Source organism: Peptococcus simiae (genome assembly GCF_046569735.1).
Taxonomy (GTDB): Bacteria; Bacillota; Peptococcia; order Peptococcales; family Peptococcaceae; genus Peptococcus; species Peptococcus simiae_A.
The window spans coordinates 57,672-172,452 of sequence record NZ_JBKICG010000001.1 but is presented as its reverse complement, the minus strand read 5'-3'; the positions used below and the strand labels follow the sequence as shown (position 1 = coordinate 172,452).

Here is a 114,781-nt window from a genome sequence, read left to right as displayed (position 1 = left end):
ATCCAGGATTAATCATAGTTTTCCTTACGAAATCCTTAAACTTATTTCCTATCATGTAACTAGAAATAAGGGGGAATATTCAATGGGTAAACTCATATTAGAAACAAAGAACTTAAATAAGAACTTTGGAAAACAAAAAGTTGTAAATAATGTATCTCTAAAAATTAAAGAAAATTCAATATATGGTTTATTGGGGCCTAATGGAGCCGGAAAGTCTACCACCTTGAAAATAATTGCCGGTATGCTACACAAGTCGTCTGGTGAAATAACATTTGAAGGACATAAATGGAGTCGAGATGATCTATCAGATATAGGTGTTTTAATTGAGACACCTGCTCTTTACGAAAACTTAAGTGCTAGAGAAAATTTGAAAGTTAGAACATTGTTGTTAGGATTACCTGAAGCAAGAATTGATGAAGTTCTAGAAATTGTGGGTTTAGTAAATACTGGTAAAAAGAAAAGCAGTCAATTTTCTTTGGGAATGAAACAAAGATTAGGCATAGCGATTGCTTTATTAAATAAGCCTAAATTATTAATTTTAGATGAGCCAACAAATGGGCTAGATCCACTAGGGATTCAAGAATTGCGTGATTTGATACGAGATTTTCCCCAAAAGGGGATAACGGTGATTTTGTCGAGCCATATTCTAGCAGAAGTAGAACAAACGGCAGATTATATTGGGATTATTCATGACGGAGCGTTAAAATATCAAAATATCATTGATCATAATCAAAATTTGGAAGAATTATTCATAAATGTTGTAAAAAAAGGAAATAGGGTGTAGCATCATGATAACTTATATGCTTGCTGAAAACTTAAAGCACAAACATAGTATTTTAATGAAGCTGCTCTTTATTGCTCCAATTACTGTATTACTTCCTGCTTTTCTATTGATGCCGGTCTATTTTACTGTAAATGCCTACAATTGGTGGTATGTGATATTAATGCCGGCAACTTTTGCTTTGATACCTGCAATGATGCATAGAAAAGAGGATAGAAAACTAAACTATAGAGCTGTTTTTCCTCTGAATGTTGACTTAGAAAAGCTATGGGTGTCAAAAATACTAATGGCTTTACTATATATGAGCATAACTGCAATGATACACATGTTAGGTGTTTACATCTTCCAATTTTTTGTTGGCGAACAAGTAGGTCAAAAATATGAATTTACAACGTTGTTGATAGCCAGCATATTACTAATTATAACGAATATTTGGCAAGCTCCATTTTGCTTTTTTTTGGCTAAAAAATTTGGTTTTATAGCAAGTATTGCAGTAAATGCTGGTTTGGGTCTAGCATTAGGTATTTTATTATCTGATAGCACAATGTGGATCTGTTGTCCATATTCCTGGGGAATTAGAGTGATGGTACTTGTTATGCACATTTTGCCAAATGGTGTGCCAACAGAGGTATCCAATCCAATGGTCTCAAATACATCGTTATTTATACCATGTGTTTTATCGATATGGTTACTTACATTATCTACATTCATTACTGAAAAGTGGTTTTCAAAGCAAGAGGTAAACGGGTGATGAATATATTAAAATCAGAGTTCTATAAGCTTAAGCATACTTGGGTTCCATGGGCCCACTTCATTTTACCAATCTTATATGCCTTATTATTTTATGGGGTGGCAAAAATCACCAGTCTAAAAAACTTTGATGCTATGGATATTATACAAAATTATTTGATGCTTTTAGGAGCTGTGCTTCCCATAATTTGTGGTGCGGTTACCTCTAAAGTAGTAGATATTGAAGCAAGTGCAGGCAGCTTTCAAGTCCTTTTATCAACGACAAGATCTAGAAGCAAAGCTTATAGTGCCAAACTATTAGTACTATTACTATGCTTTTTGTTTTCTACAAGTGTTGCTATTAGTATGTTTGCAATAGTATTTGGACATCAAAGTATTGCGGTTTGCTTTGTGGCATTATGTTTAGTTGTTGTTGGAGGTTTAGCTACCTATATGATCCATTTATGGGTATCGATAAGGTTAGGTAGCGGTGTATCTATCGGGTTAGGTTTTTTTGAATCATTAATTGCCTTGCTGGCAATGACTAGTTTAGGCGATAAGATATGGTACTTTATACCTTGTACCTGGTCATCTAGGCTTGTTGCAACATATATCGTGGGAAGGAAGCTAGCCGATCATTCATATTTATTGAAAGAATTTACTATGTGGATGTATGTAGCCCTACCCATTACTTTAGTTATCTTTATCAGCTCTTTACTATGGTTTTATAGGTGGGATGGTAAATTAGTAAGTGAATAACAAGACACTCGACATGAAAGAAAGAGTGTCTTATAAAATGTGGGGGTGGTACTATGGCAAAAATTCTTGCAATAGATGATGAATTAGATATGCTTCTTCTCATTAAGAATATTTTAAAGAAAGAGAATCATATGGTTGATATTCATCAAACCACTACGGATATCGACGAGAATAGCTTAGGGCAGTATGATTTAATTCTACTTGATATCATGATGCTAAATGTTGATGGAATTAGTTATTGCAAAAAAATTCGTAATAAAGTGGATTGCCCTATACTTTTTTTGACTGCAAAAACAATGGAAGCGGATATAGTCGAAGGGCTTTCAAGTGGTGGAGACGACTATATAACAAAACCCTTTGGCGTGAATGAGCTGGTCGCTAGAGTAAATGCACACCTAAGAAGGGAACATAGGGAAAAACATTCCAGTTTAAATTTTAGAAACATACGTTTTGATTTATCAGCTAAGGAGGTCTTTGTTAGCGAAAATAAAATAAACTTAACGAAGTCGGAGTATCATATTTCTGAACTACTGGCCAAAAGAAAAGGACAAGTTTTTTCTAGAGAACAAATTTATGAAATGATTTTTGGATTTGATGGGATAGGAGATTCATCGGCAATAGCAGAACATATTAAAAATATAAGGGCAAAATTTAAAAAATATGGAGAAAATCCGATAACTACAGTTTGGGGGATTGGTTACAAATGGAGTTAAATAAAAACAATCAGTCCCTAAGATATGTATTAACAAAGTATTTGCTTGCAATATCTTTAGGATTAGTTGGAGCCATTGGATTTTCTTTATTGATTTTAGTATTTGCTTATAAAGCTGAATTAATAGTGCCAGCAAACTACACTGAAAACTTATTAATGCAAGTAAAATCGGACATTGAAGAAATGGATCATTTTGAAGAAGCAATTCTTCCCAAAAATACAAGCTATATCTTGTTATCGGAAAATGGAGAGATTATTAACTCTAATATGGATGAGCCTGAAAAGGTTGGAGCGCTAGCTTTTCATAAAGGGGATGGCATCTCGAGTGCGAACGTATCATTCATGGAAATAAAAAAAGATAAAGAATATGTAATAATCGGATACGCCATTAAACCATATTACAAATTGCCATGGATGCAGCATTATTTGCCATCGATTAATATTTTAATGGTTAGTACTATTATTCTTCTTTGTATGTTCAACACATTTATTATTACGGTTTTATGGGCGAAACGATTAGAAAAACAATTGATGCCTATGTTTAAAGCGTCAGAGGAAATTGCAAAACAAAACTTGAATTTTGAAATAGAGAGATCTACTATAAAAGAGTTTAATTTGGTTTTAAATAGCCTAGAGAAGATGAAAGTTGAGCTAAAGAAATCCCTAGAGAAAAATTGGATGAACGAAGAGAATAAAAGGAATCAAATTTCAGCAATAACGCACGATTTAAAAACACCGCTTACAATCATTCAAGGGAATATGGAATTATTATCCGACACTAATTTAACGCCAGAGCAATATAACTATATAAAGTTTATATTAAGGAATACTGTACGTATCTCGGATTATGTAGATACTCTGAAGCTTGTAAATCATTCAAATGACAGTACTAGTTTAGATTTTCAAAAAATTAGTATATCGACTTTAGTAGAAAGAATGATAGACCTTGCAAAAGAGATGAGAATAGCAAATCGTGTGATGCTACCTGAAAACATTAAAACTGTAGATTCTTTCATACTGGCCGACATAAAACAACTCGAAAGGGTCTTTATCAATATATTCACCAATGCTAAAAAGTATTCACCTAAAGGAGCATCGGTAGAGTTAGTCGTTGCTATAAGAGATCATTTTCTTGAGGTGACTATTTTAGATCAAGGTCAAGGTTTTTCTAATGAAGATTTAGCTCATGCTACAGAGCAATTTTATCAAGGAGATAAAAGTAGGCATTCCTTCTCAGGCCATGGCCTTGGGCTGTATATTACTAAACAGATCATTTTAAAGCATAATGGTATTATTAAACTAGAAAATAGAACAGATAGGAATGGCGCTAAAGTTATTTTACAATTACCTTTAAAAGAAATAAGAAAAAATTAATATATATACTCTTGGGCATAACTGGATGAAAAAACCACTAAATTTATCCATACTGAACAGTCAAGTCAGGTAGGGTTGTAGAGGAGCTGTAATGATTTGATCAAAGTGGTTAATGGATTTCATCCTCTAGCGCTGATATTAGGCTTTAGAGGGGGGAATTATACTGACAAGCCTCTGGACTTAACTTAATAACGACACAATGCCCGTCTCGAAATGAGACGGGCATTGTGTCGTTGCTGAGAGAGCTATTTTGCAACAGCCCTTTTTAGCCGGTGCGGCTCAGTCCGCCTTCAATTGCCGGTCCTTCCAACGGACCCATTTCTTTAAGAAGGGGGACCAGAAGGTGAGCGGGTAGTAGCCGGACAGGTAGCTGGCAGTTAGGATGGAAGGAGACAGGATGGTGCAGGTGAGTTGAGACAAGCCCAGTAACCGGGGCAGCCATTTTTCGCTAATGGCCAGTTGTTCGATGTGGCATTCGTGGAGGAAGTGCCAGCGGCGGTCAAAGGTGCCTTCGACCAGGACAATCTGGTCACCCTGCCATTGGACACCGGGCGTCCGACTGGCCGCTAGGGCATAGAGGGGGAAGAAGAGGACCGGCGGCAGGGCCATCAGCTTCCAGACCCCCGGGATAAAGTAGAGGAGGCAGCCGGTCAAAAGGACCAGGACCACCAGGCTGCTAAAGGTCAGGGGGACCATGCTGCGTTTGGGCTGTTGGACCAGGCTTGGCTTCCAGGTCGTGCCCGGCAGGAGGGTTTCCAGCTGGTTAAAAATCTCGCTCAGGGGGGCAGCCAGGAGGAGCTGGGAAGAGAGGCCCTCATTTTCATCTTCCAGGCCGACATTGACCACGGTCACCGACCCGTAGCCCAGGAGGCGGCCGATAAAGTTTTGCTCAATGGTTACAGCATGGATCCGGTCAATGGGCATGGTAAAGGACTTTCGGGTTAAGAGGCCATGCTCTAAGAGGAGGCGGTCCCCGTCATAGGCTACGCGAAAGTCCCACCAGCGGATCCAGGTCAGGGCCGTTTGCCGGATAAAGGGGAAGATAAAGGCGGTTAAAAGGGGCAGGATGGCCAGGGGGGCTAGCTTACCGATTTCATTGATGGGTAGCCAGGCCAGGCTGCCCCCTAGGACCAGGACGATAAAGGCAGCCAGGCCGGCCCAAATAAGCCCAAGGGCCAGGACAAAAAGGGAGAACCAGGACAGGCTCAGGAGCCAATGCCTGGCCAGCTCCCGGGTGGAATAGTGCTTGGTCCAAGCCGGTCGGTCGCCTTCGGGGGCGAGGTCGCGGTCTTCCCCGGTCTGCTTGGCTAGGGCACCGCCCTTTAAGGCATCCTTGAGGGCCAAGGCCCGGTCCTTGGTCAGGTAGACGGTCATATCCGTCCTGGAGGCCGTCGTCCGGGTATTGGTGTTGATACAAACTTGAGCAATGCCGAGGGCCCGGCAGCCCAGGGGCTCTTTAATTTGGACATTTGAAATATCCGCCAGGCGGATCCGCATCAGGCGTTTGATCAGTTTGGTATCCTTCATTTCAAAGGTGTCGTCAGTGAGGATAAATTCCTGCCGGCGCCATTGTAAAAAGGCAGCCAGGCCGTTAAAGACCAGGATGGCCAATAAAATAACCAGGATGAAGCTATAGCTCATGGCCCCTTTAATATTCCCGGCCAGGAGGGCCTGGAGGATATTTTTCAGGTCATCGAGCTGGCCAAAGGCGATGGCGGCAAAAAGGGTCAGGCCTGCCGATAGCCGGGCCGGAATCATCCGCTTATCATGTTTGAAGGGCCCATTAAACACGGGTTAAAACCTCCCCATCGGCAATCAGTTCATTGACCTTGTTATTCAAGTCTTCAGCCAGGGCTTCGGCTTCATCGGCCGGCAAATAGCGGATAGAGAGGGTGCCACCGGCGGAATAAAGCTCAATATCAGCCAGGCCGCAGAAACGGTTGATGAGCCCGCTTTCCACATGGACTTTTTGTAACCGGCGCATGGGGAGGTACTCTCGAGTAATGGTAAAGACCCCTGAGCGGACGGCAATTAAATCTGAGTGGACAATATACCTGTACCGTTGATATTTAACTGTAATACTGGCAATGAGGTTGACAATTAATGCTATAATGACGAGAGCAGCAATGGCCCGTGCAATGAGGATGATGAGGGCCGGCAGTTGGAAAGCCGTGAGGACGGCATAGATGACGCCGGTAATGACACCGACGATGACGAGGTTGAGTAAGGATTCCAAAACCATGGCCTTCTTGGCTGCGGTTGGCAGTAGGTGGGCATCGGATACTTGCATAAAGACCCCTTTCTTAAGATAAAGAGAGGATTAAACAGGGATAAATTGGGTTTTTAGTATAGCACGGAAAAATGATGATGTACAGAAAGGGTGGTCCCTATGATTGGGAATATCAATAAGCTGACCTTATTAGACTATCCGGGCAAGACGGCCGCGACGGTCTTTTTAAGTGGCTGTAACTTCAGGTGTCCCTTTTGCTATAACGGGGCCTTGGCTGAAGACCGGCTGCCGGTTGAAGACCAGCACAGCCCTGAGTCGGTCCTGGCTTTTCTGGATACCCGCCGGGGCCTTTTAGACGGGGTCTGTATCAGTGGGGGAGAGGCCCTGCTTTGGTCAGGGCTGGCCGACTTTATCCAGGCGGTTAAGGGCCGCGGCTTTGCCGTCAAGTTAGATACCAATGGGAGCCTGCCCGACCGTTTGGCCCCCCTCCTGGCCCAGGGCCTAGTGGATTATGTGGCCATGGACATCAAAAATGACCCCCTCCACTATGCAGAGACCATCGGTCTGCCGCACTTTGACCTGGCCCCGGTCCAGGAGACTATGCAATTGTTAAAGGAAGGGACTACCCCCTTTGAGTTCCGAACGACCCTGGTCAAAGAATTCCACACCCCGGACCGGCTCCTGGCCCTGGCCCGGTGGATTGGGCCCGTTGACCGGTATTTTTTACAGACCTTTAAGGATGAGGGGGACCTTTTACAGGTAGGACTACATAGCCTGTCCCCAAAAGAGACAGAAGCCTGCCTAAAGGCAGTCCGAAGCATTTGCCCGAATGCTGACCTTAGAGGGTAGATACTACATATAGTATCTGAATCCGGGTGCGACAGGAATTAGTAGGCATATTTAGTAATTTGCGTTGACATCCGCCGGGGGTTCTGATAGCATTTAAGTTAGCTAAAGAATTTATAGGAGGGTATTCAATGTATCAAGTACTAAAGCGTGATCGGTCTGTAGCCCCTTTTAATCTTGAAAAAATTACCCAGGCAATGGTGCTTGCCTTTAATGCCTGTGGGCGTCAGTATACGCCGGATATTATTGATTTTATGGCGCTTAAAGTGACGGCAGACTTTGAGCCGAAAATTAAAGATGAACTCGTTTGCGTAGAAGATATCCAGGACTCTGTGGAAAAGGTCCTGTCCCAGGCCGGTTATGCCGATGTGGCCAAGGCCTACATTTTATATCGGAAGCAGCATGAAAAAATGCGGAATGTCTCCAATACCCTGCTGGACTATAAAGATATCGTTAATAGTTACGTGAATGTAGAAGACTGGCGGGTTAAGGAAAACTCCACGGTCACCTATTCGGTCGGTGGCCTTATTTTATCCAATAGCGGTGCCATTACGGCCAATTACTGGCTCTCCGAAATTTACGACCAGGATGTCGCCGAAGCCCATAAGAGTGGGGCCATCCACATCCATGACCTGTCTATGCTCACCGGCTACTGCGCCGGCTGGAGCCTTAAGCAGCTCATTCAGGAGGGCCTGGGTGGCATCCCCGGTAAAATTACCTCCAGTCCCGCCAAGCACCTGGCCACCCTCTGCAACCAAATGGTCAACTTCCTAGGGATTATGCAGAATGAATGGGCCGGGGCCCAGGCCTTTTCTTCCTTCGATACCTACCTGGCCCCCTTTGTCCGTACCGACAACCTGTCTTATGAGGCCACTAAAAAATGTATCGAGAGCTTTATTTACGGCGTCAACACCCCCAGCCGCTGGGGGACCCAAGCGCCCTTCTCCAATATTACCTTAGACTGGACCGTCCCTGCCGACCTGGCGGACCAACCGGCCATTGTTGGTGGCAAGCCCATGGACTTTACCTACGGGGACTGCCAGGCAGAAATGGATATGGTCAACAAGGCCTTTATTGAAGTTATGCTGGAGGGGGATGCCCACGGCCGGGGCTTCCAGTATCCGATTCCGACCTATTCCATCACCAAGGACTTTGACTGGTCCGATAAAGAAAATAACCGTCTGCTCTTTGAAATGACCGCTAAATACGGTACCCCATATTTTTCCAACTATATCAATAGTGATATGGAGCCGAGCGATGTCCGGTCCATGTGCTGCCGGCTCCGCCTGGACCTCCGGGAGCTCCGAAAAAAATCCGGCGGCTTCTTCGGAAGCGGCGAATCAACCGGGAGCATTGGGGTGGTTACCATTAACCTGCCCCGGATTGCCTACCTGGCCAAGGACCAGGCAGACTTCTATGCCCGCCTGGACCGGTTGATGGACCTGGCCGCCCGGTCCCTGAAAACCAAGCGGACGGTGGTATCCAAGCTCTTAGATGCCGGCCTTTACCCCTATACCAAGCACTATCTGGGTAGCTTTGAAAACCACTTCTCCACCATCGGCCTGATTGGGATGAATGAAGTGGGCCTCAATGCCAACTGGCTGCGTCAGGACCTGACCCATGAGGCGACCCAGACCTTCGCCAAGGAAGTCCTCAACCATATGCGGGACCGGCTCTCTGACTACCAGGAAATGTATGGAGACCTATACAACCTGGAGGCTACCCCGGCTGAGTCCACCACCTACCGTTTTGCCAAGCATGATGTCAACCGGTATCCGGAAATCATCACCGCTGCAAAAGAAGGGGACACCCCTTACTACACCAACAGTTCCCACCTGCCAGTTGGCTACACCTCAGATATCTTTTCTGCCCTGGCCATCCAGGATGACCTGCAGACCCTCTACACTTCAGGGACGGTCTTCCATGGCTTCTTAGGGGAAAAATTACCGGATTGGAAGGCCTCAGCCCAATTGGTCAAAAAAATCGCGGAAAACTACAAGTTGCCCTATTACACCATTTCACCAACCTATTCGGTCTGCCAGGAACATGGCTACCTGCCCGGCGAAGAAAAGACCTGCCCCCATTGTGGCAAGCCGGCAGAAGTCTACAGCCGGATTACCGGCTACTACCGGCCGGTTCAAAACTGGAATGACGGTAAGACCCAGGAATATAAGGACCGGTGCTTATACGACCCGGCGAAGATGGGCCTCCGCTGGATGACCACTGGCCAAGGGAAGGTAGAGGCCGGTCAGGCCCCTGCTCAGGAAAAGGCAGCGGTTCAAGATGCGGCCGAGGCCCAGGAAGCCTGGCTTTTCACCACCCCGACCTGCCCCAACTGCCCCATGGCTCAAAAGGTCTTAGACCAGGCCGGCCTTAACTATAAGGTCATCGACTGTGCGGCTAACCCTGATCTGGCCCGGGCCTATGACATCACCAGTGCCCCGACCCTGGTCCTGTCTACCGGTGAAAAATATATGGGCCTAGGGGAAATCATGCCTTATAGCCGCCAGCAAGCTGTCCGATGAGCGCGCGTGTTGACATCCCGGCACTGGCCCGGGGTGTGGCCACCTGTGTGCGGGATATCGGCTGCCAGCTCTGGGAATGGGAAATAGAATCTGTCGATTACAAGGGCAATGACCCCCAGGACCTGGTCAGTAACCTGGACCGTCGGGTCCAGGCGGCGCTGGGCACCCGGCTCCAGGCCTTGTGCCCCGCCGGTTTTTATGCAGAAGAGAAAGACAATAGACCTATAGAGGGGCTCACCTGGATTGTCGACCCCATTGACGGGACGACCAACTTTGTCAGCCGCAAGCGGGACTTCGCCATTTCTGTGGCCCTTTACGATGGGTCAGAGCCCCTGCTTGGAGTGGTCTTTGATGTGGAGCGGGGGGACCTCTACTCAGCTATCAAGGGCGGCGGGGCCTACCTTAATGGCCTGGCCCTGGACCGGCCGGTCGACCGGCCCCTGTCTGCCTGTATTTTGGAAATGAGTATTGGTACCCTGCGCAACCTCATGCGGCGGACAGATGCCGGCCTCCTCAATATCAGCCGGGAGGTCAGGGCCACCCGGGCCATGGGTTGCGGGTCACTGGCCATTTGCCAAATTGCCACCGGCCGGACCCAGCTCTACCTGTCCAGCCGGCTCCGGCCCTGGGACCACGCTGCGGCCAGGGTGATTTTAGAAGAGCTGGGCGGGGTCCTGGTGCCCCTTTTCCCCAGTGCCCAGCCTGGCGTCGACCCCTTTTTGTCAGCTGACCCCCTGCCCCTCTTGTGTGCAGCCAACCAAGCATTAGCAGATGACATCATCCACCGGTATTTTTCACCGGTTAAGGATAATTAAAGGCTGAAGGGGCTGTTGCAAAATAGCCCCCTAAAAAAAGCACAAGCCCCGTCTCATTTTTGTGACGGGGCTTGGCTATTGGTGGTATATATAGATACATGTCTTACAACAATTTTTAAATTTTAGCCTCGGGCGAGAAAAATGACAAGTAAAAATGAGCTTTTAAGGGGTTGGGTTGAATGATTTTACTCGTTCTGACACAGCCCCTTAATTGTTTTTAGGTATAGGGCCTGGGGTACATAGATTTTGTAAAGAAATGAATAGGAGGTAAGCTTATGCCGGTGACAGTGATTCAAGGGGATATTATCCAGTTAGAAGTAGATGCGATTGTGAATGCAGCCAATGAATCCCTGCTTGGGGGTGGTGGCGTCGATGGAGCCATTCACCGGGCAGCGGGACCGGAATTATTAGAAGAAACCAAACAAATGGGGGGCTGTCCAACCGGTCAGGCGAAACTTTCTGCTGCCTACCGGCTCCCCTGCAAGGGGATTATCCACACGGTTGGGCCAGTCTGGGAGGGGGGCGCCTCCGGCGAACCGGCCCTCTTGGGGGCCTGTTATAGAAATAGCCTGGCCCTGGCCAAAGAAGCCGGCTATACCAGTATTGCCTTTCCGGCTATTTCGACAGGGGTGTACGGGTACCCGGTTCCCCAGGCGGCCGTTGTTGCTGTCCGGACCGTCCTGGCGGAGATGCCTGAGGACATGCAGGTCTACCTGGTCTGCTTCCGGGCAGAAGATGCAGCCGTATACCAAGGTGTTTTAACAGCACTTGACCGCTAACGGCGCTTAGGGGAAGGATGTGACCCATGCTCCAGGCTATATTTAATGAAATAGCCCAGAACTTCTCTTTTTTTCTATCCCTGACCATCGACCACCTGGTGATTAGTGGGATTGCAGTTATCATTGCGACTCTGATTGGTCTCCTGCTGGGGATTGCCATCAGTGAAAGGCCGGCCTTTGCCGATCCGGTGATTTCTGTGGTCAACGTGGCCTATACCATTCCCTCGATTGCCCTCCTGGGGATCTTTATTTCCATTACAGGGATTGGGAATACAACAGCCATTATTGCCCTAACGGTTTACGCCCTCCTGCCGGTGGTGCGGAATACCTATACCGGGCTGACGGAAATCGACCCAAGCATCATTGAGGCGGCCCTGGCCATGGGCCATACCCCCGGGCAAATGCTCTGGCGGGTTAAGCTCCCCCTGGCTGCGCCGGTGATTTTTTCCGCGGTCCGGAATATGGTAACCATGACCATTGCCCTGGCAGGGATTGCTTCTTTTGTTGGGGCGGGCGGCCTTGGGGTAGCGATTTTTCGAGGGATTACCACCAATAATAAGGTCCTGCTCTTAAGTGGGAGTATCCTCATTGCCCTCCTGGCCCTCTTTTGTGACTGGCTCCTGGGCCTGGTCGAAAGGCAGATTGGCTATGGCGAGCAGGTCCGGCGCCGGCCCTCTTCAGGTAAGCGCTGGCTGGCCTTTGGCCTTTTGCTTTTACTTGGCCTTGGTGGCGCCCTATGGGCCGGCAGCGGGCAGGGAGAGGGGACCCTGGAAATGGCCTCTAAGCCCACCACCGAAGGCTATATCCTGGCTGAAATCGTGGCCGGGGCCATTGAGGCCAATACAGATTTAAAGGTCAATATTTCCCATGGCATTGCCGGTGGAACAGGGAATATCCACCCGGCCATCCTCAAAGGGGACTTCGACCTCTACCCGGAATACACCGGGACCGCCTGGCAGGTGGTCCTAAAGGACCAGACCCCCTACCAGGAGACCCGCTTTGAAGAATTAAAAGAGCGGTATGAGGAGAATTATGGCTTGACTTGGCGGGCCATGCTGGGCTTTAATAATACCTATACCCTTGCTGTTCGCTCGGACTATGCTACGGCCAATGGCCTGGAAAGCTTCAGTGACCTGGCCCCGCTGGCTGGTGACCTGGTTTTTGGGGCCAATTATGACTTCTTTGAGCGGGAGGATGGGTTCAAGCCCCTAACGGAAATTTACGGCTTGCACTTTAAGGACGCACTTGATATGGACCGGGGACTGGTATATGAAGCTTTGTTTAAGGGAGAAATTGATGTCCTCAGCGTTTTTACTACAGATGGCCAGGCCTCTGATGACCGGATCAAGACCCTGAAGGACGACAAGCAGTTTTACCCCTCCTACCAGGCAGGCTTGGTTGTGCGTCAAGACCGCTTAGAGGAATACCCCCAGCTGGGGAGGGTCTTAGACCGGCTGGCAGGGCAAATCTCTGAAAAGGAAATGGCGCAAATGAATTATGCTGTAGAGGTTGATAAAGAAAGCCCGGAAACCGTTGCCCAGGCCTTCCTAAAGAAAAAAGGGCTTCTTAACTAACCAGTCCAGTTAAAAAAAGCGCTTGGAGCGCTTTTTTTATTGGAGAAAGCGGAGAGGGTATCTTTAAGCAAAAGCATCTCAAAAGGGTGGTGCCCAAGTCTTTGCAGGAGCCCCAAGACTTGGGTCAGACCAATCGTAGAGGAGATCATGATGATGAAAAAGGAGACGCGTTTTCACTATGCCTGGGTCATTTTAGTGGTTGCTTCACTGGTCCTGGGGGTATATGTACCGATCGTCAATTCACTGTCGAACAGCTGGCAACTTGCCGTTACCCAAGATTTGGGTTTTTCTCGAACAGCCTTTTCTTTTACCGGGACCATTACCCAGGCCGTGGGGATTTTTTTGGGGCCGGTGGTATCGTATTTCTTGACCAAGTATAATTTCAAAAGGATTTGGACCTGTGCAGCCATTCTCTTTGCCTTGGCCGTATTCGGCTATTCCATGGCCCAAAACAAGTATCATTTTTATATTTTTGCCTTCATCATCGGTGCGGCTTACATCACAACGGCTCAAATCCCCATGATGATGCTCATTAACAACTGGTTTCAGGAGAAGAAGGGGCTGGCCACCTCGATTGCAGTCTCCGGGATTTCTGCCGGTGGGGCCTTGCTTAGCCCGGTCATCAATGGTTTAATTGGCCACTTTGGCTGGCGGATGTCCTACCGGGTCTATGCGGTGATTATCCTGGCCCTGGCGGTTCTTTTTGGCTTTTTCCTCATTTACTTGCGGCCGGAAGACAAGGGGCTCAAGCCCTATGGCTATACGACGGAAAAGGCCCTGGTCCCTGACCCGGATAAGGATTCCAACCGGTCTTTAGGGGTGGGGCTGACCATCGGGGCCTCGATATCCTGTAGCTTTTTTATTTTCTTGCTTTTAGGGTCTGTGATGAATGGCTTGGCCAATGGGGCCACCCTGCAATTCCCACCGGCCCTCCAGGAGGCCGCCGGCTTCCAAACAGCGGGGACGGTGGTGTCGATTTATCTCCTGCTTGGTGTCTTTGGCAAGCTCCTCCTGGGCCGGATTGCAGATAAGTACGGGATTTATCACGCTTTATTGGTCGGGGCAGGCTCCCTGGCCCTCAGCTTTGTCTGTATGCTCTTTGCCGGTCAACGCTGGGGTCCCTGGCTGGTGGCCCTTGTCTTTGGCCTGGGCCTGGCCCTGGGGTCGGTCTTGCCGCCGCTCATTACCTCATCTATTTATAATCGGGAGATATATGGGGAGGCCTATGGTTTTGTCCAGTCCGGAACCCAGGTCGGGGCTGCCTTCGGTCCCCTTTTCGTATCCTATATTTTTGATGCAACAGGCTCTTACCATTGGGCCTGGTTGATTAATATTGCCTTCGCCCTCCTAACCGGTTTTCTCTGGTTTTTAGCCCATGAACAAGCGAAAAAACATGGCAGGCAAGGCAGTCAGACAGTGGGGGAATAAAAGATGGACAAGTATTTAGCAATTTTGCAACAGCTTATTCAAATAAAGTCGGTCAATGACCATGAAGAAGAGGTGGCCAAGTATATTGCCGACCTTTTCAAGGGTTACGACAATGTCGAAACGGAGTTGATTTCTTCCTTTCCCGGCCGGTCTAATGTTCTGGTCAAGGTCAAGGGGACTGAAAAGGGGAAGATTCTCGCTTTTTCCGGCCACCTGGATGTTGTAGAACCGGGGGAGGGCTGGACTTACCCGCCTTTCGAAGGGACGGTTGTCGGCAATAAGATGTACGGGCTAGGGACCTGTGACATGAAGGCCGGGGTGGCGGCCAGCCTGTATGCCCTTATGGATATCCTGGAAGCCGGAACGCCCTTTGCCGGTGAACTGTGGTTTATCGGGACCGTTGGCGAGGAAATCGGCATGCAGGGGGCCAAGGACCTGGTCGACGGAGGCCACCTGGAGGGGGTTGATGCCATCCTCATTTCCGAGCCGACCAAGCGCAATGGCGAAAACCAGGCCATCTTTGCATCTAAGGGGTCTATTATGTACACCATCCAGGCAGAGGGCCGGGCTGCCCACTCCTCCATGCCGGAATTAGGCATTAACGCCTTGACGACCCTGGCCGACTTTATCCGCAGGGTTCAGGACCAGTTTGACGCGGTAACGGCTGATCCTAAGCTCCAGAACCCCAACCTGGGATCGACTTTAAATGTCTTTTCTGTGATCGAAGGGGGCCGGCAGGTTAATTCGGTTCCTGACAAGGTGGTCTTAAGGGGGAATACCCGGACGGTACCGGAGTTTTCAACAGACCCTTCCATTGGGATATTTGAAGCCGCCATTGCCAAAAATAACCAGGACCCAGACCGGGCCACACTCAGCTTAAACCTGGACCAGGTCCTGGACCCGGCTGAGGCGGCGACAGATAATCTTCTGATTCAGGCCCTTAAAAGGGCCGCCAGCGATAAAAATGTCCGGCTCAGGCCGCTCATTGGGGCCTGTGAACTGGCCCGCTATATCCACCTGTCGGCGGATATCCAGCTGGTGGTGTATGGACCGGGGCTTACGGAAAAGGCCCATACGGTCGATGAGTATATCGAACTGGATGAATACCTGGATACCATCCGGATTTTCAAAGACCTGGCTTTGGACTTTTTAAGCCGGTAGCAAGGACCTACAGACATCAATAGGAAAGCCCCCCGATTAAAAAATCGAGGGGCTTTTTGCTATTGGCCATAGGCAGACGCTGGCTAATCTTCTAACTGGCAGTTCATGACGGAGCTGGTATTGAGCCAATTGGCCTCTGGTGAGGTGACCAGACGGGCATCAATATAGGCCTGCTCCAAGGTCAGGATGGTTTGGCCCTGGTAGTTGCCGGAGGGGGTTAACTCCACAACAAGGACGTTATCCACCAGGGTGGGCTGGCTCAAGTGGAGGGGGAGCATTAAGTTCATGGTGTTGCGGGAAGGGTAGTAGGAGGGGACGGCGGTTTTAAAATTCCAACGGACCTGCCGTTTGGCCAGTTCAACGGCATCATCTAAGCGGTTTTTCAAGCGGTTATACAAAACCGTATGGGACTCGATAACTGTCCGCAACTCTCTGTAGGCCTCATTCCGGGCCTCATAGTCTGAGGTCCGGACGATTTTTTTCAGGAGCCCAGCGGCCTGGGCATTATCGCCACACTCATTCCTCAGGAACTGGACATCAAAGCGGTTCAGGTTTTCTAAAATGATATGGTCAAAGTCAATAACCAGGGTTTTGTCTAGGTCGAAGAGGAGGTCTTCCTTACGGGTAAAGTAGGTCACCGGCTGGGGCAGGGGGTTAAAGCGGTGGACCAGGTCCTTGCCCAAGCCGCGGTGGCCGGCGGTGGTGAATTCCTTAAAGAGCCAGGGTGATGAACCGGCATTATTCGGCTCAAAGCAGGCGTAAATATCGTCATAGTGGACGGTCACCAGGCCGGTATTAAAGGCAGCAAATTGCCGGTCCTGGGAGATGGCCACCTTTTCTTCCAGGCGGAGCCGGTAAAAGGTATACTGGATATACTTTTTGAGGATGTAGTAGTTCTTGTTTCGGCTTTCGCAAAAATCCCACTCCTCAGGGATGGCCAAGTCCGCCAATTCCTGCAAAAAGTCCTCCCAGCGGCCCAGAAAGGCAAAGCTTTCCAGGGCTTTGGCCGGGTTCTGGGCCGCATTGCTGCCGGCCAGGTCGAAGGAGAGGCCACTGTCATCGACATATTGGAAGGTCAGGTGGTGGCCGTTGTTATCCGGGTCCATCCGCTTAAAGGTTAGGAGAAGACTGGGTTCCAGCATATTATAAGAGTCCATAAAAAAGCGTAAGGTGTTGTTTTTGGTATCTAAGCGGTTGGTGGCCTTGGCCTGCTGGTAGGCCGCTTCAATTAAATAGGGTAAGGCGGCGTCAGCCTTGCTCACTTTATCCGACAGGACGGCCATGGTTTTTTCTTCCAACCGGGTCACAGGCAGGAGCCGGTCGGGAATAAGGCTGGGAGCCAGGCTGGGGGCCTGGTCCATGGTCGGCTGGGTCCAATAGGATCCGGGGCCGGACTTGTGACGGTTCCAGCGGAAAAACCGGGCTGTTTCAGTTGGCTTGGTTGGTCGGCCCTCGATAAATTCGGGCAGGTCCCTTAAAAGGGCAGGAAGGTCCGGGTAGCCGAGCTTCTTGTAATCAATACGGTTGTTCTGCAAACAGTCGCTAAGCTCCTGTAGGCTGACCTCCCCATGGCCAAAATGCTTTAAAAATAACTTGTAAATGCGCTGCTTTGTTTCCTGGTTCATGCATAACCCCCCTTATGTTGGTTTAGTCAATAATCCCCCCGCCTAAGACCCGGTCGCCGTCGTATAAGACGACACTTTGCCCCGGGGTAATGGCCCGGACGGGTGCGTCAAAAGTCACTTCTAGGCGGTCGTTGGTCCGTTGCCAGTGGGCCGGGCTGCCTTCGCCCCGAGAGCGGATTTTGGCAATGGCTCGGCCGCTGAAGGCCTGGCCACCGGCCAGCCAGTTGACCTGGCTGGCAACCAGCTGGTCCCGGTAGAGGCCGGACCCGTCGCCAAGGGTGACGGTCCCCTTGGCCGCATCGATGCCTTCGACATAGGCCGGGTAGCCCAGGGCCAGGCCCAGGCCCTTACGCTGGCCAATGGTATACCGCCAGGCCCCCTGGTGCTGGCCCAGGACCTGGCCATCCGGCGTCAAAAATTGTCCCTTGGCCGGCAGGTTGGGGCAATGTTGTTCCAGCCAGGCCGGGTAGTCATCATTGGCAATAAAGCAAATTTCCTGACTATCGCTTTTCGAGGCCACCGGCAAGCCTAATTGGGCAGCCAGGGCCCGGACCTGGTCCTTGGAATAGTCGCCCAGGGGGAAGCGGACCTGGGGCAGGACCTGGCGGTCGATGCCGTAGAGGAAGTAACTCTGGTCCTTCTTGTGGTTGAGCCCCCGGTAGAGGCCAAAGTGCCCATCCCTTTCCAGGATGCGGGCGTAGTGGCCGGTGGCCAGGTGGCTGGCGCCCAGGGCCCGGGCCTCCTGCCAGAGCCGGCCGAACTTAATGGTTTGGTTGCAGCGGACGCAGGGGTTTGGGGTCCGGCCCTGACGGTAGGCCTCGGCAAAGGGCCCGGTCACCAGGGACTTAAAGTCCTCCCGGGCGTCTACCAGGTGGAGGGGGATGCCAAAAAAGTCGGCGACGGCCTGGGCATCCTGGCTGGCCTGGTTATCCCGTCCGGAAGCGTCTAAGAGCTTGAGGTGGAGGCCAATCACTTGCCAACCGGCTTCCTGCAGCAGGTGGACGGCAATGGAACTGTCTACCCCGCCGCTCATTCCTAATGCTATGGTTTTCACTGCCTTGGTCCTTTCTTTTGTGCGACGGTATCGTCCGGGCTGTAGTAGGTGGTGCCCCTTAAATTATCCGGCAGGTAGTCTTGGTCGACATAGTGGCCCGGATAGTCATGGGGGTAGCGGTAGCCCTTACCGTGGCCCAGGTCTTTGGCCCCCTTGTAGTGGGTATCCCGCAGGTGGGGAGGGACGGGGCCGGTCCGCCCCTTGCGCACATCTGCCAGGGCCTTGTCAATGGCCAGGTAGGCGGCATTGGACTTGGGGGCCTCGCAGAGGTAGACGCAGGCCTGGCTGAGGATAATCCGCCCTTCAGGCATCCCGATAAATTGGAGGGCATCCGCTGCACTCTGGGCGATGACCAGGGCTTGTGGGTCAGCCATGCCGACATCCTCACAGGATAAAATAACCAGGCGGCGGGCGATAAAGAGCGGGTCCTCACCGGCATCCAGCATCCGGGCCATATAGTAGATGGCTGCCTGGGCATCGCTGCCGCGGACGCTTTTTATAAAGGCTGAAATAATATCATAATGCTCATCGCCGGTCCCGTCATATACCACCGCTGGGCGCTGGATGCTTTCCTCTGCAACGGCTAGGTCCACATGGCGGATGCCCTGGTCATCTGCGGGGCTGGATAGGACTGCCAGTTCCAGGCCGTTGAGGGCCGTTCGGGCATCCCCTTGGGCATAGTGGGCCAGATGGGCCAGGGCCTCGTCGGACACCTGGGTATCAAAGGTCCCCAAGCCCCGGTCCCGGTCAGCCAAGGCCCTTTTCATGAGCTGGATAATGCTGGTCTCGTCCAGGGCCTCTAGGCCAAAAATCATGGACCGGGAGAGGAGGGCCGGGTTTAAGCTGAAGTAGGGGTTTTGGGTCGTCGCCCCAATGAGGATGACAATTCCCTTTTCGACAGCCGGTAAGAGGCCATCCTGCTGGGCCTTGTTAAAGCGGTGGATTTCATCAATAAAGAGGATGGTCTGCTTGCCATAGGTATTCAAATCGCTTTCAGCGGCATGGATGAGCTTGCGCAAGTCGGCAATGCCATCGGTCACAGCATTTAACTGGGCAAAGGGGCGGTCACTGACCCGGGCGATGACCTGGGCCAGGGTGGTCTTTCCGGTGCCCGGCGGCCCCCAAAAGATCAGAGAGGAGAGGCGGTCGGTTTCGATGGCCCGGCGCAGGAGCTTGCCCGGCCCGAGGATATGGTCCTGGCCGATGATATCCTCTAAGCGACGGGGCCGCATCCGGGCAGCCAGCGGGGCCAGCTTCTTTCTGGTTTCAGCATTCGCTTGGGCGAAAAGGTCAACTTGTTCAGGCATACCGAGCTCCTTTCTAATCCTTTAGAATAGGCAAAAGCACGCAGGCGGTCCTGCGTGCTTTTGCTTTATTCATCCTCGTGGTTTTCCGTAAGGATTCGCACGCGGATATCCTTAATGCGCTTTTCTTCTACGCGTAAAATGTGAAAAATGAGGTTGTCGACTTCAACAACCGGCCGGTCCCCATCTTCAGGAATATAGTCCAGGACATTGATTAAGAAACCGCCGATGGTGTCATAGTCATCGGAGTCCTCGTCGATATTGGCGCCGGTTTCACTGTTGAATTCCTTGATGGAAATGGTGCCATGGACATGGTAGCTGTTATCTCCGGTCGGGTAAATGTCCGGCTCATCGTGGTCGTATTCGTCATCAATGTCACCGACAATTTCTTCAATTAAGTCTTCCATGGTGACCAGGCCTGAAAAACCACCGTATTCATCAATGAGGAGGGCCATGTGCTTTTGACTGTCCTGCATCTCGACGAAGAGGTCATTGATATTTTTCCGCTCAGGGACCAGGAAAGGGGGGCGTAAAATCCCCCGGATATTGACGTCAGCAAAGGACCGTTTTTTATAGGCCTGGCTAAAAAAGTCCTTCAAATAGAGGATACCGATGATGTTATCCGGGTTGTCTTCATAAACAGGAATCCGGGAGTATTTTAAGGACAACATTTCAGAAATAAAATGGCTGAGGGGGTCATCGATATCAATCATGAAGACCTCTGTCCGGGCGGTCATCACTTCCTCGGCCTGCTTGTCATCAAAGGAGATGACGGAATCAATCATTTCCCGCTCATGGGGGTTAATGACACCCTGCTCCTGGCCTACTTCAACAATGGATCGGATTTCTTCCCGGGTGACCCGTTCCTCAACCCGGGTCGCATCAAAGCCCAGGATCCGCAGGCTGGTGTTGGTCGTCAAGGTCATCAGGCGGAATAAGGGCTTAGCTACTATAGATAAGAGGGCCATAAAGCCGTTGGCTGTAAAGGCGAATCGCTCCGGGGCCTGGAGGACAATCCGCTTGGGAATGGATTCCCCAAAGGAAAGCATGAGGAAGCTCATGATAAAGAGCATGAGGATCAGGACCGTTTCATATATATAGGGCAGGCCGGTTTGGGCATAAAGCCAATGGCCTAAGACCGGTGAAAAATGAGCCGTCAGCAGGGCGGCTATCCCCAGGCCGGTCACATTCATTGCCATATGTATCGCTGTAATGAGTCTGGATGGAGCGGCCAGGAGGGTCAGTAACCGTTCGGCCCGGCGGTCGCCTTCCTCGGCCAAGTCTCTCAATTTAGCCTTGTCGCTAGAAACAACCGCCATTTCAGAAGCGGCTAAAAAGCCATGAAGCAAAAATAAAATAATGAGTCCGGCCCAATAAAGAAGCTGCGGACTCCCAGGATCATCGCCCATAAGTGACACTCCTTAATCATAGATAGCTAGTAATATTTTAGAATATTATAGCCCATTTGCAAAGACACTTCAAGAGAAATAGCAGCTGGCGGCTAGCCGGGCCAAGCCTGTCAAGACCGGGTAAAGATGAGGCAAATATTTGTCGAGGCGGTGCAAGACAGGGGCACTTACTCCGGCTCAGACGGCGGTAAGGGAGGAGGGGCTCCAGTATTGAAAGGGCCCTGCCTAGATGATAAAATAAGGGGAGCGAATGTCTGCAAGGAGGGGATAGCAACGAAAAAACTTAAGGATATGCTGGACTTTCATGGGGGGCAGGGGCCTGGTACCCAGCCAGGTGGGCAGCTGGTATACTTATATGACTGGATCAAGCGGTATGCCTGGGCCCTGGGGCGCATTTTTTTTTATGCCTTGATTGCGGCCTTTATCGGGGCCATTGTCGGGGCCCTAGATGCCCTGTTTGGCCTGGGGCTCATTGCTCTCAACCATTTTCGTGATGCCCATCCCATCTATCTCCTGCCCTTTTTGGGGCTGGCCGGCTGTCTGATCATGCTGGTCTACCTCCGTTATGGGGGCAAGGCCCAGAAGGGGATGGCCCTGGTCTTTGCGGTCGGTTATCGGGAAGACGAGCGAATCCCCCTGCGGATGATTCCCCTGACCATCGGGGCCACTTGGCTGACCCACCTCTTTGGCGGTAGTGCCGGCCGGGAGGGGGTCGCTGTACAAATCGGGGCAACGGTAGCCAATAGCTTTAGCTACCTCCTGCCGATAAAACTCAATCCCAGGGTCCTTATCCTAGCCGGGATGGCTGCCGGCTTTGGGGGTCTGTTTGGAACACCTATGGCAGGGACTTTTTTTGCCCTGGAGGTCCTGGTCGTTGGGTCAATTTTTTATGATGCCCTGGTGCCGGCCCTGGTGGCTGCCTGGACCGCTGCCTTTACCTCCCGGGCCCTGGGCCTAGACTCCTTCAACCTGGGTCAACTGGAAATGCTGGACATTGACCTCCAGCTCTTGCTCCGACTCATTGCAGTCGGCCTGGCCTTTGGCCTGGTCGGGCGGATGTTTTCCCTGGGCCTCTTTAAGTGCCGGATCCTCTTTGCCAACTGGATCCCCCATCCCGTCCGCCGGATTTTTATCATCGGCACGATTTTGGGTATTATATTTCTAGCCTTGGACTTTGGCCGGTACAGCGGTCTATCGAACAGCCTCTTCTATGGGGCCTTGAATGGTGGAGCAATCTACTGGTGGGACTGGGCCCTCAAGCTCATCCTAACAGTGGTTACCTTGGCTGCCGGCTTCCAGGGCGGTGAACTGGCCCCCTGCCTGGTCATTGGGGCCAGTTTAGGGGTTGTACTGGGCCAGGCCTTGGGGATTTCGCCGGCCCTCATTGCAGCTTGTGGGGCCTGTGCGGTCTTTGGGGCAGCCACCAGGACCTTTCTGGCACCGATTTTTATGGGGGTTGAACTCTTCGGCCCCCAGGTCTTGCCCTACTTTTTTATTGTCTGTATGACGGCCCATGTGGTGGCCGGTCAGGCAAGTATTTATGCATCTCAGAAAGACTTACTTGATATCCTGGTCGGCCCGCGGTCCGACTTAGATAAACGTTTGCTAGGTAAAGAAGAATAGAGAAGGGGAATTATATGTCAACGATCTTAGTTTCAGGCCACCAAAATCCGGATACGGATTCGATTATTTCTGCCATCAGCTATGCCCACCTCTTAAACAGTAGCGGGAAAGAGGCCAAGCCGGTGGCCCTGGGCCAACCCAATGAAGAAACGGCCTTTGCTCTCGACTACTTCGGCTTTGAGGCGCCAGAAGTGATCCGGGAAGCCCAGGAAGGCGACCTCCTGGCCCTGGTCGACCATAATGAGGCCCAACAGAGCGTGCCCGGCCGGGAAAGGGCAACCATTGTCTCGGTTATTGACCACCACCGGATTGCCAACTTTGAAACCGTTGAGCCCCTCCTTTACCGGGCTGAACCGGTGGGTTGCAGCAATACCATCATTTACAAGCTCTATCGAGAAGCCGGAGTGGAAATCCCTAAAAATATTGCAGGGCTCATGCTTTCTGCTATTATTAGCGATACCCTCCTCTTAAAGTCACCGACCTGCACCCCTGAAGACGAAAAGGCCCTAAAGATCCTGGCTGACATCGCCGGCGTAGACGTGCAGACCTATGGCCTGGACCTGTTAAAGGCAGGGACCAACCTGGCCTCTAAATCCAACGAAGACCTGCTCAATATGGATGCGAAAAGTTTCCCTATGGGGGATAAGACGGTCCGCATCGGCCAGGTCAACACCGTCGATACCAATGAAATTTTAGCCCGCAAGGATGACCTCCTGGGCCTTATGGCTGAAACGAATGGCCGGGAAGGCTATGATCTTTTCCTGCTTCTGGCGACAGATATCCTGGAAAATAACTCCCTGGCCTTGGTCGTCGGCGACGGGCTGGAGGCTGTAGAAGCCGCTTTTGGTGAGAGGATTGCTGACCAGGTCGTCCAGCTGCCCGGCGTGGTCTCCCGCAAAAAACAGGTGGTTCCGCCCTTGACGAAAGCCCTTGAAGAGGCATGAGCGCCCTTAAAGTGCTGGATGTAGGACAAATCCGGCAAGCGGTTCAAGACCTTGCCGTCAAGGTGAACAGCCTTTTGCCGGAAGATATGTGCCAGGCGCTAGCCAGCGCCCAAGAAGAGGAAGTTTCCCCCCTGGGCCGGTATGCCCTGGAGCAAATTGGCGATAACGCCCGACTGGCGGCCCAAAAGGAAGTGCCTATGTGTCAGGATACCGGCCTTGTCGTTGTCTTCGCTGACCTAGGCCAGGACCTCCATATCACCGGTGGTGATGCAGAAAGGGTCATCCAGGAAGGGATTGCGGCCGGGTATAAGGCCGCCTACTGCCGGGCCTCGATGGTTGAGGAGCCGGTCTTTGACCGTAAAAACACCGGCAATAACCTGCCGGCAGTGGTCCACTGGCGAATCGTGCCCGGGGACCAGCTGACCATTACCCTCATGCCCAAGGGCGGCGGCGCCGAAAACATGGGGGCCCTGGGCCTTTTGAAGCCAACCCAGGGGGAGGAAGGGGTTTACGACTTTGTCATGAAGACCGTTCAACAGGCCGGCGGCAACCCCTGCCCGCCCATTACGGTCGGCATTGGCCTTGGGGGCAGCATGGAAAAGGCCACCCTCCTGGCCAAAGAGGCCCTTTTGGACCCGGTTGATGCCCACCATTCCGACCCCCGGTATGCCGCCCTGGAAAAGCGGCTCCTGGCGGATATTAATAAGCTGGGCATTGGTCCCCAGGGCTTTGGCGGCAAGACCACAGCCCTAGCAGTCCACATTAAAACCTTTCCGGCCCATATTGCCATGCTCCCGGTAGCGGTCAATATCAACTGTCATGCTGTCCGGCACGCCACTGTTTCTTTAAAGGGGGTGGACTAGGATGACTAATCAGGACCATCTGAAAATCATCACTTGGTCTCCTGACCGGGCCCGGGAAATCCTTGCCCCTCTCCGGGTGGGGGACTGTATCAGCCTGTCCGGCACCATCTATACCGGTCGGGATAAGGCCCACCAGCGCTTGTGTCAGGAATTGGCTGCAGGCCGGCCCCTACCCATTGATCTCAAGGGGCAAATCATCTACTTTGCCGGCCCGACGCCGGCTAAGCCCGGCCAGGTCATCGGGTCAGTTGGGCCCACCACCAGCGGGCGGATGGATGCCTTTAGCCCCATCCTCTTAAGAGAAGCCGGCCTGGCCGGGATGATCGGTAAGGGCCCTAGGAACCAGGCGGTCCTGGCTGCCCTGCAAGAAACCGGGGGCATTTACCTGGCCGCCGTTGGTGGTGCCGGGGCCCTCATTGCTGAATGTATCCGGCAGGTGGAGGTCGTCGCCTATGAAGACCTGGGGACCGAGGCCATCCGCCGTTTAGAGGTGGAGAATATGCCCCTGCTGGTGGCTGCAGATGCCGACGGGGGTGACATCTACCAGGCTGGCCCGGCGGCCTACCGACAGCTATAGCTGTCGACTATGCTCATATTGGTCTTGTATATAATATTTGTTTCAAATAGATATTCGGTCATGGCTATGGTATACTCAGCAGAGCTAGTAGTCATGATTTTTTGTATGTATTTGTATGGAATGAAAGGAGAAAGAGATGTCGCAAGCAACAAAGCAATCGATGATGCCATATATTCATGCGGCGATTGGTATTGGCATTATGGCATTATTTTGGTTTGTCCTCGACCCGGTAATGACCGTTACCCCTATTGGGATGCGGGTGGCCGGTGTTTTCTTAGGCATGGTTTACTTATGGTCTACCGTTGGTTCCATCTGGCCCAGTATCTTAGGTATTATTCTTTTGGGTTTATCCGGGGTTGCAGGTGAAGAGTTTGAAGGCTATGCAGGCGTTAAGGCTGTTTGCATGCAGGCCTTTGGGAGCGATACCGTTGTCCTAATCATGCTGGCTATGGTTCTTTTTGGGGCCATTGAGTATGTTGGGGCCACCAAGTATATTGCCCGCTGGTTCGTTACCCGAAAAATTATTAACGGCAGACCCTATGTTTTTATGTTTATGTTCTACCTGGCCTGTTTTATCCTGTCGGCCATGACTTCCCCGGTTATTTCCTTATTAATTGTGTGGAATATCGGGATGGATATGTTGTCCTCCTTTGGGGTTAAAAAGGGCGATAAGCTGTGGACGACCTTTAACTTTGGGGTTTTCCTCGCCTCTACTTTGGGGCAGCCGATGTTACCCTTTAAAGGGGCCATCCTGGTTGTTTTAGGGGCTTATGAAAAGGCCACTGGGATTACCATTGATATGCTCAGCTGGATTCTTGTCAACTTCAGCATGGGGATGGTCATTGTCCTGATTTACCTGGCCTTTATCCGCTTTGTCATCCGGGTGGATATTTCCAATATTAAAAATATCAATACCGACTACTTTACCCAACACCCTCTACCGGCTATGACCAAGCAACAGAAATACGTCATTATTTCTCTCTTTGTCTTCATCATCCTGGTCTTAATGCCAGGCTTCTTACCCAAGACCTGGCCCGGTATCGGCCTCTTGGCCCGGCTTGGGGTCATTGGTGTCACTGGCTTCGTCATTGTGGCCCTAATGATTTTACGAGTGGACGGCAAGCCGGTCCTGCCTTTCCAACAGGCCGCCAGCAGCCAGTTTAACTGGGGGGTTCTCTTCCTGATTATTTCCGCTGTCTATGCCGGGAATGCCCTGTCTCAGGACAATACCGGGATTAAGCCCTTCCTGGTGACCGTTCTGGAACCGGTTTTAGGGAACCAGTCTGAATTTGGCTTTATGTTCATCATGTTCGCCGTTGCCCTGGTCATCACTAACTTTGCCAACAACGCAGCCATGGCTGTTGTCCTGATGCCGGTTATCCTCGGATTCTCCGAGCAGCTGGGCATCAACAGTGAACCGCTTATGGTTGGGGTCGGGATGTTGGTCTTCGTGGCCATGCTGACACCGGCCGCTTCTCCCCACGCCGGGATGATGCACGGGAACAAAGACTTATTGGCAGCCAAGCAGATTTACACCTATGGCTTTCCCATGTGCTTTGTGGCCCTGTTGGTTTACGCTTTTATTGGCTACCCCTTGGCTAAGTTCTTATTCCTCGGTTAAGTAAACTGTAAATTCAAGTCCTGCCGGTCGCCCGGGAGGACTTTTTCTTTGGCCAAATACCTTGGCTTGCGCTTGGACCAGGCCATGTTTTACAAGTCTTGGACAAATGGTATATAGATAAGAGATGCTCTATTTTCACAGGGCCTAATAAAGGCCTTTACGTGATAAGGTGCCTGGCAGATGTCTGATCGGGCATGGTTCAAAGAAGAAGATTCCAGAAGGAGGAGACTATGAAAGTTGCAGTGACCTATGACCAGGGCGAGATTTTCCAGCATTTCGGCCGAACTGCTTATTTTAAGCTTTTCACCATTGAAGATAAGACCATCCAGTCTTCAGAGGTCGTGGATACGGCGGGCAATGGCCACGGGGCCCTGGCTGACTTTTTAAAGCAGCTCGGTGTTGATACGGTTATTTGTGGAAACATTGGTCCAGGGGCCCAGGAAACCCTGAATAAGGCGGGTATCCGCTTTTTTGGCGGCGTGACTGGCTCTGTTGATCAGGCTGTTGATGACTTTCTAGCCGGTGACTTGAAGTACAATCCGGACGTTTGCTGCCAGGACCATGACCATGTCCATGGGGAGGGGCATTCCTGCGGGAGTGCAGACGGAGGCCATTGCCATGACTGATCAAGACAGCTGTAGCCATGATTGTGGCTCTTGTGGCAGCGCCTGCTCGTCCAACCAGGGTCCCCAGAGCTTCCTGAAGCCTGCCAACAAGCATTCCAAGATTAAAAAGGTCATTGGGGTTATCAGCGGGAAGGGCGGGGTTGGGAAGTCCCTAGTGACTTCTCTTCTGGCCGGTGCTATACAGGAGAGGGGTCGGCAGGCGGCCATCCTGGACGCTGATATAACAGGCCCCTCGATTCCCCATATCTTTGGCATCGAGAAGAATGCAGAGGTCCTACACCAGGAAATCATTCCGGCCCTGACCGATAACAAGATTAAGGTCATCAGTATTAACCTACTCCTGGCCGACCACACCGACCCGGTTGTTTGGCGGGGGCCCATGATTGGCGGGGCCGTCGAGCAGTTTTGGACGGATGTCTGCTGGGGCGATGTGGACTATATGTTTGTGGATATGCCGCCGGGCACCGGGGATGTGGCCCAAACGGTCTTCCAGTCCCTGCCCCTGGATGGGATTATCGTTGTGACTTCTCCTCAGGACCTGGTCGGGATGATTGTGGAAAAGGCCGTCAAGATGGCTGAAATGGTCCAGATTCCAGTCCTGGGTCTGGTCGAAAATATGGCCTACTTCACCTGCCCTTCTTGCGGGGAGGATCACGCCATCTTTGGAGAAAGTCAGGTCAAGGCCCTTAGTGAGGCTTATAAAATCCCCCTGACCGCTCAAATCCCAATGAACCCGGCCCTAGCCCAAGCCTGCGACCAGGGAAAAATAACGGAAATAGAGGGCGATTGGCTGGCCGGCTTGGTTGCAGGTCTCGATAAGTTATAACTAAACCTCAATAAAAAAACCACTCCGGTTAAATTCCAAACTATATTTTTCCATACAAATACCCCCTAAAGTTAGATTTCTTGGTCCAACTTTAGGGGGTCAGTTCATAAGTAAGAGTGGTTTTTTGCTTTTTTAGTGAGCAGGTCCTTAGGCCTGGGACATCCCGGTCCGATCTGCAATGGGCAGGTAGGTCAGGTTGTTGTTGGGGACGTAGACATAGGCAGGCCGCATGATCTTGCTATCCATGACCTGTTCCATCCGGTGGGCGCACCAGCCGACCATCCGGGCGGCAGCAAAGAGGGGGGTGAAGAGGTCTTCATCAATCCCCAGCATGTCATAGATAACGCCGGTATAGAGGTCGACATTGGCACAAATATGGTAGTCGTTCCCTTTACGTTCCCGTAAAATGTCCTGGGTCAGGCGGGCCAGGTCGGTGATGAGCTCGTATTCCGCAACGTGGTTGGTTTTTTCTGCCAGAGCCCGGGCTTTTTCCTTTAGAAGCTCAGCCCGGGGGTCGGTCATGGTGTAAACCGCATGGCCCATCCCATAGACCAGGCCGCTCCGGTCATAGGCCTCGCCGGCAATAATTTTTTCAATATAGGCCCGGAGTTCTTTTTCATTTTTCCAGTCCTTGACGTGGCCTTTGATGTCTTCCATCATATGGTGGACCCGCTGGTTGGCGCCCCCATGTCGGGGCCCCTTTAATGAGCCAATGGCTGCACAGATGGCAGAATAGGTATCCGTACCACTGGAGGAGACCACGTGGGTGGCAAAGGCAGAGTTGTTACCACCACCGTGGTCAGCTTGGACACAGAGGAGGAGGTCGAGAATTTCTGCCTCCTGGCGGGTGAAGTGGGAGTCCGGCCGAATCAGGTGGAGGATGTTTTCGGCGGTGCCGCCTTCTATCAGGGGCTGGTGTAAAATGAGACTCTTATTGTCGAAGTAGTGCCGCTTGGCCTGGTAGGCATAGGCCAGCATGAGGGGGACTTTAGCGATCAGGTCAATGGCCTGGGCCAGGAGCTTGTCTAGGGAAACATCATCCGGGTTGTCATCATAGGTATAGAGGGCCAGGATGATGCTCTGCAGCTTGTTCATGACATTTCGGGAGGGGGTCTTTAGGATGACGTCTTCCTTAAAGGTGGCCGGAAAGTTTCGCCGTTGGCTGAGAAGCTGGTTAAAGTGTAGAAGGGACTTCTCTGTGGGCAAGAGGCCGAAAAGCAAGAGGTAGGCCACTTCTTCATAGCCGTAGCGCTCTTCACTGATGAAGCCGTTGACTAGGTCATCAATCGGTATGCCGCGATATCTGAGCTGCCCCTTGATTGGGATTTTTTTCCCGTCGTCGATGGTATACCCATTGACGTCTGAAATCCGGGTCATACCAACCAGCACCCCGGTGCCATTTTTATTCCGGAGACCCCGTTTGACATTGTATTTTTCGAAGACAGAGGGCTCTATGGCATTGTTTTGACGTACATAATCAATGAGGTATTTTATTTGACTGCGCAACTCATCGTAATGTAAATCGTGGGGCATATCGATCATCCTTTCATCAAAGCATAAAGTCAGTATAGCATGGAAAATGTTTTCTGAAAAGTCTTTTTAAAAGCTATTATAGCGAGGAATTGTTAGCTGATAACACATATGTGACAAAAAACTAAAAAAATAGAAAGCCCTCTGGTAAAATAGATTTGCACACCAAAAATACCAGAAAGAGGCTTCCTATAAAAAAAGTATAACAAAGAAATGAGATTTCGCCAGAAAGTAGTCGAATATGCCATAAAACATAAGCAAATAAATCCAGGCGCCCACATAGCCATCCAAACCAGCACACGGAAAAAGAAATAGAGCTAATACGCAAAAAATACCGCTACCATAAATATGAAGGCCTAGGCCAAGTATACAGGAAATGCCGAGATGCCGGCTATACGCGCAGCTATGAATCCATGTGCAAACAAATAAAGAAGTTAGAAACCGATGAAAAGCCTAAGAAAGTAAGCAATCCAAAGAGTAAATATGAGCCCTTAAAAGGAAACTACCCCGGAGAGTTCGTAGAAATAGACGTCAAATAAGTGCCCCTGGAATGCATCGGTTTCCAGAGCAAGTGCGATCGATATTATCAAATAACAGCAATAGACCTATCCAGCAGAAAAAGAGTGCTAAAGCTGGTAAAAGAAAAGAGCAGCTACGAACCATCCGAGCTGGTAAAAAACCTGGAGAAAGACCTCGGTTTCAAGATAAAGACAGTCCAGACAGATAATGGGAGAGAATTCTGTAACGATCGAGAAGAAAAGAAGTCCATCTTCGAAAAGACCCTAGAAGCTCTAGAGATAGAACATATACGGACAAGACCCTATTCGCCTTGGCAAAATGGACTAGTAGAAAGAAGCCATAAGATGGATAATGACCTGTTTTATAGCAAAAGAAGATTTAGCAGTGAAGAAAAAATGTATAAAGCATTTCAGAGATATAGTAGCAGAACCAATAACATAGCAAGAAGAATCTTGAACTTTAAAACGCCAAATGAAATGGTGCAGACCTATTTTATGAAAGAAGCTTAGACATTTTACCAGATGGCTTGTGTCACAAATGTTTGACAACCCTAGATTCTATCCCGCTTAAAGGCAGATTAAAGCTATACATTCAGTGCTCATTTGTTATATAATGGAAAGTGAAATTCGCTTATAAAGGGGAGATAGACGATTCATGAAGAGGCAATTACCCCTAGCCAGTTGGCACCCGGTCCACCGGGTCGTAGCCATTATTATGGTGGTCCTATTGCTATGGGTTGCAGGGAGCGCCATTTATACAAAAATCAATCATTCATTAATTGAAACCGTCACCATTGAAAGTGAGACGCGGGATATAAAAGTGCCCGGTTATGGTTATGTTTTTGCTGAAACAGGCCTCATCAAGGCTAAGAATGATGGTACCTTTGAGCCCAAGGCAGACCAGGGGGAGCGGGTTGCTAAAAAGCAGCTGATCGCCGACCTCATCTACACCACGGACCAAAGTGATAAAAAATATAAAAAAGAATACCTGGCCCCCCTTGCCGGCATCGTCAACTATGCCATTGATGGCTATGAAGAAATAGAAGACGTGTCGACGATTAAGGGCCTGGATTTAAAAAATATTTACGAAGAAAGTAAGAGCAAGAAGAGTAAAAGTGCCGGTAAGCGTGATGTGACCAAGGACACTGTATGTGCTGCCGTCGTGGATAACCTTAAGCCGGTGACCCTGTACTTTTCTTATTCCGATAAAGATAATAAGGTTATCAAAAAGGCTGATGAGGTCATCCGAATCCGCTTTCCGGATACAGGGGATGATATTCAGGCCTATGTCCTCAAGGTCGAAAAAGATAAAAATGACCATCATTGGGCCACTCTGAACCTGGGTCCCATGAGTGATTCTTTCCTTTTAGAACGGGTTGTCCAGGCAGAGGCCTACAAGAGGGAGCAAGGCATTTTAAAACTTGACCGGTCAGCGGTTGTTGTCAAAACCAGCAAATCCGGCAAGAAGATTCCCGGGGTTTATACCTTGAATAACAGTGTTGTCAAATGGCAAATGATTCAAGTAAAGCAAGAGCAAAAGGATAAAATCATTTGCGAGATTTTACCAAAAGGAACAAAGATTATTACCACACCTGACCGGGTGCGGGAAGGTGAGATTTTAAAGTGAGGGTTGATTCGTGTCGATTAAAGAAAATATTTCTCTTATCCGAGAACGCATAGAAGTGGCCCGGAAAAAAAGTCCTCATCCGGAAAAACCGGTAGATATTATTGCTGTCAGCAAGTTTCATGATGTTTCAGAAATCCGTGAGGCCATGGCCGCTGGGGCCACCGTTTTCGGTGAAAATCGAGTTCAGGAGCTCATTCCGAAGCTGGATGCCTTTGAAGGTGAAGGGGTGCCCTTTCATGTAATCGGTCACCTACAGACCAATAAGGTTAGGCAGATTGTCGGTCGGGTGGCCATGATTCAGTCCTTAGACAGCCTCCGCCTGGCCCAGGAAATTGAGAAACGGGCTGCTGCTAAAGAGGTGATTGTGCCGGTTCTGGTCCAGGTCAATGTGGCCGGTGAAGACCAGAAGTATGGCCTGGCGCCGGAAGAGGTCAAGGACTTTTTAGAGCAGTTTGGAGACTTTCCCCACTTAAAATGTGAGGGGCTTATGTTTATTGCGCCCAACCTGGATAACAAGGATGATTTGCGTCCTTATTTTAGGGACTTGTATAAGATGTTTTTAGCGTATAAAAATTTGGGTATCCCCAATGTATCCATGACCCATTTGTCCATGGGCATGAGTGGGGACTATGAAGTTGCTGTTGAAGAAGGGGCAACGATGGTGCGGATTGGCAGCGCTATTTTTGCAAAAAAATAATTGGGGGTCAGAGCAATGGCTATTGGTAAAAAATTATTAGATTTTGTAGGCTTTGTAGATACTGAAGAGGAAAATGAGGCCTATATGGATGAGGCCTATGACAATGATTATTACAGCTCTTATGATGAGCCGGTCGCCACTGAGGAACGGCGGTTTTCACCGATGAACCGCTTTCGCAGCAGCCTGCCAGTGGCAGCAGAAGAAGTGTCTTACAGTGGTGGTGACGATATGAAAATAGTATTATTACAACCGATGCGGTTTGAAGAAGCCCAGACCATTACCCGTTATTTACTGGATAACCGGGTGGTCGTTTTTGACCTGCACGAGTGCCAAGTTGAAGAGGCTGTCAACATTGTTAACTTTGTCAGTGGGGCCATCTTTGCCCTGAACGGGTCCATCCAGAAAATCAACGACCAGGGGGCCATTTTTGTGGCTGTACCGCCCAGTGTCAGCCTTGAAAATGAGCTGCGCGGGAGCTTAAACGATGGCGACTACGGCCCGACCATTGCAGAGTGGGTGAACCACCAACGGGGCAAAGGGGACTTTTAGGTGAAAAAGATAGGCTTTATTGGTTGTGGCGCCATGGCCCAGGCCATGATGCCGGCCATCAAAACCAGTGGACTGGACTGCACCCTTGCTTTTTCCCAGCGCAACCAGGATCATGGCCGGGCCTTTGCCGACCAGCTGGGCGTCCACTTTGTGCCCGATAATAGTGACCTGTATGGGCAGGTGGATGTGGTCGTCCTCGCTGTAAAACCGCAGCAATTGGCTGACCTAGACCTGGCCTTGGCAGCCGGGCAAGAGGCCCCCTTGGTCCTCTCCCTATTAGCCGGGACGCCTCTCGAGCACTTGCGCCAGGCCCTGGGCCATGACCGGATGATCCGGGTCATGCCCAATGTGGCGGCTTCTGTCGCGGCATCTATGACTGTCATGGCTCCTGGCCCGGGTCTTGCCCAGGAGGATATTGACCTGGCCAAGAGCATTTTAGATACCATTGGCCGGACAGTTATTTTAGATGAAGAAGGTCTAGACAAGGCTGGGGCCTTAAATGGCTGCGGTCCGGCCTTCTTTTTTCAAATTATGGAGGCCTGTGCCGATGCCCTGGTGGCCCTGGGCATCCCCCGGGCCATCAGCTATGAAATAGCTGCCCAGACCATGAAGGGGGCTGCTGACCTGGCCCTGGCCAACCAGACCCATCCCGCTCTGCTGAAAGACAAGGTGACCTCGCCCGGCGGCACCACCATTGCCGGTGTTTGCGCCCTGGAAAAGGCCGGTGTGCGCAGTGGCCTTATTGAGGCAATCTTGGCCAGCTATGGGCGGACCAAAGAAATGTCACAATAGAAAAGCGGTGGAATATGACGATTGGAAGTATTTTGTATGATGCGGTCAACTTGGCCTGCAGGCTCTACCAGTTCCTGATTATTGTTGGCGCCATCATGACCTGGCTGCCGATTGACCCCTATAGCCGGGTGGTGACCTTTGTCAACGACCTGACAGATCCTTTTTTCCGGTTAATCGAACGGTTTATGCCGGCCTTTTTGCTCTCGCCCTTAAACTTTACCCCCATGGTGGCCTATGTGCTGGTGGCCTTGGTCAGACTGGCCTTTAACCAGGTCTTTTTACATCTCCTGTATGGGGTTTCTGCCCTATGAGTGATGACCTGCAAAGGCGGCGCCTGCTGGACCTCATCCACCGGGCGCAAAAAAACTGGCAAGCGGAATGGTCAGACTTTATGCCGCGGGAGGAAGCGGAAGACCTGTTGGCGCTTTTTACCGGGACAGATTTAACGGTCCGCACTTGGGGTGGATGGGAGGGGGCCGAGCGGGTGCGCTTGGCCTTTTCCATGTTAGATGACCTGACAAGCGATGACTTTCACCTGGCCCTGATGAGTCTAGATGGGCCGGCGAAGTTCTTAAAGGCCGACCACAGGGACTACCTGGGGGCCCTGATGTCTCTGGGCTTTACCCGGGATAAGATGGGGGATATTCTCATCCGGGAGGGTGGTTGTGATTTCTTTGTTGACCGGGACCTGGTCGACTACCTGGCTGTTTCAGACTTGCGGGTCCGCCGGGTGCCGGTTCAAATCGCCCAAAGGGACTGGCAATCTTGGACCCCGCCGGAAGTTAAAACAGAAGAGCAGGCCCTTATTGTAGCCAGCCTTCGTCTGGATGCTGTCCTGGCCAAGAGCTTTCAGCTCTCACGCCGGCTGGCAGCTGACCTTATCGACGCCGGCCTGGTTCGGGTCAACCATATGGTAGAGTACCGGAGCCATTACCTCCTGGCCAGCGGAGACCTATTGGCAGTCCGCGGGCATGGTCGGGTCAGGATTGGCTCAACGACGGGCACGACGAAGAAGGGCAATATAAAACTTCTCATTGAACGGTACTTATAAGTGTTGACAAGGGGAAGGCAATTGTCTATTATAGAACAAAGCAAAGATGGGAACAGGAGTCCGAGATAACCGGCTTTAGCGACTCTGCGATGGTGGAAGGCAGAGAGTCGGCCTCAGGGCTTATCCTCCCGGAGCTGCGACCTGAAAAACAGAGTAGGGGAGCCGTCTTATTGGCGTTATACAATAGTCGAGTGCCGTCATCTTTTGACGGTATGAGGGTGGTACCGCGAGTCAATTCGTCCCTTTTGGGGGCGATTTTTTTTTATTTTATGAAGAGGTGTAAATATGGCAAAATCAGAAAAAGAAAAAGCATACGGCAATACCCTTAATTTGCCTAAAACTGATTTCCCCATGCGAGGCAACCTGGCTAAAAAAGAGCCGGAAACCTTACAGTTCTGGGAAGATATTGATATTAACCGCTTAGTCAACGAAAAAAATGCCGGTCATGAGACCTTTATTCTTCATGACGGCCCGCCCTATGCCAATGGCCACCTGCATTTAGGCCATACCATGAACAAGGTCCTCAAGGACATGATCAACAAATCCAAAAGCCTCCAGGGCTACCTGACACCTTATGTCCCCGGCTGGGATACCCACGGGCTGCCGATTGAATTAAAGGCCATTGAAAACGTCGGCCTGGATGCGAAGAACAGCGATCCGGTGGCCTTCCGGGATGCCTGCCGGGACTATGCGCTAAAGTTTCTTGATATTCAGCGGGATGAATTTAAGCGCTTAGGGGTGCGGGCTGACTGGGATAACCCCTATGTGACCCTGGATCCGGCCTTTGAAGCGGAAGAAATTGGCGTTTTCGGTAAAATGGCTGAAAAGGGCTATATTTACAAGGGGAGTAAGCCGGTTCACTGGTGCCCCCATGACCACACCGCCCTAGCTGAAGCGGAAATTGAATACAAGGAACAAAGCTCGCCCTCTATCTATGTGGCCTTTAAAGTCACCGATGCCAAGGGCTTATTCGATACCACCAATGCCTATATTCTCATTTGGACGACCACCCCCTGGACCCTCCCCGGCAACCGGGCTGTCTCTGTCCATCCGGAATTAGACTACCAACTCATTCAAATTGATGACCGCCACTACCTCGTAGGCAAGGACCTCCTGGATAGCCTGGTTGCAGCCCTTGGCTTGGAAAGTAAGCCGGAAGTCTTGGCGACCTTTAAAGGGACCGCATGCGAATACATCAAGTACCAAACCCCCTATGGCGGCGATGAGGGGATTGTGACCCTCGGGACACACGTCACCACAGATGCCGGTACCGGCTGCGTCCATACCGCACCTGGTCATGGGATGGAGGACTTTGGTATTGGCCAGGAATACGGCTTAAAAATCCTCTCCCCGGTCGATGATGAGGGGCGCATGACCGCTGAAGCAGGGCCCTTTGAAGGCATGGATTTAAAAACAGCCAATGGGGCTATTTTAAAAGACCTGGCCGACCGGGGCATCCTCCTCCACCAAGGGACCATCAGCCACCAATACCCGGTCTGCTGGCGCTGCAAAACCCCGACCTTCTTCCGGACCACCCCCCAGTGGTTTGCTTCCATTGACGGCTTCCGCGAAGAGGCCCTCCAGGCCATTGAAAATGATATTAAATTTACCCCGGCCTGGGGCAAGGAGCGGATTTACAATATGATCCGGGACCGTGGCGACTGGTGCATCTCCCGCCAGCGGATTTGGGGCGTGCCCATTCCAGCCTTTTACTGCGAGGACTGCGGGGAAATCATCATCAATGAAGAGACCATCAGCCACCTGCAGGACCTCTTCCGCGACCATGGGGCCAATGTCTGGTTTGAACGGGAAGCCAAGGACCTCCTCCCGGCAGACTACCACTGCCCCGCTTGCCAAAGCCAAAAGTTCAGTAAGGAAACTGATATTATGGACGTTTGGTTTGACTCCGGCAGTACCCACCAGGGTGTCCTGCGTGGCCGGCCGGACCTCTCCTGGCCTGCGGATATGTACCTGGAAGGGAGCGACCAGCACCGCGGCTGGTTCAACTCCTCCCTGTGTACCTCTGTTGCCGTGAATGGTAAGGCCCCCTACCGGCAACTCCTGACCCATGGCTTCCTGGTTGACGAACAGGGTCGGAAGATGAGTAAGTCTCTCGGCAATGGCGTCGACCCCCTGGAAGTCATCAACAAGCAGGGGGCAGATATCCTCCGTCTCTGGGTCGCCTCTGCCGACTACCGTGGAGATGTTTCCGTATCTCAGGGGATTTTACAACAAATCAGTGAAGCCTACCGGAAAATCCGGAATACCTTCCGCTTTATCCTGGGCAGCCTCTCTGACTTTGATCCAGCTAAAGACCGGGTAGCACCCGCTGCCTTGACCGACCTGGATAAGTGGGCCCTCTTACGGCTTAAAGACATCGTTGACAATGCCAAAGAGGCCTACAATGATTATGAATTCCACCAGGTCTACCGGTCTGTCCATAACTTCTGCACCGTTGACTTGTCCGCCTTCTACCTGAACATCATCAAGGATCGGCTTTACGCCAATGAGACAGCCGGCCAGGACCGCCGGGCCGCCCAGACGGTCTTGTACGATACCGCCTTGGCCCTGGATGTCATCCTGTCACCAATCCTCGCCTTTACCTCTGAAGAAGTCTTCCGTTATTTGGACATTCCCAATAAACCCCAAAGCGTTCAGCTCATGGATTGGCCTGAAGTGGAAGTGCCCCAGGTATCCGATAGCTTCTTGAAACGGTGGGACCGCCTGATTGACCTCCGGAATGAAGTCACCAAGGCCCTGGAAGAAGCTCGCCAAGCCAAAGTCATCGGTAACTCCCTGGATGCAAAGGTCATCTTGACCTTGACCGGTGAAGCAGCCGATTATCGGGAAGATATCGCTGACCTCGGTGAGGGCCTGGCCGACTTCCTGCTTGTCAGCCAAGCAGAAGTCGGAGATAAAGCCGCAGCAGACGCCTGGACCAGTGATGTCCTGGAAGGGCTTTCTGTTGTCGTCCAGCCTGCTGAAGGGGAAAAATGCCCCCGGTGCTGGAAATACAGCACCAGCGTTGGCCATAACCACGAAGACCTCTGTGACCGTTGCGCCGAGGTATTGAGCGAAGAATAAAAAATTAATCTCTTTATAGGATAAAGGGTTGGGTCAGAATGAGTAAAATCATTCGGCCCAACCCTTTGCTGATATAGTTTTTGCCACAGACGGCTTGCGTAAGATAGAAAAAAGGACCTGCTTTAATAAGCTGGTCCTTTATTGATGCCGGAGGTGGGACTCGAACCCACACGAGGTTACCCACGGCAGATTTTGAATCTGCTGCGTCTGCCAATTCCGCCACTCCGGCGTGGTGCTGAAGATTTGACATTGCCTATTTTACACTAGGCCAATTTGAATTGTCAAGGGCAGATGTGACTCAGGTAAGGCTTTTATCATTTTTCAGCTATTGGCCAGGATTGCTGAAAATACCGCTTTATTATGCTATAATGTTCGCATAAGTATTAAATGAAGGAGGGACACTTTTGCAGGAAATATCTGGACTTGACTTGGCAGGCCGTCTTCGCAGTGAAATGAAGGCGGAGGTCGAAGTACGGCAGGCAGCAGGCCGTCGGATTGGGCTAGCGGTTATTTTAGTTGGCCAGGATCCGGCATCGGAAATCTATGTGAGAAATAAGCAGAAGGCTTGTAAAGAGGTTGGCATAGCATCTTCTAAAATAAGCTTGCCGGAGGATGTCACAGAAGCAGACCTTTTGGCAACCATTGAGGACCTAAACCAGGATGACAGAGTCCATGGCATCTTGGTGCAGCTGCCCTTGCCCGACCATATTGATAAGGATAAGGTGATTAACGCCATTGCCTCGGAAAAGGATGTAGACGGCTTTACGCCGATTAATATGGGGAGACTTTTAACAGGTGGCCAGGCCTACCTGCCCTGCACCCCCCAGGGATGCCTGGCCCTTTTAGACGAGGCCGGTATCGACTTACCGGGCAAAAAGGCTGTGGTAATCGGTCGGTCGAATATAGTGGGCAAACCGGTGGCCCTCCTGCTCTTGCAAAAAAATGCAACGGTGACCATTTGCCATTCAAAGACCCAAGACTTAGATGCGGAATTGGCTGATGCAGATGTGCTGGTGGTGGCCATGGGAAAGGCTAAGGCCATTAAACCCCAGCAGGTAAAGGATGGGGTGGTCATTATTGATGTAGGGATCAACCGCGACCAGGATGGCCATGTGTGTGGGGATGTGGATGCAGGGGCCTTTAAGGCAGCCGATAAGGCCTGTATCCTGACCCCTGTGCCGGGCGGAGTTGGCCCCATGACCATTACCATGCTTTTAAAAAATACCCTTGCTGCAGAAGCGGCGATATTTGCACTTAAGGAGGGCAAGCAATGACCTATCGTGAATCAGATGTGGAAATCCTGCTCTTGTGTGAAGACCTCATCAACTGTTTGAATGCCCATCCCGGTCTGACCGGGGCCACAGAGGCGGAACGGGAGGCCTCACCGATTGGCCGCCGGCTGGGCTTCCTGCGGAAGCGGATTGAAACCGAGCGCCGGCTCATTGAAGAAATCAGCATGCCCGGGCGGTTACTCCTTGAGCATTTTTCCCTATTTGCCGGCAAAATGGACTATACCATCGGTTTTAGCTACGGTAATATTAAGACAGGCCGGGGGCTCCTTTCCGGGGTCCGGGTTGGTGAATGGGGAACCATCACCCTGGATATCGGCGATGTCAGTGTCAACTGGCGGGATGCGGATGTCGGCTATATGTTTTACCCGGACCGGATTATTGTCCGACCGAAAGACAGTGGGGAAGATGACATTACCCTGTTTTTCAGCTATTCCTTTAAGTATGATGGGGACCTCATCTTGGCCTTTAAGGACGTTAAAGATGATGACCAGACCCTTTATTGGCACGACGATATGCTGGATGAATAAGTGAGGCTAAAATGAAATATGCGGTCATAGACATTGGTTCCAATACGATGCGGGCAGTTATTTATGAGGTCATTAGTGACGACTTTGAAGTGGTTATTAATGAAAAAAACTTTGCTGAATTGATTAGTTACATAGAAGATAACCTCTTAACCGAGGCCGGCATAAGCCGCCTGTGTCGTATTCTCAAAAAAATGCGGGTGCTTTGCGATGAGACCAATACCCAGGATATCCTCTGCTTTGCAACGGCATCCCTGAGATATATTGATAACCAAAAAGAAGTGTTGGAACGGGTCAAGAAAGAAACAGGGATCAGTATCCAGCTCCTAGACGGTTGTGATGAGAGCTACTATGATTTTATCGGCCTGAGGGCAGCCATAGGGGAGCCTGAGGCCATTGGTTTTGACTTAGGGGGCGGCAGTGCCCAGCTCTTTTACTATCGGGATAGCCGCCTGGTTAAAAGTATGAGTGAACCGATTGGGACCCTGGCCATGTACAACCAGTATGTCAAGGGTCTCTTCCCCAACTCAAAGGAACGAAATAAGATCCGCAAGCGGGTGAATAAGTCCCTGGAGAACGCTGGCGACTTTAAAAGCTTCAAACAAAAACGCCTCTACGGCATGGGCGGAACGGCTCGCGCCCTAGCCAAGGTCCACCGCCACCTGGTAGGGAATGACCGGGCTATTGATTATAAGTTAAGCCTAGGGGATATCATGGAAGTCGACCACACCCTGAGTGACTTGGGTTTAAGTGGAATCAAGATCCTCAACCGGATTTTACCGGAGCGGTTGGTTACCTTTTTACCGGGCTTATTGATTATAGAAGAACTCATGAGACATGTTGGCGCAGATGAATTGGTGATTATTGGCTACGGGGTACGTGAAGGATATCTTATTGAGAACGCCATTAATAAGGGGAGAGGTATAGATGAGTTCAGAGATTCCGACATCATTATTTGTCAATAGGGAGCTCAGCTGGCTGGGCTTTAATGAACGTGTCCTAGAGGCCGCTGAAGATGATCGCCTACCGCTATTTGAACGCTTACGGTTTATTTCGATTTATGGGTCCAATTTAGATGAATTTTTTATGGTTCGAGTTGGCGGGCTTACCGATGCCCTCATGCTCGGTGTGGAAGAAATAGACGGTAAAAGCGGGATGAGCATTGAAGAGCAGTTGGCCGCTGTCTACCAGCGCGTTCGCGAATTGCTCCCCCGGGTAGAGACTTGTTACCGGGATATTATTGCCGAATTGGCCAAGTATGATATTCATGAAGTGGACATGGCCAACCTGACGCCCTATGATGAAGACTACCTGACCCGGTTTTTTGATAATAATGTGGCCCCTTTCTTGTCACCGCAGATTATCGATAGCCACCATCCCTTCCCCTACTTTAGCAATAAGGAGCAATTTGTCGGGATTGCCCTGGACACCAATAAAAAGCGCCCTTTTGATTTCGGTGTCATTCCGGTATCTTATCAGAATTACCGCCGCTACCATATTTTTGAAAATGAAAGTAAGACAGGCTATAAGTATGTCCTTATGGCGCCCTTGATCATGCACTTTACCCATAAGCTCTTTAAGCGGGATAAAATTAAGGAACGGTTCGTTTTCCGGATTACCCGGAATGGGGACTTAAAGGTAGAAGAGGCCCTGTATGACCAGGATATCGACTGGCGGCAACAGATGGAGCAGCTTTTAAATAAGCGGAAACGGTCCCAGGCTGTCCGCCTGCAATTATCCCAGGATATTTCTCAAGACCTTCAAGATTACCTGATGCAAAAATTAGACATTGAGCCCCGGGCGGTTATGATTGCCGAGCAGGTACCGGCCTCCCTGAGTCACGTCTACGACCTGACCGGTGAGTTAGCTGAAAAGTACCCGGCCCTGAACTATAAACCCATGCCGCCGATTATGCCGCCGGGCATCAAACCGGGGGATTCCATCATTAAAAAGCTGGATGACCAGGGCGATATTTTCCTCGCCTACCCTTATCATTCCATGAAAAGCTTCCTGGACCTTCTCGATGAGGCAGCTGTGGACCCAGAGGTAACCTCAATCAAGATCACCCTCTACCGGATTGCCAGTGGTAGTAAGGTAGCCCAGGCCCTCATCAAAGCCGCCGAAAACGGCAAGTCGGTCATCGTTTTAGTGGAACTCAAGGCCCGTTTTGACGAGGAACATAACATTGTCTGGTCCAAGCGGCTGGAAGAGGCCGGGTGTTCCGTCTTATACGGGATGGAAAACTACAAGGTCCACTCGAAGATTTGCCTGATTACCCGTCGGACAGGGCGGAAGGTCCAACATATCACCCAGATTGGGACCGGGAACTACAACGAGAAGACGGCTCGGCAGTATACGGACTTCTCCCTCATTACCCAGGACCAAAAAATTGGTGAAGAGGTCAGCCGGGTTTTCCAAACCCTGCAAATGGGGGCCTTTGTCGATTCCAGCCAACACCTCCTGGTGGCACCCCTGCAAATGAAGAGCCGGTTCCTAGACTTTATTGATGAAGAAATTGCGGCCGCTGAAGCCGGTAAGCCGGCTCGGATCATCTTAAAATTAAATGGCCTTTCCCACAAGGATATGATTGAGGCCCTGGTCCGGGCCTCCCAGGCCGGGGTAGACATTACCCTCTATGTCCGGGGGATTTGCTGCCTGCGGGCCGGGGTGGAAGGCTATACGGAGAACATTAAGGTCAAGAGTATGGTTGGCCGTTTCTTAGAACATCCGCGGATTTATATTTTTGGCTATGGTGACCGGGAAAAGATCTTTATCGGGTCAGCCGACTGGATGACCCGGAACCTCCTGTACCGGGTGGAAGTTGCGGTGCAAATTCTCGATCCGAATGTTCGCAATATTATTATGGATATCTTAAGCATCCTAGCGGAAGACAATGTCTTGGCCCGGGTGGCCCTGCCGGATGGCAGCTACAAGCGGCTCTATCCAGGGCAAAACGAACGGCCCATTGACTCCCAGTACGAGCAGTATGCCTATTTCAAACAAAGGACAAACCAATACCAGCCGCCGACCAGCAAAAATACAGCCAGTGGTCATCAGGATACATTTTTAGGCCGGCTTTTGGCCTGGCTTAAAGGCGACCGGTAATTTCTTTATACAGAGGTGCAAGATGGAAGAGCAGATTATCACAAAAAACTTTATTGAACAAATCATAGACGCAGACCTTGAAGCGGGGATGGCCGCCATTGCTACCCGCTTTCCACCGGAGCCCAATGGCTACCTCCATATTGGCCATGCCAAGTCCATCTTCTTAAACTTTGGCCTGGCTAAGAAATATGACGGCACCTGCTTTTTACGCTTTGACGATACCAACCCGATTAAGGAAGAGGATGAGTACGTTGACAGCATCCAGCAGGACGTGGCCTGGCTAGGGGCCGTTTGGGATGGAGAGGTGCGGTTTGCCTCTGACTATTTCGACGCCTTTTATGATATGGCCGAGGCCCTCATTGAAAAGGGCTTGGCCTATGTCGATGACCAAACAGCAGAGGAGATGCACAAGCACCGGGGTACCTTGACCGAGCCCGGGGTTGAAAGCCCTTATAGAGACCGGTCTGTTGAGGAAAACCTTAGCCTTTTCCGGCAAATGCGGGACGGGGCCTTTGCTGATGGGGAAAAGGTCCTCCGGGCCAAGATCGATATGGCCTCTCCCAATATGAATATGCGGGACCCGGCCATTTACCGGATCCTACACGCCAGCCACCATCGGACCGGGGACAAGTGGTGCATTTACCCCATGTATGACTATGCCCACCCCCTGGAAGATGCCATCGAAGGGATTACCCATTCCCTTTGCACGCTGGAATTTGAGGACCACCGGCCCTTATATAACTGGTTTATTGACCACCTGGACGATAGCCCCCACTTGAAGAGCAGACCCCAGCAAATTGAATTTGCCCGTTTGGAAATTGAAAACACCATGACCTCTAAGCGTCGCTTGAAAGCCCTGGTTGACGCCCAGTTGGTTGATGGCTGGGATGACCCCCGGTTGCCGACCATTAGCGGGCTCCGCCGTCGGGGTTATACGCCGGCAGCCCTCAAAGAATTTTGCCAACGGATTGGTGTGGCCAAAACCAACAGCATTGTGGAGCAAAACTACCTGACCTTCTGCCTGCGGGAAGACTTAAACCGGGTGGCTCCACGGGCCATGGCCGTTTTAAATCCCCTGAAACTCACCCTGACCAATTACCCGGAAGATCAAATTGAATGGGTAGAGGGGGTCGTGAACCCTAACGATGAAAGCATGGGCACCTATCAAATCCCCTTCGGTAAGCACCTCTATATTGAACAGGAAGACTTCCGCGAAGAGGCCAACCGCAAGTACCACCGGCTCAAACCGGGTGGAGAAGTGCGGTTGATGTATGGCTATATCATCAAGTGCGAGGACTATGTCAAAGACCCGGAAACCGGCGAAATTACAGAAGTCCTCTGCAGCTATGACCCCATGACCAAGAGCGGGATGCCCGATGCAGACCGGAAGGTCAAGGGGACCCTGCACTGGGTAGAAGCCAGCCATGCCGTTGATGCCGAAGTCCACCTGCTGGATGACCTGATGGACCCCGACCAGGCCGCCGATGCGGATATCCTGGACCGCTTTAACAAGGACTCCCTGGAAGTTCTAAAGGGTTGCAAGTGCGAACCCCGGCTGGCGGAAGCCCCCATCGGGCAGGCCTATCAATTTATGCGCAAGGGCTACTATTGCGCCGACCGGAAGTACCATACGCCGGAGGCCCCCGTCTTTAACCTGACCGTTGGCCTGCGGGATAAGTTTAAGGGTTAAGCGCATGCGGTATCTACGTGCGATTATTGTCTATACCTGGGCCTTGCTGGTGCTGGTCACTCGCTGGCCCTTATTGCGTGCTGTTGAAAAACAAAGAGAGGACCACTTCTCGGAAGCCATGGAGCGGATCCATGGTGTGGCCCAGCCTTTTGCAGGCCAAATTTGCCGCCTGGCCGGTTGTCGGGTAGAGGTAGAGGGCTTGGAGCATATCCCTGACGAGGGGTCGGTGGTCTTAATTGGGAACCACCAAAGCTTTTTTGACATTCCGATTGTCCTGGCCAGTGTCAACCGGCCAGTGGGCTTTCTGGCCAAGCAAGAGCTGGGGGAGGTCCCTATTTTTGGCCGCTGGACGGCCGGCATTGGCTCCATCTTCATCCCCCGGGGCGAATCCCGCAAAAGCCTTGAGGCCATTCTAAATGCGGTAAAAATGCTCAAGAAAGCGGCCCACCTCCTGGTCGTTTTCCCTGAAGGCACCCGGAGCTACCAGGGAAAGGTTGGAGATTTTAAGGCCGGGAGCTTAAAAATTGCTACCAAATCTGGCGCTCCTGTGGTACCATTTGCAATGGACGGCAGCTGGCGCATTATGCCCAGGAATATCAGGACCTTTACCCCGGGCACGGTGCGGCTTACCTTTCTGCCGGCCATTTCAGACGAGCTGATGGCAAGTAAAGACACCAAGCTAATCGCTGATGCCTGTCGACAAGCCATTACAGCTCAACTTGCCGAGGGGGAAGACGATGAAAGTAAGAAGTAGTTTAGCAAAATTAAGTGGACAAGTGACCAAGCAGGTCCTAACCATGGCCGGCCGGGACGGCAGCAGTTTGCCCGGTAAGGTGGCCCAAACGATTGAGCCCAACCTGTTGGCTGACCTGGCCGCCGGTTGCCGGTCCGTCGTGGTGACCGGGACCAATGGGAAAACCATGACCACAGCTCTCTTGGTTAAAGCCTTGGAACAAAAGTATCCTAACGTTTTAACCAATGCCAGTGGAGCCAATATGCTCCAGGGGATTACCTCTACTTTTTTAACCTTGAAAAAGAATGAACAACCGATTGCTGTTTTGGAAGTCGATGAAGCCACCCTGCCCTATGTTACGGAAGCGGTCCAGCCGGAAGTAAGCGTTTTTACCAACATTTTCCGCGACCAGGCTGACCGCTATGGGTCCACTGAAGGGGTCCTCGACCACTTACGCCGGGGGGCCCGGTTGGCACCAACAGCGACCATCATTGCCAATGGGGATTTACCGGCCTTTGCCCAGCTGAAGGTCAATAACCCGGTCCGGTATTATGGGGCGGCCTTGGCCAAAGACCTGCCCCAATCCAGTACGGAAAAAGAAGATAGCAGCTGCCCTTCCTGCGGGGCCAAGCTCAGCTATTCGGAAAGAACCTATGGGAATCTGGGGAATTACCACTGCGAGGCTTGTGCCTTTAGCCGGCCCTACTTGGACTTTACCCTGGAAGACGTGACGTCTGTCACCACCCACCGGGCTGTTGGGGTGGTGAATGGGACGACGGTTGAACTCAATACTGGGGGCTTTTACAACTTGTATAATGCCCTGGCCGCCTTTGCCGCTGCCAGCCATTTAGGGGTCAAGGTCGAAGACATCGTCGCCGGCCTGCGCCAAGTGGTGCCCCTAAGCGGTCGCCAGGAAGTGGCCCATATTGAAGGCAAGGAGGGGACCCTCCACCTGATTAAAAATCCGGTTGGCTTTAACCAGATTGTCCAGCTCCTGGCGCTGGAAAAGGATCCCTTTTCCCTGGCCATCCTGCTCAATGACTTACCGGCAGACGGGGTGGACACCAGCTGGGTTAATGAAGCGGACTTTGAAAGCCTGCTCCAGTTAACCGACCACCGGCCCATCCTCCTTGCTGGCCGCCGGACAGACGTTTTGCAAGACCGGCTCAGCCGGGCAGGTGCTAAGGCTGCAGACCTGCAGGTTTGTGACAGTGATGAAGCCTTGTGCCGGGCCCTCGCCCAATTGCCAACAGAAAAGGTGCACATCCTGCCGACCTTTACGGCTCTGGCTGACCTCCGCCGTGAGTTGGTTGCCAAGGGTTATATCCAATAAACCTATCCTACCGTCACCCTTTAGGGTGGCGGTATTTACGTATCAGCCTAAAATTTTTAGGAAAAATTTATAAAATGAGAGTAAAACCTTGACAGATTGCCCGGAAGTCCATATAATAATACATGCTGATTGGTACGGGCGGTTAGCTCAGTTGGTTAGAGTATCTGCTTGACATGCAGGGGGTCGATGGTTCGAGTCCATTACCGCCCATTCAGTTTGCGGACTTTCGTTGAGACGGAAGTCCGCTTTTCATTTTATCTGTTTTTATCAATGCCTTTTTTCAGGAGGACCTGCTGTCAATAGGCATTTTTTGTTTGCCAAAAGGCTGAAACGGTGATACAGATAGGGACTAAGACACAGAAGAAAAGAGGAGAAGCATGTTAGGTTTCAAGCAAATCGAGCTCTCTGATAAAGATATCCTCGATAATTTTTTTATCCAAACACAAAATCAAATTTCTGATACCACCTTTACCAACTTATACATGTGGCGCCGGTGTTATGCAGTGCGGTGGGCTGTTGTGGAGGGACACCTGGTTGTTCAGCCAAATGCCTGGGAAAGCAGCTGGATTTTGCCCCCTTACGGCTACACGGAAGATGATGCATCCTTTAAGGATGCGGTAGAGACCCTGGCGGAATCCTTCCATGATGATGGTAAAGACTTTGTTATCCGGGGGATTACCGATGCCGAAAAGGAACGGATGGAAGCCCTATGGCCGGACCAGTTTATCTTTGAAGAAGAGCGAGATATTGCCGACTACATATATAATGGTGAAGACCTGCGCCAGCTCAAGGGCCGGAAGTATAGCAAAAAAAGAAACCACCTAAACGCTTTTTTGCGGGAATATCCGGACTATGAATTCGCCGAATTAACCAAGGAAGACGTCCCGGAGGCTCTGGAATTCTTAGAATACTGGTATGGTGAACAAAACCAGAATGGCACCCTGTCTGACAGCTTGCTCTGTGAACGGGAGGCCATTTACGATGCCCTCATGGCCATTGATGAGCTGGCCTATTCAGGGGGCTATATCCGGATCAATGGTAAGATGGTGGCCCTCACCATGGGCGAGCGAGTCAATGAAAATACGGTGGTTATCCATATTGAAAAGGCCTTTGCCGATTACCGGGGCCTTTATGGGGCCATCAATAAAGACTACCTGAACCACTTTTGGTCGGACATAGAATATGTCAACCGGGAAGAGGACATGGGCCTTGAAGGCTTGCGTCATGCGAAAGAATCCTATTACCCGGCCTATCTTTTAATGAAGCATAAGGCTGTGTGGAAAAATGATTAACTGGGGAATTCGCCCGGCAGAAGCCCGGGATGGGGAGCTCTTAAAGGAACTCTGGCGCTATTCTTTTCATCGTGATGGTGAGGTTTTTACAGACTGGTACTTTAAGGAATACCACCGCTTTTCAGAAACCCTGGTGGCCACCTCGCCGGTCGGGCAGGTGGTAGCCTCCCTCCAGTGTATAGACATGACCCTGAAAAAGAAGGCGCAATCATTGAAGACGGCCTATATTGTCGGGGTCAATGCCTTCCCGGAAGTCCGGGGACGGGGGGCGGTAGGGGCCCTCATGCAGGAAGCCCTCAAGCGGTCGCCCTATACAGGCCTCTTACTCATGCCCTTTGAGGGGAATTTTTATGCCCCCTTGGGTTTTCGCTATATGAACTACCATGGGCAAATAAGTGTACCTATGGGGGAATTATATGCCTATAGTCAGAAAACGGACCTGACCTTTAAACGGTTTTCCTTAAAGGCAGCACCAGTCACTGACCTGGACCGGGTTTATAGCACCTGGCAGGGTCGCTACTATGCCTTCTACGTCCAAAGGGATAGCCGGCGCTGGCAGGCCCTCTTAGATGACTTAGCTGCAGAAGGGGGCTATGGGGTCATGGCCTATGCCCAAGGCCAGCTGGTGGGCTATCTCCTCTATAGCCTGCAGGAAAAGACCTTCTATATTCGGGAAATGGCCTATCTGTTAGACCGGGCCAGGGCCGGTCTTTACCACTATGTGACTGGCCACCGGTCCCAGCTGGGCACGGTCACTTGGTCGGCCCCCTTAGATGAGCCGGTCATCGACCAGCCGGCAGGGGCTAAGGATTATATTACTTATGAACCCTTTATGATGTGGCGGTTTTTATCCCCGGCCAGCCTGCCATTTTTTGCCTCAAAGGGGCCGACAACACCCTTGATCTTTGCTTATAGGGATAGCCACTTAAACCGGACCTCCCTTTGGCGCTGGCAGGATGATCGGATCGAGGCCATTGACCAGGCCGAGGCAGCTTTTTCCGTCACGCCGGAAACCTTGTCCGAGGTGGTGTTTGGCCACCGGCGTCGGCTCGATCAGGACTGTGAGATTAAGGATGCAGAGGATTTTGTAGCTTTTTGTGCCCTCTTTCCCAGTCGTCCGCTGGCCTACATCAATGAATATTTTTAGGCAATAACCAGACTGTTGATGGGCGGGGCAGCATAGACAAGGGGTTCTTTTTTATGCTATAGTTTAGTATGATTGTTTACAAGAACGCTGCTCATGAGATGCCTTTCAAGGAGCAGATGATTCAGGAGGCAAATATGTCAAGCAACAAGCCCATCAATGGTGATCAGTTTATAGAAATGATAGCTTCCGCCGCAAACTGGCTGGAACAAAAAAGAGAAAATGTAGACCGGCTCAATGTATTCCCGGTGCCGGATGGTGATACGGGTACCAATATGTCTATGACCATGCGGTCTGCAGATAAATTTGTGAAAGAGCGTGCAGACCAGACCCAAGTGGGGGATGTGGCGGCCCAGATGGCTTATGGGGCCCTCATGGGGGCCCGGGGGAATTCCGGGGTCATCTTGTCGCAGATCCTTTCCGGTATTTCCCAAGGGCTCAAGGGTAAAACTGTAGCCGAGGTCAGTGACCTGGTCCAGGCCTTTGCCCTGGGGGCTGACGCCGCCTACAAGGCGGTGACCAACCCGATGGAAGGGACCGTTTTAACCGTTGTCCGGGAGGCCAGTGAGGCCCTGAACCGATCCTACAAGCCGGATATGGGCGCCGAAGAGGCCCTATCCCTTTTCTTACAGGCCGGCTATGCCAGCCTCAACCGGACCCCGGACCTGTTGCCGGTCCTCAAGCAAGCTGGCGTCGTTGATGCCGGTGGGCAGGGGCTCCTCTTTATCTTCGAAGGCTTCCTGGCAGCCCTCCAGGGCAAACCTGCCGCCTCTCCGGTTATCGTGGAAAAAGAACCGGTAGTAGAAGATGATTTTGAGGATACCTTTGAGCACTTTTTTGCTGACTTGAATGAAATCATCTATCCCTATTGTACTGAGTTTCTCGTCCTGGCAGACGGGAGCCATCCGGAAAGCCCCATTGAGGCCTTAAAGAACTACCTGACCAACTATGGGGACTGCATGCTGGTAGTCGGTACCGATGACCTGGTCAAGGTCCACATCCATACCAATGACCTGGGGGCTGTCTTTTCTTTTGCCTCCCAGTTTGGTGAACTGACCGATATTAAAATCAATAACATGCGGGAGCAGAACCGAGCTCTGCAGGCCAAGGGCAAGGCCCAGGCGCCGGAGACCAGTGAATACGTGGTGATTGCCGTTGCTACCGGTGACGGTCTGGCTGAAGTCTTCAAGAGCCTGGGGGCTAGTTATGTCATCCATGGGGGGCAGACCATGAACCCCAGCACTCAGGACTTCTTGGATGCCATGGAGGCCCATCCGGCAGAGCATACCATCTTGTTGCCTAACAATAAAAATATTATCATGACGGCGGAGCAGGCGGCCAAACTGGTTGATGGCGATGTCCGAGTGATTCCCTCCCGGACCCTGCCCCAGGGCCTGGCAGCCCTCATGCAATTTTTGCCTGAGCAGGATATTGACAACAATGCTTCTGACATGGAAGAGGCCCTGGCCAATGTTTTGAGCGGTGAAATTACAACGGCCGTTCGGGATACGTCGATTGAGGGTGTGGATATCAAAAAGGATGCCTTCTTAGCCATTCTGGAGGGTAAAATCATTGCCGCTGAAAAGCAAATTGGCAGCTCCCTCGAAGCCATCATCCAAAAAATGGCTGACAACCATGTTGAGCTCATTACCCTGTATTATGGGGCAGATATCGCTGAGGACGAAGTTAACGGTTATGTCGAAAAGTTATCCGACCAATATACAGATATAGACTTTGAAGCCTACCGGGGCGGACAAGATGTCTACCCCTATATTATTTCGGCTGAATAGAGAGGAGGGACCGCCTATGACAAAAATAGGTATCGTTACGGATAGTACTGCCGACCTGCCTGATGAGATTACGTCCAAGTACAATATCCGCGTCGTTCCCTTAACTGTTACATTTAATGATAAACAATACCTGGACCGGGTAGACTTAACCAATGAATCTTTTTATGAACAGCTGACCAGCCTTAAGGAACTGCCCAAGACCTCCCTGCCCAAGCCGGAACTCTTTAATGCCGCTTACCAGCAGCTGGCTGATGCCGGTTGCTCAGTGATTTACTCTATCCACCTGGCATCAGAATTAAGTGGAACAGTCAATGCCGCCCGCTTAATCGGCAAGGAATTTTCTAACGCCGATATCCGGGTATGGGATAGCCGGTCAGCGACTATTGGCTTAGGCCTCTTGGTGAAAGAATTGGCGGTGCGGATTGAGGGAGGCGCTTCAGTAGAGGCCTGCGACGCCTTTTTAGAAGAAGCGATTCGCCAACTGAAAATCTATTTTTTAATTGACTCCCTGGATAATCTTGAAAAGGGTGGCCGCATTGGCAAGGCCGGTTACCTGGTTGGGTCTATTTTAAATATTAAGCCCATCCTGATTTTGGCCGATGGGACCATCTCCGTTCATAAAAAAATCCGTGGCAATAAAAAGGACCGGGTCATCAATGAATTAACTGAGGCCATCCTGGCCGAGATAAATGCCGATCACCCGGTAACAATAGCCGCTGGCTACAACAATAATAAAGAGGCAGCAGACGCCTTGATGGACGCTCTCAGTGCCCAGGTGCCTGACTTAGCACCGGACTACTTCCAAATTGGCTCGGTTGTCTCAACCCACATAGGACTTGGCGCCTGTGGGGCAGCCTTCTTACAAACTGAAAGGTAGGGAAATTATGGATCGCTTAGAAGCACAAGTAAAACAAATGAAAAAGTTGCAAAAACGAGGAAAAAAAGAAGCAGCGCGGTTAAATAAAATCGCCCGCAAGCAGATGAAGGACTTAGATATTTCCGCATCACTCGATAAGCTTACTGATGATGTTTTACCTAAGGTCCAGAAACTGCCCTTCATTGCCCGCTGCAAAATGAGCTGTCGCAAACTAGGGCTTTTTGGCCTAGCCTTGGCAGCCCTTGGCGGCCTGGCCTATCTCTGCTACCGCATTCGCCGGTCCAAGCAGGAAAAGGAAAACCTCCCTTATGACAGCCGTTTTGAACTCATCGATGGGGTTGAAGACGAAGTGGCCCATGATTTCGACTTTGGCCAAGCCAGCCTGGAAGAACTAGAAGAGGCCCTGCTCCAAGTGGAAAACCGCCTGTGTGAAGTCAATGAAGGTATAGATGCTGTAGAAAAATAATCAAGAAACCGCTACCTAATAGGTATTCTTGCGCTTGCTTTAGCAAGAGATGCCTTTAGCTAGCGGTTTTTATGTTTGAGCCGTTTCGGTTGAGAGGGGGGGAGGGGCTCACGCTTCTGGTCGACATCATTTTTATTGCAAAACATGTAAAAATAATTGACAATCGGTCAGAGGCGTGGTAAACTATTATAGTATCGTTGATTAAGCGGTTGTGGCGGAATAGGCATACGCGCACGTTTGAGGGGCGTGTGGGGAGACCCGTGCGAGTTCAAGTCTCGCCAACCGCATTGTTAAGCCTATAAAGGCTATGAGAGTATACACGTTTTTCTTGATTTTTTAAGAGAGGCGTGTATTTTTTATGGCTATTTTTAAAGAGAAAAGCCTAGAAAACAAAACTTTTTTGATGAGTATATTCATCATTGCATGATAAGGGGTCTATCTGAGGCAACATTGAACATAAGATAGGGGAATTTAGAAACTTTGCTAAAGTATATGATGTTACCCAACCTTTAGAGGCGTTAAAGCTTGAAGATGCAGAGAACTTTATTATTTATCGATTGAATGAGGACAAGGTTAAACCTATATCAATCAATACTACTTTAAGGACAATAAGCAGTTTCTTGAACTGGTGTGACCGAAGAGGAGATAAGGAGGCTTTTAGGAGTACTATTAGCTGATAATACATATGTGACAAAAAACTAAAAAAATAGAAAGCCCTCTGGTAAAATAGATTTGCACACCAAAAATACCAGAAAGAGGCTTTCTATAAAAAAAAGTATAACAGAAGAAATGAGATTTCGCCAGAAAGTAGTCGAATATGCCATAAAACATAAGCAAATAAATCCAGGCGCCCACATAGCCATCCAAACCAGCACACGGAAAAAGAAATAGAGCTAATACGCAAAAAATACCGCTACCATAAATATGAAGGCCTAGGCCAAGTATACAGGAAATGCCGAGATGCCGGCTATACGCGCAGCTATGAATCCATGTGCAAACAAATAAAGAAGTTAGAAACCGATGAAAAGCCTAAGAAAGTAAGCAATCCAAAGAGTAAATATGAGCCCTTAAAAGGAAACTACCCCGGAGAGTTCGTAGAAATAGACGTCAAATAAGTGCCCCTGGAATGCATCGGTTTCCAGAGCAAGTGCGATCGATATTATCAAATAACAGCAATAGACCTATCCAGCAGAAAAAGAGTGCTAAAGCTGGTAAAAGAAAAGAGCAGCTACGAACCATCCGAGCTGGTAAAAAACCTGGAGAAAGACCTCGGTTTCAAGATAAAGACAGTCCAGACAGATAATGGGAGAGAATTCTGTAACGATCGAGAAGAAAAGAAGTCCATCTTCGAAAAGACCCTAGAAGCTCTAGAGATAGAACATATACGGACAAGACCCTATTCGCCTTGGCAAAATGGACTAGTAGAAAGAAGCCATAAGATGGATAATGACCTGTTTTATAGCAAAAGAAGATTTAGTAGTGAAGAAGAAATGTATAAAGCATTTCAGAGATATAGTGGCAGAACCAATAACATAGCAAGAAGAATCTTGAACTTTAAAACACCAAATGAAATGGTGCAGACCTATTTTATGAAAGAAGCTTAGACATTTTACCAGATGGCTTGTGTCACAAATGTTTGACAACCCTAGATTTTAAAAGCTATTATAGCGAGGAATAACCTTGACAAAGAAAAGTTGAATGGCGTAATCTGTAGGGAAAAGTGAATGTATTGCCTGGAGGGGGAGGACTAATGGTTATTGTACAAGAGGGAATGCCGGCAGAAGCGAGGCAGATCAGGCAGACCGTTTTTATCGCTGAACAAGGATTTGTTGAGGAATTTGATGAAGTCGATGATAAGGCCTTACATGTTGTGACCTATGAGGACCAGACGCCGGTTGGGACAGCCCGCATCTTTGTGGACCCGGATGACCCGGCAACCTACCGGATTGGCCGGGTAGCGGTCTTGAAGACCGCCCGGAAGGCTGGCGCCGGCAAACGGGTGATGGCCCTGGCTGAGGCCCTGATTTATGCTCATGGGGGAAGCCGGGTGGCCTTACATGCCCAGGCCCAGGCCCAGGGCTTTTATGAAAAATGCGGCTACCGGCAGGAGGGGCCAAGCTTTCTGGAAGAAGATTGTCTCCATGTCCTCATGGTTAAAGACTTAAGGTATGGTGATTAGGTATGAAGGTAGCAGGTAAGCGACGGCAATTTTCTAAGGAGCTGGAGCGGATTATCCGGGACCTTAAGGAAAAACGTCCCTCTCTGTATTTGCACTCTTGTTGTGGCCCCTGTTCGTCAGCGATTTTAGACTACCTCGGCCCCTTTTTTGATATCACTGTTTTTTTTGATAACCCCAATATTGTACCGGAGGCAGAGTTCGATAAAAGGCTGGCCTACCAGGAAAAGGTCATCGCCCACTTGTCGAGAGACTACGGGATTAAGTTAGAAGTGGGAACCTACGATGTGGACCGGTTTAACCAGGCGGTGGTCGGCTACACCCACTTAGGCGAGGGCAGTGAGCGGTGCTTTCATTGCTATGCCTTCCGCTTAAGGGCGGCAGCAGAGGCGGCCAAGGCCGCCGGCGCAGACTACTTTGCCTCAACCCTTTCCATCAGCCCCTATAAGAATGCTGAAAAAATCAATGAAATAGGGGAACAGATTGCTGAAGAAGTGGGGATTTCTCATTTACCCAATGACTTTAAGAAGGGCGGGGGCTACCAGAAAAGCATCCAGTTCTGTAAGGCTGAGGATATTTACCGGCAGTCCTACTGCGGCTGCCCCTATTCTTACCGGGAATGGCAGGATCGGCTGGCGGCTAAAGAAGCCCAAGTCGGGTTGGCAGAACAAGCGGAAGAGGATTAGGCTTTACCTGATCTGATAAGTGAGTAGAGGAGAAAAATATATGCTGGGTACTTTTGTGAATGTCCTCGCCATTGTCTTGGGGGCCTTGGCGGGCTTGCTGTTAAAGCGCGGCCTTCCGGTAGAGGTTCGCAACTTGATTATGCAGGTCAATGGCTTGGTCGTTATTATGATTGGCTTGAAAATGGCCCTTAAGTCACCGAATGATGTGGTCCTGGTCGTGGGGCTCTGCCTGGGGGCCTTGATTGGCACCCTGCTCAAGCTCGATGACCGGCTCAATGCCCTGGGTGGCCATATCAAAAAGGCCCTGCGGGTCCAGGACTCCAACTTTGTCGATGGCTTTGTGTCCGCTTCCCTGATCTTTTGTATCGGGGCCATGGCCATTGTCGGGGCCTTTGAGGCCGGGGTCAACCATAATTATGATGTTTTATTCGTCAAGTCGACCCTAGACGGGATTATGTCAATTGTCCTGGCCTCCACCCTGGGAGTGGGTGTGGTCTTTTCCGGTGCAGCCATCCTCATCTACCAAGGGGGGCTAACCCTCCTGGCCGGGGTCTTGGAGCCCATCTTAAATGACCAGGTCATTGCCTACATGTCCTCCTCTGGAGGCCTGCTGATTGTGGCCATTGGCTTTTCTGTGGCGGGCATCAAAGAGTTTAAGACGGCCAACCTCCTGCCGGGGATGTTTGTCTGCGGGATTTTAGGTTACTTCATATAAAAACGGGGCTGTGTCAGAATGCGTAAAATCATTGGACACAGCCCCATAAAAGCTCATTTTTACTTGTGGTTTTCTCGCTCTGGGCTAAAATTTCAAAAATGTTGTAGGGCAGGTATATATTATACCAACAATGGCCAAGGCCCGTCTCAAGAATGAGACGGGCCTTGTGCTTTTTTAGGGGGCTATTTTGCAACAGCCCCTTTAGAGTCAGGTTTTTAAAAATAAGCGGTTAATGTGCTTGCCGGACCAATCAATGGCGGCATTGAGGCCATCCTTAATAAGGAGGGGCCAGTTTTCACTATGGCTTTGCAGGACGTCCTTGATGCGGGCCCAGAATTCGCGGCCTTCATAAAGGTCTCGTCCCTCCCAGGGGTGCTGGTCGGCCGGGACACCATAGGCCTTCAGCCCAATGGTGTCAGCAATGTTCAGAGCCCGATAGAGGTGGTATTGCTGGCTGACGATGATAACTTTTTCAGCATTGAACTTATTTTTGGTCCGGGTCACGGAGTTATAGGTATTGGTCCCATCTGGGTCAATATCCATGACCTCCTCGGGAATGCCTGCTTCCTTGAGGTAGGCATGCATGGCCTTGGTTTCATCATAGTAGTTTTGGTCGGTGTCGCCGGATAGCAATATTGTTTTACCGGCCTTATTACGATATAATTCAGCTGCAGTGTCCAACCGTTCTGCCAGCATGGGGCTGGGCTTGCCCTTTTCATCTAAGCCGGCCCCCAGAACCAGGATAATATCTGCCTGCTTGTTGGCTAAATCCTTGCTTAACCAAAGGTTATCGGTATTCTGGGCCAGGACATAGATATTGGTGCCGACAAAGCCAATAATAATGAGTAGGCTGATAATCAGTAAGCCGGCAACCAGGTGCCAGATTTTAGATAAAAAGCCGATGGCCATCCGGCCGGCGCGACTGTCTTGAGACATAGCTTTCCTCCTTCAATGTTCTGTGTCAGATTATACAATAAATCCCCCGGATTTGAAACACCTGTCATCAAAAGCCGGAAAAGTCCGGAATACCCTGCAAGCGAATAGAAAGGAGTGGTATGTGTGAAATGGCTTTTTCGCTTCCTCCTGGTCCTCCTGCTGGTCGCCACCGGCCTGGCCCTCCGGCCGGCCAGTGTAGAGGTGCCCTATGAAAGCCAGCTGCCGGGCATGCCCAACGGCTGTGAGGCGGTTTCCCTATCTATGGTATCGGCCTACTATATGGCCCCGGTCGGCGGGCCGACCATTATTGACAACTACCTGGACAAGGGGCCCATTGGGACTACAGACCCCCATGATGCCTATGTCGGTGACCCTTATGGCAATGGTTACTATGCCTATCCAGCTGTGATCGCCCGGGCAGCTGAGCGCCATTTTGCCGACCGGCAGATGCCTCTAAAGGTCAAGGCCCCTCTGGTGACAGACCCCTGGCGACTGGCCTTTCACCTGCAGCGGGGTGAGCCGGTTTTGGTTTGGATCACCGTTGATGATAAAATCCCTCGTAAGCAGCCGGGGACGGTTTGGCAGCTCGGCGAAGAGACCTACCAGCCCTATGAAAACTTGCATGTGGCGGTTTTAGACGGGATCAGCTGGGGGACGGTCCACCTATCTGACCCGCAAAATGGTCAAAGGGATATGCCCCTCTGGCTCTTCTTAAGGAACTACCTCCTGATGGGCATGCGGGCGGTCATTATTGCCCAGTAAAAAAACGACTGAAGGCCTTCAGTCGTTTTTTTCTGCGTCAAAAATCATTTGCGAAACGGTGGCCTCGTCTTCACCAGTCAAAAAGAGGAGGATGGAAAAGGCCTTAGCCTTTAATTCTTCCAGGCTTGGGGCCCAGTTGCCGGCGGCAAAATTATACCGGTCCATCTGGTCCATGACATTTTCCTTTTGGATATAGCTGAAGGATTGGAGGTCTTCGGCGATATCCATGGCGTAATAGAGGCTGTGGATAGCGGGCTTATCCATGCTGGCCTCCGAAGTCCAGGGGCTGGTCGAAGAGGGCCTGGTAAGACCGGATATACCGGTCGGCAGTGGCCTCGATGGCTTCTTCATCGCCGATGGCTGCCGGGTCAGCGATAGCGACGGTATAAAACTGGGCCTGGGCAGCTGTCCGCAGGGCCTTGAGGGTGTCCTCAAACACCACACAGGCCTGGGGCGGGAGGCCATAGCGGTCTGCACAATAGAGGAAGATATCCGGCTGGCCCTTGCCCTTGCCAATTTCCGGCACCGTAATGGAAAAATCAATCCACTCGGCCAGGCCAGTCCGGACGAGCATATCTTCATACAGATAGCGGGGGGTGGCAGTGGCGATGCAGCAGGGGATACTGGCCTGCCGCAGGCTGGATAAGTAGGCCAGGGCCTGGTCTTTAGGCTGGATCCTGGTCTGGTAGTCTTCCAGCATCCGGCCCTGGTAAATAGCGATGATTTCAGCCCGGCTGATGCCCGGATGGTTGGGCCTTATAGCCTCTATGAGGAGGTCAAAGGCCCCCTGGCTATTGACAATTAGGTCCATTTCCGGGCCGTAGTCGACTCCGTTTTCAGCTAATAGGTCCCTTAAGTGCTGCCGCCAATAGGGCATCGAATCCACCAGGGTTCCATCCATATCAAATATTGCTGCACGCATAGGCGCCCTCCTCCAAAGGAAAAATACACTTATATACAGTATATCATGACAAGGAGGGCCTGCAAATATACAGATTGCACCGCTCCGGGGCCTGTGCTATTATGCAAGCAGGAGGAATGAGTATGAAAAACAAAAGACTTGTCTTCTTGGCCTTCCTGGCCCTGGCCGGTCTGGGCCTGGGCCGCAAAAAGCTTCAAGAAGGGTCAAAGGAAATGACCCTGACGCTGACCAATGCAACCAAGGAAGCCTTTGATATAAGCCTGGGAACCAATGGCACAGACCAAACCCTTGACCACCTGGGCCTGGCTCCCGGCGAAAAAGCGGACTTCCGATTAACAGACCTACCCCTGGGTCCCCATACTGCTGTGGTTGCTGAATTTAAGCCCCAAGGGCGTGAGGAGGCCTTCCGACGGCATTTGATTTATGACCTGGATGCCACGCCGGGCCCCTATAAGGGCCTGATTGTTGATTATGGTGACCGGATTATTGACGTAAAGATGGTTCGCAAATGATTAGCCTGTCAAATCGTCTTCTGGATAGGGCTGTCGACCGACGGGCCCTCCTGATTACCGGTGGGAACAGCCCGAGCCCGGACCTGATTGCCTTGGGCCAGGCGGCAGCCTCCTTTACCATGTGTGCCGATAGCGGGGCAGCTAGCCTGGTTCGGCTGGGCCTCTGGCCGGATATGATTGTAGGCGACATGGATTCCCTGGCGCCGGAAGTCTTAGCCCAGCTCAAGGAGGGGGACTGCGAATCGATTATTTTACCGGTCGAGAAGGATTTTACCGATACCCAGGCGGCCCTGGAATGGCTTTTCCAGCATGACTACCAGGAGGTCCTGGTCTTAGGCGGGACCGGAAGCCGCTGGGACCACAGTGCAGCCAACTACTTCCTCGTGACCGGCTTTGGCCGGCAGGGGAAGGCTGTCGTTATGTGGGATGAAAAAAATGCCATGCGCTATATTTGTAATAATAGCTATCGGGTGCCAGCTTCAAACCACCAGCTGAGCCTGGTACCAACCTCGAATGAGGGGGTTGAGCTGAGCCTGACCGGGTTATACTATGGCCTTGATTCGGCCCAGGTGCCTTGTGGTCAAAGTCTACTGATCAGTAATGAGTTTGCTGGCCCGGAGGCGACTGTCACCATCGGCCGGGGGGATGCCTGGTTATTTGTGAGTTGCGATTAAGCTTAGGAGGGTGGACAAGTGGATATTATTTTTCATGTTGATGAATTAGGCCGCTTTGGGACCTGCTTGGGAAATGTCTATAATACACTCAAGTATTTCGAGACCCATGGCCTCAGCGGGCAGCTAGAAATCGTTGTTAATGCGCAAGCGGTACAGGGTTTAACCAGTGCAGGGGCCGAGGATCAAGGCTTCGCTGGAGAGCTCCAGGCCTATATGCAAGAGGGCGTGGCGGTCCTGGCCTGCAAAAATGCCCTGACAGGGCAAAATATTGCCCCTGACCAGTTATTGCCCGGCGTGCAGGTGGTAGAGGCGGCTATTATTGAAATGGCCCAAAAACAGGCTGCCGGTTATGCTTATATTCGCCCTTAAGGAGGACCTATGATCTGGATGTATAATATGGACGCCCTGGCCGATGAGGCCCGGATCAACCTGATGAACTTACTCAATGCCCTGGATGAGCCCTGGCGGCAACTCAGCCCCGGGGACCTGCTGCTGACAGTCCAGGAACTCCTGGACAACGGCCAGGGACAACTGAATAAAGAACCGGAAGATGCCCCGGATGTGGCCTTTATGCTGATGGATATCAGCGACGAAGTCCTGGATAAACTCCTGGATGGCTTACGGGAAAAGACCATTGACCTGCCCTACAAGGCCATGGTTACCGCCAATAACCGGTCCTACCTCTTGGGTGACCTCGTTCGCCATATCCAGGAAGAAGACCGGGAAGTCCGGGCCCTGGTGAAGCTCCAGCGGCTCATGGCCGGCACCACGGCTTTCGAGGAAAAAGACTACAGCCCTGAGGCTTGGCAGGCCTTTCAGGCGGCGCATCAAAAGGGGCAGGAAGCCCTGGAACGAGCTAAAAAAGGCGATATGACGCCAGATGAAGCCGAGGCTGTTTTAAAGGCCTTTAACCTGAGCGTCCTCAGTCTCCTGGGGCATGCTTGAGTATGTTTAAGTACCTGCCATCGCCCTTTGCTGACCAAGCCGATAAAAGGTTGGCCCTAGAGGCCTTGGCCAAGCGGCACCCAGTCACTGAGGGCCAGGTGGTTATTGACCCTTTCGGTCTCTCGCCCTTGACCGCCGTCATTTGCTTTCACACAGACTGGCCCCAGTCCTTTATCGTGCAAGTTAATGAATATAGCTGGGTGACCGAGAAGAGCACCCTCCACCTGGTAGGCCTGTGGGGCCTGGTCGCCGGTGAAGAAAATAAAGTTACCCTTAAGGACCAAGACGGTCTAAGCCATCCCTTTAGCCTTGATCTGCCGGCCCTGGACCTGCCTGCGCTAAATTGTCAGGGCCAGGTGGAGGACCTGCTCTGCCTGGTCTTTGCCGATGGGGAAACCGGCCCTATCGCCTATGATGGCCAGGGCCGGGTCCGCTGGCACTTAAAGGCGCCCTGTAGCCATGTGGTCAAGGTCAACCGGCGGGGCCACCTCTTGACCGGGGCCCCCCTCAATCCGGCGCCGCCCCATGGTGGAACGGCCATCTGGGAGCTGGACCCTTTAGGCTATGTCTATAAGGAATGGCGGTTTGGCGCCGGCTTTGCTGAAGACCTGGTCGAACTGACCGATGGCCGGGTCTTGGCCATTAGCGGGGATCCTCAGGCCGGCACCGTCCGTGACAGCCTCTGGGTCCTGGATGACCACGGGGAGGCCCAGCTTTTCTGGCAGGCCAAGTCCCTCTTAGAAAAAATACCCCATCTGCCCGGCCAACGGGGGACCGACCCCATTCAGCTCTCCGCCCTCCATTATGATCTGGATGAGGGCCTGGTCTGGGTCAGCGCCGCGGCCATCAATATGACCTTTGGCCTGGATCCGGCAACCGCCAAGTGCCGGCAGATCTACTGTGAGGACCGGCTGGTCAAATACCTAGACCAGCCGGCCTTTTGCCAAGTGACACCCCTTGAGGGCTACCGGCAACCGGCCGGGACCCTGGCTGCTGGGGATAGGGCCTGGCATCTTCTGTCCAACCGCTTTCCAGGCGGGAAGGCAGATCCGGCCAGCCCGGCCCAGCTATTGGAGACCCCAACCGGTCAGGCGGAGCTTACCTGGCAAAGCCCCTGGCCGGCCCCGGTCTTAAATAGCCTGGCCCGGTATGGCGACCACCTGCATATTCACCTAGGAGCCACAGCCCGGGACAATACCCCTCCGGCCCTTTACCGGGCCCTTGAGGACGCCCCTGTGGCCAGTGCAGGCTACCTCTTAACCAGCCGGCGGGAGATCCTCTTCAACTACCGGCTGGAGGCAGCCACAGCGGCCGCTGCCTTGATCAGCCCAGGCCGGCTCAAAGCAGGCAATGATCGGGCAGTAGGCATCCTGGGCGGCTGGGGGCCGGTCATGCAGGTGGACATTGACCTGCCGGTCGAGGCAGAAGAAGAAGGTCTGGAAGACTTTCAGGGCGAAATCCTGCAAGGGGGGACTGCCTGTATATTAAAGGCAGCTTTTTCCAAGGGGAGGCCGTGGCCTTTCGCCTCAGTCAAGCCGGGCAGACCGAATGGTACTACTTACAGACCAACCGCTGGCCCTATGGCTGTGAATGGAAGTATTCCTTAAACGAGGGACCAGAACGTCCGGTCATCTGGCGGATTCCCCTGGAGGATAAGCGGGGGACCTGGCAGGCGGCCCTATGGGTGGACAGCACCCTCTACCAGGCCGGTACCATCGCCTTATATGGCGAGAAAAATAAGCAATAAAAAAGGAAGACAGCTGCCTGCCTTCCTTTTTTATATGCGCTTTTATAGGTGGTTGGACCCGTCCATGTCAGCATTGCGTAAGGTGACGTCATGGGCGCCGCCTTCGACAATAGAGGTGGCGCTGACCAGGGTCAGCTTGGCCTTGGCTTGCAGTTCAGCAATCGACAAGGCGCCACAGTTGCACATGGTTGACCGGATTTTGCTTAAAGACAGCTGGACATTGTCCTTAAGGGCCCCGGCGTAGGGGACGTAGGAATCGACCCCTTCTTCAAAGGAGAGCTTGCTATCGCCACCCATGTCATACCGTTGCCAGTTCCGGGCCCGGGCAGACCCTTCGCCCCAGTATTCCTTCATATAGCTGTTACCAATGTGGACCTTGTTGGAGGGGCTTTCGTCAAAGCGGGCAAAGTAGCGGCCCAGCATGACGAAGTCTGCACCCATGGCCAGGGCCAGGGTGATATGGTAGTCGTAGACAATCCCGCCGTCAGAGCAGATGGGGATGTAGATGCCTGTTTCCTCGAAGTATTTTTGCCGGGCCTTGGCCACTTCAATGACAGCCGTTGCCTGGCCTCGACCAATCCCCTTTTGTTCCCGGGTGATGCAGATGGAGCCGCCACCGATACCGACCTTTACAAAGTCGGCGCCGGCTTCAGCGAGAAAGCGGAAGCCTTCTTCATCGACGACATTGCCGGCCCCGATAATGACATCGTCGCCGTAGGTCTCGCGGACCCAGGCCAGGGTCCGGGCCTGCCATTCACTGTAGCCTTCCGAAGAGTCGATGACCAGGGCATCGACCCCAGCTTCAACCAGAGCCGGAACCCGGTCTTCGTAGTCCCGGGTATTGATACCGGCGCCGCAGACATAGCGTTTCCGGTCATCTAAGAGTTCGAGGGGGTTGTCCTTATTGGTGTCATAGTCCTTACGGAAGATTAGGTAGAGGAGGTTGCCATCTCTATCAATGATGGGCAGCTGGTTTAACTTATGCTCCCAGATCAGGTCATTGGCTTCCGGTAGGGTGGTTGTTTCATCACCGACGATCAGGTCCTTGAAGGGGGTCATAAAGTCTTTAACCTGGGCCGTTTTCGGTGTCCGGGACAAGCGGTAGTCCCGGCTGGTGACCAAGCCCAAGAGTTTCCCGTTGGGCCCCCCGTCTTCGGTTACGGCCATGGTGGAGTGGTCGGTCTTGGCCCTTAAGGCCAGGACGTCTGCTAGGGTATCTTCCGGGCGGACGTTGGAATCGCTGGTGACGAAGCCGGCCTTGTGTTTTTTGACCCGGCGGACCATTTCAGCCTGGTTTTCAATGGACTGGGACCCGAAAATAAAAGAAATCCCGCCTTCTTGGGCCAGGGCAATGGCTAGGGTATCGTTGGAAACCGCCTGCATAACGGCCGATGTCATCGGGACATTAATAGAAAGCTGGGAGGTCTCCCCTTTTTTATAACGGGCCAGGGGGGTTTTCAATGACACATTATTGGGGGTATGTTCTGCAGAAGAATAGCCAGGTAACAATAAGTATTCACTAAAGGTATGAGAGGGTTCATCATAAATGAAGGCCATGTAATACGCTCCTTTCAGTCCTTAATCTTCTTGGCCATGGTTGACGGGTAAAATTTCAATCCAGTAGCCATCCGGGTCAGCAATAAAATAGATGCCCATCGCCGGGTTTTCAAATACGATACAGTCCAAGTGTTTGTGGAAGACGTAAGCCCGGGCAAAGTCTTCTACCTCAAAGGCCAGGTGGAATTCATTTTCACCTAGGTCATAGGGCTGAGGATGGTCCCTGAGCCAGGTTAACTCCAGCTGATGGCGACTGACCCCATCTCCTAAATAAACAATGATATAGCTGCCATCTTCTGCCTCAATCCGGCGGACTTCTTTTAAACCAAGGGTTTTTTCATAGAATGCTAGCGAATTTTCTAAATGGGTGACATTAATGTTATTGTGTAAAAAACGGAATTGCATGTAAGCCCTCCTCTAAGTTGATTTCCATTATTGTAGCACAAGCGCTCCGGTTACAACAGACTGCATTCTTCAATCCTTTTAGGACCCCTTAAAAGTCATTAAACCTAAAAGTAGATAGGTATGCTATAATGACTATACTCAAAGGAGGCAGGCATATGAGTGACTGGGCTGATAAAATGCCACCACATAGTGAAGAGGCTGAAAATGCTGTTTTAGCCGCCATGTTTCGTGACCGAGACAGCATTCATGAAGTGGTGCAAATCATAAAAGAAGAAGACTTCTATATCCCCGAAAATGCGATCATGTTCCGGGTCATGGTGGAAATGAACGAAGCCGTTGAGCCGATTGACCTGGTGACTGTAACTGAGCGTTTGCGGAAGATGGACCTCTTGGAAAAAGCCGGGGGCCTCAAGCGGGTGGCCCAGGTGGCCGGGGCCATTGGCTCTGTCTACCATTGCAATGAGTATGCAAAAATCATCCGTGAGAAGAGCGTGCTGCGCAAGTTGATCCATGCCAGCCGGCATATTTCAGACCGGTCCTTTGAGGATTCTGACCCGGTTGAAGAGATTTTAGATGAAGCAGAAAAAATCGTATTGGATATTTCTCAAGACCGGGCCAGGGGTGGCTTGGTGCCCATTGGGGAAATTGTCGATGCCAACTTAGAGCGGCTGGAGAAGTTATCCCAGCAAAAAGATGAATTAACAGGGACCCCGTCCGGCTTTACAGACCTAGACCACATCACCTCCGGTTGGCAAAAGAGTGACTTTATCATCATTGCGGCCAGGCCGGCCATGGGTAAAACGGCCCTCTGTCTGAACATGGCCTCTAATGCAGCCATGGGGGACAAGGGGGTGCCGGTCGCTATTTTCTCCCTGGAAATGAGTAAGGAACAGCTGGTCCAGCGGTTGATTTCAGCGACAGCTCAAGTGGATCAATCCTACTTACGGACCGGGTCCTTACCGGAAGAAGACTGGGGCCCCCTGGTGTCGGTTATCGCCCCTCTGGCCGAGGCGCCTATTTATATAGACGATACCCCAGCCATCAGTATTCGGGAGCTCCGGGCCAAGTCGCGCCGGCTGCAGGCAGAGCACCCGGACCTAGGCCTTATCATTATTGACTACCTGCAGCTTATGGGGGGAAGCGGGAAGACAGAAAACCGCCAGCAAGAGGTGTCAGAAATATCCCGGTCCCTCAAGGCCCTGGCCCGGGAATTGGATGTCCCGGTCATCGCCCTATCTCAGCTTTCCCGGTCCGTTGAAGCGACCCAGGACAAGCGGCCGGCCCTATCCCACTTGCGGGAATCCGGCTCCCTAGAGCAGGATGCCGACCTGGTCCTCTTTATCTACCGGGAGGAGTACTATTTTCCGGAAGAAACGGAACGCCAGGGGATAGCGGATATTATCATTGCCAAACATAGAAATGGGGCGACCGGGTCTGTGGCCCTGTCTTTTCAAAAAGAGTTTACCAAGTTCGGTAATTTAGCTGCTTATGCTGAACCGCCGATGAATATCTAGCAAAAAGCTGGACATTCTCCGTTAATTACCGTAAAGTTAAGCATAGGCGCAATTTTTTAAGCATGACTAGTGAAAAGGTGGTGCAGATGGATCTTTATATTTTTGCGACCAGTGATATTCATGGCTATATTGGGCCGACCGACTACTTAGCCGATCATAAGTCAACCAACCTAGGCTTGGCTAAGGCAGCCGGGGTCATTGAATCAGTCCGTAAACAACATGAAAATGTCATTTATATTGATAATGGTGACCTGATTCAAGGGTCAGCCCTGGCCCAATACCTAGCCCTGTACCATGCGGAAAGGGGGCCGCGGGAGATTATCCGCTGCCTCAACCGGATGGCTTGTGATGTAGCCATTATTGGCAATCATGAGTTTAACTTTGGTCGTGACTTTTTAGAGCAAGGGATCAAAGAAGCCACCTTTCCCTTTGTTTGCGCCAATATCATTGATGAGACCAGTGGCAAACCGGCTTTTCCGCCGTACACGGTCTTAGAGCGTCAGGGGGTGCGGATCGGGGTTTTGGGTCTGGTGACGGAATTTGTGCCACGCTGGGAGAAGAGTGCCCACATTGAAGGCCTTCTCTTCACCGATCCGGTAGAAGTAGCCCAGGAATGGCTGCCGAAGCTTAAAGAAAAAGCAGATATTATCATTGTTGCCTACCACGGTGGGTTTGAACGGGACCCCCAAACCGGCGAATCGATTAGCCTGCAGGCCGGAGAAAACGTTGCCTGCCGCTTAATTGAAGAAGTCGAGGGCATTGATGCCCTCATCACAGGCCACCAGCATCGACAAATGCAGGGGATTTATAGGGATGTACCCTACATTATGCCGGGCTGGCGGGGAGAGGCCCTGGGGCTTATCCACCTCTGTATCGAAGGGGATGGGCCGGGGACCTACCAGGTGGCCTGCCATGATGTCAGCCTCCTCAATAGCGGTCAAGTCAATGCTAATGAAGAGATTATGACAGCAATCGCCCCCCTGGCCCAAGAGGTTGATGAGTGGCTGGACCAACCCATTGGCAAGGTCAAGGGGGATATGACCATTAGTGACCCTATCCTGGCGCGTAGTCGGATGCACCCTTATGTGGACTTTGTGAACCGGCTGCAAATGCAGGTGGCGGGGGTGGACATTTCCTGTACAACTATCTTTAATGGGCAATCAGCCGGTTTGCCGGAAACAGTTACGGTACGCAATATTGTCAATAACTATGTCTATGCCAATACTTTAGCGGTGCTTGAAATATCAGGTGCTGACTTAAAGCAGGCCCTGGAGCGGTGCGCCGCTTTTTACAAGGTCAATGAGGATGGAAGCCTGGGCATTAGCGATGCCTTTGCCAAGCCCTTTATCCAGTATTATAATTATGACATGTACTCGGGGATTGACTACACCATGGATATCCGCCAGCCTGTTGGCGACCGGATTACCCGTCTGGACTATCATGGTGAGGCCGTTGAGCCGGACCAGGCCCTCAAGATTGTGATGAATAATTACCGGGCCATTGGTGGCGGGGGCTATCCTATGTATAACAAGGATAAGGTCATTCAGGATATCCAAGTCGATATGGCGGACCTTCTTGTGGAGTATATTATTCAAAATCCCGTCATTGAAGCAAAAAACAGTGATAATTTTGAAGTGGTTTATTGACAGGACTTATCAATTTAAAGGAGGAAGAGGGGAATGGAAGACTTATTAAATCGCACTGGGGTGAAAAGGTTAACTTTTTACCGTGGTGATTATATCATCAAGCAGGGGGAGCTTGTTGAAGCCATTTACTATTTAGAGACCGGGCGCTGCTATAGGGGGGCCAAAACGGAAGGTGGTAACGAAGTCTTTTTCGACTTCAAGATGGCCTTTGGATCCCTTTATGACGCCTTGGTCGGGGTCCTGGCCATGTTCTCCAGTGACCAAAAGAGTGAGTGCAACTTTATTGCCACCGAGCCAACCTGCGCCTACCGGATACCGGTGGAAATCGCTATGGATTACTTTAGTCAGGACCCGGTCATGCTCAAGCAACTCCTGGCCATCAGCATTGATAAACAGCGGCAGATCAGCTGGCTCTTTGCCGCCCGCCAGGAAGGTCGGGTGCCCAACCAATTATGTAAATTGCTCTATTTCAACTCCTACTTGGCAGAAGATGGTCGCCGGCGCGTTCATCCGGACTACTCCAGCTTTATTCGCTTGTCCCAGAAGCTCGGCGTACATAAGGTGACGATTTCAAAAATGATGCGGGCTCTACGGGAAGAAGGGATCATCGTCACGGAAGGACGACGGGTCTATATTGTTGATGCAGATAAGATGCTCGCTTATATTATGAATGAGCGTCAGTTGAGCTATTAGAAATTATAATAGTAGACTGCGACCACACTGGGCCCGCTATGTATCGGGGCTGAGATGGTTGCAGTCTTTTTCTTGCAAATAAGTATTTCTGTAAAAACGTGGAATTTTAATATTCATTATGATATGATGATACTGACAATTAAAGCAATTACAAATTAATTGTATTGTTTACATTTTGAAATGGAGTGAGATAAATATGGAAATGTCACGTCGCGCATTAGGAATGCAAGCTTCACCTATTCGTCGCTTAGTGCCTTATGCCAATGAGGCTCGGAAGGCTGGGAAAAAAGTCTATCCGCTAAACATCGGCCAACCGGACATCAAAACGCCGAAAGGTTTTTTTGAAGCCATTCGAAATGTGGACTTGGAAGTTTTGGCCTATGCAGACTCCGCTGGGGATCCTAAACTGATCGAAGCCATTCAAGACTACTATAAAACCTATGATATGGACTTCGCTACAGATGAAATCATCATCACCAACGGTGGTAGTGAAGCCTTACTCTTCGCCATCATCGCCTTATGTGACCCGGGCGATAACATTATCGTAGCAGAACCCTTCTATACCAACTACAACGGTTTCTCTGCAGCGGTTAACGTTGAAGTGAAAGGGATTACAACTAAAGCGGAAGATGGCTTCCACCTGCCGGCTAAAGAAGAAATTGAAAAGGTCATCGATGGCAAGACCCGGGCCTTTATCTTAAATAACCCTGGGAACCCGACCGGTGTTGTTTACACCCCGGAAGAAGTTCAAATGATTGTCGACATCGCTAAAGAAAAAGACCTCTTCATCGTTGCTGACGAAGTTTATCGTGAATTCGTCTATGATGATTCTGAATACAAGAGCTTCGGTAACTATCCTGATGCCGCTGACCGTGTGGTCATCGTTGACTCTGTTTCTAAACGTTACAGTGCTTGCGGTGCTCGGATCGGGAGTCTGGCTTGCAAAAATAAAGACTTCATGGCCAGTATCATGAAACTTTGCCAAGGCCGTCTTTGCGTACCGACCATGGAAATGATCGGGGCCACTGAATTATACCGGACCCCGACCAGCTACTTCAAAGAAGTCAATGATGAGTACCGTAAACGTCGTGACACGGTTTACAAGGCCCTTAAGAAAATGGACGGGGTTGTTTGTGAAGAACCGAAGGGTGCCTTCTATGTGGCTGTTAAATTCCCGGTAGACGATGCTGAAAAATTCATCATTTGGATGCTGACCGAATTTGACTACAAGGGCGAAACCGTTATGATGGCTCCCCTGGAAGGGTTCTATGCCACCGAAGGTTTAGGCAAAGACGAAGCCCGTATTGCCTACATCTTAGAAGTACCGGAACTTGAAAAAGCGATGAAAGTCTTAGAAGAAGGCTTGAAAGCTTACCCTGGCCGCAAATAATATATATTCCCTAGCCCGGCATTTGTGCCGGGCTATTTTTTTTGTATAATGGCTATAGTGTCGTGATAGGAGGAGCCTTGCGTGAAAAAACTCATTACACTATGGACCTTACTTATTCTCTTGGTCACTGGGTGTGCGCCGGTGGGTTTTCATGAGCCGGTCCCGGCCGATGGCATTTTGAAGGTGGTCTTTATTGATGTTGGCCAGGGGGATAGTGCCCTCATTATTGCCCCGGATGGGACAGCCATGCTGATTGATGGCGGTGTCCCCGGGGCCTTTAAAACCGTCGACCAGGTCATGGCCGCCTATGGGGTAAAAAAGCTCGAGGTCATGGTCGGCACCCATGCCCATGATGACCACATCGGTGGGCTGGTGAATATCTTAAATAAATACCCGGTGGCCCGGCTTTACAGCAATGGCCAAGAGGACAGCCGGGTCTATTCCGCCTTTACCTCAGCAGCCCGGGTCCAGGGATTATCGCCCCAGCCCTTGCAGGCCAGGAATTTTTTCCAGCTGACCGACCAGGTGGTCTGTGATGTCCTCGGCCCTGAAAGCGCCCAAGAAAGCCAGGGCAATGCGGCCAGTATTGTCCTCCGTCTCCGCTATGGGAACCATAGTTTTTTATTCACTGGAGATGCCGAAAAAGGGGAGGAAAAGGCGATTGTTGACCGGTATGGCCATAAAATCCGGTCTACGGTGGTCAAGGTGGGTCACCATGGGAGTCCGACCTCCAGTTCGCCGGCCTTTGTCCAGGCTGCGGCGCCGAATGTAGCCATTATATCTGTTGGTCAGAATAACTATAACCACCCGGATAAGCTGGTCATTAAACGCTGGCAGCAAATCGGGGCAGAGGTCTACACCACTGAAACGAGTGGCCACCTCGCCCTAGAAAGTGACGGTGACAAGCTCTACCTGGCCGCCCAGAAGACCAGCCAGGCTCTGGCAGCCTAGAGCCACTGGTCCAGGCCCTGTGGCCAAATGACCAGGGATAGGGCCAAGCCGATATTCAGCCAGGTGACGAGGGGGATGGGCCGCCTGCTTAAGGCACCGACCCAGAGGCTGTCCAGGAGGGCCTGGACCAAGGCCAGGGACAGGCCGACCAGGAAGACCCGGGGATAAAAGCCCAGGCCACAGAGGAAGGCCGATAGGGTGATCACCCAGGCGTCTCCCTTGCCAAAGCCCTGGGGGTAGAGGCGCAAGATGGCTAGGCAGATGGCCGCCATGACTAGGCTGATGACCAGCCTGGATGCCAATATAGGCCGGTCGAAGAGGAAAAAGTGAATTAGGACCAGGCCGGCGTAGAGGCGTAAGTCGATTGTTTCCACCGACCGGAAGGCCCAGTCATCCAGGGCCATCATCAAGAGCAGGGCCCCAGCGGCCAGAGACCAAAAGAAAAAAACAGGGTCATCGAGCCGAATGGCTAAGGCGACCGCCCAGAGGGCCGGCAGGCCGGCCAGGCCGATGGCCCAACCCTCGGCCATGACCGGTTCAGCCAACCGCTGACGGCTGAGGGTCAAGTGGACCAGTCCCAGATTGGCCAGCCAGGTCAGGCCAAAGACCAGTAGCAGTTGTATTAGTGTATTATTCAGCATGGAATAAACCTCCGAGGAGTGCCTATGGAAAAGATTTTACAAGAAGCCCTAGCCCAGGGCTGGACCGACCTCCACCTCTCTGCAGGCGGGATTTATGCCCGAAAGGATGGACAGCTGGACCGCTTGGCCGGTCAGGTGCTGCCGGAAGGAGCGGTTTCGGCTTTTTTTAAAGCCCAGCTTCCGGCCCAGCCCCCTGATGGCAAGGATTTTTCCCTGACCTATGCCGGCCAGCGGATTCGAGTCCACCAATATGATACCTTCCAGGGGAAGGCCTGGGCCCTCCGGCTCTTGCCAGGAGAAGTGCCGGCCCTTCAAAACCTCCACCTGCCGGCCTGCCTGCCCAGCCTTCTGGCGCCGCAGGGGGGCCTGGTCCTGGTCACAGGGCCGACCGGGAGTGGGAAATCAACGACCCTGGCCGCCCTTTTAGCCGACCGGGCCAAGCAGGGCGGTCACTTGATGACCTTTGAACGGCCAGTTGAGTATATTATACCGTCTCACCGGGCCCTTGTGACCCAGGTAGAGCTGACAGAAGACCAGGCCCTGGGGCCCCTGTTAGCAGGGGCCTTGCGGGCCGACCCGGACGTGGTTATGATTGGTGAAATCCGTACCACAGAAGCAGCCAAGGGGGCCCTTTACCTGGCGGAGACAGGCCACCTGGTCCTCTCAACCCTCCATAGTGCAGATGTGGTCCAGGCCCTGATGCGGCTGGTCCACCTGGTTCCAGCCAATGAACGCCCCTTGTGGCAGGGGGTTTTGGCGGAAGTCCTCTGTGGGGTGGTCAGCCAGAGGCTGGTCCCCAAGGCGACTGGCCAGGGCCGGGTCCCGGTGGCTGAAGTCCTGGTCCGGTCCGATGGCCTGGTCCGGCAGATTAGGGACGGGGCCTGGTCCCTGGTGGCCCAAAGCCTGGAAAACCAGGCAGTCGGTACGAGCCTGGAAGGGCACATGGCTGACCAGATTCGCCAGGGTTACCTGGACCCGGTGACGGCCTATCAAATCACCGCCTACCCGGAACGGTTAACCATGTTACTGGAGCAAGAGAAGAGGACGAAGTAAGGAGGCTTTATGCCCGGCGCTATTTTTGATTTAGACGGAACCCTGCTCGATTCCAATGGCCTGTGGGCCCAGGTTGACGATATCTTTTTAAGTCGGCATGGCTTAAAAAAGATGCCGACTATATCCGGGCGGTGACCCAAATGGAATACCATGCCTCTGCGGCCTATGTGGCCCGGAAATACAAGCTTGACCTGACCCCGGATGAAGTCATCGGGGAGTGGGAATCCCTCTCTCTTGAGGCCTACCAGACAAGCGTCCCCTTAAAAGAGGGGGCCAGGGAGGCGGTGGGCCGGTTGGCCGCAGCCGGCTACCGCCTGGCCCTGGTGACCCTGTCACCGCCCCTGCTTTATGAGGCGGCCCTGGGCCGGCACGGCCTGCTGGATTATTTTGACTTAGCCATGACCGTCCCCGGCGATTACGCAGAGGGAAAGGATCCGGCCCTTTTTGCCCATGTCTGCGACCGGCTGGCCCTTCAACCGGCGGACTGCCTGGGCTTTGAAGATGACCTCAAGGCCCTATCTTCAATGGCGGCCTTGGGCATCAGGGCCTATGCCGTAGCGGACCGGCGCAACCTGGCCCTACGGGACCAGTACGCTTCAGCGGGATTTATGCAGCGGGACTGGGCGAGTATCCTGGCAGATATAGATAATTATAAGCTTATTTAATGGAAAATGGACAGGTGCACTCTCGATATGGACCCAGGTCTATGATAGCATAATCCTATCTTATGGAAAGTGGTGATGGCATGAAATATATCGTTCTTTTAGGGGATGGGATGGCTGATTTCCCGGTGCCGGCTTTAGAGGGGAAGACCCCCTTGGAAGTGGCCCAAATCCCAACCTTTGATCAATTGGCTAGAGAAGGGGATACGGGCCTGGTCCATACCATTCCCGAAGGCTACCCGCCTGGATCTGACGTGGCTAACCTTTGCGTCATGGGCTACAACCCGGTTGCCTTTTATAGTGGGCGGTCTCCCTTGGAAGCCGTTAGCATTGGGGTGCCTCTGGAAGACGGCGACATCACCTACCGGATGAACTTAGTGACGGTGGATGAGGCCGATACCTTTGGGCAAGAGGTCATGCTTGACCACTCTGCCGGTGAAATTACCACTGAAGAGGCTGACCAACTGGTCCAGGCCTTAAATGAAGCCCTCCCCCTGGCCGGCAACCGGATTTACACCGGCACCAGCTACCGCCACTGTCTGGTGGTCCATGGCGGGGAGACCGGGGCCGACCAAACCCCGCCTCATGATATTTTAGAACAGTCCATTGGGGACTACCTGCCTAAGGGGACCCAGGCCAGCTACTTTACTGACCTGATGCAGGCGTCTATGGCCATCCTCAAGGACCACCCGGTTAATCAAAAAAGGATTGCAGCAGGCAAGCGCCCAGCGAATATGGCCTGGTTTTGGGGTGAAGGCACCAAGCCGGCCCTGACGCCCTTTAAGGAATTATATGGAAAAACCGGCGGTGTGGTCAGTGCGGTCGACCTCCTCAAGGGTCTAGGCCTATCAGCCGGCCTCGAGGCACCGGAAGTCGAAGGGGCCACCGGTACCCTTGATACCAATTATGAAGGCAAGCTGGCCGCTGCCTTAGATATATTAAAAGACAATGACTTTGTCTACATGCACTTTGAGGGGCCGGATGAAGCCGGCCACCATGGGGATCCGGCCGAAAAGATAGAGGCCATTGAGCGGCTGGATAAGCGGGTCTTGAAGCCCTTGATGGCCAAGTTGGCGGAAGCTGGGGAGGACTACCATATCTTGCTCATGCCCGACCATGCGACCCCTATTGTCGAACGGACCCACACCAGTAATCCCATTCCCTTTGTCCTCTACCGGTCCAACCAGGCACCGACCCATCCGGCCCAAGGCTATAGTGAGAAGATGGCTGAAGAAACCGGCTACCTCATCCGTCATGGCTACGAGCTCATGGGTATGCTCTTGGCAGACGATTAAAAGAACAAAACCAGTATAAGAGGGCCCCTAATAAAAAGTATCAGCCCCGTCTCATTTTTTGAGACGGGGCTTTGCTCTTATTAGAAGGCAGGTATGCCCCTGCGATCAAATTGTTGATACCTTTTGAAAATAATGGAGATCCTGTGAGAAGTATTAATAAAAGTATATTTAAAAGAAAGGGCGGGGGGAATGATTTACAAAAATAAGAAGGAAAGTAAATAAAGAGCAAATAATCCCAAATGTGGGGAAAAATTACTTGAAAAAGGCGTCAAATTAAGTCATAATAAGGGCAAAGACCACCGGAAAGGAGGAGAAGGTTATTCAATTCAATGAGAGACAAAGGCAAATATTAGCTATTGTAAAAGAAACCAGTCCCATTACCGGCGATGATATTGCTGAGAAATTAGATACTACCCGAGCTGCCCTGCGCAGCGATCTGACCTTCTTAAGCCAACTCGGTATTTTGGAAGCCAGACCCCGGGTTGGCTATTATTATAACCAAAATCGTCATGGTTATGATGTATATATGCGGATGGTAGAACTAACTGTTGGCCAGTATCAAAGTGTTCCTGTGGTATTAGATGAGCGGTCATCAGCTTACGATGCCCTGGTATCCCTCTTTATGAACAATATCGGGACCTTATTTGTGGTCAGTGAAGGGGGGCTCCTGGAAGGGGTCTTGTCCAGAAAGGACCTGCTCAAGCTGGCTGTAGGGAATACGGATATGCATGTCGTCCCGGTGGGGGTGGTCATGACCCGGATGCCGAATATTATTATGACCACACCGGAAGAAAGCCTCTGGATGGCTGCCCGCAAGCTCACCCACCACGAGATTGACGGCCTGCCGGTGGTCAAAAAGCTGGGCGAAGACCAATATGAAGTCATTGGCCGCTTTACCAAAACCAATGTAGCCCGGGCCTTTGTGGACATCGGTTACGGCTATGCCGGAGGTGAAGATAATGAGTGAAGGAAAAGAAATCACCATTTACCTTCTCTCAGACTCCCTGGGGGAAACCGCCCAGTATGTTGCCCGGGCGGCAGCCAACCAGTTCCCGGGGGTCCAGTTTAACTACAAGCCCATCCCCTTTGTAGAAGATATTGAGTACCTAGCCCAGGTTTTGGATACCATTGACATGAATAAGAGCATTTTAATCTACACCCTGGTGGTCAAGGAATTAAGTGATTTTATTCGTGCTTACTGTGTCAACAAGCAGATCCCCTTTGTGGATGTCCTCTCCCAGCCCTTTGCGGCGATTGAGGGCATGACAGGCGACCTGCCCAAGGGCAAACCGGGCCTGGTTCAGCGGATGGATGAATCCTACTTCAAGAAAATCGAGTCCGTTGAATTCGCCATCAAATATGATGATGGGAAAGACCCTACCGGTTTTAAGCTGGCTGACCTGGTGCTGATTGGGGTATCCAGAACCTCTAAGACGCCCCTGTCTATGTACCTGGCCTACCGGGGCCTAAAGGTGGCCAACCTGCCCCTGGTGCCCCAGGTGAAGGTGAGTGACCAGTTATTTGAACTGCCTAGAGAAAAAATCGTCGGCTTGACCATCCGACCGGATGTACTTGGAAATATCCGCCGGGAGCGCCTACTTAGCTTGGGTGTGGTCGGCGGAAGCGACTACACGGACATGGCCCGTATTTTTGAAGAAATTGACCATGCCGAGAAAATTATGAAACGAATCGGTTGCCCTATAATCGATGTTTCACATAAAGCTGTTGAAGAAACTGCCAATGTCATCTTACAAATTTATTACAGCAGAGGAGATAATATCATTGAGTAAAAAATACGTTTATTTATTCAAGGAAGGCTCTAAGGATATGCGCGCTCTTTTGGGGGGCAAAGGGGCTAACTTGGCAGAAATGACCCGCATCGGCCTGCCGGTACCACACGGCATGACCATTACTACCGAAGCTTGTAATGACTTCTTTGCCCAAGGCAACCAGTTGCCGGAAGGCCTTTTAGACGAGGTGTGGAAGAACTTAGCCACCGTCGAAGAACAAACCGGCAAAAAATTCGGTGATGCCAAGAATCCTTTACTGGTTTCCGTCCGCTCCGGTGCAGCCATCTCTATGCCCGGGATGATGGATACTGTTTTAAACCTTGGCCTGAATGATGACACTGTGAAAGGCTTTGCTGCCCTTACGAATGATGAACGCTTTGCCCTAGACTGCTACCGTCGGTTTATCCAGATGTATGCCAATGTGGTTATGGGCATCGATGGCTATAAATTTGACCAAATCATTGAACGGATCAAAAGCGACCAGGGGGTCGAGGTGGATTATGAGTTAAATCCGGACCACCTGCGTCAGCTCATTGACCAATATAAGGGCTTAGTGAAAAAAGAAGCCGGCCAGGACTTCCCCCAAGAACCGTCTGAACAGCTGGTCTTAGCCATTTCTGCTGTTTTCGAAAGCTGGGGTAACCCACGGGCCATTGTCTACCGGCAAATTAACCGGATTCCGGATGATATCGGGACGGCAGTTAATGTCCAATCCATGGTTTATGGGAACATGGGGAATACCTCCGGTACCGGGGTGGCCTTCACCAGAAACCCGGCAACCGGTGTCCGGGAACTCTATGGGGAATACCTGATCAATGCCCAAGGGGAAGACGTTGTGGCCGGGATCCGGACCCCCCATCATATCTCTGAACTGGAAAAAGAATTACCGGAAGCCTTTAAGCAATTTACAGACACCTGCTCCTTATTGGAAAACCACTATAAAGATATGCAGGATATTGAATTCACCATTGAAAACGGGTCCCTCTTTATTCTTCAGACCCGGAATGCCAAGCGGACCACCCAAGCAGCTGTCCGCAGTGCAGTTGAAATGGTTAAAGAAGGCTTTATCACCCGGGACGAAGCTGTATCCCGGATTGATGCTTATCAATTAGACCAATTACTCCACCCCTCTATTGACCCGAAAGCCGACCTGGACGTCATGACCAAGGGGCTGCCGGCTTCTCCGGGGGCTGCTGCAGGGGCTATCGTCTTTACCGCTGATGAAGCGGAAGCCAAGGGCAAGGCTGGCGAAAAGGTCATCCTGGTTCGGAATGAAACCACGCCGGATGATATCCATGGGATGGTTATGGCCCAAGGGGTTTTAACCAGCCGTGGCGGGATGACCTCCCACGCAGCTGTTGTCGCCCGGGGCATGGGGACCCCTTGCGTTTGCGGCTGTGAAGGCATCAAGGTTGACTTAGATAAAAAGGTCATCCAAGTTGGTGACCTGACCCTGGCTGAAGGAGACATCATCACCATTGATGGGTCCACCGGGAATGTTATCAAGGGCGAAGTGCCTGTTATTCCGCCGGTTATCAGCGACCACTTCCAACAAATCCTGGACTGGTGTGCTGAAATTGCTGATGAGGGCGGCATGAATGTCCATGCCAATGCTGACACCCCGGCCGATGCCCGCAAGGCCCTTGAATTTGGGGCCAGAGGGATTGGCCTTTGCCGGACGGAGCACATGTTTATGCAGGTGGACCGGCTCCCCTACGTTCAGGAAATGATCCTGGCTGAAAATGCAGATCAACGCCGGGCCCCGCTGGAACATCTCTTGAAATTCCAACAGGAAGACTTTGTCGGTATTTTAGATGCCATGGCCGGTCACCCGACCACTATCCGTCTCTTAGACCCGCCCCTGCACGAATTCCTGCCCAATATGGAAAATCTCATGCTTGAAATCAATGACATGAAACATACCGGTGCAGATGCCAAGGCCATTGCCGAAAAAGAAGACCTCCTGCGGAAGGTCCGTGCCCTCCATGAAGCCAACCCCATGCTTGGTCACCGTGGTTGCCGCTTAGGGGTCACCTATCCGGATGTCTATCGGATGCAGGCCAGAGCAATTTTAAATGCAACTGCTGAGCTCATTAAGCAGGGCAAGGATATTCATGTGGAAATTGAAATTCCTTTGGTTATTGACCCCAAAGAAGTGGAAATTTTACGGGCTGAAATTGATGACGTCGCTAAAGAAGTCAGTGCTGAAGTAGGTATGGAAATCCCTTATAAGGTTGGGGCTATGCTCGAGTTGCCCCGGGCCTGTCTCGGCTGCGATGCCCTCACTGAACACTGTGACTTCTTTACCTTCGGAACCAATGACTTAACCCAGACGACCCTGGGCTTTAGCCGTGACGACGCAGAAGGGAAATTCTTGCCAATTTATATTGAGCAAAAAATCCTGAAGGAAAACCCCTTTGCTGTATTGGACAAACATGTAACTGAATTGGTGGCCCTGGCGGTTCAAAAGGGCCGGAGCGTTAAACCAGATATCTCTTTCGGTATTTGCGGCGAACACGGGGGGGACCCGGCCTCTGTAGCCGAATGCCATGAAGCTGGCTTGACCTTTGTCAGCTGCTCCCCCTACCGGGTGCCGATTGCCATTGTGGCTGCTGCCCAAGCCCAAATCAAGTCTCCCCGTCAATAATGACCTGTTAACGCAACTGTGACTTTTGCCGCAGTTGCGTTTTAATGTTTTGCGAAAAGGATGCGTGACCTTATGGATATTCGTGAGACCATTCTAGCCAGAGAAAAAGCCAACCTATCCCTGCTTGCAGCCTGTGCAGTGGACACTTGCGGCCGTGAAAATCCTGAGCCGGAAGACAATATTCGCACCGTGTATATGCGTGACCGCGACCGCGTCATCCATTCCAAGGCCTTCCGGCGGTTAAAGCACAAGACCCAGGTCTTTATTTCACCGGGCAGTGACCATTACCGGACCCGGCTGACCCACACCCTGGAGGTCAACCAAATTGCCAAGACCATTGGCCGGGCCCTCAACCTCAACCTGGACTTAATCGAAGCCATTGCCCTTGCTCATGATGTCGGCCACACCCCCTTTGCCCACTGTGGGGAAGAGGTCTTAAACATGCGGATGCAGGAGGGTTTTAAGCATAATGAAAATAGCCTGCGGGTCCTGAAACGGATTGAAGCCCATGGCAACCGTCGGGGCCTCAACCTCACAAGGGAAGTTCTGGACGGAGTCCTCCACCACAGTGGTTTTTCCGCTTCCGGCAAGGCCCTGACCCTTGAGGGGCAGATTATCCGTTTTGCAGATAAAATCGCCTACGTCCAGCATGATATTGACGACACCATCCGGGCCGGTTTACTGGAAGAAGCAGACCTGCCCGATAAGTACACCAATATCCTTGGCCACAGCTTGTCGGACCGGTTGACTACCCTGGTTGAAGACCTGGTCCAGGAAGGACTGACCTTAAGTCTGGGGCCTAGAGGGGAAAAGCCCAAGCTCTCCTTTAGCCAACCGGTCCATGATGCCTTGACCGGCTTGCGGGCCTTCCTCTTTAAGGAGGTCTACACCGGGGATGTCTGCCAAAAAGAGCGGGAACGGGCCAGCTTTGTGGTCGATTTTCTCTTTTCCCATTACCTCAAACACCCGGAGAAGATGCCGGACTTTTACCAGCAAATCGCCGTCCTGGAAGGCCGGGAGCGGGGAGTAGCGGACTACATCTCCGGCATGACGGATAATTTCTGCATTGCCTTATATAAGGATCTGACCATGCCGCGGTCCTTCATTGGCTAAGTGCCTGCTTGCTGATTTCACTTATTTGTGCTATAATTAACCTTTAATTCGTTAAGTGTATGTGCGTGGAGAAAACCTCCGGAGGCATAGTCCTGCGGAGTTTTTTTCACGAGGAAAACAGCATAGGGGGCATATCATGTCGGAAGAAAGAGGCTTGATTCCGCAGGAAATCATTGATGAAATTAATGAGCGTACTGATATTGTCTCGCTTATCTCTAAATATGTAGCCTTAAAACGCACCGGGGCCAACTATATGGGGCTCTGTCCTTTCCATGGCGAAAAAACACCCTCCTTTTCGGTATCGCCGAGCAAGCAGATTTTTCACTGCTTTGGCTGTGGCGTAGGAGGGAATATCTTTAAATTTCTCATGGAAATAGAGCACCTGTCCTTTCCCCAGGCCGTCCGCCGCCTGGGCAAGGAGGCCGGGGTGGCCATTCCGGAGCCTCAGCTGAGCCCGGCAAGGAAAAAAGCCCTGCAAGAGCGTAAACGGCTCAGGGCAGTTAATGAAAAGGCCCTGGCCTTTTACCGGCAGGCCCTGGTGGCCAACCGGGTCCCCGTCATCCGCCAGTATTTGACGACCCGGGGGGTGCCGGCGGAAATTGAAGAAAAATTTGAACTGGGCGCCTGCCTGCCGGGCTGGGACCATATGACCCGGGCCCTGATACAGCAGGGCGTTTCAGCGGATGACCTCCTAACCCTGGGCCTAAGCGGTCAGAGCCGTAAAACAGGCCAGCTCTATGACCGCTTTCGGGACCGGCTGATTTTTCCCATCCGGAATGGGTCTGGCCATGTGGTGGCCTTTGGCGGTCGGATTTTGGATCCGGATGCTGCCCCACAAAAATACCTCAACTCACCGGAAACCCCCCTTTTTCATAAGGGGTCTGAACTCTATGGCCTCTATGCCGCTAAGGATGCCATCCGGGAAGCGGACCAAGTCATTATCGTTGAAGGCTATATGGACGTCCTGGCCTGCCATAAGTGGGGGGTACAGAATGTCGTGGCTCCGCTGGGGACAGCCCTTACAGATGACCAAATCAAACGCCTTTTGCGCCACACCTACCACTTCACCACAGCCTTCGATGGTGATGGAGCTGGTATCCGGGCGACCCTAAAAAGCCTTGACCGGATTGAGGCCCTGGGGGGGCATGTCCGCGTCTTACAACTGCCCGCGGGGCAAGATCCTGATGAATTTTTACAGGCAGAGGGGGTAGAGGCCTTTTACAACCGGATCGCCGAGGCACCGGAAGGTCTGGCCTTTAGGCTTAAGCTCATGACCAAGGATGCTGACCTATCCAGGATTGAGACCCAAATGGGCCTTCTGGAAAAAAGCCTGCCGGCCTTAGACCTCTGCAAGACCCCCGCCGAAAAGGACCATGCCATCCGCCTGATTGCCAGTTTTTTAGACCTTTCAGAGCAGGTTGTGACAGATGAATATAAGTACCGGATGCGGTACGGCCGCAACCGCAAAAAAGAAGCAGCGGAAGTACCAGCGCAGGAGGCGCCTGCCCCGGACCTGGCTGACAGAGAGTGGTTGGTCTTGGCCTATTTGCTTATGGATGAGGGATACTTTGCCCCTATTGACCGGTATGGGGGGCCAGCCTTGTTTGATAATGCGGCAAATAGTTTATATGAACTAATGAAGGAGTCTTACCAAACACATAATAAAATATCAGCTGGCTTCCTCCCGGTGATGTATGGGGAGGGGCTGGCAAAAGCCTTGAGCTATATAGACCGACACATACCTGCTGAAAAGTACCAGCAGCATTTTTGTCAATTATTAACTGAGTTAAGGCTCAACCGGCTGGAGGCGCAGTATGCAGCCGGTTTACAAGCCTTGAATGAGAGTGTCGATAGCGATGGTGGTCAAGCAGGGGAGATATTGGATCGGTTGGAGGCGCTGCTCATTGAAAAGAATTTATTGGAACAAGGGCCGAGAAGGGAGACCTAGTATATGCCGGATGTGAAAAAGGAACGCAAAGAAGTGAATAAAATAAACGATGCGATTTCCAAACTTTTGGCGCTCGGTCAAAAAAAAGGTGAACTCACTTATGAGGAAATCGGGGATTCTTTAGAAAAAATGGAGCTGTCTGCAGAAGAAATGGACAAGCTCTTTGACCAGTTGAATCAATTTGGGGTGGATTTGAGAAACGGGGATATCGTTGAAGATGAAGACGAGGAACCAGATGACGCCACCCTGGAAGATGAGGAAAAGGAATCCAAAGAAGTTGAAATCGACCTGAGTGTCCCTGATGATGTGGGCATCGATGACCCAGTCCGGATGTATTTAAAGGAAATTGGCCGGGTCCCCTTGTTGCGGGCAGAAGAAGAAGTCGACTTGGCCAAACGGATGCAGGCCGGCGATGAATCAGCTAAAAATGAACTGGCAGAAGCCAACTTGAGACTGGTTGTCAGCATTGCCAAACGGTATGTCGGCCGGGGCATGCTCTTCTTAGACCTCATTCAGGAAGGGAACCTGGGCTTATTAAAGGCTGTTGAAAAATTCGACTACACCAAGGGCTTTAAGTTCAGTACCTATGCCACCTGGTGGATTCGTCAGGCCATCACCCGGGCCATTGCCGACCAGGCCCGGACCATTCGGATCCCCGTTCACATGGTCGAAACCATCAATAAGCTGGTCCGGGTATCCCGCCAGCTCCTCCAGGAATTAGGCACAGACCCGACCCCGGAGCAGATTGGTAAAATCATGGAATTGACCCCGGAACGGGTCCGGGAAATCCAAAAAGTTGCCCAGGAACCGGTATCGTTAGAAACGCCTATCGGCGAAGAAGAAGATAGCCACTTAGGCGACTTTATTGAGGATGAAGAGGCCCAGGCGCCAGACGAGGCAGCCAGCTATATCCTCTTGAAGGAACAGTTGGAAGAAGTCCTCGAAACCTTAACGCCGCGTGAGGAAAAGGTACTTCGCCTACGCTTTGGCCTGAATGACGGCCGGTCCAGAACCCTGGAAGAAGTCGGCCAGGAATTTGGCGTTACCCGGGAACGGATTAGGCAGATTGAAGCGAAAGCCCTGCGTAAATTACGCCACCCCAGCCGGAGTCGGAAGCTAAAAGACTACCTTGACTAGTCCTTTACTTATTGTTATAATTTCTATTGCATTTACGGGGCAACCCGTAACTCGGGCCTATAGCTCAGCGGCAGAGCATCCGGCTCATAACCGGGCGGTCCCTGGTTCGATGCCAGGTGGGCCCATGATAGGGGTGTTTCAGTTTACTGAAACACCCATTTTTTATAGGAGGAAGTTATGTACCTAGCGGATTCTGAAGCAACACGGCAGGCCGGCCAAGCCCTGGCCGCTGTCTTAAGAGCTGGTGACCTGATCCTGCTGCAAGGGGACCTGGGCGCCGGAAAAACGACCTGGACCCAGGGGCTGGCCGAGGGCCTGGGCGTCCTTGAACCGGTGACCAGCCCTACCTTTGTGATTATTTCAGAGTATGATAGTGGCCGCTTGCCCTTGTATCATATTGATGCCTACCGACTGGAGACCCCCATGGAGGCAGAGCTTTTAGGTATTCCAGAGCTTATTGAGGGGGAGGGGGTTACGGTCATTGAATGGCCGGAGCGGCTAGAGGGTTACCTACCTCAGGATGCCCTGGTGATTTCCTTAACCTATGAAGGTGAGGCCCGGACCCTTTCAGCCGTTGACCGGGGCCATTCAGATATCCTTAAGCGGGGAGGTCAGTCATGTATATCTTAGCCTTAGATACGTCATCTATTACAGGGTCTGTGGCCATTTGGGCCGATGGCCAGGTCAAGGCTGAGATTTCTTTAAATACAGGCTTGACCCATTCAGAGCAGGTCATGCCCATGGTTGACCGGGCCCTGGGCCTAACGGGCATAGACATAGGGGTCATCAATGCCATCGCGGTGACCTCCGGCCCGGGCTCTTTTACCGGCTTGCGGATTGGTTTAGCCACCGCCAAGGCCCTGGCCCAGGGCTTGGATGTGCCCATCGCAACAAAAACCAGTCTAGAAGTCCTGGCCAGCGGCCAATTGCCCCATGTAGGCTACATTTGCCCTATTTTGAATGCCCGGCGCAAAGAGGTCTACACAGCCATCTACCAGGCTGAGGGAGACCGGATGACCCGGGTTGCTGGACCCCAGGCCATTTCCCTGGTTGCCCTTTTAGAGGAAATCGGAGAGGTCCAGGTGCTCTTCTGTGGCGACGGCCTAGACGCCTATGGCGAGATCATTCAGGCAGCCATGGGCAACCAGGCCCTCTTTGCCAGTGGCCTCAACCGCTATGTCCGGGCCGGTGCCCTGGCAGACCTCCTGGCCCCTGTTTTTATAGCCGGCCAGGGCCAGAATTACCTGGATATAGAGCCCTTCTATCTCAGGCAGTCTGAAGCGGTTTTAAACTGGGAGAAGAGCCACCCGGGTGAGAGCCTCTATGATTGAAATCAGACCCTGCACTTTTGCCGACCTGCCGGCCTTGGTCCAGGTGGAGCAAGAGAGCCTTGCCCATCCTTGGACCAAGGAAAGTTTACATACCGCCCTATCGGCCCGGGAAAGCCAGCTGGCTTTTCTGGCGGAAGAGGAGGGGCAAGTCATCGCTTACGCCCTCTTCCAATACCTTCTCGATGAGGGGGAATTGTGGCGGCTGGCCGTCTTACCGGCCCAACAGAACAAGGGCTTGGGCCGGTGTTTGCTGGAGACCGGCCTGGATGCCCTTCAAACCAGGGGTGTCCACCGGATCTTTTTAGAAGTGGCAGCGGATAACGGACCAGCCATTCACTTATATGAAAAACTCTGCTTTGAACGCATTGCGGTCCGGCCCAACTACTATGGGCAGAGGGATGGCTACATATATAGATGGGAGGGGTAGCATGTCTTTGACAATCCTGGCCATAGAGTCCTCTTGTGATGATACCGGTGTTGCCATTGTCCGTGATGGCAAGGACCTCTTAGCTAATGTCGTTAGTTCACAAATTCAAATCCACCAGAAATTCGGTGGCGTGGTCCCGGAAGTGGCCTCCCGGGAGCACCTGACTTACATTAACAGGCTTATTGACAAGGCTTTAGAAGAAGCGGCCCTGGCTTACCAGGACATCAATCTAGTGGCGGTGACCTATGGCCCCGGCCTGGTCGGGGCCTTATTGGTTGGGGTTTCTACAGCTAAGGCCCTGGCTTATGCAATAAAGAAACCGCTTTTGGGTATACATCATATAGAGGGGCATATATATGCCAACTTTCTCGCCCATCCGGATATTCGCCTGCCGGCCTTGTGTCTGGTTGTCAGTGGTGGGCACACCAATATCATTAAAATCAACCGCCATGGCGAATACCTAAGCCTGGGCCAGACCCGGGATGACGCTGCCGGTGAGGCCTTTGATAAAGTGGCCCGGGCCTTGGGCCTGCCCTATCCGGGAGGGCCTGAAATTGACCGTCTCTTTAAGGTCGGCAACCCTGAAGCCATTGCCTTTCCAATCGCTAAGCTGGACAACCCTTATGACTTTAGCTTCAGCGGCTTGAAAAGTGCTGTTTTAAACTACTTAAACCAGGAAAAAATGAAAAATCGACCCATAGAGGTCCCGGACGTCGCAGCCTCCTTTCAGATGGCTGTGGTCAAGGCCTTATGTGAAAAAACCTTTCTAGCCCTGGGAAATGAACAAATGACCACCCTTTTACTGGCCGGTGGAGTGGCTGCCAATAGTCAGCTGCGTGAAAGTTTGGCTAAGGGGTGCGCCGAGCGGGGCATTCAATTTTATTGCCCACCCCTGGCCTATTGTACAGACAATGCGGCCATGATTGGCGCAGCCGCCTACTACAAGGCCCAGGCCGGTCAAGTCAGTGACCTGACCCTCAACGCCCACGCCCAATTGCCCTTTTCAACCCTATAGGGTTATAAAAAAGCTTGACAACTGATATCTCATATATATACTAGGGTTAGTATTGAATTGGCATTCTCTAGGGAGGTGTCCACATTGAAATTTAAACGTTTAAGCGATGATAAGTTGCAAATCATCATTAGCCAGGACGACTTAAACCTGCACGCTTTGAAAAAATGGGAGTTGGCACCCTACAACCCGCAAGCCCAGGAGCTTTTTCAAGAAATTTTGGAAAAGGCCAACCGTGATTGCGGCTTTGAAGTACACAGAGATAGCCAGCTCATGGTTGAAGCCTATCCTATTTCAAGCGAAAGTATGATTATGACCATTACAAAGGTTTCTGAAGGTAGCCTTCCCTTTGACTCTGATCAAGCCAGTGAATCATCCGATGATGCGCTGAAAGAAAATCTTGCCCAGTACATGGACGCAATTGAGGATGACCTTGTGACAATCTATGAATTTGATAGCTTGGAGTATGTCATTGAGACAGCCCATGCCTTAGACGGCTTTTACCAAGCAGAAAGCCAAGTGTACAAGGGCCGCAATGGCCAGTATTACTTGCTCTTTGGTGATATGGGGGCCTTGGATGGCAGAGTCCTCGGACACTTACTGGAATACGGTAACCGAACCCGCTATTCCCGCGCCTATTTAAGTGAACACGCACATTTAATAATTGCTGACAAGGCGATTGAAAAATTAGCATCTGTGTAATTGATGCTGCACCCCTCCTTGAGCGTGGTGCAGCTTTTTTGTATAAAAGGAGACTGAATGACTGAACGTGAATGGGCCATACTTGACCGCTTAAAAGAGGAATACGGAGATATCGGTTCCGGCTTGCGTTTCAATAACCCCTTTGAATTGCTCATTGCCACCATCCTATCCGCCCAATCAACGGATGTGCGGGTGAATATGGTGACCGAGGACTTGTTTAAAAAGTATCCTACAGCGGCGGCCTTCTTATCTTTAAATGAAGAATCCTTGAGCCGGGAAATCGCCAGTATCGGCTTATACCGGTCCAAGAGTAAAAATATACTCAAAACCTGCCAAACCCTCGTCGCAGAATATGGGGGAGAGGTCCCCGATGACCGGAGCCGGCTCGAGGCCTTGGCGGGGGTCGGGCGGAAAACAGCCAATGTTGTCCTATGCAATGCTTTCCACAAACCGGCCTTTGCAGTGGACACCCACGTCTTCCGGGTGACCAACCGGCTGGGATTTGCCAACCACAGGACCGTTCTTGGTGTAGAGAAGCAAGTCACTGAACGTATACCTGAAGACCTCTGGTGTGATGCCCACCACTGGTTCATCTGGCATGGAAGGGGCCCCTGTAAGGCCCGGCAACCGAAGTGTAAGGCCTGTTTTCTAGCTGACTTATGCGAATGGTCAGATAAGCATAAATATCAATAAAAAGTTAAAATTTGATTATTTAGAAAAGTTTTCGCTTTTATACTATACAATTTTTCATTCAAGTGCTACAATTTTCACAGATAGATAAGGAGGGAAGGCTGTGCAGGATGCAAGCGTTTGGACAGTTGTCCACCAGGCAATCGGTGAGCATAGGAGCGACTTGTTACTTAATATGCGCGATTCTTGGTCCGCCGAAACGGTTTGGAAGGCCCCCTTATCATTCTTCAAAGAAAATTACCCAGATGTGCCCATGGCTGTTTGGGAAAAATATGAAACACTTCGGCAAAAGGCGGACTTAGCCTTGCGGGAGCAATGGCTCCATGACCGCAAGGTTCAATTGGTTTTCCGCGGGGATGCCGATTATCCGATGGTGCTGGAGGGTTTATATGACCCGCCGGCTCTTTTGTATTCTCGGGGCACCTTTGCGCCGGACAAGCTCCACCTGGCCATTGTTGGCAGCCGCAAGGCTACCTATTATGGTAAAGATGTGGCCCAGCAATTGGGGGCGGAGCTGTCCAGCGAGAATTGTGTGGTGGTCAGCGGCTTAGCCCGGGGCATTGATGCCCGGGCCCATGAAGGGGCCCTGGAGGGTGGCGGGGGTACGATTGGTGTCCTGGGCACCGGCATAGACCGGGTCTATCCCCGGGAAAATAAGGACCTTTATGAAAGAATCCTGCACCATCCCCATGGGCTTATTCTAACGTCCTTCCCCCTGGGCGCAGAACCAAAGGGCCACCACTTTCCCCGTCGGAATAGGATTATCGCCGGCTTATCTGCCGGCCTGGTGGTTGTTGAAGCGGCCAGCAAAAGCGGCGCCTTAATTACTGCCAACCTGGCCTTAGATAATGGGCGAGATGTTTTCGCTGTACCGGGAATGATCACTAGTCCCCAGTCTCAAGGCTGTTTACGGCTTATCAAGGATGGCGCAAAAATGGTTTGCGACGTCAATGATATTTTGGAAGAATACGGTCAGCAGATGCTTTTTGAAGCGGAAACAGAGGTGTCCGCCCAGGCGGATGATCCGCAAACCCGGTTAATCATGGACCAGCTGAGCGCTGTGCCTGTATCTCTAGACTATTTACTTCAAGAGCTGGACATGCCCATTGAAGACTTGTCGGCCCAATTGAGTTTACTTTCTATTCAGGGCAAGGTTGAGGAGTTGCCCGGCCGACAGTTTAGAAAAAGATAAGTAGGAGTAGGTATTTACATGGCAAAAAGAGCTAAAAATTTAGTCATCGTAGAGTCGCCGGCAAAGGCTAAGACTATTGAAAAATTTCTTGGTCGCAGCCATTACCAGGTCGTCGCCTCTATGGGACATGTGCGAGATTTACCAAAAAGTCAACTTGGCGTAGACCTTGAAAATGACTTTACGCCTAAATATATAACCATCCGGGGTAAGGGCCCCATTATTGCTGATTTAAAGAAGGCCGCCAAAAAGGCCAATAAAATCTACCTGGCCAGTGACCCTGACCGGGAAGGGGAGGCCATTGCCTGGCATTTATCCAAGCAATTGGGCCTTGATGAAGATGACAAGTGCCGGATTACTTTTAATGAAATCACCAAAGACGCCGTCAAAAACGCCGTCCAGGAGCCTCGGACCATTGACATGGACCTGGTCGATGCCCAGCAGGCCCGCCGGGTGGTTGACCGAATTGTAGGCTACAAGCTGTCTCCGCTTTTATGGCGGAAGGTTAAAAAGGGCTTTTCCGCCGGCCGGGTCCAATCTGTTGCCCTGCGGCTCATTTGCGAGCGGGAAGAAGAAATCAAGAACTTTGAACCGGTAGAGTACTGGTCCTTGACCTCGACTTTTACCAATAGCCGGCAGGATACCTTTACCGCTAAGCTTGCAAAAATCGACAATAAAAAAGCGGAAATTCCCAACAAGGAAACCATGCAGGCCATCCTGGATGACCTTGAGGACGCTTCTTACCAGGTAGGCAAGGTCAAGAAGACCATGCGGAAGAAAAATCCTCCGCGTCCCTTTACCACCAGTGCCCTCCAGCAGGAAGCCTCCCGCCGCTTGAACTATACTGCCCGTAAGACCATGCGGATTGCCCAAGGCCTTTATGAAGGGGTTGCCCTTGAAGGCAGTGGCCCCGTCGGGCTGATTACCTATATGCGGACCGACTCTGTTCGGATCTCGGCGGCGGCCCAGGCTGAAGCCCAGGACCTAATCACTGCGGACTATGGTAAAAAGTACCTGGGCGGCCCGCCCAAGAGAACCAAGGCCGCTGGAGGCAATGTGCAAGATGCCCACGAAGCCATCCGACCCACGTCAGCTATGCGCCGTCCCCAGGATGTCAAACCCTACCTATCCAATGAACAATATAAGCTCTACAGCCTTATTTGGACCCGGTTTATTGCCAGCCAAATGGCAGCCGCTGATATCCAGCAAACGTCGGCGGCGGTTCTTGCCAAGCAGTATACCTTTAGCGCAACCGGTAGTGTCATTATTTTTGACGGTTATATGAAGGTTGAGCAGGAATTTAATAAAGACAAGAAGGAAGAGGGCTTCCTGCCGGAATTGAATGATGATGAAGGGGTCCAGCTGAAAAGGCATGACCCCAAGCAACACTTCACCCAGCCTCCGGCCCGTTATAATGAAGCCTCCCTCATAAAAACCATGGAGGAACTGGGCATCGGCCGGCCTTCCACCTATGTGGCCATCATTGAAACCATTACCGGCCGGAACTATGTGGTCAGAGAAAATAAGCAGTTTTACCCGACAGAGGCCGGTGAACTGGTCAATGACCTCCTGGTCACCCACTTTGGTGATACCATTAATGTTGACTTTACGGCCGAGCTTGAGTCTGAATTGGACGATGTCGAAAGTGGCGACCGCTATTGGAAGGACGTCATCCGGTCCTTTTGGCAGGCCTTTGAGCCCCACTTGGAAAAGGCGGAAGAAAACATTGGCGATGTCAAGATCGAAGATGAAGTGACTGATATCCTCTGTGAGAAGTGTGGCAAGCCCTTTGTCATCAAAATGGGTCGGTTTGGGAAATTCCTAGCCTGTTCCGGCTTCCCGGATTGCAGAAATACCCGGCCCCTTTTAGAAAAAATCGGGGTGACCTGTCCCAAGTGCCATGAAGGGGATGTGGTCAAACGTCGGAGTAAGAAAGGCCGGGTCTTCTACGGTTGCAGCCGGTATCCGGATTGTGACTTTGTCAGCTGGGACAAGCCGACCGGCGAGACCTGCCCGGCATGTAAAGAGGGCTACCTGGTCGAAAAAAACACCAAGCGGAGCCAGCGGATTGTCTGCAGTAACAAGGACTGTAGCTATAAGGTAGAGAAAGAGGCCGATCATGAATAAGGTAACCATTATAGGTGGTGGCCTGGCCGGGAGTGAAGCCGCTTGGCAATTGGTCAAGCGAGGGATTCCGGTGGATTTATATGAAATGAGACCGGAGGCAATGACGCCGGCCCATGCCAGCAGCGACCTTGCTGAATTGGTTTGTTCCAATTCCCTGCGGGCCAAGGACCTCACCAATGCAGCGGGCCTACTCAAGGAAGAACTCCGGCAGGCCGACGCCCTGGTTATGCAGATGGCCGACCGGCATGCTATAGGCGCAGGCGGGGCCCTCGCCGTTGACCGGGAAGGCTTTCAAAAGGGGGTTACCCAGGCCCTGACCGACCATCCCCTGGTCAACTTGATTCGGGAAGAAGTTAAAACAATCCCTAGAGAAGGGGTTAGGATTGTAGCCAGTGGGCCGCTGACCTCAGAGGCCCTGTCGGTAGATATCCAAAAAATCACCGGGAGCGACCAGCTCTACTTTTACGATGCGGCCGCTCCTATCATCAGCAAAGAGTCTATTCATATGGAAGATGCCTTTTGGCAGTCCAGGTATGACAAGGGCCCGGCTGAAGATTACCTGAATTGCCCCTTGGACGAAGACCAATATGCCGCCTTTTATGAGGCCGTTCTGGCCGCTCCCTGGGCCCCAACCTGGGATTTTGAAGATGAGGTCTTCTTCGAAGGCTGTATGCCCATTGAAACCATGGCCGGTCGCGGCCGAGACACCCTGCGCTTTGGTCCCATGAAGCCAGTTGGCCTGGTTGACCCCAAAACCGGGGAGCCCCCCTATGCGGTGGTCCAACTGCGGCACGACGATGCCCATGGCCAATTGATGAACATCGTCGGCTTTCAGACCCGGATGCGCTGGGGGGCCCAGGGAGACATCCTCCGGATGATTCCCGCCCTAAGGGATGCGGAAATTGTCCGCTACGGGGTCATGCACCGGAACACCTATATTAAATCACCGGGCATCCTCCTGGAGACCGGCCAGCTGAAGGCAGACCACCAGCTCTTCTTTGCCGGACAAATGACCGGGGTAGAGGGCTATGTCGAATCAACAGCCGGCGGGCTCGTGGCCGGAGTCAATGCCTACCGGCTTCTGCAGGGGCTAGATCCGCTGACCTTCCCCGAGACCACGACCCTTGGGGCCCTGATGGGCTATATCAGCCATTCTCTGACCCCCAACTTCCAGCCGATGAATGTGAACTTTGGCCTGCTGCCCCCCTTAGAGAAGAAAGTGCGGAATAAAAAAGACCGCAACAGCCAGTATGCTGACCGGGCCCTGGCGGACCTCGCTTCCTTTTTGAAGGAGAATGATCTTGATCAATGATCAGTTAACCCTTTTCCTAGATTATCTCGCCTATAACAGGCGGTTATCCCCCAATACCTGTGCAGCCTACGCCCGGGATTTAAACCAGTACAAGGCCTGGCTGGAGCGGGAAAACCTTTCTTTCACGGAAGTAAGGGCCAATGATGCCCGGCTATACGTCTATGAGCTGGGCGACCGCCAGTATGCCAAGACCACCGTTGCCCGGAAGCTGTCGGCTATCCGGGCCTGGTATGATTACCTGGCCCGGACCGGGGTCATTAGTGAAAACCCCTGGCAGGACATGACCGCCCCCAAGGCCAGCAAGCACCTGCCTGTAACCATCACAGAAACGGACATGGCCACATTTTTAGACCAAATCCGACAGGATGCCAGCCCCTTGGGCCTAAGGGATGCCGCTATCTTTGAATGTCTATATGGGTCGGGCCTGCGGGTTTCGGAACTGGTAGCCCTTAATCTTGGCGATATCCAAAAGGCTGCAGCTTTTCCTGTTCTGAAAGTTACCGGTAAGGGGCGGAAGGAAAGGATGGTTCCTATTGGGCGCCAGTCCATGGCGGCCTTCACCGCCTATATCGACAAGGGCCGACCGGCCTTGGTGAAGGATACAGAGGAAGAGGCCTTGTTTTTGAATTTTTTGGGTAAAAGATTAACAAGGCGGGGGGTCAACTACCTCCTGGATGAATACATAAAAAAAGGGGCCCTCAAGTTTCGGGTATCAGCCCATGCCTTCCGGCATAGTTTTGCCACCCATCTTTTGGACCATGGTGGTGACTTGCGGATGATCCAAGACTTGCTGGGCCATGAAAGCCTATCGACCACCCAAATTTATACGAAAGTATCTGCGCAACGATTACGCGATGTTTATTTACAAGCACACCCCAGGGCACATGAGAAATGAGATGATCAAATGAGTCAATTCCATGCAACGACAATTGTTGCGGTCAAAACGCCTGAAGGCGTTTCGCTCGCCGGCGATGGACAAGTCACCATGGGTGAAACAACAATTATGAAAGGAACGGCACGCAAGGTTCGTAGACTTTATCATAATCAAGTGCTTGCCGGCTTTGCCGGTTCGGTGGCAGATGCCTTCACCCTCTTCGATAAGTTTGAACAACACCTGGAAGCCTCCGGTGGCCACCTGGTTCGGGCAGCCATCGCCCTGGCCAAGGAATGGCGGACAGACCGGATGAGCCGGCAGCTGGAAGCCCTACTTATTTTAGCTGATCGGGACAATCTATTGATTGTCAGTGGCGGCGGTGAAGTGATTGTGCCGGAAGATGGCATTTGTGCCATCGGCAGTGGCGGCAACTATGCCCTGGCCGCTGCCAAGGCCCTAAAAGCAAACACCGACCTCCCTGCAGAGGAAATTGCCCGAAAAGCCATAGAAATTGCAGCAGACATCTGCGTGTATACCAACCATAATATTATTGTCGAGACACTTAAAGGAGGGGCTGCTGATGAAGAGTGACCTACAGGTGCCCAACTTGTTGCCTAAAGAGATGGTGGCTTACCTGGACCGGCATATCATCGGCCAAGGGGAGGCCAAGAAAAGTGTCGCCATCGCCATCCGTAACCGCTACCGGCGGAGCCGGCTGCCGGAAGACTGGCAGGAGGAGGTTGCCCCCTCGAATATCATTATGATGGGGCCCACCGGGGTTGGGAAGACAGAAATCGTCAGGCGGATATCAAAGATCCTCGGCACCCCCTTTGTGAAAGTGGAAGCCACTAAGTTTACCGAAGTCGGCTATGTCGGCCGGGATGTGGAATCCATGATCCGGGACCTGGCTGAAGCAGCGGTCCGGACCGTCCGTGAGCAACAATTTGAAGAAGTCAAAGACGAAGCCCAACGCCTGGCCAATGACAGGTTACTCGACATCCTAGTCCCCAAGAAAACCCTGCGTCAACGGGCATCAGACGCCGGTAACCCCCTGGAGTTGATCTTTGGGGGCACAGCCGATAAAGATAATCCACTCCTGACCGATAGTGTTGATGAAGTCAATGAACGTAACGACAAACGCACTATTTTCCGCGAGAAACTCAAGCGGATGGAACTGGAAGATGAAGTGGTTGAAATAGAAGTCGAAGAAAAACCGATGACCAATGACCTTATGGCACAGTCCGGTATGGACCAGGTTATGGATAATATGAATGACCTGATGAAAAAAGTCATGCCGGATAAGAAGAAAAAACGTCGGATGACCATTGCCGAAGCCCGGAAGATTTTAACCGAGCAGGAGGCAGACAAGCTCCTGGATGATGACGCCGTAGCCGAAGAAGCCATCAAGTTGGCGGAAAACCACGGCATTGTTTTTATCGACGAATTGGATAAGATTGCCAATGCCCATGGGGGCAGCGGCCCGGATATTTCCCGTGAAGGGGTACAACGGGATATCTTACCCATTGTTGAAGGGTCGGTGGTTAAGACCAAGTATGGAAACTTGCGGACAGACCATGTGCTTTTTATAGCGGCAGGGGCCTTCCATGTGGCTAAGCCGGATGACCTGATCCCAGAGCTTCTGGGGCGGTTCCCGGTCAAGGTCCGGCTGTCCAGCTTAAGCGAAGAGGACTTTGTCCAAATTCTGACCAACACAGACTATTCTTTAATTGACCAATATCGTAAGATTCTCGCAACAGAAGACTGTGTCGCAGAATTTACCGAAGACGGCATTGCTGAGCTGGCCCATATCGCCTACCTGATGAATGCGTCAGAACAAGACCTGGGCGCAAGACGCCTGGTAACCGTTATGGAAGATATGCTGACCGAGGCCTTATACCAGGCCGGCGAAGCAGCCTGTACCCTCCGGATTGACCAGGCCTATGTGCGGACACATGTGGCCTACGCCGGGGAAGAGCACGATTATAGTAAGTATTTAATTTAACTGTGAATAGGATGGATACTGCATGGGCTTGCAAGAAAGGAATATTATGTCTGAACTATTAGAGAAAACACGCCGATTAAATAAGTTGTTGCAGGAAGGCTCTGAAAATGACAGCACCTACATTGATTTTAATAACATTGCCGATATTTTATCAGATATGATTGAATGTAATACCTATATTTTGGGGGAACACGGGGCCCTCTTAGGTCACCACTTTATGGATGACTTCAACTGTTCTTTAATGGAACAGATTATCCTTAAAGATAAGCGGATGCCTAAAAATTATAATGATGACTTGATTAATACGAATGAAACAAAGGCTAATGTACCCAATACCGGTGACCGTTGCTTCTTCAGTGAAAAAAACTGTGACTTTGGTGGAAAAATCACCACTGTGATTCCTATTATTGCCGGTAAACGTCGGCAGGGGACCCTGCTCTTGGCCAAGTTTAAAGTGGAATTTACAGATGAAGACCTGATCTTAGCTGAATATGGCGCCACCATCGTTGGTATTGAAATCATGCGGAGCAAGGTGGAGCGGGATGAGGCCAAGGGCCGGGAAAAGGCCGCTGTGCAAATTGCCCTGGACACCCTGAGTTACTCTGAAATGGAGGCCATTGAACATATCTTCAATGAATTAGATGGTGAAGAAGGCCTGCTGGTTGCCTCTAAGATAGCGGACCGCGTTGGCATCACCCGGTCTGTTATTGTCAATGCCCTGCGGAAGTTTGAAAGCGCAGGGGTTATTGAGTCCAAGTCCCTGGGGATGAAGGGGACCTATATCCGGGTCCTCAATGAATTCTTACTCGAAGGCATTGCCCAGCGGACCAGCAAACACTAGTCAGCCATAAAAAAAGAGCCCCTGGGGGCTCTTTTTTTATGGCTTATTCATATCCTATTCATATCTTAGGGCGTCAATCGGGTTCAGCTGGGCTGCCTTGTTGGCCGGGTAGTAACCGAAGAAGACCCCGATTAACATGGAGAAGCCGGTGGCCAGGAAGATGGCCAGGAGGCTGGGCCCGGTAGCTGCTTTTAAGGCCAGACTGCCTAAAAATCCAAATAGACCCCCGGTTAAGATACCGATTAGGCCGCCGATCACACAAACAATGATGCTCTCGACGATAAATTGCAGGCGGATATCAAAGTTGGTCGCGCCCAGGGCCTTGCGGATCCCGATTTCCCGGGTCCGTTCTGTGACAGAGACGAGCATGATATTCATGACGCCAATCCCGCCAACCAATAGGGAAATGCCGGCAATAACAGAGATGGCCAGCTTGACACTGTTTAAGGTGGCATTGACCTGGTTGGTCATTTCTTCAACGCTCTGGGTCAAGATTTTGAACTGGGAGTTGTTGGTGTAATACTGGTTCATATAGTCTTCCAGCTCTTTGGTAAACTTGATGGTGTTTTCGCTGGTGGCGGCAGTGACGGTAACCTGGCGGTAGCCCTTGGAGCTGTCATTGGTTAGTCGCCCGGCGGTGGAGACAGGGATATAACAGGCTGTTGTTTTGCTATTTGGGTTGCGCCCGTTCATGGCGGCGGTCATGGGGTCGTCGTTGTATTCATAGATGCCGACGACGGTAAAGGTATGCATTCCCGAGGCCCCCCGGACCTCAATTTCCTTATTGAGGGCCTTGCTTAACTGGTCGCCATAGAGCTCTTTGGCCATCTTATCAGAAATGACCGCTGTATTGCGGAGGCTTTGCACGTCGGCTTCCCGGATAAAGCGCCCGGCTAGGATTTTGATATTATTACTTTCGGCCGACCCGGGGCTTACCCCGTTTAAGGTGATATTGGCCTTCCGATAACCGTGACGGACCTCGCCGCTGCCGGCAGACTTCTCTAAGCTCACGCCGACAATCCGGTCACCGAACCGGGCCTGCATGGACTCAAGCATTTCCGGCGAGATGAGGTCTTGCTCAGAAGGCTCATACATATAGTCATCATCCCGGCTATTGACATAGAGGTAGACGTTTTGGGAGCCGAAGGTCGAAAGGGAGGAGCTGATGCTGGAGGTCATGGCATCTCCGATGGTCAGGATGCTGATGACAGACGCGATGCCGATGATGATCCCCAGCATGGTGAGCAGGGACCGGATTTTATTGGCCCGGAGACTTTCCAGGGCCAGGCGGATATTTTCGGTAATATTCATTGGCTGGCGGCCTCCCCTTCAAAAAGATGGCCATCTTGCATGGTTAGCTTTCGCTCTGTTTGGTCGGCCAGTTCCGGGTTATGGGTAATCAGCAAGATTGTTTTATTGGATTCTTCATGAAGGCGGTGGAAGATATCCATGACCATATGGCCGGTGGCGGTGTCCAGGGCGCCTGTCGGTTCGTCGGCCAGGATAATGGCCGGGTCATTGACCATGGCCCGGGCAATGGCGACCCGCTGCTTTTGCCCCCCGGAAAGTTCATTGGGCTGGTGGTGCATCCGGTCTTTCATACCGACCAGGTCTAAAAGATATTCGGCCCGTTCCCGGCGTTCCTTGGCAGGCCTGCCGGCATAGAGCATGGGGAGTTCTACATTTCTGAGGGCACTGGACCGGCCCAGGAGGTTAAAGGTCTGAAAAACAAAGCCGATGAGCCGGTTGCGGATACCGGATAGGTCTCCATCGCCGGCTTCAGCAATATTGACGTCATTTAAGAAGTAGCTGCCTTCCGTAGGCCGGTCCAGGGCGCCGATGATATTCATCAAGGTGGACTTGCCCGACCCGGACTGGCCAACGATGGATACAAACTGGCCGGATTCAATGGTGAGGTCAATCCCATGTAGGATTTCCAGTTCATTGGGTTCGCCAATATAATAGCTCTTACGAATGTTCCGCATGCGGATTAAAGAGGACTCACTCATAGGCTGCTCCCGTCCTCGCTGGTCTCACCCTCGTCTGACTTCAGCTTGTCGCTGACCGTCACCCGGCTGCCCTCGGTCATCTCTTCAGGGTCATTGAGGATTTTCAGGTGGTCTTTTAAGGCCTTGCCGGTAATCACGACGTTGACATCATTTTCCAGTTCGGTCTTGACCGGGGTTTTCTTTAACTCATAAACGCCTTCCTTGCCTTGGACCGGCTCCAAGGCCATCACGTGCTTGCCCTGGTCGCTGTCGATAATGGCTCCAAAGGGGACGGCATAGACGTTTTCATCTTCGGCGGTGATGATATTCAGGCGGACTTTCATACCGGATAGCAGTTCTCTAGGGGCCTTTTCAATCACAATTTTTGCTGTAAAGGTGGGATTAGCATCGCCGCTGGTGCTGGGGGCGGCGCCATCTGCAGAAGGCATAGCGCTGGCTGCACTTTGGGTGGCTGCATTGGCAATGGAGACGACCCGGCCATGGTAGACCTTATCGCCGGTGGCGTCGGCCTTGATTTCAACAGACTGGCCGACACGGACACTCCGCAGGTCAAACTCCTTGAGCTCTGTCTTGATGACCAGGGCGTTTAGGTTTTCAACCTTAAAGAGGGCACCGCTGGGCACCCCTCCCTGCTTGGCAAAAATCTTGGTGACGGTACCGGCCATGGGGGCCCGGATGGTCATGTCTTGGAGGTCTTCGTACATGGTGGCCAGCTCCACTTCAGCAGCGCTGGTATCGCCGGCTGCAGCCGTGGTGGCGATATTATCTTCATAGGTATTGATTTCTTCCTGGGCTGCAACCCGGGCGGCAGCTAGACTCCGTTGAGCCTGGTTATAGTTGCTTTTAGCGGTTTCAGCCTGCAGCTTGGCTGTGCTCAGGTTATCCTGCCGGGCCTTGGCGGACTTGCCCCGGAGGTCCTTTTGAAAGTCTTCATTTTCAAGGGCCTGGTCATAGGCCAGCTGGGCCTGGGCCAGGGCTTCTTCCCGGCTGGTGATCTGGCTTTCCCAGGAAGACTTGTTGGCATCAGCACTGGCATACTTAGACTCGGCGTCAGAAAGGGCTGTCTGGGCTTTGGAAAGATCATTGTTCAGTGAATCCAGGTCACTGTATTGTGGATCGCCGGCTGGCAGTTGGCTTGGTACTTCTTGGTATTCGTAGATGGGGTTTCCATTTTCATCCTTGCCGACTTCTACTTGCTTGGTGATAGTATGGCCGGAAATATCTCTCTGCTTTTGGGCAATGGCTGTTTGGGCATTATCCCGTTCTTTCCGGAGCCGCTGCCGGTCTTGGTCATACTGCTTGGCATCGTTGACCGCTTGGTTATACTTGTTGCGGGCCTCTTGTAACTGGGCCTTGGCCTGGTCCAAACGCTGGGCAGCATTTTGCCGGGCTTGCTTGCTGCTTATCTTTGCGGAGGATTCATTGGTCAACTCGGGGTGGTAGCCTTCTTCCAAGGCTTTTTTCATGTCCTGGTAGTTTTTCTCGGCGGCATCCCAGGCGTACTTGGCTGATTCGACAGCATTACCGGCAGAAACCAGGGTTGCATTGGTCCCGCTATTTAGGGCCCGGGCAGCAGCATTATACCGGTTGCGGGCGGCCTGGACCTGGGCATGGGCACTGCGGGCACTGACGCCGGCAGCTGCTTCCCGTTGACGAATTTGCTGGCGGAGCTTTTTATCGTCCAACTTGGCCAGGATTTGGCCCTCTTCGACTTTTTCTCCTTCTTCAACGAAAATTTCTTTGATGGGGGCGGTTTGAGAGGTATAGACCTCCACATCCTTATCGGTTTGAATTTCCCCTGTGGCAGAAACGGTGGTGGAGAAGTGGGAGGGGGTCAGTTCGGTAACCCGGTCGGCGGCGATGGCCTCGTCCCGCCCCTGGTTTAAGGCTGCATAGGCAACCCCGCCAATTAAAAGGGCGATGACGACGCCACTGGCAATCAACCGTTGTTTTCGGGTGAAGCGGTTTTTCTTTTGCCCTAGCTCGCCTTGACTCGCTGAGGCTTCTTTTTTGGAAAATGGATTTTGCATGGTGTCCATTCCTTTCATATTTCTTGGAGTGAAATCATTGTACCGTACCAATGGTACAATGTCAATTCAGGAAAGGGAAGAAGGGGAAAGAAGCCTATTCATTATAGCTATTTTATGGTAAAATATTACTCGCATAAATTCGTAAATATGTAAATATAATGAAGGTGATATTTTGTATTGTAATCATTGTGGCAATCAATTATCTGCAGGTGACCTTTTTTGTTCCCAGTGTGGGTCCAAGGTGGAACAAAAGCTGGTTGAGCCCTGGGATTTAGATGATAATGATTTTGATAGTACCCGCTTATATGATCCCCAGGAAACCCTGGACCAGTTAAACAAGACCGCCCCGGTGGAGATACCCCGGTATGACGGCCAGGAAGCAGACCGGCCCTCTGCCGGTCATCGGGCTTACAGCAATTACTATGAAAGGGAATCCAGTGCCCGGGCAGCCCAGCGTTTAAGCCGGCGCTGGCAGGATGCCAAGGAAAGCGTTTATGCACCTAAGGCTGACCAGGCCCCGGCAGCAGGCCGGCCCGAGCCGGTCCAAAAAGAAAACAAGGATAAAGAGGGCTCCCTGTTCAACCGTTTTTCAGCCAAGCTGGGCTATGGGCCGGAAGCCCGGTCGGCTAGTGGTGATCAAGCAGCGGCCAAGGCCAAGAAGAAGACCTGGGTCAGCGAGAAAAAAAAGGCTAAAGTCCGCTCGCATCAAGATGGAGAGGCGCCGAACTACCGGAGTCTATATGCCGGTATTGTTATCTTAGGGATTGTGATAGGGGTTATCTTAGGGCTCTTATTGGTTAAGCCCTGGAGTAATGGGAATTCGGAGCCCCAGCCGGTCGCGACCGGTGTGGTCGCCCCAGTTGAACTTGCTCAAACAGGTGAATAAAGCCATACAAAAAAGGGGTTGTTGCAAAATAGCCCCTCTAACAAACAAAGTCCCAGCTCAAAAAAATGAGGAGGGACTTTGTTTATGGATATATCCATGTAAGCTCATAATATATAGCTAAAGAGAATTTTATAAATCAATTAGGGCTAAGTTTTCTATAAGCCAGGAGCTGTGCCGAATGATTTTACTCATTCTGACACAGCCCTTTTCTTTTATTTAATCAGCTTGGAAATAGATTTAAAATGGGGGTGTTCAGAGGTTCGGCATAATTCGAAGAGGACGGCCTCAACTGTGGTGAGGCCAACGCCTTCGTGTATCATCCGCTTCAGGCCAATCTTATGGTCCAGTTCATAGCGGCTGGAGCAGGCATCTACCACGAGGAAGACCTGGTAGCCGGCAGCGGTCATGTCAATGGCGCTTTGGGCAACGCAGATATGGGTTTCAATCCCATAGAGGAGGATGGTCTTCGGGGCCCGGTTTTTTAGGTCCTGGCGTAAGTCATCTGCATCATAAATACTGTAGCTCCGCTTGTCATAGACTGGTGCATCTCCTAAAGCGGAGTGGAGGTCAGCGACGGTATCCCCCAGGCCTTTCGGATATTGGCGGGTCACAGCGACCGGGACTTGTAGAATATTGAGCCCTTCAGTGAGGATCTTGGCCCGGGCAAGGATCCGGTCCGCTTCCCGCATGACCGGTAGGAGTTTCTCCTGGTAGTCAATGGCGTAGGCAAGGGTTGATTCGGGAAATAGTCTCATCATATCACTCCTTTGTTATAAATGCGTCAGGGTTTAAGGGGAGGAGGTCCTCAGGGAGAAAGAGGCCGTCGCGGCGAATGCATTCACCATCAAAGTAAACATCGCCACCGCCCCATTCTGGCCGCATGATCAGGACCAGGTCCCAGTGAACATCACTTTTGTTGCCGTTGAAGGCATCATCATAAGCCGAACCGGGGGTTAGGTGGATGCTGCCGGCAATCTTTTCATCGAAGAGGATGTCATTCATGGGATTGAGGATAAAGGGGTTGCAGCCCAGGGCAAATTCCCCAAGGTAGTGAGCCCCCTCATCGGTATCGAAAATAGCTTCTAGGAGGTCGGGATGGTTGCCATCGGCATGGACAATCCGGCCATTTTCAAAGGTCAGGGTGACGTTTTCAAAGGTGGTTCCCCGGTAGCGGGAGGGCACATTGTAACGGATGACCCCGTTGGCGCTATCCTTGACAGGGGCGGTGTAGACTTCGCCATCAGGGATATTGCATTCGCCGGCACACTTGACGGCGTCAATCCCCTTGATGGAAAAGGTAATATCTGTCCCCGGGGCAACCAGGCGGACCTGGTCGGTTTGGTTCATCCTTTGGACCAGGGCATCCATGGCGGTGCTGAGCTGGCTATAGTTTAAGTTACAGACCTGGAAGTAGAAGTCTTCAAAGGCTGCGGTACTCATATTAGCGGACTGGGCCATGGCCCCATTGGGGTAGCGGAGGATGACCCAGCGGGACCGGTCCACCCGGTCTCGGAGAACGGGGCTCATGGCCTTGGCATAGCGGGCCAGCTGGGCCTGGTCCACATCGGCCAGTTCAGCGGAATTATCACCGGCGCGGACGGCGATATAGGCATCCATTTTTTTCATCCGGGCCAGTTCCAAGTCAGCCAGGTCAAGCATTTGGCTTTCCCGGGCCCCCTTCAGATAGGCCCTGGTGAGCCGGGGTTCTGACAGGTGGAGGTAGGGGTTGGCCCCTAGGGCATAGCTGGCTTCTAAAAGGGCCTCAGCCAGGGGCAGGGCATCATGTCCAGAAATATCCAGGAGGACATTATCGCCTTCCTGGAGGTTTACCGAGTAGCTGGTGAGGTTTTTCGCGAGTGTTTTAATCCGATCATCCATTGATTTAACTCCTTAATTAATCTGCCACTGTTTTTTATCGAGGGTGCGGTACTGGATGGCTTCTGCAATGTGCCTTTCACTGATGGGGCCCCCGGTGTCCAGGTCCGCAATGGTCCGGGCCAGTTTTAAAATCCGGTCGTGGGCCCGGGCCGATAGGCCTAGCCTTTCAAAGGCCTGGCGCAAGAGGGCTTTAGGTTTGGGGTCCAGGGCACAAAACTGCCGGATATCCTGGTGGCTCATGCTGCCATTGGCAAAAATAGGCCGGTCGGCAAAGCGGTCGAGCTGGAGCTTCCGGGTGGCGATGACTCGCTTGCGGATCGTTGCGGAAGATTCAGCTTCCTTTTTATCGTATAGGTCATTAAAGGCCACCGGGCTCAGCTCAATCTGAATATCAAAGCGGTCCAGGAGGGGGCCGGAAATTCGCTGGCGGTAGCGGCTGACCTGGGCTGGGGTGCAGGTGCATTCGTGGTGGGGGTCATTTAAGTAGCCGCAGGGACAGGGGTTCATGGCGGCCAGGAGGATAAAGTCACAGGGGTAGGTCACCTGGGCGCTGACCCGGGAGACAGTGACCTCGGCATCTTCCAGGGGCTGCCTGAGCCCTTCCAGGACCTCCCGGCGGTATTCCGGTAATTCATCCATAAATAGGACCCCGTGGTGGGCTAGGGACACTTCACCCGGCCGGGGGACGCGGCCGCCGCCAATAAGGCTGGCTTGGGAGGCGCTGTGGTGGGGACTGCGGAAGGGGCGGTCGGTGACGAGAAAGTGTTGGTCCGTTAAGAGGCCGGCTACAGAATAGAGCTTACTGGTTTCTAGACTTTCGGCCTGGGTGAGTGGGGGCAAGATGCCGGTAAAGGCCCTGGCCAACATGGTCTTGCCAACGCCGGGCGACCCGATAAATAAAACATTATGGGCACCTGCGGCTGCAATTTCCAGGGCCCTTTTTGCCTCGTCCTGGCCCTTGACGTCTGAAAAATCATACTTTAGGGGACGGTCAGCCTGGAGGATTTGGTCCATATCCGGTTTCGGCTCACAAGTGGCGCCTGCCGGATCCTTCAAAAAGGCAATCACCTGGCTTAAATGGCTAAAGCCGTAGACTGGGGCATCGCTTAGGGCCGCCTCCTTGGCATTGGCAGCCGGTAGGATCATCTTAAGGCCGGCGGACTTGGCCTCCAGGGCTGCCGGTAAGACGCCATGGACCGGGTGCAGGGCCCCATCCAGGCCCAGTTCACCTAAGACCATAAACTGGTCAAGGCCTTCAGCCGGTAGCTGCTCGGTGGCAATTAAAATGGCCAGGGCGATGGGCAGGTCATAGCTGGGGCCTTCCTTTTTTAGGTTGGCAGGGGCCAGGTTAACGACAATCTTTCGTGGAGGGAAATCAAACCCGGCGTTTTTTAAGGCAGTATGGACCCTTTCCTTGCTTTCACGGACGGCGGTATCCGGCAGGCCGACGATATCCCAAGAGGGTAGGCCGCGTGCGGCATCGATTTCAACAGAAACGGTATAGACCTCTAAGCCGGTCAGGCAGGCACTCTTTAATTGGGCAAGCATGGGATACCTCCTAGGAAGTGGTCTGGTAACTGGTCCATAAACTGGAAGTGACGGCGTGCATCATCCGGTCTCTGATGCCGGGGTTTTCTTTCGCCAGCTGGGCAATTAGGGCCTTTTCTTCCGACCGTTTGGTAAAGCCGTCTGCCGGGCAGGCATTATGCATAATCGGCAGGTCTAACTTTCTGACGATCCGGCGGATATCGGCCTCTTTTACAAAGACCAGGGGCCGGATAACGGTGAGGTCCGCCCGGCTCAAGTAGGCCCTGGGGGCAAAGGTGTGGAGCCGGCCCTCAAAGAAAAGACTCATGAGGAGGGTCTCAATGACATCATCTAAATGATGGCCCAGGGCGACCTTATTGCAGCCATTGGCTGCGGCCCAGTTGTTGACTGCCCCTCGCCGCATCCGGGCGCAGAGGGAGCAGGGATTTTTTTCCTGGCGCTCTTCAAAGACAATGGGGCCAATATTGGAGGGCACCACTTCAAAGGGAATGGCCAACTCTTCGCATAGGGACCGGTGGGCGGTATAGTCGTTTTCCCAGCCCAGGTCCACGCTCATGGCCTTAATTTGGAAGGGGGTCGGCAGGGTCTTTTGTAAGACCGCCAAACTATAGAGGAGTAGGGTGCTGTCCTTGCCGCCGGATAGGCCGATGCCGATACAGTCACCGGCTTCAATCAGTCCATAATCCCGACTGGCCCGGCGCATAGGGGCAAAAAGCTCTTTATTATAGGCCCGCCAATTTCGCTTCATATCATCGCTCCTTTTCTTTATTATAGGAAAGGGACCGGTAAACAGCAAGTAAGAGGAACAAAAAAGAAACAGTTGCCGGGAAAACTTGAGGGCGGGGCCTCCTTCAGCTATAGTAAAGGTAAAGACGATTGAAGGAGGTTTCCTAATGCTGAAAAAAAGAATTGTGGCCTTGATGGCCGGGGCCCTATGCCTAACCGCCTGGTCCCTGGTCACTACAGACCCGGCCCAGGCCCAAGTGGTCCGGTCTGAACCGATTGCGCCGGGTGTTGTGGAAGAAATGCACCACTGGCAGAATGCCCGAATTGGGGTGTGGCGGTGTGACTTAACCAACCCCAACACCGACTTGCGCCTGGTGGCCGGTGCCGGTGAGTATACCCGGCGGGCAACGGTTGGTCAAATGAGCGCTCGGACCAATGCAGTCGCTATGATGAATGGCGATTACTTCAACATGGCCCTGCAGGGCTCGCCTATTGGCCCATCTATTGTGAACGGCCGCCTGCAGAGCTCGCCGGCGGTGATTATCGGCCTTTACTCCCTGGGTATTGATGCCGGCGGCACAGCCCATATCGAAGCCATGACCTTTAATGGTGGCATCAAGGCCGCCGATGGGGCCAGCTTCCCCCTGGATGGCCTGAACAAGACCTACTACTGGCATGACCCCTCCGGCCAGGAAAGCCATACCGATACCATCCAGATGTACAATGATTTCTGGGGCAGCGCTTCCCGAGGCCATGCCACCAATACGGAAGTCCTCATCGGTCCCGATGGCACGGTCGAGCAGATCTCCTATGGGAAAACCCTACCCTATCCGGTGCCGGATGGGAAGGTCATTTTACAGGCCAATGGCCAGGGTGAACTTTTTGTCAAAAAACACCTGAAAATAGGCCAAAAGGCCCAAGTCTGGGCCGGCGTCCAACCAGACCGCCAGTGGAAGTTCCTGGTTGGGGGCCATGCCCTCCTGGTCAATGACGGCCAGCTGGTGCCCTACACCAAGGATATCAATGTCTTAGGGGGCGTCCGGGCCCGGACCGCCGCCGGTATTTCAGCTGACGGCAAGACGGTTTACTTTGTATGTGCAGAAGGGCGGACCAGCAGGAGCGCCGGCCTTTCCCTGGGCCAGCTCAGCCGTTTTATGCAGGCGCTAGGGGCCTATAAGGCCGTCAACCTGGATGGTGGCGGGTCCAGCACCCTGGTGAGCCGGCCCCTGGGGAGCTTTAACCGGCAGGTCACCATTGCTCCGGAAGGCTTTAGGGCCCAAAGGGCTGTGGTCAATGGCATCGGGATTTTCAATGAAACGCCGGAAGGGCCTGTTGTAGCCGGAAAAATCTCCGGTCCTTCACGGCTGGTACAAGGGGAGAGCGGTCAGTTTGGCTTAGAAAAGGCTTGGGATGCCAACTACCATCCCAAGGCCACCCAGGGCCTGGCCCTAACCTATACAGACGGTGGCCAGCACGGCATCTGGGATGGTCCCTGGTTTGTAGCCCTCCAGCCGGGTACGGTTCCCATTAAGGCCCTGGCCGATGGCCGGGAAATTGCCCACAAGGACCTGGTCATCCAGGGCCCGGAAGCGGTGTCCGGCATCCGGATCCAGCTGGACAAATTTGTGGTCCAGCCCGGCGAAGTCGTCAATGCCCGGGTCTTTGCTAAAACCCTGGATGGTCGGTCTATAGAGCTATCTCCCCGGGTTATTCAGTGGCAGTTAGAAGGCTTTGCCGGTGACATCACCGGCGAGTACGGCAGCTTTACCATCAACCAGCTCAATAAGCTGCCAAACGGTAAAATTAAGGCGACCTTTGGCAACCATACCACCGAATCCTACCTGGGTAACCCGGCCTATCGCTTGCTAGACCTGGGCATTGGTCAGAGCCAGTATTGGCTGGATGGCCAGGCTCATCAGCTGGATGTGGCGCCCTATATTCATGAAGGGCGGACCCTTGTGCCCCTGCGGCTCATTGCTGAAGCCTATGGCGGCCAAGTGACCTGGTCCAATGAGCGGCGAGAAGTGGAGGTGGTCCTTGGCGATACCCATATCCTCCTGCCGGTTGATGAAAACCGGGTGACAGTGAACGGGGACAGCCGACCCATTGATGTATCCCCACAAATTCGCAATGGCCGTACCTTCGTCCCCATCCGTTTTATTGCAGAGACGGTAGGGATGCAGGTGGAATATAACGACCAAAGCCGGACCGTTAGCATTATTGCACCAAAGGAATAGCCGAGCGAATCTTTGGCGAAAATTGGACAAATAATAAGCCGGGCCGAATGAGCAAATCATTCGGCCCGGCTTTTTAGCTAGCTTAGTCTTCATCCGGGGCTGTCCAGGTTTTAAAGGTCATCATGTTGAGGGGGACATCCTTAACCAAGGGAATTAAATCGGGGCGGCCCCAATATTTTTCCTTGTTTTCGATGGATTCTAAGAGGACCACCACAGGGACCTTCCCGCCAAAGCCCTTATGATACTGGAGCATCCGCTTGGCCCGGGTTTCAGGGTCTAAATCCAGGAAATTATTTTCAACGACAGCTACGCCAATAACGCGTTCTTCGGTCTTTACCAGAGCACCGTTAAATTTCATTTTATCACCTCAGCTGTCATTATATCATAGGTGAAAAAAGGCGCAACTCTGTTGCCCAGATTCCTTTTACAGGGTAGTATTAAGGGGAGGAGGAGAAGCTGATGCGTCGAATCTTACATATTGATATGGATGCCTTTTTTGCCTCAGTTGAGCAACGGGACCATCCCGAATGGCGGGGCAAGCCGGTGATTGTCGCCGGGGCTTCCGATACCCGGGGTGTGGTCACGACGGCCTCCTATGAGGCCCGGGCTTTTGGCGTGCACTCAGCCATGCCCGTCATGCGAGCCAAGCGCCTTTGCCCGGCAGGTATTTATGTACCGGTTAGAAAAGATGCCTACCGGCAGGAATCTAAGGTGATTATGGGCCTACTGAGCAAGGTCACCCCCACCATGGAAATTTTATCTGTCGATGAGGCTTTTTTAGATGTGACCGACCAAACAGCAGATATGGCAGCGGCCATTCGCCTGGCCAAGGCCATCCAGTACCGGATTTATACCTTGCGGGGCCTGACCTGTTCGGTAGGGGTGTCCTATCAAAAATTCGCCGCCAAGCTGGCCAGCGATTTTAATAAGCCGGCCGGTTTGACGGTCATTAGCCAGGAGAATTTCAAAGACCAGGTATGGCCCCTGCCCGTTGGCCGGATGATGGGGGTTGGCCCTCATACCCAGGCCCTCTTGGAAGGCGAGGGCATTTACACCATTGAAGACCTGGCTAAGAGCAATGTAGATAGCCTGGCCCGGTTATTGGGCAAGCGGGCCAGCGATATTTATGACCGGGCCAATGGCATCGATCCCCGGCCGGTCGTGACCGTAAGGGAGGCCAAGTCTATTGGCCGAGAACGGACCTTTTCCGTCGATATTGCCGATAAGGAGGCCCTCAAAAAAATCCTGGCCGACCTGGTCCAGGATGTATCCAAGCGCTTAAGGCGGGAAGGGCTATTGGCAAAAACCGTCACCTTAAAATGGCGGCTCAGCAATTTTACCACCCATACCAAGCAGGTCCAGCTGCCCTGGCCGGTCAATGGCTTTAAGCCCCTTTGGCAGGCGACGAATGCCCTCCTGGAGGACTGCTATACCGGGGCTCCCCTGCGGCTCATTGGCATGACGGCCTCCCAATTAAGTGGTGAAAATGACCCGGATGTCCAGCTGGCCCTTTTTAATGAAAGCGGTGACCTAGATGACCTGGACCGGCTGATTGAACGGCTCCAGGTCAAGTATGGCAAGGACAGCATGATGCGGGCCATCCAATTACCGAAAAAAGGGGACCATCGTCCAAGATAGGAGGTCAAAGATGACTTTTTATAAGCAATCTATTGCCCAGGTGAAAGCACAGGTGCAAAATATGCCCCCGGCAGACCAGGAGGCCCTCATCCCAGCCTTACGGGCTGATGCCCGCCGGGGCCTCCAACTTCTAGCTGACCAGCTGGAAAGGCAAATGGTGCAGAGAAAGGTAGAGGAGGACCGGCTGAGGGCCCTTTGGGTCCATGAAAACCGGCTAAGAAGCCAGGGCTATGTCCGGATTGCCGGCACAGACGAGGCCGGCCGCGGCCCCTTAGCCGGGCCGGTTATTGCTGCTGCCGTGATTTTGCCGGAGGGGCTCCTGCTACCGGGTTTAAACGATTCTAAGAAATTAAGCGAAAAAAGCCGCCAGGCCCTGGCCGGACAAATTCAGAGCCAGGCCCTGGCCTATGCCCTTGGAGAGGCCAGCGTGGAAGAAATTGACCGGATCAATATCCTCCATGCGGCGGAATTGGCCATGAACCGGGCCCTGGGGGCCCTGGGTGACTTTTCCATTGTCCTCGTAGACGGTAGCAACCGGCTGGCCCCGGCCTTTAAACAGGAAAACATCATCGGCGGTGACCAGGTCAGTGCCTCAATCGCAGCCGCTTCTATTTTAGCCAAGGTCCACCGGGATGCCCTCATGGTTAAGCTGGATGAAAAATATCCAGGCTACGGCCTGGCCCGGCACAAGGGCTATGGCACCGCCGACCACTATGCAGCCCTCCGAGAGCTGGGCCCATCCCCCTGCCACCGACGGTCCTTTAACCTTGGCTAGAAAAAAGCTAAAGCGATTTGGTTGCTTTTGATGTAGGTCGAGGGGCCTTAGAAAGCAAACAGGTATCCTCTCCCAGCCTTTTATCTTACTTAAAAGAAATTTATGTCTACTGAATTGTTTTGGAAAATGCCGTAATTAAGGTACAATAAAATATATTAGGATGATAAGGAGGTGTCTATGGCCAAGCCCCGTAAGCGGCCCGTGAGAAAAAGACCGACGCCGAAAAATAAAAGACATAAAAAAACTGTTCAGCGCCGTCGTTCCCTAAAAAGTAAAAACCGCCTGGTGATTATTGCTGTCTTTTTTGTCCTCTTGGCTCTTGCTATCTTACTCAATAACCCCTCCAGTCCAAGGGCGGTAACCATTGACTATACCGGTAGCCATGAATTCTACTTTGAACAAATGGCACCTATTGCTCAAAAATATGGCAATCGACACCACATCCATCCCTCCCTAATCCTAGCCCAATCAGCTCTAGAGTCTGGCTTTGGTCAATCGGATTTAGCGCGCCTTCATAATAATTATTTTGGTGTCAAACGGACTGGTAAGGAAGATGCAGTCACCTATGATACAGAAGAAGTCCTGGGCGGCGAATCCATTACCGTTTCTGCCAAATTTCGGGCCTATGACTCGGTCGAGGCCTCGGTAAAGGATTACACCAAGCTGGTCGGGACCCTACCCAGGTACCGGGGGGTCGTCGAGGCAGAGACCCCGGAAGCGGCAGCCAAGGCCCTGGTCAAAGGCGGTTACGCCACTGACCCGGCCTATGCCCAAAAACTCATTCAAATCATCCATACCTATGACCTGGGCCAATATGACCAATAAAAAAGCGCCTGATGACAGGTCATCAGACGCTTACAGCTTAAAAGAGGTAGAAGTAACTCAAGACCACCATCCCCAGGACAATCCGGTAGTAGCCAAAGGCCTTAAAGTCATTGCGTTTTAAGTAGTTTAGTAAAAACTTAATAGCCATGATGGAGACCACAAAGGCAACGACCATGCCAAAGATTAAGTAAAAGGCTTCGACAGCTGTAAAGTCAAAGCCAAACTTGACCAGCTTTAAAAGGCTGGCACCGAACATCACCGGGATGCTCATAAAAAAGGAAAACTCTGTGGCGATAAAGCGGGAGGTCCCGCATAACATCCCACCGATAATAGTAGAACCTGATCGTGAAGTCCCCGGAATAAGGGAGAGGACCTGAAAGATACCGATGGCCAGGGCTGTTTTATAACTGAGCTGGTCAAAAGATTCAATATTAAAATGCCCTGAGCTGTGCCGGCGTTCAATTAAGATAAAGACGACCCCGTACACAATTAAGGCAATGGCAACCACTGTGGCATTAAAAAAGTGGGCCTCCATCCAGTCATCCAAGGGCAGACCGATAATAGCTGCCGGTAAACAGCCAACCAGGGTTTTGCCCCATAAATTAAAGGTTGCCTTCTTTTCGGAAGGACTCTTCTTCTTAGCCCAGGGGTTGAGCTTTTCAAAGTAGAGGACGACAACGGCTAAAATAGCCCCCAGTTGGATGACCACCAAGAACATTTCCCAAAAATCTCGGGAAACATTTAACTTGATAAATTCTTCAACTAAAATCATGTGACCGGTACTTGAGATCGGGAGCCACTCTGTGATCCCTTCCACGATGCCAAGTACTAAAATCTTTAGTAATTCAGCTATATTCACGTTTTTCCTCCTAAGATCAAATGGCAATATGCTTATTTTAATGGATAGGCCATTTGGGTTCAAGAGGTTAGAAAGGATTATTGTGACCAAGTCGGTAAACGATTATCAAAAAGTATGGGCCATAGGTGACCTGCACCTTTCCATCGGTCTAGCCCCTGACCTGGCCAAACCGATGGATGTTTTCGGCGACCACTGGCTAGACCATACGGCACAAATAGAAGCGGCCTGGCAGGCCAAGGTCGGCCCAAAGGATATTGTCTTGTTGCCCGGCGATTTATGCTGGGGAAACAAATTGGAAGATGTCCTCCCCTCTTTAGAATGGCTGGAAACCTTACCCGGGCAAAAAATCCTCTGCCGCGGAAACCATGATAATTGGTGGCAGAGCATCCGCCGGTTGCGTGATAGCCTACCGGCCAGTATCCACCTTATCCACAATGACTGTGTGGTCCTCGGCGATATGGCCTTTGCCGGCAGCCGGGGCTGGAGCTTTTACGACCAGGAGGGAGGGGGCCACCAGGCTAAAATGATCAGGCGGGAAGTTTTGCGCCTAGAGGCCAGCCTCAGTAAGATCCCGGAGGATATTCACTTGAGATTTGCCCTCATGCATTTCCCACCCTTTAAGGAAGCGGGTGAGACAAGTATTTTTACGCAATTATTGACAAAATACCGGATCAATTATTGTGTATACGGTCATTTACATGGGGCAGATTGCTGCCGTTTTCAAAAAGTTTCCATGGGAATGACAGAATTTCAATTGGTTTCATCAGATTACCTTGATTTTTCTCCGGTTAATATCTATAATAAATATTGAGAAAAGGTGACAATGAAGGTTATATTAAAAAGGACATGGCATGCAAAATTTGTAGGGAGTTTAGAGGCGTCCATGTTCAAATCAAAGGGAGGTTAGTTTATGTTTGAGCAGTTGTTATTAGCACGCTGGCAGTTTGCCATTACAACGGTCTATCACTTTCTCTTTGTACCGTTGACCATGGGCCTGCCTATTATGATTGCATTAATGCAAACCAAATACGTGCGCACCGGTGATCCCAAATATAAAACCATGACGAAATTTTGGGGTAAGTTATTTATTATTAACTTTGTATTAGGGGTAGCCACCGGTTTGGTACAGGAATTCCAGTTTGGTATGAACTGGTCCGGATATTCCCGCTTCATGGGGGACATATTCGGTGCACCCTTGGCTATTGAAGCCTTAGCTGCATTCTTTATTGAATCTACGTTTATTGGGATTTGGGTATTCGGCTGGGACCGGTTACCTAAAAAAATTCATTGTCTCTGCATCTGGTTGGTTGCCTTTGCCTCTAACTTATCTGCCGTTTGGATTTTGATTGCGAACTCTTTCATGCAAAATCCTGTCGGTTATCAGATTGTCGCCCACGAAAGTGGAATGGATCGGGCGGAAATGACCAGCTTCTTAGAAGTCATTACCAATCCCTACGTCCTGCATCAATTCCCACACGTCTTTACCGCTGGCTTATGTACAGCAGCCTTCTTTGTCTTAGGGATCAGTGGCTATCACCTGGCCAAGGGTCAGTATAAGCCCGTCTTCCAATCTTCTTTTAAGATTGCTGCCGTCGTTGCGATTATCGCTTCCTTAGCTGTAGCCGGCATTGGCCACTTCCAGACCCAGTACCTGGGCGCTGAAAAGCCGATGAAACTGGCTGCCATGGAAGCCCTGTGGGAAACCACTGAAGAAGCACCGCTTGCACTTTTTGCAGGGATTGACCAGGACAAGGGCACCAATACCACAGAAGTCGCTATTCCGAAACTCTTATCCTTTATGACGCACAACAACTTCACTGACCCAGTCCAAGGGATTAATGACCTGCAAGACCAATACAGCCAAGAATATGGCGAAGGGAACTACATTCCGGACGTATTTAGTATGTTCTGGAGCTTCCGCATCATGGTTGGGGCCGGCATGCTGATGATTGTCCTGGCCTTAGCAGCCCTTTTCATTGCATGGCGGAAGAAATACCATGATGGTGGTGCAGTTAATCTTCTTTATAAGATTTTACTGCCGGCCATTGCCTTACCCTACCTGGCAAATACCTTTGGCTGGTTAATTGCCGAAATGGGTCGTCAACCGTGGATTGTTTACGGCTTGCAAAAAACCAAAGACGCTGTTTCGACAGCAATGCCTGCCAGTTATGTGTTAATCACCCTGATTGGCTTCACCTTGGTTTATTTGGTATTGGCGATTATTGATGTAAAGCTTATTGTAAAATACGCTAGAAAAATTGACGATGAAGCCAAAGAACCTATGGCAAAAGAGGAGGGCTCATTGTGGATTTAAATATTATCTGGTTCATTTTAGTCACTGTCCTGTTTATCGGCTTCTTCTTCTTAGAAGGGTTCGACTATGGTGTGGGGGCCCTCATCCCTATTGTGGGCAAGACCGATGACGAGAAACGGGTTGTCTTAAACACGATTGGGCCTTTCTGGGATGGAAATGAAGTATGGTTAATTACGGCCGGTGGGGCTATCTTTGCAGCCTTTCCCCACGTTTATGCTACCCTTTTTAGTGGCTTTTACCTGGCCCTCTTCCTGATCCTAATTTGCCTAATCTTACGGGCTTGCGGGATTGAATTCCGGTCTAAACAAGCCAGCACCAGCTGGCGGAATGGCTGGGATAACATTATTTCCGTTACATCCCTGCTTTCAGCCGTCCTTTGGGGCGTTGCTGTTTCCAACCTGGTGGCCGGTGTGCCGATTGATGAAAAAATGGAATTTGTCGGTAATTTCTTTACCCTCTTATCTCCCTTCACCATCCTCGGCGGTATTGTATTTGCCCTGGTCTTCCTGTATCATGGGGCTACCTACTTGCAACTGAAAGTCGGCGAACCTGTCGTACTTGACCGGTTGCATGCCTTGGCACCTAAGCTTGGGATTGGTATGATTGTGGCAACAGTCCTTTGGGTTGTATATGCCTACTTTACCACAGGTATGTTTGACAAACCGGTTTGCCTTGCCCTCTGTGCAGGCGCTGCAGTTTGCATGATCTTATCTGTACTCTTCAACTTAAAAGGCCGGCATGGCATTGCCTTCATCATCATCGCTTTAGCCATTGCCTTGACCACTGTCACGGTATTTGTGGGCCTCTTCCCGAATATCATGATTTCTACCTTAAACCCTGAATGGTCCTTGAATATTTATAATGCGTCTTCCAGCCAATACACCTTGAAGCTCATGACCATCGTTGCTGTTTGCCTGGTACCTGTGGTACTGGCCTACCAAGCCTGGTCCTTCTATGTATTCCGGAAACGGGTTAAGAAAGAAGACGTCCATTATTAAAATCAGGTAAGCTTAAAACGGCCGCCCTTGGGTGGCCGTTTTCTTTTATGATCCTTTAGTCGACTTCGCTTCATGGTTTTTAATCTGTCGAATCATCGTCCGGCTATGCTGCCTTATGGGGGAGGCTTCTTTTGATTAATAAAAATTTACTGGGTGAACTTAAAAAGTCCCCGCTGTTTTTTGCTCTTACGGTCCTACTGGCCTTACTAGGGGCCTTAGCGACGGTTGTAGAGTATTGGGCCTTGGCCTCTCTCATTGATGGTCTGATTTTTTCGGAAATAGGGGAGGCTAGATTAAAGGGCTACCTGTTCTTAACGCTCTTGGGCTTGGCGGTTAAGGTCCTATGCCAGCTGGGCGCTGACTTCTTTGGCCTGCAATTAAGCGAGAAAATCCAAGTGGAGCTGAGGGAGGCCCTGGTCCAGAAGATGAAGACGACCAACCCGCTCCTCGTTCGCTCCCAGTCCATCGGTCAATTGATGACCACCTACCTGGAAGGGGTGGATAAGCTGGCGGTCTATTTCCACAGCTACCTGCCCCAGTTGGTCAAGTCTTTTGGGACTCCGATTTGCTTTCTAATCTTTATTTTTCGTCTGGACCTGATCAGTGGGCTGGTCATGGTGGTCACCCTGCCTCTCATTCCCTTCTTTATGGTCTTGATTGGCAAGTGGACGACCAGCATTACCCACCTGCAATGGAAAAAGCTACAGATTTTAGCGGCCTATCTCCAAGATGTACTCCGGGGCCTGGAAACCCTT

General features: G+C 51.6%; 109 protein-coding genes, 4 tRNA genes and 1 pseudogene (1 of these 114 running past the window's edge). 91 read left to right on the top strand and 23 right to left on the bottom strand.

Annotated elements, in window-relative coordinates; all coding sequences use genetic code 11:
* Positions 1–82: 82 nt before the first annotated feature.
* From ACLGL1_RS00855 to ACLGL1_RS00835, 5 genes are read left to right on the top strand one after another with little or no spacing between them, the layout of a single operon-like run.
* Positions 83–784: a lantibiotic protection ABC transporter ATP-binding protein gene (locus ACLGL1_RS00855; protein WP_411006908.1), complete on the top strand. Its 702-nt coding sequence runs from the start codon at positions 83–85 to the stop codon at positions 782–784.
* A 4-nt stretch (positions 785–788) separates the two neighbouring features.
* A complete protein-coding gene (locus tag ACLGL1_RS00850; RefSeq protein WP_411006907.1) occupies positions 789–1,532 on the top strand; it encodes a lantibiotic immunity ABC transporter MutE/EpiE family permease subunit in 744 nt (247 codons plus the stop codon).
* On the top strand, positions 1,532–2,269 hold the full coding sequence (locus ACLGL1_RS00845; protein WP_411006943.1) for a lantibiotic immunity ABC transporter MutG family permease subunit: 738 nt from the start codon (positions 1,532–1,534) through the stop codon (positions 2,267–2,269). The genes ACLGL1_RS00850 and ACLGL1_RS00845 overlap by 1 nt, the downstream gene beginning before the upstream one ends.
* 53 nt (positions 2,270–2,322) lie before the next feature.
* Complete coding sequence (locus ACLGL1_RS00840) at positions 2,323–2,982, top strand: response regulator transcription factor (RefSeq protein ID WP_411006906.1); 660 nt, start codon at positions 2,323–2,325, stop codon at positions 2,980–2,982.
* Positions 2,973–4,355, top strand: a complete 1,383-nt coding sequence (locus tag ACLGL1_RS00835; RefSeq protein WP_411006905.1) for a sensor histidine kinase — start codon at positions 2,973–2,975, stop codon at positions 4,353–4,355. The genes ACLGL1_RS00840 and ACLGL1_RS00835 overlap by 10 nt, the downstream gene beginning before the upstream one ends.
* Before the next feature lie 279 nt (positions 4,356–4,634).
* On the opposite strand, the gene ACLGL1_RS00830 is transcribed toward ACLGL1_RS00835, so the two are convergent.
* Both ACLGL1_RS00830 and ACLGL1_RS00825 read right to left on the bottom strand, forming a co-directional pair.
* Positions 4,635–6,146, bottom strand: a complete 1,512-nt coding sequence (locus ACLGL1_RS00830; RefSeq protein WP_411006904.1) for a PH domain-containing protein — start codon at positions 6,144–6,146, stop codon at positions 4,635–4,637.
* Positions 6,139–6,645, bottom strand: coding sequence for a PH domain-containing protein (locus ACLGL1_RS00825; RefSeq protein WP_411006903.1), 507 nt, complete (start codon positions 6,643–6,645; stop codon positions 6,139–6,141). The genes ACLGL1_RS00830 and ACLGL1_RS00825 overlap by 8 nt, the downstream gene beginning before the upstream one ends.
* Positions 6,646–6,744: 99 nt before the next feature.
* Between ACLGL1_RS00825 and ACLGL1_RS00820 the strand changes: the two genes are divergently transcribed.
* From ACLGL1_RS00820 to ACLGL1_RS00790, 7 genes are all read left to right on the top strand, one after another.
* A complete protein-coding gene (locus ACLGL1_RS00820) occupies positions 6,745–7,434 on the top strand; it encodes an anaerobic ribonucleoside-triphosphate reductase activating protein (protein WP_411006902.1) in 690 nt (229 codons plus the stop codon).
* A gap of 128 nt (positions 7,435–7,562) precedes the next feature.
* Positions 7,563–9,956, top strand: coding sequence for a ribonucleoside triphosphate reductase (locus ACLGL1_RS00815; RefSeq protein WP_411006901.1), 2,394 nt, complete (start codon positions 7,563–7,565; stop codon positions 9,954–9,956).
* Positions 9,953–10,771, top strand: a complete 819-nt coding sequence (locus ACLGL1_RS00810; RefSeq protein WP_411006900.1) for an inositol monophosphatase family protein — start codon at positions 9,953–9,955, stop codon at positions 10,769–10,771. Before ACLGL1_RS00815 ends, ACLGL1_RS00810 begins: the two co-directional genes overlap by 4 nt.
* Positions 10,772–11,046: 275 nt before the next feature.
* A complete protein-coding gene (locus tag ACLGL1_RS00805; protein ID WP_411006899.1) occupies positions 11,047–11,550 on the top strand; it encodes an O-acetyl-ADP-ribose deacetylase in 504 nt (167 codons plus the stop codon).
* A 26-nt stretch (positions 11,551–11,576) separates the two neighbouring features.
* The gene (locus ACLGL1_RS00800; RefSeq protein ID WP_411006898.1) at positions 11,577–13,124 is read left to right on the top strand and encodes an ABC transporter permease/substrate-binding protein; all 1,548 of its coding nucleotides are present in this window, start codon (positions 11,577–11,579) and stop codon (positions 13,122–13,124) included.
* A 153-nt stretch (positions 13,125–13,277) separates the two neighbouring features.
* Positions 13,278–14,552, top strand: a complete 1,275-nt coding sequence (locus ACLGL1_RS00795) for an MFS transporter (protein ID WP_411006897.1) — start codon at positions 13,278–13,280, stop codon at positions 14,550–14,552.
* Between the two features lie 3 nt (positions 14,553–14,555).
* Positions 14,556–15,713 (top strand): ArgE/DapE family deacylase, encoded by a 1,158-nt coding sequence (locus ACLGL1_RS00790; RefSeq protein WP_411006896.1) that lies wholly within the window; start codon positions 14,556–14,558, stop codon positions 15,711–15,713.
* Positions 15,714–15,796: 83 nt separating this feature from the next.
* Here the strand turns inward: ACLGL1_RS00790 and ACLGL1_RS00785 are convergent, their stop codons facing one another.
* The 4 genes from ACLGL1_RS00785 to ACLGL1_RS00770 all read right to left on the bottom strand — a co-directional run bounded on the left by ACLGL1_RS00785 (position 15,797) and on the right by ACLGL1_RS00770 (position 21,105).
* Positions 15,797–17,338, bottom strand: coding sequence for a DUF3825 domain-containing protein (locus tag ACLGL1_RS00785; protein WP_411006895.1), 1,542 nt, complete (start codon positions 17,336–17,338; stop codon positions 15,797–15,799).
* A 22-nt stretch (positions 17,339–17,360) separates the two neighbouring features.
* The gene (mnmA, locus tag ACLGL1_RS00780) at positions 17,361–18,392 is read right to left on the bottom strand and encodes a tRNA 2-thiouridine(34) synthase MnmA (protein WP_411006894.1); all 1,032 of its coding nucleotides are present in this window, start codon (positions 18,390–18,392) and stop codon (positions 17,361–17,363) included.
* Positions 18,389–19,699, bottom strand: a complete 1,311-nt coding sequence (locus ACLGL1_RS00775) for a replication-associated recombination protein A (RefSeq protein WP_411006893.1) — start codon at positions 19,697–19,699, stop codon at positions 18,389–18,391. Before ACLGL1_RS00775 ends, mnmA begins: the two co-directional genes overlap by 4 nt.
* Before the next feature lie 65 nt (positions 19,700–19,764).
* Entirely contained in the window at positions 19,765–21,105 is a 1,341-nt protein-coding gene (locus tag ACLGL1_RS00770) for a hemolysin family protein (RefSeq protein ID WP_411006892.1), read from the bottom strand.
* A gap of 210 nt (positions 21,106–21,315) precedes the next feature.
* On the opposite strand from ACLGL1_RS00770, the gene ACLGL1_RS00765 reads away from it, so the two are divergent.
* From ACLGL1_RS00765 to ACLGL1_RS00735, 7 genes are all read left to right on the top strand, one after another.
* Positions 21,316–22,728 (top strand): chloride channel protein, encoded by a 1,413-nt coding sequence (locus ACLGL1_RS00765; protein ID WP_411006891.1) that lies wholly within the window; start codon positions 21,316–21,318, stop codon positions 22,726–22,728.
* A gap of 14 nt (positions 22,729–22,742) precedes the next feature.
* The gene (locus tag ACLGL1_RS00760) at positions 22,743–23,672 is read left to right on the top strand and encodes a manganese-dependent inorganic pyrophosphatase (RefSeq protein ID WP_411006890.1); all 930 of its coding nucleotides are present in this window, start codon (positions 22,743–22,745) and stop codon (positions 23,670–23,672) included.
* Positions 23,669–24,535, top strand: a complete 867-nt coding sequence (locus tag ACLGL1_RS00755; protein ID WP_411006889.1) for a fumarate hydratase — start codon at positions 23,669–23,671, stop codon at positions 24,533–24,535. Before ACLGL1_RS00760 ends, ACLGL1_RS00755 begins: the two co-directional genes overlap by 4 nt.
* 1 nt (position 24,536) lies before the next feature.
* Entirely contained in the window at positions 24,537–25,112 is a 576-nt protein-coding gene (locus ACLGL1_RS00750) for a FumA C-terminus/TtdB family hydratase beta subunit (protein ID WP_411006888.1), read from the top strand.
* 136 nt (positions 25,113–25,248) lie between these two features.
* The gene (locus ACLGL1_RS00745) at positions 25,249–26,733 is read left to right on the top strand and encodes an SLC13 family permease (protein WP_411006887.1); all 1,485 of its coding nucleotides are present in this window, start codon (positions 25,249–25,251) and stop codon (positions 26,731–26,733) included.
* A gap of 230 nt (positions 26,734–26,963) precedes the next feature.
* Complete coding sequence (locus tag ACLGL1_RS00740) at positions 26,964–27,359, top strand: NifB/NifX family molybdenum-iron cluster-binding protein (RefSeq protein WP_411006886.1); 396 nt, start codon at positions 26,964–26,966, stop codon at positions 27,357–27,359.
* Positions 27,352–28,185 (top strand): P-loop NTPase, encoded by an 834-nt coding sequence (locus ACLGL1_RS00735; protein WP_411006885.1) that lies wholly within the window; start codon positions 27,352–27,354, stop codon positions 28,183–28,185. Before ACLGL1_RS00740 ends, ACLGL1_RS00735 begins: the two co-directional genes overlap by 8 nt.
* A gap of 147 nt (positions 28,186–28,332) precedes the next feature.
* Here ACLGL1_RS00735 and ACLGL1_RS00730 read toward each other — a convergent pair whose 3' ends face one another.
* Complete coding sequence (locus tag ACLGL1_RS00730; RefSeq protein ID WP_411006884.1) at positions 28,333–29,718, bottom strand: citrate synthase; 1,386 nt, start codon at positions 29,716–29,718, stop codon at positions 28,333–28,335.
* 536 nt (positions 29,719–30,254) lie between these two features.
* Between ACLGL1_RS00730 and ACLGL1_RS00725 the strand changes: the two genes are divergently transcribed.
* The 8 genes from ACLGL1_RS00725 to ileS all read left to right on the top strand — a co-directional run bounded on the left by ACLGL1_RS00725 (position 30,255) and on the right by ileS (position 38,033).
* Positions 30,255–30,743 carry a DDE-type integrase/transposase/recombinase gene (locus tag ACLGL1_RS00725; protein WP_411006883.1) on the top strand — a complete coding sequence of 163 codons (489 nt, stop codon included), beginning with the start codon at positions 30,255–30,257 and terminating at the stop codon, positions 30,741–30,743.
* A 145-nt stretch (positions 30,744–30,888) separates the two neighbouring features.
* Positions 30,889–31,860, top strand: coding sequence for an HlyD family efflux transporter periplasmic adaptor subunit (locus ACLGL1_RS00720; RefSeq protein ID WP_411006882.1), 972 nt, complete (start codon positions 30,889–30,891; stop codon positions 31,858–31,860).
* Positions 31,861–31,870: 10 nt separating this feature from the next.
* Positions 31,871–32,557 (top strand): YggS family pyridoxal phosphate-dependent enzyme, encoded by a 687-nt coding sequence (locus tag ACLGL1_RS00715; protein WP_411006881.1) that lies wholly within the window; start codon positions 31,871–31,873, stop codon positions 32,555–32,557.
* A gap of 15 nt (positions 32,558–32,572) precedes the next feature.
* Positions 32,573–33,106, top strand: a complete 534-nt coding sequence (locus tag ACLGL1_RS00710; RefSeq protein WP_411006880.1) for a cell division protein SepF — start codon at positions 32,573–32,575, stop codon at positions 33,104–33,106.
* Positions 33,107–33,898, top strand: a complete 792-nt coding sequence (gene proC / locus ACLGL1_RS00705) for a pyrroline-5-carboxylate reductase (RefSeq protein ID WP_411006879.1) — start codon at positions 33,107–33,109, stop codon at positions 33,896–33,898. It abuts the gene before it with no gap.
* A 14-nt stretch (positions 33,899–33,912) separates the two neighbouring features.
* Positions 33,913–34,209 (top strand): YggT family protein, encoded by a 297-nt coding sequence (locus ACLGL1_RS00700; protein WP_411006878.1) that lies wholly within the window; start codon positions 33,913–33,915, stop codon positions 34,207–34,209.
* Positions 34,206–34,949: an RNA-binding protein gene (locus ACLGL1_RS00695; RefSeq protein WP_411006877.1), complete on the top strand. Its 744-nt coding sequence runs from the start codon at positions 34,206–34,208 to the stop codon at positions 34,947–34,949. The genes ACLGL1_RS00700 and ACLGL1_RS00695 overlap by 4 nt, the downstream gene beginning before the upstream one ends.
* 285 nt (positions 34,950–35,234) lie before the next feature.
* Positions 35,235–38,033: an isoleucine--tRNA ligase gene (ileS, locus tag ACLGL1_RS00690; protein WP_411006876.1), complete on the top strand. Its 2,799-nt coding sequence runs from the start codon at positions 35,235–35,237 to the stop codon at positions 38,031–38,033.
* 145 nt (positions 38,034–38,178) lie between these two features.
* On the opposite strand, the gene ACLGL1_RS00685 is transcribed toward ileS, so the two are convergent.
* A tRNA-Leu gene (locus tag ACLGL1_RS00685) sits at positions 38,179–38,262 on the bottom strand.
* A gap of 175 nt (positions 38,263–38,437) precedes the next feature.
* Here ACLGL1_RS00685 and folD point away from each other — a divergent pair.
* From folD to ACLGL1_RS00595, 18 genes are all read left to right on the top strand, one after another.
* The gene (folD, locus tag ACLGL1_RS00680) at positions 38,438–39,307 is read left to right on the top strand and encodes a bifunctional methylenetetrahydrofolate dehydrogenase/methenyltetrahydrofolate cyclohydrolase FolD (RefSeq protein WP_411006875.1); all 870 of its coding nucleotides are present in this window, start codon (positions 38,438–38,440) and stop codon (positions 39,305–39,307) included.
* Positions 39,304–39,852, top strand: a complete 549-nt coding sequence (locus tag ACLGL1_RS00675; protein WP_411006874.1) for a hypothetical protein — start codon at positions 39,304–39,306, stop codon at positions 39,850–39,852. Before folD ends, ACLGL1_RS00675 begins: the two co-directional genes overlap by 4 nt.
* An 11-nt stretch (positions 39,853–39,863) precedes the next feature.
* A complete protein-coding gene (locus tag ACLGL1_RS00670) occupies positions 39,864–40,814 on the top strand; it encodes a hypothetical protein (protein WP_411006873.1) in 951 nt (316 codons plus the stop codon).
* Complete coding sequence (gene ppk1 / locus ACLGL1_RS00665; RefSeq protein ID WP_411006872.1) at positions 40,777–42,954, top strand: polyphosphate kinase 1; 2,178 nt, start codon at positions 40,777–40,779, stop codon at positions 42,952–42,954. The genes ACLGL1_RS00670 and ppk1 overlap by 38 nt, the downstream gene beginning before the upstream one ends.
* A 22-nt stretch (positions 42,955–42,976) precedes the next feature.
* The gene (locus ACLGL1_RS00660; RefSeq protein WP_411006871.1) at positions 42,977–44,644 is read left to right on the top strand and encodes a glutamine--tRNA ligase/YqeY domain fusion protein; all 1,668 of its coding nucleotides are present in this window, start codon (positions 42,977–42,979) and stop codon (positions 44,642–44,644) included.
* 4 nt (positions 44,645–44,648) lie between these two features.
* A complete protein-coding gene (locus ACLGL1_RS00655; RefSeq protein WP_411006870.1) occupies positions 44,649–45,398 on the top strand; it encodes a lysophospholipid acyltransferase family protein in 750 nt (249 codons plus the stop codon).
* On the top strand, positions 45,382–46,710 hold the full coding sequence (locus ACLGL1_RS00650) for a MurT ligase domain-containing protein (RefSeq protein WP_411006869.1): 1,329 nt from the start codon (positions 45,382–45,384) through the stop codon (positions 46,708–46,710). Before ACLGL1_RS00655 ends, ACLGL1_RS00650 begins: the two co-directional genes overlap by 17 nt.
* 136 nt (positions 46,711–46,846) lie before the next feature.
* Positions 46,847–46,920 (top strand) — tRNA-Val (locus tag ACLGL1_RS00645).
* A 167-nt stretch (positions 46,921–47,087) separates the two neighbouring features.
* The gene (locus ACLGL1_RS00640; protein ID WP_411006868.1) at positions 47,088–48,002 is read left to right on the top strand and encodes a DUF2156 domain-containing protein; all 915 of its coding nucleotides are present in this window, start codon (positions 47,088–47,090) and stop codon (positions 48,000–48,002) included.
* A complete protein-coding gene (gene eis, locus ACLGL1_RS00635) occupies positions 47,995–49,149 on the top strand; it encodes an enhanced intracellular survival protein Eis (protein WP_411006867.1) in 1,155 nt (384 codons plus the stop codon). The genes ACLGL1_RS00640 and eis overlap by 8 nt, the downstream gene beginning before the upstream one ends.
* Before the next feature lie 134 nt (positions 49,150–49,283).
* Positions 49,284–50,936 carry a DAK2 domain-containing protein gene (locus ACLGL1_RS00630; protein WP_411006866.1) on the top strand — a complete coding sequence of 551 codons (1,653 nt, stop codon included), beginning with the start codon at positions 49,284–49,286 and terminating at the stop codon, positions 50,934–50,936.
* A 16-nt stretch (positions 50,937–50,952) separates the two neighbouring features.
* Positions 50,953–51,813 (top strand): DegV family protein, encoded by an 861-nt coding sequence (locus tag ACLGL1_RS00625; protein ID WP_411006865.1) that lies wholly within the window; start codon positions 50,953–50,955, stop codon positions 51,811–51,813.
* Between the two features lie 7 nt (positions 51,814–51,820).
* The gene (locus ACLGL1_RS00620; protein ID WP_411006864.1) at positions 51,821–52,279 is read left to right on the top strand and encodes a hypothetical protein; all 459 of its coding nucleotides are present in this window, start codon (positions 51,821–51,823) and stop codon (positions 52,277–52,279) included.
* Positions 52,280–52,484: 205 nt separating this feature from the next.
* Positions 52,485–52,566 (top strand) — tRNA-Leu (locus ACLGL1_RS00615).
* Positions 52,567–53,478: 912 nt separating this feature from the next.
* Entirely contained in the window at positions 53,479–53,883 is a 405-nt protein-coding gene (locus tag ACLGL1_RS00610) for an integrase core domain-containing protein (RefSeq protein ID WP_411006863.1), read from the top strand.
* 146 nt (positions 53,884–54,029) lie between these two features.
* Positions 54,030–54,458, top strand: coding sequence for a GNAT family N-acetyltransferase (locus ACLGL1_RS00605; protein WP_411006862.1), 429 nt, complete (start codon positions 54,030–54,032; stop codon positions 54,456–54,458).
* Positions 54,459–54,460: 2 nt separating this feature from the next.
* A complete protein-coding gene (locus ACLGL1_RS00600; RefSeq protein WP_411006861.1) occupies positions 54,461–55,141 on the top strand; it encodes an epoxyqueuosine reductase QueH in 681 nt (226 codons plus the stop codon).
* A gap of 40 nt (positions 55,142–55,181) precedes the next feature.
* Positions 55,182–55,856 carry a DUF554 domain-containing protein gene (locus ACLGL1_RS00595; protein ID WP_411006860.1) on the top strand — a complete coding sequence of 225 codons (675 nt, stop codon included), beginning with the start codon at positions 55,182–55,184 and terminating at the stop codon, positions 55,854–55,856.
* A 207-nt stretch (positions 55,857–56,063) separates the two neighbouring features.
* On the opposite strand, the gene ACLGL1_RS00590 is transcribed toward ACLGL1_RS00595, so the two are convergent.
* Positions 56,064–56,792, bottom strand: coding sequence for a vancomycin high temperature exclusion protein (locus ACLGL1_RS00590; RefSeq protein WP_411006859.1), 729 nt, complete (start codon positions 56,790–56,792; stop codon positions 56,064–56,066).
* Between the two features lie 123 nt (positions 56,793–56,915).
* On the opposite strand from ACLGL1_RS00590, the gene ACLGL1_RS00585 reads away from it, so the two are divergent.
* Entirely contained in the window at positions 56,916–57,554 is a 639-nt protein-coding gene (locus ACLGL1_RS00585) for a C39 family peptidase (RefSeq protein ID WP_411006858.1), read from the top strand.
* Positions 57,555–57,572: 18 nt separating this feature from the next.
* On the opposite strand, the gene ACLGL1_RS00580 is transcribed toward ACLGL1_RS00585, so the two are convergent.
* Together ACLGL1_RS00580 and ACLGL1_RS00575 are read right to left on the bottom strand one after the other, a co-directional pair.
* Entirely contained in the window at positions 57,573–57,818 is a 246-nt protein-coding gene (locus ACLGL1_RS00580) for a hypothetical protein (RefSeq protein WP_411006857.1), read from the bottom strand.
* Positions 57,811–58,476 carry an HAD family hydrolase gene (locus ACLGL1_RS00575; protein WP_411006856.1) on the bottom strand — a complete coding sequence of 222 codons (666 nt, stop codon included), beginning with the start codon at positions 58,474–58,476 and terminating at the stop codon, positions 57,811–57,813. Before ACLGL1_RS00575 ends, ACLGL1_RS00580 begins: the two co-directional genes overlap by 8 nt.
* A 122-nt stretch (positions 58,477–58,598) precedes the next feature.
* On the opposite strand from ACLGL1_RS00575, the gene ACLGL1_RS00570 reads away from it, so the two are divergent.
* From ACLGL1_RS00570 to ACLGL1_RS00545, 6 genes are read left to right on the top strand one after another with little or no spacing between them, the layout of a single operon-like run.
* Positions 58,599–58,988 carry a hypothetical protein gene (locus ACLGL1_RS00570; RefSeq protein ID WP_411006855.1) on the top strand — a complete coding sequence of 130 codons (390 nt, stop codon included), beginning with the start codon at positions 58,599–58,601 and terminating at the stop codon, positions 58,986–58,988.
* Complete coding sequence (locus tag ACLGL1_RS00565; RefSeq protein WP_411006854.1) at positions 58,985–59,662, top strand: thiamine diphosphokinase; 678 nt, start codon at positions 58,985–58,987, stop codon at positions 59,660–59,662. The genes ACLGL1_RS00570 and ACLGL1_RS00565 overlap by 4 nt, the downstream gene beginning before the upstream one ends.
* 18 nt (positions 59,663–59,680) lie before the next feature.
* Positions 59,681–60,031 carry a DsrE family protein gene (locus tag ACLGL1_RS00560; RefSeq protein ID WP_411006853.1) on the top strand — a complete coding sequence of 117 codons (351 nt, stop codon included), beginning with the start codon at positions 59,681–59,683 and terminating at the stop codon, positions 60,029–60,031.
* Between the two features lie 9 nt (positions 60,032–60,040).
* Complete coding sequence (locus tag ACLGL1_RS00555; RefSeq protein WP_411006852.1) at positions 60,041–60,607, top strand: DUF3783 domain-containing protein; 567 nt, start codon at positions 60,041–60,043, stop codon at positions 60,605–60,607.
* Between the two features lie 2 nt (positions 60,608–60,609).
* The gene (locus ACLGL1_RS00550) at positions 60,610–62,214 is read left to right on the top strand and encodes an aryl-sulfate sulfotransferase (protein WP_411006851.1); all 1,605 of its coding nucleotides are present in this window, start codon (positions 60,610–60,612) and stop codon (positions 62,212–62,214) included.
* Positions 62,121–62,354 carry a hypothetical protein gene (locus tag ACLGL1_RS00545; protein WP_411006850.1) on the top strand — a complete coding sequence of 78 codons (234 nt, stop codon included), beginning with the start codon at positions 62,121–62,123 and terminating at the stop codon, positions 62,352–62,354. The genes ACLGL1_RS00550 and ACLGL1_RS00545 overlap by 94 nt, the downstream gene beginning before the upstream one ends.
* Positions 62,355–62,396: 42 nt before the next feature.
* Here ACLGL1_RS00545 and ACLGL1_RS00540 read toward each other — a convergent pair whose 3' ends face one another.
* Positions 62,397–63,911, bottom strand: coding sequence for an IMP dehydrogenase (locus ACLGL1_RS00540; protein ID WP_411006849.1), 1,515 nt, complete (start codon positions 63,909–63,911; stop codon positions 62,397–62,399).
* Between the two features lie 21 nt (positions 63,912–63,932).
* Positions 63,933–64,316 carry a VOC family protein gene (locus tag ACLGL1_RS00535; RefSeq protein ID WP_411006848.1) on the bottom strand — a complete coding sequence of 128 codons (384 nt, stop codon included), beginning with the start codon at positions 64,314–64,316 and terminating at the stop codon, positions 63,933–63,935.
* Positions 64,317–64,471: 155 nt separating this feature from the next.
* Between ACLGL1_RS00535 and dnaB the strand changes: the two genes are divergently transcribed.
* The 5 genes from dnaB (at position 64,472) to ACLGL1_RS00510 (ending at position 70,510) form a co-directional block, all read left to right on the top strand.
* Entirely contained in the window at positions 64,472–65,830 is a 1,359-nt protein-coding gene (gene dnaB, locus ACLGL1_RS00530; RefSeq protein ID WP_411006847.1) for a replicative DNA helicase, read from the top strand.
* Between the two features lie 86 nt (positions 65,831–65,916).
* Positions 65,917–67,476 (top strand): bifunctional metallophosphatase/5'-nucleotidase, encoded by a 1,560-nt coding sequence (locus ACLGL1_RS00525; RefSeq protein ID WP_411006846.1) that lies wholly within the window; start codon positions 65,917–65,919, stop codon positions 67,474–67,476.
* A gap of 33 nt (positions 67,477–67,509) precedes the next feature.
* The gene (locus ACLGL1_RS00520; protein ID WP_411006845.1) at positions 67,510–68,169 is read left to right on the top strand and encodes a Crp/Fnr family transcriptional regulator; all 660 of its coding nucleotides are present in this window, start codon (positions 67,510–67,512) and stop codon (positions 68,167–68,169) included.
* 196 nt (positions 68,170–68,365) lie between these two features.
* On the top strand, positions 68,366–69,559 hold the full coding sequence (locus ACLGL1_RS00515; RefSeq protein ID WP_411006844.1) for a pyridoxal phosphate-dependent aminotransferase: 1,194 nt from the start codon (positions 68,366–68,368) through the stop codon (positions 69,557–69,559).
* An 81-nt stretch (positions 69,560–69,640) separates the two neighbouring features.
* The gene (locus ACLGL1_RS00510; RefSeq protein WP_411006843.1) at positions 69,641–70,510 is read left to right on the top strand and encodes a ComEC/Rec2 family competence protein; all 870 of its coding nucleotides are present in this window, start codon (positions 69,641–69,643) and stop codon (positions 70,508–70,510) included.
* Here ACLGL1_RS00510 and ACLGL1_RS00505 read toward each other — a convergent pair.
* The gene (locus tag ACLGL1_RS00505; RefSeq protein WP_411006842.1) at positions 70,507–71,151 is read right to left on the bottom strand and encodes a hypothetical protein; all 645 of its coding nucleotides are present in this window, start codon (positions 71,149–71,151) and stop codon (positions 70,507–70,509) included. The genes ACLGL1_RS00510 and ACLGL1_RS00505 overlap by 4 nt on opposite strands.
* 24 nt (positions 71,152–71,175) lie before the next feature.
* Between ACLGL1_RS00505 and ACLGL1_RS00500 the strand changes: the two genes are divergently transcribed.
* From ACLGL1_RS00500 to codY, 25 genes and pseudogenes are all read left to right on the top strand, one after another.
* Entirely contained in the window at positions 71,176–72,204 is a 1,029-nt protein-coding gene (locus ACLGL1_RS00500) for a type IV pilus twitching motility protein PilT (protein WP_411006841.1), read from the top strand.
* A 9-nt stretch (positions 72,205–72,213) separates the two neighbouring features.
* Entirely contained in the window at positions 72,214–72,339 is a 126-nt protein-coding gene (locus ACLGL1_RS00495; RefSeq protein WP_411006840.1) for a hypothetical protein, read from the top strand.
* A gap of 5 nt (positions 72,340–72,344) precedes the next feature.
* Entirely contained in the window at positions 72,345–72,869 is a 525-nt protein-coding gene (locus tag ACLGL1_RS00490; protein WP_411006839.1) for an HAD family hydrolase, read from the top strand.
* Positions 72,870–72,949: 80 nt separating this feature from the next.
* Entirely contained in the window at positions 72,950–74,161 is a 1,212-nt protein-coding gene (locus tag ACLGL1_RS00485) for a cofactor-independent phosphoglycerate mutase (RefSeq protein ID WP_411006838.1), read from the top strand.
* A 280-nt stretch (positions 74,162–74,441) separates the two neighbouring features.
* Positions 74,442–74,639 (top strand): annotated as a pseudogene (locus ACLGL1_RS00480) (HTH domain-containing protein); the annotation flags it as partial.
* Between the two features lie 48 nt (positions 74,640–74,687).
* The gene (locus tag ACLGL1_RS00475; protein WP_411006837.1) at positions 74,688–75,128 is read left to right on the top strand and encodes a CBS domain-containing protein; all 441 of its coding nucleotides are present in this window, start codon (positions 74,688–74,690) and stop codon (positions 75,126–75,128) included.
* Positions 75,121–75,951: a pyruvate, water dikinase regulatory protein gene (locus ACLGL1_RS00470; protein WP_411006836.1), complete on the top strand. Its 831-nt coding sequence runs from the start codon at positions 75,121–75,123 to the stop codon at positions 75,949–75,951. Before ACLGL1_RS00475 ends, ACLGL1_RS00470 begins: the two co-directional genes overlap by 8 nt.
* Complete coding sequence (ppdK, locus tag ACLGL1_RS00465; RefSeq protein WP_411006835.1) at positions 75,944–78,598, top strand: pyruvate, phosphate dikinase; 2,655 nt, start codon at positions 75,944–75,946, stop codon at positions 78,596–78,598. The genes ACLGL1_RS00470 and ppdK overlap by 8 nt, the downstream gene beginning before the upstream one ends.
* A 72-nt stretch (positions 78,599–78,670) precedes the next feature.
* Complete coding sequence (locus ACLGL1_RS00460) at positions 78,671–79,711, top strand: deoxyguanosinetriphosphate triphosphohydrolase (protein WP_411006834.1); 1,041 nt, start codon at positions 78,671–78,673, stop codon at positions 79,709–79,711.
* A gap of 136 nt (positions 79,712–79,847) precedes the next feature.
* Positions 79,848–81,659 carry a DNA primase gene (dnaG, locus tag ACLGL1_RS00455; RefSeq protein WP_411006833.1) on the top strand — a complete coding sequence of 604 codons (1,812 nt, stop codon included), beginning with the start codon at positions 79,848–79,850 and terminating at the stop codon, positions 81,657–81,659.
* A gap of 3 nt (positions 81,660–81,662) precedes the next feature.
* Positions 81,663–82,796, top strand: a complete 1,134-nt coding sequence (rpoD, locus tag ACLGL1_RS00450; protein ID WP_411006832.1) for an RNA polymerase sigma factor RpoD — start codon at positions 81,663–81,665, stop codon at positions 82,794–82,796.
* Between the two features lie 53 nt (positions 82,797–82,849).
* Positions 82,850–82,921 (top strand) — tRNA-Ile (locus ACLGL1_RS00445).
* 52 nt (positions 82,922–82,973) lie between these two features.
* Positions 82,974–83,426 (top strand): tRNA (adenosine(37)-N6)-threonylcarbamoyltransferase complex ATPase subunit type 1 TsaE, encoded by a 453-nt coding sequence (tsaE, locus tag ACLGL1_RS00440; RefSeq protein WP_411006831.1) that lies wholly within the window; start codon positions 82,974–82,976, stop codon positions 83,424–83,426.
* The gene (tsaB, locus tag ACLGL1_RS00435) at positions 83,414–84,127 is read left to right on the top strand and encodes a tRNA (adenosine(37)-N6)-threonylcarbamoyltransferase complex dimerization subunit type 1 TsaB (RefSeq protein WP_411006830.1); all 714 of its coding nucleotides are present in this window, start codon (positions 83,414–83,416) and stop codon (positions 84,125–84,127) included. The genes tsaE and tsaB overlap by 13 nt, the downstream gene beginning before the upstream one ends.
* Positions 84,120–84,554, top strand: a complete 435-nt coding sequence (gene rimI / locus ACLGL1_RS00430; RefSeq protein ID WP_411006829.1) for a ribosomal protein S18-alanine N-acetyltransferase — start codon at positions 84,120–84,122, stop codon at positions 84,552–84,554. The genes tsaB and rimI overlap by 8 nt, the downstream gene beginning before the upstream one ends.
* A gap of 1 nt (position 84,555) precedes the next feature.
* The gene (gene tsaD, locus ACLGL1_RS00425) at positions 84,556–85,569 is read left to right on the top strand and encodes a tRNA (adenosine(37)-N6)-threonylcarbamoyltransferase complex transferase subunit TsaD (RefSeq protein WP_411006828.1); all 1,014 of its coding nucleotides are present in this window, start codon (positions 84,556–84,558) and stop codon (positions 85,567–85,569) included.
* A gap of 84 nt (positions 85,570–85,653) precedes the next feature.
* The gene (locus tag ACLGL1_RS00420; protein WP_411006827.1) at positions 85,654–86,268 is read left to right on the top strand and encodes an adaptor protein MecA; all 615 of its coding nucleotides are present in this window, start codon (positions 85,654–85,656) and stop codon (positions 86,266–86,268) included.
* Positions 86,269–86,325: 57 nt separating this feature from the next.
* Positions 86,326–86,961 (top strand): endonuclease III, encoded by a 636-nt coding sequence (gene nth / locus ACLGL1_RS00415; RefSeq protein ID WP_411006826.1) that lies wholly within the window; start codon positions 86,326–86,328, stop codon positions 86,959–86,961.
* A 100-nt stretch (positions 86,962–87,061) separates the two neighbouring features.
* Complete coding sequence (gene dprA / locus ACLGL1_RS00410) at positions 87,062–88,150, top strand: DNA-processing protein DprA (protein ID WP_411006825.1); 1,089 nt, start codon at positions 87,062–87,064, stop codon at positions 88,148–88,150.
* Between the two features lie 18 nt (positions 88,151–88,168).
* Positions 88,169–90,274: a type I DNA topoisomerase gene (gene topA, locus ACLGL1_RS00405; protein ID WP_411006824.1), complete on the top strand. Its 2,106-nt coding sequence runs from the start codon at positions 88,169–88,171 to the stop codon at positions 90,272–90,274.
* A complete protein-coding gene (trmFO, locus tag ACLGL1_RS00400) occupies positions 90,267–91,586 on the top strand; it encodes an FADH(2)-oxidizing methylenetetrahydrofolate--tRNA-(uracil(54)-C(5))-methyltransferase TrmFO (protein ID WP_411006823.1) in 1,320 nt (439 codons plus the stop codon). Before topA ends, trmFO begins: the two co-directional genes overlap by 8 nt.
* Positions 91,576–92,481, top strand: coding sequence for a tyrosine recombinase XerC (gene xerC, locus ACLGL1_RS00395; protein ID WP_411006822.1), 906 nt, complete (start codon positions 91,576–91,578; stop codon positions 92,479–92,481). The genes trmFO and xerC overlap by 11 nt, the downstream gene beginning before the upstream one ends.
* Positions 92,482–92,490: 9 nt before the next feature.
* Entirely contained in the window at positions 92,491–93,051 is a 561-nt protein-coding gene (gene hslV / locus ACLGL1_RS00390; RefSeq protein ID WP_411006821.1) for an ATP-dependent protease subunit HslV, read from the top strand.
* Positions 93,041–94,462, top strand: coding sequence for an ATP-dependent protease ATPase subunit HslU (gene hslU / locus ACLGL1_RS00385; RefSeq protein WP_411006820.1), 1,422 nt, complete (start codon positions 93,041–93,043; stop codon positions 94,460–94,462). Before hslV ends, hslU begins: the two co-directional genes overlap by 11 nt.
* A 46-nt stretch (positions 94,463–94,508) precedes the next feature.
* The gene (codY, locus tag ACLGL1_RS00380) at positions 94,509–95,303 is read left to right on the top strand and encodes a GTP-sensing pleiotropic transcriptional regulator CodY (protein ID WP_411006819.1); all 795 of its coding nucleotides are present in this window, start codon (positions 94,509–94,511) and stop codon (positions 95,301–95,303) included.
* 54 nt (positions 95,304–95,357) lie between these two features.
* On the opposite strand, the gene ACLGL1_RS00375 is transcribed toward codY, so the two are convergent.
* Genes ACLGL1_RS00375 through ACLGL1_RS00365 form a run of 3 tightly spaced genes read right to left on the bottom strand, consistent with a single transcriptional unit; the run spans position 95,358 to position 99,342 of the window.
* A complete protein-coding gene (locus ACLGL1_RS00375) occupies positions 95,358–96,614 on the bottom strand; it encodes an ABC transporter permease (RefSeq protein WP_411006818.1) in 1,257 nt (418 codons plus the stop codon).
* Complete coding sequence (locus tag ACLGL1_RS00370) at positions 96,611–97,312, bottom strand: ABC transporter ATP-binding protein (protein WP_411006817.1); 702 nt, start codon at positions 97,310–97,312, stop codon at positions 96,611–96,613. The genes ACLGL1_RS00375 and ACLGL1_RS00370 overlap by 4 nt, the downstream gene beginning before the upstream one ends.
* Complete coding sequence (locus ACLGL1_RS00365) at positions 97,309–99,342, bottom strand: HlyD family efflux transporter periplasmic adaptor subunit (protein ID WP_411006816.1); 2,034 nt, start codon at positions 99,340–99,342, stop codon at positions 97,309–97,311. Before ACLGL1_RS00365 ends, ACLGL1_RS00370 begins: the two co-directional genes overlap by 4 nt.
* A 172-nt stretch (positions 99,343–99,514) precedes the next feature.
* On the opposite strand from ACLGL1_RS00365, the gene ACLGL1_RS00360 reads away from it, so the two are divergent.
* Positions 99,515–100,228: a zinc ribbon domain-containing protein gene (locus ACLGL1_RS00360; RefSeq protein ID WP_411006815.1), complete on the top strand. Its 714-nt coding sequence runs from the start codon at positions 99,515–99,517 to the stop codon at positions 100,226–100,228.
* Between the two features lie 212 nt (positions 100,229–100,440).
* Here the strand turns inward: ACLGL1_RS00360 and ACLGL1_RS00355 are convergent, their stop codons facing one another.
* From ACLGL1_RS00355 to ACLGL1_RS00340, 4 genes are read right to left on the bottom strand one after another with little or no spacing between them, the layout of a single operon-like run.
* On the bottom strand, positions 100,441–100,983 hold the full coding sequence (locus ACLGL1_RS00355; protein ID WP_411006814.1) for a hydrolase: 543 nt from the start codon (positions 100,981–100,983) through the stop codon (positions 100,441–100,443).
* 4 nt (positions 100,984–100,987) lie between these two features.
* Positions 100,988–102,106, bottom strand: coding sequence for an aminopeptidase (locus ACLGL1_RS00350; protein ID WP_411006813.1), 1,119 nt, complete (start codon positions 102,104–102,106; stop codon positions 100,988–100,990).
* A 12-nt stretch (positions 102,107–102,118) separates the two neighbouring features.
* Positions 102,119–103,654: a YifB family Mg chelatase-like AAA ATPase gene (locus ACLGL1_RS00345; protein WP_411006812.1), complete on the bottom strand. Its 1,536-nt coding sequence runs from the start codon at positions 103,652–103,654 to the stop codon at positions 102,119–102,121.
* A gap of 10 nt (positions 103,655–103,664) precedes the next feature.
* Positions 103,665–104,402, bottom strand: a complete 738-nt coding sequence (locus ACLGL1_RS00340) for a tRNA 2-thiocytidine biosynthesis TtcA family protein (RefSeq protein ID WP_411006811.1) — start codon at positions 104,400–104,402, stop codon at positions 103,665–103,667.
* A gap of 145 nt (positions 104,403–104,547) precedes the next feature.
* Between ACLGL1_RS00340 and ACLGL1_RS00335 the strand changes: the two genes are divergently transcribed.
* A complete protein-coding gene (locus ACLGL1_RS00335; RefSeq protein WP_411006810.1) occupies positions 104,548–106,617 on the top strand; it encodes a stalk domain-containing protein in 2,070 nt (689 codons plus the stop codon).
* An 82-nt stretch (positions 106,618–106,699) separates the two neighbouring features.
* On the opposite strand, the gene ACLGL1_RS00330 is transcribed toward ACLGL1_RS00335, so the two are convergent.
* Positions 106,700–106,975, bottom strand: coding sequence for a hypothetical protein (locus tag ACLGL1_RS00330; RefSeq protein WP_411006809.1), 276 nt, complete (start codon positions 106,973–106,975; stop codon positions 106,700–106,702).
* A gap of 101 nt (positions 106,976–107,076) precedes the next feature.
* Here ACLGL1_RS00330 and ACLGL1_RS00325 point away from each other — a divergent pair, with 101 nt between their 5' ends.
* The 3 genes from ACLGL1_RS00325 (at position 107,077) to ACLGL1_RS00315 (ending at position 109,855) form a co-directional block, all read left to right on the top strand.
* The gene (locus ACLGL1_RS00325; RefSeq protein ID WP_411006808.1) at positions 107,077–108,255 is read left to right on the top strand and encodes a DNA polymerase IV; all 1,179 of its coding nucleotides are present in this window, start codon (positions 107,077–107,079) and stop codon (positions 108,253–108,255) included.
* 10 nt (positions 108,256–108,265) lie between these two features.
* Positions 108,266–109,030 (top strand): ribonuclease HII, encoded by a 765-nt coding sequence (locus ACLGL1_RS00320; protein WP_411006807.1) that lies wholly within the window; start codon positions 108,266–108,268, stop codon positions 109,028–109,030.
* A 177-nt stretch (positions 109,031–109,207) separates the two neighbouring features.
* Complete coding sequence (locus ACLGL1_RS00315) at positions 109,208–109,855, top strand: glycoside hydrolase family 73 protein (protein ID WP_411006806.1); 648 nt, start codon at positions 109,208–109,210, stop codon at positions 109,853–109,855.
* A 37-nt stretch (positions 109,856–109,892) separates the two neighbouring features.
* Here the strand turns inward: ACLGL1_RS00315 and ACLGL1_RS00310 are convergent, their stop codons facing one another.
* A complete protein-coding gene (locus ACLGL1_RS00310; protein WP_411006942.1) occupies positions 109,893–110,708 on the bottom strand; it encodes an undecaprenyl-diphosphate phosphatase in 816 nt (271 codons plus the stop codon).
* A gap of 88 nt (positions 110,709–110,796) precedes the next feature.
* Here ACLGL1_RS00310 and ACLGL1_RS00305 point away from each other — a divergent pair, with 88 nt between their 5' ends.
* The 4 genes from ACLGL1_RS00305 to cydD form a co-directional block, all read left to right on the top strand.
* Complete coding sequence (locus ACLGL1_RS00305; protein WP_411006805.1) at positions 110,797–111,525, top strand: metallophosphoesterase; 729 nt, start codon at positions 110,797–110,799, stop codon at positions 111,523–111,525.
* A 99-nt stretch (positions 111,526–111,624) separates the two neighbouring features.
* Positions 111,625–113,028 (top strand): cytochrome ubiquinol oxidase subunit I, encoded by a 1,404-nt coding sequence (locus ACLGL1_RS00300; RefSeq protein WP_411006804.1) that lies wholly within the window; start codon positions 111,625–111,627, stop codon positions 113,026–113,028.
* Positions 113,019–114,026, top strand: coding sequence for a cytochrome d ubiquinol oxidase subunit II (gene cydB, locus ACLGL1_RS00295; RefSeq protein ID WP_411006803.1), 1,008 nt, complete (start codon positions 113,019–113,021; stop codon positions 114,024–114,026). Before ACLGL1_RS00300 ends, cydB begins: the two co-directional genes overlap by 10 nt.
* A 131-nt stretch (positions 114,027–114,157) precedes the next feature.
* On the top strand, positions 114,158–114,781 hold the start of the coding sequence (cydD, locus tag ACLGL1_RS00290) for a thiol reductant ABC exporter subunit CydD (RefSeq protein ID WP_411006802.1). It continues 1,086 nt past the right edge of the window; the window shows 624 of its 1,710 coding nt (coding positions 1–624); the start codon lies at positions 114,158–114,160; the stop codon falls past the right edge of the window.

What these genes read in the sequence shown, in the direction of transcription:
- ACLGL1_RS00500 (WP_411006841.1), top strand. Translation starts at nt 71,176, where the DNA reads ATGGAAAAGATTTTACAAGAAGCCCTAGCCCAGGGCTGGACCGACCTC.
- ACLGL1_RS00565 (WP_411006854.1), top strand. Translation starts at nt 58,985, where the DNA reads ATGATTAGCCTGTCAAATCGTCTTCTGGATAGGGCTGTCGACCGACGG.
- ACLGL1_RS00655 (WP_411006870.1), top strand. Translation starts at nt 44,649, where the DNA reads ATGCGGTATCTACGTGCGATTATTGTCTATACCTGGGCCTTGCTGGTG.
- ACLGL1_RS00750 (WP_411006888.1), top strand. Translation starts at nt 24,537, where the DNA reads ATGACTAATCAGGACCATCTGAAAATCATCACTTGGTCTCCTGACCGG.
- topA (WP_411006824.1), top strand. Translation starts at nt 88,169, where the DNA reads ATGGCAAAAAGAGCTAAAAATTTAGTCATCGTAGAGTCGCCGGCAAAG.
- ACLGL1_RS00825 (WP_411006903.1), bottom strand. Translation starts at nt 6,645, where the DNA reads ATGCAAGTATCCGATGCCCACCTACTGCCAACCGCAGCCAAGAAGGCC.
- ACLGL1_RS00790 (WP_411006896.1), top strand. Translation starts at nt 14,556, where the DNA reads ATGGACAAGTATTTAGCAATTTTGCAACAGCTTATTCAAATAAAGTCG.
- ACLGL1_RS00795 (WP_411006897.1), top strand. Translation starts at nt 13,278, where the DNA reads ATGAAAAAGGAGACGCGTTTTCACTATGCCTGGGTCATTTTAGTGGTT.
- ACLGL1_RS00775 (WP_411006893.1), bottom strand. Translation starts at nt 19,699, where the DNA reads ATGCCTGAACAAGTTGACCTTTTCGCCCAAGCGAATGCTGAAACCAGA.
- ACLGL1_RS00730 (WP_411006884.1), bottom strand. Translation starts at nt 29,718, where the DNA reads ATGCCCCACGATTTACATTACGATGAGTTGCGCAGTCAAATAAAATAC.
- ACLGL1_RS00470 (WP_411006836.1), top strand. Translation starts at nt 75,121, where the DNA reads ATGAGTGAAGGAAAAGAAATCACCATTTACCTTCTCTCAGACTCCCTG.
- ACLGL1_RS00620 (WP_411006864.1), top strand. Translation starts at nt 51,821, where the DNA reads ATGGATCGCTTAGAAGCACAAGTAAAACAAATGAAAAAGTTGCAAAAA.
- ACLGL1_RS00630 (WP_411006866.1), top strand. Translation starts at nt 49,284, where the DNA reads ATGTCAAGCAACAAGCCCATCAATGGTGATCAGTTTATAGAAATGATA.
- tsaB (WP_411006830.1), top strand. Translation starts at nt 83,414, where the DNA reads ATGTATATCTTAGCCTTAGATACGTCATCTATTACAGGGTCTGTGGCC.
- ACLGL1_RS00770 (WP_411006892.1), bottom strand. Translation starts at nt 21,105, where the DNA reads ATGGGCGATGATCCTGGGAGTCCGCAGCTTCTTTATTGGGCCGGACTC.
- ACLGL1_RS00525 (WP_411006846.1), top strand. Translation starts at nt 65,917, where the DNA reads ATGGATCTTTATATTTTTGCGACCAGTGATATTCATGGCTATATTGGG.
- ACLGL1_RS00315 (WP_411006806.1), top strand. Translation starts at nt 109,208, where the DNA reads ATGGCCAAGCCCCGTAAGCGGCCCGTGAGAAAAAGACCGACGCCGAAA.
- ACLGL1_RS00640 (WP_411006868.1), top strand. Translation starts at nt 47,088, where the DNA reads ATGTTAGGTTTCAAGCAAATCGAGCTCTCTGATAAAGATATCCTCGAT.
- ACLGL1_RS00605 (WP_411006862.1), top strand. Translation starts at nt 54,030, where the DNA reads ATGGTTATTGTACAAGAGGGAATGCCGGCAGAAGCGAGGCAGATCAGG.
- ACLGL1_RS00735 (WP_411006885.1), top strand. Translation starts at nt 27,352, where the DNA reads ATGACTGATCAAGACAGCTGTAGCCATGATTGTGGCTCTTGTGGCAGC.
- ACLGL1_RS00850 (WP_411006907.1), top strand. Translation starts at nt 789, where the DNA reads ATGATAACTTATATGCTTGCTGAAAACTTAAAGCACAAACATAGTATT.
- ACLGL1_RS00325 (WP_411006808.1), top strand. Translation starts at nt 107,077, where the DNA reads ATGCGTCGAATCTTACATATTGATATGGATGCCTTTTTTGCCTCAGTT.
- ACLGL1_RS00820 (WP_411006902.1), top strand. Translation starts at nt 6,745, where the DNA reads ATGATTGGGAATATCAATAAGCTGACCTTATTAGACTATCCGGGCAAG.
- ACLGL1_RS00710 (WP_411006880.1), top strand. Translation starts at nt 32,573, where the DNA reads ATGGCTATTGGTAAAAAATTATTAGATTTTGTAGGCTTTGTAGATACT.
- ACLGL1_RS00495 (WP_411006840.1), top strand. Translation starts at nt 72,214, where the DNA reads ATGCCCGGCGCTATTTTTGATTTAGACGGAACCCTGCTCGATTCCAAT.
- ACLGL1_RS00345 (WP_411006812.1), bottom strand. Translation starts at nt 103,654, where the DNA reads ATGCTTGCCCAATTAAAGAGTGCCTGCCTGACCGGCTTAGAGGTCTAT.
- dnaB (WP_411006847.1), top strand. Translation starts at nt 64,472, where the DNA reads ATGAGTGACTGGGCTGATAAAATGCCACCACATAGTGAAGAGGCTGAA.
- ACLGL1_RS00855 (WP_411006908.1), top strand. Translation starts at nt 83, where the DNA reads ATGGGTAAACTCATATTAGAAACAAAGAACTTAAATAAGAACTTTGGA.
- ACLGL1_RS00670 (WP_411006873.1), top strand. Translation starts at nt 39,864, where the DNA reads ATGAAATATGCGGTCATAGACATTGGTTCCAATACGATGCGGGCAGTT.
- ACLGL1_RS00520 (WP_411006845.1), top strand. Translation starts at nt 67,510, where the DNA reads ATGGAAGACTTATTAAATCGCACTGGGGTGAAAAGGTTAACTTTTTAC.
- ACLGL1_RS00835 (WP_411006905.1), top strand. Translation starts at nt 2,973, where the DNA reads ATGGAGTTAAATAAAAACAATCAGTCCCTAAGATATGTATTAACAAAG.
- ACLGL1_RS00625 (WP_411006865.1), top strand. Translation starts at nt 50,953, where the DNA reads ATGACAAAAATAGGTATCGTTACGGATAGTACTGCCGACCTGCCTGAT.
- ACLGL1_RS00340 (WP_411006811.1), bottom strand. Translation starts at nt 104,402, where the DNA reads ATGAAGCGAAATTGGCGGGCCTATAATAAAGAGCTTTTTGCCCCTATG.
- ACLGL1_RS00355 (WP_411006814.1), bottom strand. Translation starts at nt 100,983, where the DNA reads ATGAGACTATTTCCCGAATCAACCCTTGCCTACGCCATTGACTACCAG.
- ACLGL1_RS00335 (WP_411006810.1), top strand. Translation starts at nt 104,548, where the DNA reads ATGCTGAAAAAAAGAATTGTGGCCTTGATGGCCGGGGCCCTATGCCTA.
- ACLGL1_RS00365 (WP_411006816.1), bottom strand. Translation starts at nt 99,342, where the DNA reads ATGCAAAATCCATTTTCCAAAAAAGAAGCCTCAGCGAGTCAAGGCGAG.
- ACLGL1_RS00600 (WP_411006861.1), top strand. Translation starts at nt 54,461, where the DNA reads ATGAAGGTAGCAGGTAAGCGACGGCAATTTTCTAAGGAGCTGGAGCGG.
- ACLGL1_RS00555 (WP_411006852.1), top strand. Translation starts at nt 60,041, where the DNA reads ATGATCTGGATGTATAATATGGACGCCCTGGCCGATGAGGCCCGGATC.
- ACLGL1_RS00490 (WP_411006839.1), top strand. Translation starts at nt 72,345, where the DNA reads ATGGAATACCATGCCTCTGCGGCCTATGTGGCCCGGAAATACAAGCTT.
- ACLGL1_RS00760 (WP_411006890.1), top strand. Translation starts at nt 22,743, where the DNA reads ATGTCAACGATCTTAGTTTCAGGCCACCAAAATCCGGATACGGATTCG.
- hslV (WP_411006821.1), top strand. Translation starts at nt 92,491, where the DNA reads ATGAGTCAATTCCATGCAACGACAATTGTTGCGGTCAAAACGCCTGAA.
- ACLGL1_RS00575 (WP_411006856.1), bottom strand. Translation starts at nt 58,476, where the DNA reads ATGCGTGCAGCAATATTTGATATGGATGGAACCCTGGTGGATTCGATG.
- ACLGL1_RS00675 (WP_411006874.1), top strand. Translation starts at nt 39,304, where the DNA reads ATGACCTATCGTGAATCAGATGTGGAAATCCTGCTCTTGTGTGAAGAC.
- ppk1 (WP_411006872.1), top strand. Translation starts at nt 40,777, where the DNA reads ATGAGTTCAGAGATTCCGACATCATTATTTGTCAATAGGGAGCTCAGC.
- ACLGL1_RS00475 (WP_411006837.1), top strand. Translation starts at nt 74,688, where the DNA reads ATGCGGATGGTAGAACTAACTGTTGGCCAGTATCAAAGTGTTCCTGTG.
- nth (WP_411006826.1), top strand. Translation starts at nt 86,326, where the DNA reads ATGACTGAACGTGAATGGGCCATACTTGACCGCTTAAAAGAGGAATAC.
- codY (WP_411006819.1), top strand. Translation starts at nt 94,509, where the DNA reads ATGTCTGAACTATTAGAGAAAACACGCCGATTAAATAAGTTGTTGCAG.
- ACLGL1_RS00800 (WP_411006898.1), top strand. Translation starts at nt 11,577, where the DNA reads ATGCTCCAGGCTATATTTAATGAAATAGCCCAGAACTTCTCTTTTTTT.
- trmFO (WP_411006823.1), top strand. Translation starts at nt 90,267, where the DNA reads ATGAATAAGGTAACCATTATAGGTGGTGGCCTGGCCGGGAGTGAAGCC.
- eis (WP_411006867.1), top strand. Translation starts at nt 47,995, where the DNA reads ATGATTAACTGGGGAATTCGCCCGGCAGAAGCCCGGGATGGGGAGCTC.
- ACLGL1_RS00580 (WP_411006857.1), bottom strand. Translation starts at nt 57,818, where the DNA reads ATGGATAAGCCCGCTATCCACAGCCTCTATTACGCCATGGATATCGCC.
- ACLGL1_RS00720 (WP_411006882.1), top strand. Translation starts at nt 30,889, where the DNA reads ATGAAGAGGCAATTACCCCTAGCCAGTTGGCACCCGGTCCACCGGGTC.
- rimI (WP_411006829.1), top strand. Translation starts at nt 84,120, where the DNA reads ATGATTGAAATCAGACCCTGCACTTTTGCCGACCTGCCGGCCTTGGTC.
- ACLGL1_RS00540 (WP_411006849.1), bottom strand. Translation starts at nt 63,911, where the DNA reads ATGGCCTTCATTTATGATGAACCCTCTCATACCTTTAGTGAATACTTA.
- ACLGL1_RS00570 (WP_411006855.1), top strand. Translation starts at nt 58,599, where the DNA reads ATGAAAAACAAAAGACTTGTCTTCTTGGCCTTCCTGGCCCTGGCCGGT.
- ACLGL1_RS00815 (WP_411006901.1), top strand. Translation starts at nt 7,563, where the DNA reads ATGTATCAAGTACTAAAGCGTGATCGGTCTGTAGCCCCTTTTAATCTT.
- ACLGL1_RS00840 (WP_411006906.1), top strand. Translation starts at nt 2,323, where the DNA reads ATGGCAAAAATTCTTGCAATAGATGATGAATTAGATATGCTTCTTCTC.
- ACLGL1_RS00485 (WP_411006838.1), top strand. Translation starts at nt 72,950, where the DNA reads ATGAAATATATCGTTCTTTTAGGGGATGGGATGGCTGATTTCCCGGTG.
- ACLGL1_RS00535 (WP_411006848.1), bottom strand. Translation starts at nt 64,316, where the DNA reads ATGCAATTCCGTTTTTTACACAATAACATTAATGTCACCCATTTAGAA.
- ACLGL1_RS00460 (WP_411006834.1), top strand. Translation starts at nt 78,671, where the DNA reads ATGGATATTCGTGAGACCATTCTAGCCAGAGAAAAAGCCAACCTATCC.
- ACLGL1_RS00785 (WP_411006895.1), bottom strand. Translation starts at nt 17,338, where the DNA reads ATGAACCAGGAAACAAAGCAGCGCATTTACAAGTTATTTTTAAAGCAT.
- tsaD (WP_411006828.1), top strand. Translation starts at nt 84,556, where the DNA reads ATGTCTTTGACAATCCTGGCCATAGAGTCCTCTTGTGATGATACCGGT.
- ACLGL1_RS00650 (WP_411006869.1), top strand. Translation starts at nt 45,382, where the DNA reads ATGAAAGTAAGAAGTAGTTTAGCAAAATTAAGTGGACAAGTGACCAAG.
- ACLGL1_RS00505 (WP_411006842.1), bottom strand. Translation starts at nt 71,151, where the DNA reads ATGCTGAATAATACACTAATACAACTGCTACTGGTCTTTGGCCTGACC.
- ileS (WP_411006876.1), top strand. Translation starts at nt 35,235, where the DNA reads ATGGCAAAATCAGAAAAAGAAAAAGCATACGGCAATACCCTTAATTTG.
- rpoD (WP_411006832.1), top strand. Translation starts at nt 81,663, where the DNA reads ATGCCGGATGTGAAAAAGGAACGCAAAGAAGTGAATAAAATAAACGAT.
- ACLGL1_RS00350 (WP_411006813.1), bottom strand. Translation starts at nt 102,106, where the DNA reads ATGGATGATCGGATTAAAACACTCGCGAAAAACCTCACCAGCTACTCG.
- ACLGL1_RS00300 (WP_411006804.1), top strand. Translation starts at nt 111,625, where the DNA reads ATGTTTGAGCAGTTGTTATTAGCACGCTGGCAGTTTGCCATTACAACG.
- ACLGL1_RS00810 (WP_411006900.1), top strand. Translation starts at nt 9,953, where the DNA reads ATGAGCGCGCGTGTTGACATCCCGGCACTGGCCCGGGGTGTGGCCACC.
- tsaE (WP_411006831.1), top strand. Translation starts at nt 82,974, where the DNA reads ATGTACCTAGCGGATTCTGAAGCAACACGGCAGGCCGGCCAAGCCCTG.
- ACLGL1_RS00590 (WP_411006859.1), bottom strand. Translation starts at nt 56,792, where the DNA reads ATGTCTCAAGACAGTCGCGCCGGCCGGATGGCCATCGGCTTTTTATCT.
- hslU (WP_411006820.1), top strand. Translation starts at nt 93,041, where the DNA reads ATGAAGAGTGACCTACAGGTGCCCAACTTGTTGCCTAAAGAGATGGTG.
- ACLGL1_RS00515 (WP_411006844.1), top strand. Translation starts at nt 68,366, where the DNA reads ATGGAAATGTCACGTCGCGCATTAGGAATGCAAGCTTCACCTATTCGT.
- ACLGL1_RS00550 (WP_411006851.1), top strand. Translation starts at nt 60,610, where the DNA reads ATGTTTAAGTACCTGCCATCGCCCTTTGCTGACCAAGCCGATAAAAGG.
- ACLGL1_RS00695 (WP_411006877.1), top strand. Translation starts at nt 34,206, where the DNA reads ATGAGTGATGACCTGCAAAGGCGGCGCCTGCTGGACCTCATCCACCGG.
- ACLGL1_RS00595 (WP_411006860.1), top strand. Translation starts at nt 55,182, where the DNA reads ATGCTGGGTACTTTTGTGAATGTCCTCGCCATTGTCTTGGGGGCCTTG.
- ACLGL1_RS00740 (WP_411006886.1), top strand. Translation starts at nt 26,964, where the DNA reads ATGAAAGTTGCAGTGACCTATGACCAGGGCGAGATTTTCCAGCATTTC.
- dnaG (WP_411006833.1), top strand. Translation starts at nt 79,848, where the DNA reads ATGTCGGAAGAAAGAGGCTTGATTCCGCAGGAAATCATTGATGAAATT.
- ACLGL1_RS00845 (WP_411006943.1), top strand. Translation starts at nt 1,532, where the DNA reads ATGAATATATTAAAATCAGAGTTCTATAAGCTTAAGCATACTTGGGTT.
- ACLGL1_RS00805 (WP_411006899.1), top strand. Translation starts at nt 11,047, where the DNA reads ATGCCGGTGACAGTGATTCAAGGGGATATTATCCAGTTAGAAGTAGAT.
- ACLGL1_RS00320 (WP_411006807.1), top strand. Translation starts at nt 108,266, where the DNA reads ATGACTTTTTATAAGCAATCTATTGCCCAGGTGAAAGCACAGGTGCAA.
- ACLGL1_RS00330 (WP_411006809.1), bottom strand. Translation starts at nt 106,975, where the DNA reads ATGAAATTTAACGGTGCTCTGGTAAAGACCGAAGAACGCGTTATTGGC.
- ACLGL1_RS00375 (WP_411006818.1), bottom strand. Translation starts at nt 96,614, where the DNA reads ATGAATATTACCGAAAATATCCGCCTGGCCCTGGAAAGTCTCCGGGCC.
- ACLGL1_RS00755 (WP_411006889.1), top strand. Translation starts at nt 23,669, where the DNA reads ATGAGCGCCCTTAAAGTGCTGGATGTAGGACAAATCCGGCAAGCGGTT.
- ACLGL1_RS00660 (WP_411006871.1), top strand. Translation starts at nt 42,977, where the DNA reads ATGGAAGAGCAGATTATCACAAAAAACTTTATTGAACAAATCATAGAC.
- ACLGL1_RS00370 (WP_411006817.1), bottom strand. Translation starts at nt 97,312, where the DNA reads ATGAGTGAGTCCTCTTTAATCCGCATGCGGAACATTCGTAAGAGCTAT.
- ACLGL1_RS00700 (WP_411006878.1), top strand. Translation starts at nt 33,913, where the DNA reads ATGACGATTGGAAGTATTTTGTATGATGCGGTCAACTTGGCCTGCAGG.
- ACLGL1_RS00745 (WP_411006887.1), top strand. Translation starts at nt 25,249, where the DNA reads ATGTCGCAAGCAACAAAGCAATCGATGATGCCATATATTCATGCGGCG.